We start from the raw sequence: 115,343 nt of genomic DNA on the forward strand, positions 1-115,343 counted from the left end.
AGCGCGGCACGCGCCGACACCAGCCTCGCCGCATCCCCAAGCGACAACACACCCGCCACATGCGCCGCCGCAATCTCACCCACCGAGTGACCCGCCACGAAATCCGGCCGCACACCCCACGACTCCAGCAACCGGAACAGCGCCACCTCAACGGCGAACAACGCCGGCTGCGTCGAACCCGTCTGATCCAACTCCTCCGAGTCCACATCGACCGGCGCATCCAAAAGCGCACACACCTCGTCATACACCGCCGCGAACACCGGATACGACGCATACAGCCCACGCCCCATCCCCAGCCGCTGCGACCCCTGACCCGAGAACAAGAACCCGACCCTGCCCCCGACAGCACCACCCACCGGAGCGGCCCCGGAAACAATCGCCTCCAGCCCCCGGCGGAACCCCCCAAGCTCCTCCCCCACGACCGCCGCACGGCGCTCCAGCACCGCACGCGACGTCGCCAGCGAGAACGCCACGTCCTCCGGCCGAACCCCGCCGCCCCCGACGGCCTCAGCGTCCAGGAAGGACAGCAGCCGGCCCGCCTGCTCCCGCAGCGCCGCATCGCTCTTCGCCGACAGCACCCAGGGAACCGGTCCCGCAACGGCCGTCCCGCGGACGGGCTCTTGGCTCATCACGGCCTGCTCGACGATGACGTGCGCGTTGGTGCCGCTGATGCCGAAGGAGGACACCGCGGCCCGGCGCGGCAGGTCGCTCTCGGGCCACTCCACCGCCTCGGTCAACAGTCGTACGCCGCTTGCCGACCAGTCCACGTGCGGGGTCGGCTCGTCGACGTGCAGGGTCTGCGGCAGCACGCCGTGCCGCATCGCCATGACCATCTTGATCACGCCGGCCACGCCCGCCGCGGCTTGCGTGTGACCGATGTTCGACTTCAGCGAACCCAGCCACAACGGCCTGTCGTCGTCCCGTCCCTGACCGTAGGCGGCGATGAGGGCTTCCGCCTCGATCGGGTCGCCGAGCCGCGTGCCCGTACCGTGCGCCTCCACGGCGTCGACGTCCGCGGGCGCGAGTCCGGCCGCCGCCAGGGCCTGGCGGATGACGCGCTGCTGGGAGGGGCCGTTGGGCGCCGTGAGTCCGTTTGACGCGCCGTCCTGGTTGACCGCGCTGCCCCGTACGACGGCCAGCACCTGGTGGCCGTTGCGCCGGGCGTCGCCGAGCCGCTCCACCAGGAGCATGCCGACGCCTTCGGCCCAGCCCGTACCGTCGGCGCCGGCCGCGAACGCCTTGCACCGGCCGTCGGCCGACAGGCCGCGCTGGCGGCTGAACTCCACGAACATGCCGGGCGTGGACATCACGGTGACGCCGCCGGCCAGGGCCATCGTGCACTCGCCGCTCCGGAGCGCTTGGACGGCCAGGTGCAGGGCGACCAGGGACGACGAGCAGGCCGTGTCCACCGTGACGGCGGGGCCTTCGAGGCCGAACGAGTAGGCCACGCGGCCCGAGGCGACGCTGGTCGTCGTGCCGGTCAGCAGGTAGCCCTCGACGCCGTCGACCGGCTCGTGCAGCCGTGGGCCGTAGTCCTGTGCCGTCGCGCCGATGAACACGCCCGCCCGGCTCCCGCGCAGCGTGGCCGGGTCGATGCCGGCCCGCTCGAAGGCCTCCCACGCGGTCTCCAGGACCAGCCGCTGCTGCGGGTCGATCGCGGCGGCCTCGCGGGGGCTGATGCCGAAGAAGTCGGCGTCGAACTCGACCGCCTCGTGCAGGAAGCCGCCGTGCCGCGTCGAGGACTTGCCGGGCGTGCCGGGCTCCGGGTCGTAAAGCGCTTCGATGTCCCAGCCACGGTCCGCCGGGAATCCGGAGATGGCGTCGCCACCGGAGGCGAGCAGCCGCCACAGGTCCTCGGGGGAGCTCACGCCGCCGGGCAGGCGGCAGCTCATGGCCACGATGGCGATGGGCTCGTCGGGGTCGGCCACCGTCGTGGACGCGGAGGCCGCCGCGTCCTCACCGCCCAGGGACTGGGCGGCGAGGTGGCGGGCGAGTGCGGCAGGGGTCGGGTGGTCGAACAGCAGCCCGCTGGGCAGGCGCAGGCCGGTGGCCTCGCTGAGCTGGTTGCGCAGTTCCACCGAGCTGAGCGAGTCGAAGCCGAGGTCCTTGAACGTCCACTGAGTCTCGACCTGGCGGGCTTCGGCATGGCCCAGGACGGCGGCTATGTGTGCGCGGACCATGTCGAGCACGGCCTCGTCGCGTTCGTTCTCGGGCAGTCCGGCAAGCCGCCGGCCCAGGGCTCCGACAGGCGCACGGTCGGTCTCGGAGATGGCGTCCGGCTGGGGAGTCGCGGGAGCCCAGACGGTGGTGTCGACGGTCGACGCGGTGTCGCCGTCCAGCCAGTACCGCTGCCGTTCGAACGCGTAGGTGGGGAGCGCGACCTTGCGGCGTGCGCCTCGCCCGCCGCCGAACAGGGCGTCCCAGTCGGGCTCCACGCCGTGGACGTGCAGCGAGGCGACCGCCGCCAGCAGGGCCTGCGCCTCGGGGCGACGGGCGCGCAGGGCGGGGACGAACAAGGACTCGCTGTCGGCGCCGGCGCGGGCCATGGAGGTGAGCACGCCGCCGGGGCCGAGCTCCAGGTACGTGCGGACGCCCTGCTCGTCGAGGCGGGCGACGCCGTCGGCGAAGCGGACCGCGTCGCGCACATGGCGGACCCAGTACGCGGGCGTGCGCCCTTCATACCCCGAGGGCTCCTCGGACAGTCGTCCCGTCACGTTGGACACGATCGGGATGCGCGGGGCGTGGAAGGTCAGGCCCTCGGCCACGTCGCGGAACTCCGCCAGCATGGGTTCCATGTGCGGGGAGTGGAAGGCGTGGCTGACCCGCAGTCGGCTGGTCTTGCGGCCCAGGGCGGCGAAGGCGTCGGCGATCTCGGCGGCGAGGTCCTCGTCGCCGGAGATGACGACGGAGTCCGGACCGTTCAGCGCGGCGATGCTCACGCGGTGCGTGCGGTCGCCGATGCGGGCGCGGACCTCGTTCTCCGCGGCCTGGACGGCGATCATGGCGCCCCCGGCCGGCAGCGCCTGCATCAGGCGGCCGCGAGCGGCCACCAGGGCGCAGGCGTCCGGGAGCGAGAGGACGCCGGCCACATGCGCGGCGGCGAGTTCACCGATGGAGTGCCCCATCAGCACGCCGGGGGTGACGCCCCAGCTCTCCAGCAGCCGGAACAGGGCGACCTCGACGGCGAACAGTGAGGTCTGCGTGTAGAGGGTCCGGTCGAGTTCGGCCGCCTCCTCGGTGCCTTCAGGGGCGAACATGACCTCGCGCAGCGGCCGCGGCAGCAAGGGGTCGAGGTGTGCGCACACCTCGACCAGCGCGAGGGCGAACGCCGGGAAAGCCTCGGCCAGTTCGCGGCCCATCCCGGCTCGCTGGCTGCCCTGGCCCGAGAAGAGAAAGGCGAGCTCGCCGCGCGAGCCCGTGCGACCCGTGGTCAGCGCGGCGTCGATGCCGCCGGTGGACAGCTCGCGCAGGGCACGCAAGAAGTCGTCACGATCCTCGCCCACGACGACGGCCCGGTGTTCGAAAGCCGTACGGCCGGTGGCCAGCGACCAGCCGACGTCGGGCAGGGCGAGACCGGGGTGGGCCTCGGCGTGTGCGAGCAGGGCGCCGGCCTGGGCACGCAGCCCGGATGCGGTCTTGGCGGACAGCGGCCAGAAGCTCGGAGCCGCGCCCGTACCCGTCTCCGCAGCCGCGCCCGCCGGCGCCGTCGCCTGGTGTTCCGCCAGCACGATGTGGCAGTTGGTGCCGCCCATGCCGAACGAGCTGACGCCGGCGAGCAACGGGCGGCCGTCCTCGGCGTCCCATGCGCTGTGCTCGGTCTGCACCCGCAGGTTCAGCCGGTCCAGCGGGATCGCCGGGTTCGGCGTCTCGAAGTTGAGGCTGGCGGGCAGTTCACGGTGGTTGAGCGACAGGACCGCCTTCAGCAGGCCGGTGATGCCGGCCGCGCCCTCCAGGTGGCCGACGTTGGTCTTGGCCGAGCCGACCCGCAGAGGACGGCCGGGCTCGCGCCCCGTACCGAGCACTGCGCCGAGCGCGGCTGCCTCGATGGGGTCGCCGACCTTGGTGCCGGTTCCGTGCAACTCCACGTAGCCGACGTGGGCGGGGTCGATTCCGGCCCGTTCGTAGGCGAGCCGGAGCACCTGCTCCTGCCCGGACTGCAGGGGTACGGTCAGCCCGTCGCCGCCACCGTCGTTGTTGACCGCACTGCCGCGGATCACGCAATAGACGGGGTCGCCGTCCGCGACGGCCCGGGCAAGAGGCTTGAGGACGACGATGCCGCCGCCCTCTCCGCGGACGTAACCGTTCGCGCGGGCGTCGAAAGTGAAGCAGCGGCCGTCGGGAGACAGACCGCCGAACTTGGCGGCGCCCAGGGTGCTCTCGGGGACGATGTTGAGGTTCACGCCGCCCGCGAGGGCGATCGTCGATTCGCCCTTGCGGAGGCTCTCGCAGGCCAGGTGGACCGAGACCAGGGAAGAGGACTGGCCGGAGTCCACGGTCAGGCTGGGGCCGTTCAGACCGAGGAAGTACGAGACCCGATTGGCGATGATGCTGCGGTGCAAGCCTGTGACGGTATGCGGGGAGATGGCGGTGAGTCCCAAGCGGTGGTGCAGGGTCGCGTAGTCGTCCCAGATGGCGCCGACGAACACTCCGGTGCGGGTGGAACGCAGCGTCCCGGCGCGCACGTGTGCGTCCTCCAGCGCCTCCCAGGCCAACTCCAACACGAGCCGCTGCTGCGGGTCCATGGCAGCGGCCTCCTTGGGGGAGAGCCCGAAGAACCCGGCGTCGAAGTGGCCGACGCGGTCGAGGAATCCGCCCCGGCGGATGTCGGTCCTGCCGGGTGCGGACGGATCGGCGTCACCCACCGCGGCCCCGTCCCACCGGTCCTGGGGGACGTCGGTGATCGCGTCCGCGCCCTCGCTGAGCAGCCGCCAGAAGGCGACCGGGTCGGCGGCTCCCGGCAGTCGGCATGCCAGGCCGATGACCGCTATGCCATCGGCCGAATCCGCCGAAGCCGAACCGGCCCGATTCCCCGTTCCGTTGAGCTCGGACTCGACCATATTGCACTCCACCCACCCACACAGAGAATGAAAAGGCCCGCACCGTGGCGGCCACGGCACAGGTGATCGGGCCCGACCGAGCGGCAACAAGTTGCGGCGTGACCTTAGTTTCGGTCCCGCAGCCGCGCTCCGCTGCGGCAGCGGATCAGATTTAGGGGAATCCCCAAATGGTCGACGTGCACGAGCATTGACAGCCGGGGACATCTCTAAGGAGAACCCTAGGAACAGTTGTGAGAGAACTGCATCTCATACAGGTTCCCCCGATTCTCCTCCGATGATGAGGTCCCAGGTCTTTCATGGTGCATTTGCTGGCAGCCGGGAATCACTCAGGGCAGCAGTTTCCTATGGCGCGCCCCCCAGGTTGCCTTTTCGGCCCACACCCCTCCCTTTACGCAAACGCGCGAGGACTGCCCATGACCACGCTGCGGTACCCCGATGGGCAGGCCGGCCACCTGGTCACCGGCCTACAGACCAGGCGATCCGTGTGGTCCGACTGCCGGTTCGGCTCCTTGCCCGCCGGGAAGCGTCCTCCGGTGAAGGTGCCCGGCCACGAGCTGAGCACTGACGCACTGCCTGATGGTCACCTATGACGTTCGCGAGCCGCCCGTGCGGTGGTGATGATGAGGATCGCGATCGACGGTAACCTCTGCTACGGCAAATCGCCCGACCGTGGTGCCCTCGGAGGATCCCCTGGACGTCGCCGCCGCCGAGCACAACACGGATCGCCTCGGCGTGGCCGACCGGGCTCACAGCCTCACAGGTCTAGATGCTCGCTCCACTACTGATCGCCATGCGATGGTCAACGCCCGACTCGTGACTGGCTACCCGCGCGAGTTGCGCAGGTATCCGCAACCGCCGGGACGGCTGCGCCGCATTCTGCCCAGGAGGACGGGCCCGTTGATCGAGGAACTGCTGCCGGAATGCGTGGTCACCGTCGAAGAGTACGGCGACGACGACCCCGGGAACGCGTCCCTGTACCCCGAGGAGGAGGCTCTCCTCGCCCAGGCGGTCGCCAAGCGTCGCCGCGAGTTCACCGTCGTACGATCGTGCGCCCGCCGCGCCATGGAGAAGATCGGCGTGCCGCCGCAGCCGATCCTGCCCGGCGAGCGCGGGGCACCCACCTGGCCGGAGGGGCTGGCCGGCAGCATGACTCACTGCGACGGGTACTGCGCCGCCGCCGTGGTCCGCACCGCCGACCTGGCCACACTCGGCATCGACGCAGAACCCCACCAGCCGCTCCCGGACGGCATCCTGGACGCGGTGTGCCTGCCCACGGAGGAGGAGCGGCTGCGCCGCCTGGCCCTCGACCATCCGGACGTCCACTGGGACCGGCTCCTGTTCAGCGCCAAGGAGTCCGTCTACAAAGCGTGGTACCCCCTCACCGGCAAGTTGCTGGACTTCACCGAGACCGACATCAACGTCGTCGCCGACTCGGCCGAACAGCACAGCGGCGGCTTCCGCGCCCGGCTCCTCGTTCCCGGCCCGTCGGTGGGTGACCGGCGGCTCGACCTCCTCGAGGGCCGGTGGGCCGTCCAGCAGGGGCTGGTGGCGACAGCGGTCAGCGTGCCGCACGCCTGACCCCCGCGACCTCGACCAACCTCGACTTCATCCTGCGCAGCAAGGGCATCGACACCATCATCCTCGGCGGATTCCTCACCAACTGCTGCGTGGAGTCGACCATGCGCACCGGTTACGAGCACGGCTTCCGGGTGATCACCCTGACCGACTGCGTCGCCGCCACCTCGCAGGAGGAGCACGACAACGCCATCTCCTACGACTTCCCGATGTTCTCGCTGCCGATGACCGCTGCCGACGTCATCGCCGCCCTGTAGTCCCGCCGTCGGCGCCCCTGGTGGTCCGACTGTTGAAATCCATGCTTCCGGGCAGGTGGGACGAGGGGCGGCGGGAAGGTCACCGCAGGGGTGAAGTTGAATACCGCGTGCCAGCAGCAACCAGCAGCACTGCACAGCGTCACCCGGTGCAGCAACGGATCGCCGAACGAATGCTGCCGTTGATCGAGCCCGCGGTCTTGGTGATCGACGATGTGTCGGTGGCCGAGAACGGATGAATGTCGGCCGGTGTGGCACCGGAGTGCTCCGGTGCCAAGGGCAAGCGGGCCAACTGCCAGGTCGCGTCACCGATCACGCCGTGACCGACACAGCCTCTGTACGAACGACCGGGACGCCTGGGGCCTCTCATGCTCGGCTCTGCCCTGGTCGATGGCAGACGGGGACGGGACTCCCCGCGCATGCCACGAGTGACGCCGGGTGACGCGCGATGGTCAACGCGTTCCTGGCGGCTCCAGCCTTCATTGCGCCCTGAGGCGCCGGCACCGACTACGGTGGCGATCAGGCCGAAGAACCCTGCTCTGCGACACCGGTTCTAGCTGGCGAGCGGCGCTTCGTCGACGATCGACACGGTCGGCACGAGAACCCCCCGCCCCTTTCTGGAACCAGTTCCAGCCCCGGTCATTCCACTGCTCCTCACCGTCGGCAACGCCACCAGCGGTGCCACCATCGGCGCCAACCTGCGGGCGCTGCGGCCCGAGCCGGCTCCGCCCCGCTGCCGCCCGACGCGTCCGTCCGCGTGATCTCCGACCCGAGCCACTTCCACGGCGCGCAATGGACAGCCACCGTCGTCACACTCGCTCTGTGGGCCGTCATCGCTGCGCTGCTTCCCGGTCCGCGCGCTCGCCTGATGCGGCGCCACACGGCTGCCGCCGCCTGGCTGGTACGGAATCCCATCAGTTGCTTCCCCACCCGCTACTCGTTGAGGAGATCGAACAATGGCTTCCCGCAACCTCGTGCTCATCGCCAACGCCGGTGACGTCGGCCGCACGGTCCTCGAGGAACTGCGTGCGCAGGACGTGCCGGTGCGCACGTTGGTCCGCCGCGACGACAGGCGCGCAGCCGAGTTGCGTGCGCTCGGCAGCGATGTAGTCGTCGGCGATCTGACCCGACCAGAGACGGTCGCGACCGCGCTGGAGGGCGTCGGACGGATGTACTTCGCAATGCCCGTGTCACCGGACCATCTGCTGGCCGCCACGGTGGTGGCCACGGTGGTACGCGAGTACGGGCAGCTGGAAGCCCTGGTGGACATGTCGCAGATGACGGTGTCGCAGATGACCGCCACCAGCACCGCCGAGTCCCACCAGCAGCGGCTGCACTGGCTGGCAGAGCAGGTACTGAACTGGTCAGGCCTGCCCGTGGTCCACATCCGGCCGACATCGTTTCTGGACAACCCGCTTTTCACCACCCTGGCGGCGGCGTCAATCAAGGAGAACGGGACGATCGCCCTGCCGTTCGGCACCGGGCGCACCTCGCCGGTCGCCGTGCGGGACGTCGCCCGGGTGGTCGCCACCGTGCTCCGCGACCCGGCCCCGCACATCCGGCACGTCTACGAGCTGACGGGACCACGCTCGGTCGACATGAACCAGATGGCCGAGGAGTTCTCCGAGGCCCTGGGGCGTGAGGTGACCTATGTGGACGTGCCGCTGGACCTGTGGCAGGCCGAGGTGCTCGCCAAAGCGGGCCTGCCACCGCACACCGAACAGCACATCGCCACCATGGCCCGACTGCACCGCGAAAACCGCTACGACCGCACTTCTCACGACGTCGAACGCGTGACGGGCGTACCGGCTCAGACGATCAAAGCGTTCGTGGCTGCCCGCAAGGACTTCTACCTGGGCTGACACCTCGTCGAACCCTAGCGGTGGGCGTGAACCACGGCGGTACACACCTCAGCGCCTGTCCGGGCCGCTGCGGAGTGCCTCGACGGCGTGCTGCCGCAAGGCTGAAGGCCTTGATACTGGCCTGAGGCACTTGGCCGTTGGCGCCCGGAACCCCCTCGACGACCACTTCCTCCCCACTGAGACTGCCCAGGAGCTCGAGGGGCAGGGAGTCGATGAGGCGGACGTCCGCGGAGGCTCGACGACGAACCGGTGTGCACGCAGGCCGCGTTGGCGCGGGGCATCGGTGTCCTCGACGACCTGCGGGAACGTGGGCTGATCCGTCGGCAGCCCGATCCGGCGGACCGGCGGGCGCGCCTACTCTCACTCACCCGGGCGGGGCGCCAACTGCGCGACGCGGTCCAGGCGGCGATCCAGCAGCGCGAGGAGCGACTGCTGGATCGCCTGCCGGAAGAAGATCGACGCGGCTTCCTGAACGCGCTACAGGCCCTCGCCGCGCTGTCTCCCTCCGAGATCGGCAGGGAGTGAGATCTGGTCGACCAACTTCTGCTGAAAGCCGGTTGTGGTCTCAGCCACAGCGGTAGGTGAAGGATGCCGAGGCCGTGCGCGCTGTGGGGCTGAGGATGTCGACGACGACGCGCGCCTTGTGGGTGCCCCTGCCATGGAAGGTCCAGCGCATCGGCAGGCTCAGGCGTTCCTGGCCCGCACGTACGGTCTGGCGCAACTCGCCCGAATCAGTGCCGTCGTTGCGGACCCATCGGTAACGGATGCTTCCCGCCGCCCCGTTGGTCGTAGCCACGGCGACCACGGTGGCCGATCCGTCGCACCGCAGCTCGGTCGGCCGCGCGCTCACCGTGACCTGGGTGACGGCCAGTTCCGGAGTGTTGCGCTGCCACAGGATCACACCGATGGCGGCAGCCACCAGCAGCACGAGGGCCACCCACACCAGCGGCCGCCCGGTGCGGCGCGGGGTCCGCCCGGTGTGATGCGGGGGGCCGTCCCGCCAGACCGCGGTGCCGCGGTGGTGGGAAGGCTCCTCGTCGGGAAGGCGCAGGGTCTGCATCGCGTCCTCGGTCACCGGATTCAGGGGGTACACGCCGGTGTTCCACACGGTCGCGGCCGTGGGCTGCTCGTCGTGCCGCCGTGGCGGTGAAGGGATGGCGGTGGGGGTCCAGCCCGTCGACAGGTACTCGGGTGCTTCCTCCGCATGGAAGCCGCGGTGGCGGTGCCGATCGAGCGGTTCGGTGGGCCAATCGTCGTTCGTGCTCATACCGATCGTTCTCCAGGCCCTCGCTCAGCCCCTCGGCTGGAGGATGCAGGCCAGCGCGTCCATGTCCCGGTAGGTCTTCCCGGACTCGGCGTCGGGCGTGGTGCTGACCTGAAGTCCCCAGTACCGGGGGCAGGTGGTGAAGTCGTGGTGGTAGGAGAGCTGGTAGCTCGTCCGGCCGCTGAGCCGGTAGGTCTCGCTGCTTCCGTCCTGCTGCCCGGGAGTGTCGGCCTGGTCGCTGTCGTACCAGGTCAGTGTGAGGCTGACGGGCTCAGTGCCGGTCGTGGTGACAGTGACCGTCGCGTCGGCGCCGCGTCCCTGCGCCGACTCCTGGAGGGAGGTGATGCCCACCGAGCGGACCGCCATCGCGGCGGGGGACGCCGTGGGCGACGCGGTCGGTTGCTGCGATGCGGTGGATTGCGAGGGCGCCGCCGGATCATCTCCGGGTGCACTCGTGCGGGTGCTGCCGCCGGCGGTGCGTTGTCCCCGTGTCTCGGCCGAGGCTCCTCTGGAGTCCGGGGTGCCGGGCGCCCGGGAACCGTCCGCCGGTGACGAGGAGGCTTCCGGATCGTCCTCAGCGGCATCGTGGGTGGACGGCCACGTCGAGCCCGATGCGCCGTCGCCGCTCCCGCTCCCGCTCCCGGGGGCGGTGAGCGCGCTGTTCCTGGCCGATCCGTTGCCCGTGACGCTCACGGCGACAGCGGCGCCGGCCAGCAGCACCGCGGCGGCGATGGTCACCGGGACCTTGCCCGGTCGCCGCCACTGTCCGCGCGTCCGCCGGGGAGAGTGATCGGCGGCCGGTTCCTCGTCCATGTCGGTGGTGGCCAGCTCGGTCGTCGCGTCAGCGCCGCCGGCCGGGGCCTGCGGCATCTCCAGCAGCAGGGCGGCGATGAGCGCGGCAAGGGCGCGCATGCCCCGCTTCTCCCAGTCGGGGCCGTATCCGGCGGCAGCCGCGGTCTCCAGCTCGGCGAGGAAATCGTCCGCCGAACGGAACCTGTCGTACGGGCTCTTGGCCATCCCGCGCAGTACGAGCGCGCGGACGGGCTCGGGCGCGGCTTCTGCCGGCACGGGCGCGGACATGTGCCGTACGGCGATCTCGGCGAGGTGTTCTCCGCCGAACGGGCGGGTCCCGGTCACGCACTCGAAGAAGGTGACGGTCGCCGCGTACACGTCGGTCGCGGGGGAAGCCGGATGCCCCTCCCACTGTTCCGGCGCCATGTACACCGGGGTGCCTGCCGTACCCGCGGGTGCCGACCCGTCGCGCGCGGCGATGCCGAAGTCGACGAGCTTGGAGGTGGCCTCGGTGGTGACGAGGACGTTTTCGGGCTTGTAGTCGCGGTGGACGATGCCCAGGTGGTGCGCCGCGCTCAGGCCGAGAAGCGAGCCTTTGAGGACGGTCAGCGCCGCTTCGGGCGTGGTCGCGCCTTCCTGTCGCAGAAGGGCCCTCAGGGAGAGCCCGTCCACCAGGTCCAGCACCATGGCGGCACCGTCCCGGCTCTCCACGTACCGGTGCAGGCGCGCCACGTGCGGGGAGTCGACTTCCCTGAGCAGCTGAGCCTCGGCACGGAAGTCCTGGAGGAAGCGGGCGTCCCCCGTCAGCCGCTCGTTCAGGTACTTGATCGCGACGCGCGTGCCGGAGGCCGCCTCGACGGCCATCACCACGCGTCCACTGCCCCCGGTCCCCAGCTCGCGAATCTCGGTGAAACCGGGAACGGACCAGGTCTTCACGGTCCCGTTCTGCCTTTCCTCGACACCAGCCCCGGGGATTCACGGGGCCGCGCCCAGCCTGGCAGTCGCCGGCACAACTCTTCCTGAGTAGTCACTGCTCAAAAGTGGACGGTCCCGGTGACGTGGGCCCGCACGTCCCGTCGGTGGCCCGGTGGCTCACCTTCGCCTCAGTGCGTCGGGCAACTCGCGGCGGGTGGTGATGCCCAGTTTGGTGAAGACCTGGCGCAAATGGTTGTCCACCGTGCGCACGGAGAGAGTCAGCCGTCCGGCTATCTCCTTGCTCGACAGGCCGGACGCGGCGAGAAGGGCGATCTCCGATTCCCGCTGTGTCAGCGGTGTGGGCGCGGAGGTGAGCGCCAGCAGAGGGGTGACGGCGCCCTGGCAGTTCCGGGTGAGACGGTTCGCCCGTGCCTCAGCCGCCGTGGCCGCCCGCGCCGCGCCGCTGCCGCGAAGAATGCCGGCCGCGTCGGCCGCCGCCTCGGCTGCCAGCAGGTGAGCCCCGATCGAGTCCAGCCGCTCGGCTGCCGCGAGCAGCGCTTCGGCGTCGCGGTCAGCCATGGCGGCGACCAGGTCGGCCCGCGCGCCGGCAAAGGCCCCGTCGCAGCGGCCGGCCAGCTCCGCGACACGTTCGCGGACCTGCCGGGCGCCGCCGAGCCGCGCCGCCTCGGTCAGCAGGAGCAACTCCGAGCTGCTGTATTCGGCGGCGCGGGCCCGGGCGGCGGCCTGGAGCACGACCTCGCGGCCGGCCACCAAGTCGCCCCTGGCTGCCAGCAGCCAGGCGCGCCCCAGGGCGTCCTCCCCAGCCAGGAACGGAAACTCCGGATAGCTGTCGAAGTCCGCATGGACGGACTCCGCGGTCTCCGTGTCACCGGTGAGAGCGGCCGCTGCCGCCAGCCCGGACGCGGCGAGCCGCAGCAGGATCAGGACGTTCTGCTGACGAGCCACCGTGAACGCCTCGCCGTACCAGCGCCGGGAGTCCGCCGCCCGGCCGGCCAGCCAGTGGATACGTCCAAGACCCCACGCGAGCCAGGCGGCCGGCTGGGTCGCGCCCGCCTCGACCGCGCTCGCGTGGCCGCGCTCCGCGGTGCGCCGGGCGTTCTCGAGATCACCGGCCGCGGCATACGCCAGCGACAGGGCGGACAGCGACGCCGAAGGGTGCTGGATCACGACGCCTTTGCTGGCCCGCACATGTTCCTCGTAGGCGACCTGACCCAGTTCGATGGCCTCGGCCGTGCGACCGGTGGACCCGAGTCCGAGCACTCTCATCCCGAGCCCGTAGGTGCGCACCCGGTCGTCCGGTACCTCCTCCACTCCCTCCAGGAGCCTCAGCCCGGCCTGCGGCTGTCCGCCGATGACGTGAATCGCTCCCTGATCGATGTCCAGAGCGGCGAGCAGACGGGGATCGCTGATCACGGCGCGCCCATCGGTATGGGCCTTGAGCGCCTCCTCGGCCTTTCCCGCGCCCCACAACAGATTCTGTGTGCGCTCCACCGTGATGATCAGCCGCTGCTCGTCCGTGCGGGCCAGGGCGTAGGCGTGCGAGAGCATCTGCTCGGCCTCGCCCAGGCGGCCCAACTGGTAGTAGGCCTCTCCTTCGAGGATGCGGCTGCTGAGCGACCGGTGGGTGTCGGGCAACGCCTGCAGAAGCGTGAGTACTTGCTCGTAGTCGTGTCCGTGCCGGGCGAGCCCGGCCGCCAGGATGATCAGCTCCGGGTCCGCGGCGCCGGTCGCCGCGAGTTGCCAGGACGCCATGCGCAGGGCGTCCTCTCGCCGACGTGTCCCCCGGGACTTCATCCTCTCCAGCAGGCCGCACAGCAGACCGCGCCGTGCCACGACCGGCAGCTGTGCGCTGATGACCTCGCCGTACAGGGGGTGGGCGAGCGTCACGCAGGTGCGCCTGCCGTCCACCTGGACGTGGATCAGGTCGGCCGCCTCAAGCCCGGCCACCGTGGCGGAGGGCACCTGGTCCGTGAGGTCGTGCACGCTGAGCGGCTCGGCGAGCGCGAGCAGTTGGAGAGCGTGGCGACCGAGCGCGTCGACGGCCGCGAGCCTGTCCTCGATCCGCTCGGTGAGCCAACGGGTGCCGGCCGGCGGACCCGACAGCCGCCACAGCTCACCGTGGCGGGCAAGGTCGCCTCGTTCCAGCGCGCCGAGCACCAGTTCCCTCAGGAAGAGGAGATTGCCGTTGCTGGCCCGGTGCAGTTCAAGGCTCGACCGGCGCTCGACGCTGCCGCCGAGTACGGAGGAGAGCACGTCCTCGCTCTCCAGGGGCTGAAGCGCCGTCAGGTCTATTCTTCGCATCCGGTCGTACTGGTCCAGGGCCAGCACGGCGTCGACGGCCGCATGGCCCGAGCGGACAGTGGCCACGAGGAACATCACCCCCGCCGTCAGCAGCTGCGTCACCAACGTTGCCGAGGCCGCGTCCAGGTGGTGAAGGTCGTCGACGAGCATGACGAAGCGGCCGCGCCCGCCTGTTTCGAAGGCCTGGACCGCCGCACGGAATGCGGCGGGAGGATCCGACAGATCGAGACCCGGCGGCAGCAGATGCGCGACCGCGCCCAGGGGAATCGTGGCCGCCGCTGCGGTGGCCACCGTCCTGCCGCCCCGGGCGCCGCCTGCCACCAGTTCCTCCCAGAACCGTTCGGCCAGGCGGCTCTTCCCCACGCCCGCGTCCCCGTAGACGATCGCTCCCTGACAGCCGGGATCGTGCCACGCGGCGCGGAGCATGGCCGTCTGGGCCTCGCGCCCCACGAAGGGCCACCGCCCCTGGGGCACGTCAGGGCAGGGGGTACGAGCAGACATGGGACCCTCCGGGATGTGCGCGCTGACGGTCTGCACTGGACCATCGGATCGCCGGGGGCCCGCTCCCGCGACGGGCAGCACACGGCTGCCACGTCGGCCGGGAGAGGCCTTCGCCCGGGGGACCGACTGTGAAGGCAGGCCGTCGGGCAGACCCTACAGACCAGGACCTCACGGCCAAAACCGCATTTCGCTCCGCGTCTCGGGCCGCCCCCGGTGCGCAACCGCTTTCCGGAGCCCCTACCCCTGGGGCGGGTTGACCCTCCTCAGCTCCACCCGGTGGCCACCAGGAATCCGGTGGTCTTCAGATACCGGCGTCCGGTGGCAGTGTCCGTGTAGCGGGAACCCAGGGGCGCCGCAAGGCCGGTGCCGCGATAGGCGTTCGGTGAGCCGGAGCCCGCGATGTCGTACGCGCCGGACTCCGATTCCCCGCCGGCCCATGTGGTCAGCGTGTTCCGTACGTCGATCCCGGACAGGCGGACGCCGGAGGAACGCGCGTCGGGCCCCGGCGCCCCGGCCAGAGCGGACATGAGGACCAGCGTGTTCCCTGCCTGCCCGTCACCCCAGAGCACGGTGTCGCGCACCTCGACGTCTTTCACCGCTCTCAGGGCGACCGACCCGGAGTGGATTCCAAGGACAGTGCCGTTGCGGTACACGTACGACCCCTGGATCGAGACGTCGGCGGTGAGGCCGGCGATCCGCCCTTCGCCATGGGTGGCGTTGGCGACGAGAATCCCGTGGTCGGTGTTGTCCCTGACGGTGCTTGCGCGGATCGCGACGTGCCTGCCGGAACTGACGTAGATCCCGTGGCCGTTGTTGCCGTAGGACCGCAGGTCGTCGACCTGGACTCCCTCGGGGACCACATCGACATGGTCGGTGGCGTACGCCTCGGAGTTGACGATCAGACCGGCGCTCTCCTGCGCCCGCGTGCCGTTGCCGCTGACAGTGCAGTCGGTGATGACGCTGTCGCGCGCCGGATGCCAGCCGAGAACTCCGCCGCCGACCGCTCCGACCAGAATTCCGGCAATGCGGTTGTCCGAGGAGACCGCGCTGCGCACGGTGATACGGCTGGATCCGCCGAGCGCGATGCCGGCCCCCCAGTACCCGCCCGCGCCGTTGCGCGCTCCGCTGTTGACGGTCTCCACTTCGTCGATGAGCACGTCGTGCGCCCCCATGGTCATGAGGATGCCGACCTTGGGCATGCCGTCGACGCGGACCTCGGAGATCCAGCCGCTGGATCCCTGGGAGAAGGCGATGCCGTCCGTGCTCCGCCCTTTCAGGTCGATGTCGGCTGAGCCCGTCCACACCACCTGGGAGCGCTCGACACCGCAGGCGTGGCAGTTGTTGTACTGGATGACGCCCTGGCTGATCGGGCCGTCGACGCCCTTCCTCACCTCGATCCTCAGATCCTGGACCGAGACGTTGCGCACGGCGTCCAGTCCGGTGCCGGAGGCCGCGGGCTTGTTCACGATGAACGCCGCGTAGTGGTTGATGTGGAGATCCCCCTCGACGGGGTCGACGACGACTCGTGCGCCAGGGTCACCCTTGATGCAGATGCCGTCGGTGTTCACCATCACGTGCCGTCGCAGGAGGTGGGAACCGGCGGGCACCGTGAGCACTCCCCCGCCGGGCAGGGCGGAGACCGCCCGGGCGAAGGCCGTGGAGTAGTCTCCGGACCCGTCGTAGAAGTCCTTCACGTTGACGTGTCCGGGACCACAGGATGGTTCGGCGGGGGCCTCCGCGGCGGCGTGTGCGGACGTATCCGCGCCCAGCAGCAGGGCGAACGTCAGCAGTGCGGTGCCGGCCCGCTTCCGCCACGCCACAGGATCAGCCGAGGTCATGACCGTCACCTCCGGGGCGCGTCTTCCTGGGCTCGCTGGGGAACTCGATGCGACCCCGTGGCAGAGCTTCCTGCCGTACGGGCTGCGCAGGATCGTCGGTCGGGTCCGGGTCGTCGGATCTCATGGCCCTGGCTTCGCTCTTGAGGATGCGGGCCGACCTGCCGACAGAGCGCGCGACCTCGGGGAGCCTTTTCGCGCCGAACAGCAGGAAGATCACGAGAGCGACGAGGAGCAGCTCGGTGGGGCCGATACGGGAAAACATGGTGTTTGAACCTCCTTGCCGGTGACATGGCCGGGGCAGCCCCCGAGCCGCCTGGCGGGCGGGCGGCTCGGGGCTTTCGGAGCCTGCGGTCAGACCGGCAGCGTGGCCAGGTAGACCGTGCGCCTGCGGCCGGTCGGGGCGGGCAGGCCGGTCGGATGGGCCTCCAGCTCACGCAGCGTCAGACGCAGCGAGCCGGCCGGCGCGTCGGCGGGCAGAGTGACCGTGCCGGTCCACGTCACGAGGTTTCCTTGGGTGACCGAGGACGTCAGCGTCCGCGGGGGGTCGGAGACGGGCTGCCACTTCAGGTCGGGATCGCTCACCCCGGGTGTCGCCCGCTCCACTTGGACCTGCAGGACGGACGGACCGGAACTCGCGGCCGTGGCGGTGTACGAGCGTCCTGTCACCGTCACGGTCCGGGAGGAGCCGGTGCCGGTGACGGTGGCGGTGCGGTCCGGGGCGATCTGCACGAAGCCCGCCGTGACGACCGGGGACAGATGGCATCCGCTGATCGAGGCGGACTGGAACCTCGCGAAGGCCAGCCGGATGAAGGGGAAGTAGGAGGTGTGCCGCTCGCCTCGCGGAAGGGTCACCTCGATGTCGGCGTACCACAGGCCGCGGTCGGAGTCGTAGGCGACGTTGTATCCGACGGCGTTCACCTGCGCACCTCCCGCCTCCGCCAGCGGCAGGTCGAAACCCGTGCTGGCCGTGCCGCGGAACGAGGTGGTGGCGGGGGTCGCGGGCAGGTCCGCGGTGGCGAACGCCGGGTCACGGCCCCACATGGTCACATAGGGTTCCAGCCGGGGCGACGGATCGGCCGTGTCGCCCTTCCAGAGCACGATCCCCAGCCGCTCGTCGGGGCCGGAGGACCACCACGGCCGCTCGAGGTAGACCCGCAGGCCTCCCCTGCGGACGCTCTGCTGCGCGGTCTCGGTCCACGAGAAGGTCGGCACGATCGAGTGGATCCGGGGTGCTGCCGGCCGGGCGGTGCTGTGCACGATCCGGGCGGCGAGGGCGGCCGAGGTCCTGGTGGTCGAGGGCGGCACGTAGCTCATGACCAGCGTGCCGTTCTCCGGCATGTGGCCGCTCTCGGTGCGACGGACGGTCCTGCTGCCCGGGTCCAGGAGGTAGTCGCCGTCCGCGGTCCGAGGGTCGGTGGCGCTCGCCGGAGCGGGTTCGAGGAGGTTCCCTGTCGCCTTGTCGCGGATCTTGATGCCGGCGGGTTCGGCGTCGACGGTGTAGGAAGCCTGGCCGTCCGTCAGGGTGAGCTCGGTTTCGGCCCGGAAGTACTCGGTGAAGGGGCTGGTGGCGACGGCTCGGTAGACCACACGCCGGTGGCGTGTGTCACCGAACTCGTGGCGGACGTCGAGGGGCAGGTCGTCCGGGCCCGGCGAGGCGCCGGGCGCCCGCTCCACGCGGAGCGTGGCCACCGGAGCGCGGAAGGTCCGGGCGGAATCCGGCTCGGGGCCTCCCGGCCCCGCGTCGAGGGGCATGGTCCACTCCCCCACCAGGTCGACCGTGCCGGTGCTCTTGCGGCTGATGTCCACGGTCCCCTGCACGCGTGCCCACGTCGACGACGCGCCGCCGGCCCGGTCGACGTCGAGGGCGGTGAGGGAGGGTGTCTTGAGCGGGGTGCGTACGGCGTGGACAAGAGTGATCTCGCGGTAGGGCGTGAACATCGTGTGGCGTCCCCCCGCGATCAGGTTCCGCAGTGCGGTGAGGTCTGTTCCGGACCCGGACTGCGCCACCCACTCCTGGATCCATTTCCACACGCCCATGAGGTCGACGTCGCCGTCCTTGAAGCGGCTGCTCAGACGCAGCGTGTAGATGTCGCCCGGCGCAAGGCGGACCTCGAGGAGGCGGTTGGTGTCGTCCCGCGTCCAGCCGGCGGTGCTGCCGCGGGTGAGCCTGATCCGCCAGGCCCGATGGGTGGGCCACTCACCGGAGGGCGCCTCGACCTGCAGGGTGCTGGTGGTGCCGGTGGTGTCGGGCAGGCCGCGCACCAGGATCTGCCGGGCGAGGGGGTCGGGGAGGTACGGCACGGGCAGCGAGTCGGTGTCGTAGTAGAACGACTCCTCGTACGGGGCGGGTTCCGGATGTGCCGACTTGAGTTCCTCCAGGGTCGCCGCGTCCCGTGTCTTGATCATGTCGTACACGTCGCGCATCGGGTGGCCCGTGCTGCCGGCGTCGAAGCAGCCGTGCTGCTCCGCCATCAGCTGGGAGGTGCGCGGGGGCACCAGGTGACGGACGGACTCCTGTGCCGTGGTGTCCGAGCCGGTGGTGCTGCGGATGACGACCCGTTCGGAGCCCTCGGCCTGGGTGCGGGGCTCGCGCAGCAGCACCTCCGGGGGATTGACGGGTTCGAAGCGCTGGTGCACGACGGCTGCGGAGCGCAGTTCGTCGGTGTCCTCCAGCTCGCCGGCCGCTGCGGGGCGACTGTTTCCCGCCAGGTCCACCACGCGGGCGCGCAGCCGGTAGGAGTGGCCGAACCTGAGCCGGGGCAGGCTGCCCGGCGGTACGCCGAAGTCCCCGACGAAGGGGAAGTCCTCGCGGAGCACCGGCTGCTGACGGTGGGGGCTGCCGTCGGGACCGACCGCCGCTCCCGGACGCAGGACGCCCAGGCTCCATCCGGTCCACTGGACCAGTTGCTCCTGAAGGTACAGATCGGTGTCCCCCGTGACTCCCGAACTGGTGGGCGCGGTCGTGACCACACCCTCCTCGCTGACCGCGACGGCGACATCCGGGTCGTCGGCGAGGAACCGGTAGTGGCCGGAGCGCGCCATCAACGTGCGCCAGGCGGTGTCGGCGGCGTCCCGTACGTCCCATCGGTAGCCCTGGACAAGGTCGTCCAGGTAGAGCTGGAGGGTGCCACCCTTCTTCTCGCCGGTCTTGGTGAAGGCGGTGTCGTTCAGCTCCTCACCCCGGGCGAGTCCGCGGGCCAGGCCGGACGCCCGACCCGTGCGGGCGACCGCGAATCCGGCGGTGCGCAACGCGGGCAGCGGATGCCCGTCGGTGACGTTGCGGGCCCGCGCGACATTGCCGGCGAACTGCCCGGCCAGGAGCGCGGCTCCGTCGACGTCGACCGGGATGGTGAGGAAGGAGCTCGAGCGGCCCAGGCGGAGCAGACCGTGGTCCCAGTCCGCGGTGTTGGGGTCGCGCGGTCGGGCCTCGAAGCGGTTGCCGCCGATCAGGCACGCCGTGTGGGGGCTGACGTCCACATCGGCGGGAGTGCCCAGGGACGGGTCCCATTTCGGGGTCACGGTGACCCAGCCGTTCCTGACCGGTCCCTGCAGCAGGGCCAGGACCCGGGAATCGGTGATGCGCAGCTCCACCACCAGGCCCAGCATGCGTTGCAGCGCCGGGTACTGCCGTGTGGCGGCGACCGTCTGATGGAAGTCGAACTCGGGTTCCGGCAGCGGCGGCAGGGCACCGCTGCCCTTCGGGCGGCGCCGGTGGAACCGTGTCAGCTGAAGGAAGCTGCGGGCGACGCCGTCCGCGCCGGTGTCGCCCGCGTCGTAGGGGATGGCCCAGGTGGCGGGGGTGGAGTTCGCGCTCGTGTCGTAGCGGTCCTCCAGCTGTCTGGCGAGGAGCGCGCGGCGTTTGATGCCGCTGTCGTTCTCCTCGAAGCCGATGGAGCCGAAGGCGCCGCTGTCGACGAGGGCGGCACGGCGGGGGTGTTCATCGGGTGAGACGGCGCCGAACCTCCCCCAGCGCCCGGCGACGAAGCCGAGCAGGTGCGCAGCGGGGTACGAGCGGATCCGTCTGCGGCCTGCCCCTGCGGAGGTGTGCCCGCGCACGGTGGTCTTGGGGGTGAACAGGGAGCGCCATCTCGCCGACTCGGGGGTGGAGACCCGCACTGCTTCGACGGGCGCCCCGGTGATGCCCAGATCGGGGAAACCGACGGTGAAGGACATCCCGGAGATGACCTTCGGCCAGTCGGACCAGTCGGGGAACGCCGACAGTGCCTGTGTGGCCCCGTCTGTCCGGAGCCGGGGCGCGATCAGCACCGAGAGACGGACCGCCCCGGCGGAGGCACCCGCCGGAAGTGCGGTCCAGGTGATGGTCTGGAAAGGCATGTCAGGCTCCCACGGGGGCGAAGGCGGCGCAGTACTGGTCGAGCCATTCCTGCTGGGTGAGGGTGTCGCCGAAGGACACGCGGGCGGCCTGGGCGCTGGTGGGCAGTGCGGCGAGTGCGCTGCGGGCAACGGAACTCCGGCCGGCCCGGGCCGAGGCACCGTCGCTGCCCCCCGATCCCTTGATCAGCTCGCGCCGCACGGTGTAGCTGTTGAAGAAGCTGAAGAAGAACAGGTCGACCGAGACGGACACCGTCGCCTCGCCGACCAACCGCTCCGGGGTGTCGTAGTAGCTCAGGGCGAGGTAGGCGACGAGCGAGAGCGTGACCAGCCCCAGGACGCTGACCGCGCCGGAGAACTGCAGGTAGGCGGTGAGTTCGCAGGCCTGGTCGCCGTTCTCGGCGGTTTCGATGGCGAAGTAGATGCCGGCCTTGGCCTCCACGGCACCACTGACGACACTGCCGATGGCGAAGGCGTAGGAGGCCTTCACCTCGAAGGAGAACTCCAGCATCTCCACCCCGCCGAGCCCGAGCTCCACGGCGGCGAATCCGCCGCCTCCGAGGAAGGAGAGGACGACGGAGAACGGCTTCTCGCGGGAGCTGAAGGCGAAGCGCACCCGGATCGGCTTGCCGTCGAAGGGGATCACGATGCCTGCGTAGACCGCCAGCCCGGTCAGCGCGAAGGCCCCCAGCTGGATCTCCGGCACGGCGAAGCTCCTGTTGAGAGCCACACCCTGGGGCGACACATCGACATATCGGTCGCCCTGGCCCGCGGTCGGGTGCTCGTCCGCGGCCGCGATGGCGTCGGCGGGCGCCGAGGCGACCCGCCGGAAGGACGCTGTCCGGGCCGAGCTGCTGCCGGTCGTGGCAGGTCCTGTCGGGGCCTCCCAGCCAAGGAAGGTGCAGTAGCGGGAGAGCGCCTCGACGAACTTCAGCGCCCCGTGGAAGGAGACCGTACGGACGTCGCAGTCGACCTCCGTCTTGGCGTCCTTGCGCTCCACGAACCGGAAGCGGGCGACGTCGAGACTGACGAAGCGGGTGGCGTCCCCGGTGCCCCACAGGTTGATGGTGAAGTTCTTCAGCTCCCCCTTGACCACCCGGTCGACCACCTCGGCCGGCGTGTCCACCCGCGACGTCACCCGGGTGTCGACGGTCAGGCACTTCTTCGGGTCCGCGGGGACGAACAGATTCACGCCGGACGGCCAGGCGCGCAGTTCGGGGTTGGTCTTCGACCGCAGCTCGGTCATGACCGGCCGCCCGTCGGCGTCCGTCTCCTGCCGCGCGGTCAGCTCGACGGCCTGCTCAGGGTTGGGCGTGTCGCTCTGCGGCTTCAGCAGGTCCTTCAGTTCCAGGCCGCCGGCCAGCTTGGCCTCGGAGCGCGGATACATCTTCTGGGGGTCGAAGAGGTTGCGGGCGGCATCATGGGCGTCCCCCGCCACCGGGCCGCGCAACCGGGAGATGCCGGCAATCGCGAACACCGGGGTGACCACACCGCCCGACCGGTCGGCGGGGAAGCGGACCTGCACCTGGTCGGACCCCGTGGCGGCCAGGAACACCTCTCCGGGGTTCTGGGAGCCGAACCCGCCTCCCACATAGCTGCTGCCCGCGGCATCGTGATACGAGAAGGTGCCGGTGCCCAGCTCGTCTCCGACCAGTTCCTGCACCACCGGCAGGCCGGCCGTCAGCCGGTCCAGCGCCGGGTAGAACGGTGCCCGCCCCGCGTTGACCATGGCCACCGGGTCCGCACCGGACCGCGGTGCCTCCCCCATGAACACCATCGACTCGACGGGCAGTTCGGTGTCACCCGGGCGTGCGCCGGGCTGCGCGAGTGCGACGGGGCGCCCGCCGAACCCGGCCGTACGCAGCTGGCCCTCGGCGTTGTACGTCTCGTGCACGCGCTGGAGATGTTCGGAGTTGCGGGCACCGGCGTCCGACACGAAGACCAGCGGTGAGGTGAAGTCGACCTCCTTACCGGCCCAGTCGGCACCGCGCAGGTGGAAGCGGTAAGCACTGTCGCCGACCCGCGGCACATAGGAGTTGGCGGCCGACCCGCCGTTCACGTATTCGGTCTCCGGTTCCAGGGGCGGGGTCTGCGCGGTCAGCAACCGCACCCGCCGGAACGGGAATCTGCGACCGGCGTTGCGCAGATCGGAGTCGCCCCGGTAGGACTTCACCGGCTGACGGACGACGAGGATCAGGCGCTTGCGCAGAAAGGCTGCGCGAGCCTCACTCGAAGCGCTCGGGCGTTGCGACTTGCGCTGCGTCAGACTCAGTACGGCGGCCCGGTGCCCGAACGGATACAGGAAACCGGTGCTCACCACACGCACATAGTGGTCCCGCCCGAGCACACCCCGGTGCGTCCACTCCCGCACCGCGCTCGCGTAGTTCGAGGTGACGACCGAGTCCCATTCGGCGTGCAGGTCGTAACCGGCCCCCAGTGTGCTCAGGGAGAGCCGCTCCAGCTCTATGGGCGCGGGCTGGCGGCCGCTCACCGTACGGAGGGAGTAGTCACCGGAGAGCCGCACGAGGTCGTAACGTTCGCGGGGCGTGAGAGAGGTGCGCAGTCCGTCGGTCGTGTCGCCGGCGGGTACCGAGGCCGGCGTGGTGAGCCAGTCCTCGAAGCCGGGGTCGCTCGCCCAGACCGCCCGGAGGAACGGCTCGGCCTCCGGTGCCTCGGTCACCCGCCAACTGTCGTCCTCCTGCTGCTCCCTGATCCCGAGCCGGGTCTCCCAGACCTCGGTCCACGAGCCGTGGGTGACCGGCTGCGCGCTGTGCGCCCAGCCGCCGCTCTCGGCCGGGGACAGCTGAAGCCGCCAAGGCAGCTCCAAGGAGGTCTCGGTGGCGTCGGGCCGGCGTGGCAGGCTCCGGAAGGTGTCGGGCACCGTCCGCGGCAGGGCATTGGGCACCAGTCGCGGAGTGAAGCGGGCCCAGTCCAGCACTTCGTCGACCGTGAAATCCAGCGGGAGGAGACCGGTGACGTCGAACGCCAGCCGGCTGGTCCCGGAGATCCGCGTGGGCACGGGATCCACGGTGGGCGGCTCGTTGCCGCCGCCGGACGCCTCCAAGAAGGCCCTCTCGGTGACGGCCTGGGGCCCGAAGTGGACGACGACATAGGCGGAGAGGGTTTGGTCGACCCGGACCAGACGGGCGCGGCCTTCACTTGTATCGACCGAGCAGTTCCACAGTGCGAGCGTCAGGTCGACCATGTCGGCCTGACGCACCAGCGAGACCACGCGCACGGGCCCGTCGGCGGCGGTGGGTTCGCCGAGGGCGTTCTCCCGTGAGCGCCCACCCGGAACTGCTTGGGAGACGGCCAGAAGAAGGCCGGCCGCCCCGGCGGCGGACAGCACGCCCCGCCGGGTCACTCCCCTCCCCCGAGCTGCCGGCCCTGCCTCGATTGGAGCAGGCTCCGCCGGAGCGGCTTCCGGCGGCTGTTGCGGGTCCTCCGCGAATTCCCCCTGCGACACGTTTTCTCCCCTCATTCTTACAACAAGGGCACTTCCCGCGGTTCCACGGGCGAGCCCTGGTGAAAATGTGCGATGCGTGGCCGGCGGCCGGGCCCGTTCGCCGGGCAAGCCAGTCGGTGTGCCGGAACGCCTGAAGAACGCCGCAGCAGGTGCGTCCACCAGCGGGGCGGACGCACCTGCTGCAGCCGGCTCCTGCCGGATCAGTACTCGACGATCCGCACGGACTCGACGCCGAAGGCGCAGGAGTCCGTCCACTTGGTGACCGTTCCGTCGGTCCACCCTCCGGCGCTGGTGGAGTACAGCGGGCTCCAGGCACACTCGGCGCGCACGACCCACCTCCCGGTGCCGGTGCAGGTGCCCCAGCCCTGGTTGCCCCAGATTCCGGTCGTGCAGTTCATGTGGTAGACGGGCGTCGTCGCCGCGGAGGCGGACGGCGCCGCCAGGACCCCGAGCCCGGTGGTGGCCAGAGCGAGCGCTCCGACGACGGGCGCCTTCTTCAGCCGTGATCGCATGGTCATGCGGGTGTTCCCCCTCGATGTCGATGCTGATGTGACGTCAATGACGAGGAAAAACCTAGGAGTTGCCTGTGATCACCGTCGTGAGCAGTTGTTACTCACTCGCTCGATGCCCGCCATGCGTGATCAACGAGCAGGAATTACTCATGACCGTCGTGCCGCCCGCGGGTGAGGCTGCATCAAGTGCCAGCCGAACCAAGGAGGATGAGCATGGCAAGACACCAGGACCGGGCAGTCGCCAAGGCCGGAACTCTCATCAGTGCGGCCCTGTTGAGTGTCTCGATGGCGGCTCCCGCCGCCCACGCGGCGACCGGCTCCGACCCGGACATGAAGACCGCCGAGGCGACAGCCGTCAGTTGGAAGAACAAGGCGGGCGGCACCGAGACGATTCGTGCACTGACCCCCGCAGAGGTCAAGGCACGCGGACTCGCCAAGTACGTGAACCTCGCCCGCTACGAGATCACGAAACCGCACAAGGGCGCCGGCGCCGCTCCCGCCGCCCGGGCGAACTCCAAGGACGCACTGGCCGCGGCCGCCTCGGGTTGCTGGTCCCACGACACCAGGAGCGTCGGCACGAACCAGCTCTACGGCACCGGTCACACCGACTGGTGCGGCAACGGGAGCGCCATCACCTACACCTCCTCCAGTTGCTCCGGGTACGACGCACCCTGGATCCCGACGTACAAGTACCTGAGCTGCACCGCCAATCCTTCCTACGGTGTCGGATTCAACGTCTACGACGTGCGGTACAACTGGGATCTCTGCCCCCTCTACGTGCCGCTGTGGGATTCGTGCACGACACACTCCCGGCCGCTCACGCATCTCCGCTTCGGCGCCGACGGAAGCTACTGGGTGATGTCGCAGAGCTGACCAGAGCTGAGCTGAGCTGAGCTGAGCCACCCTGGAACAAGGCGAGGGCCTTCCGGAAGTCGATGCGGATACGACATACCAGGGACGCGGAAGGCCCTTGTCGTTCTATGGCTCCGCACCGAGGGTCTCCCTGAGTTCCCGGTCAGGCCGGCGCTCCGCCGGGAAACCGAGTAGCGGTTACTCTCTCGGGCCCTCGCACCGTGGGCCAGACTCGATCCGTCCAAGTCGGGTACCGCAACGCGCCTGTTCTCGCAGCGCCGGTGCCCTCAATGCCCCGGGGCGAGGAACCGCGACGCGGCCTTCAGCGCCGAAGCCGTCCTCCAGCCCGGCGATCTTCAGGGACTTCCATGCTCCCCTTCAGCAAGAGATTTCGACGCGTGGCGGCAACCACCGCCGCCATGACCAGCGGCATGGCGGGTCTGCTCGCGCTCCCCGCGGGGCAGGCGGATGCGCTGGGGTCGTCACCGCAGCCCCCGGTGTCGGTCTTCGCCGTGGTGGCTGGCAACGAACCGGCTGGTGTCTACACCGAGTTGTCGTCACTGGCTCAGTTCAGCAGCCCCGCGCTCGACATGCCGGCGCACCTGCGTCATGACGCGCCCGGACGCTACTCGGTCTTCTTCTCCGGACCCGACATCGGCACGGTACCCACTGCCGGTGTCCACGTACGGGCCGTCACCGGCGGCAACTGCATGCCGTTCGACGGCATCACCCCGAGCCGTCACCCGGGGCTCCAGATCGACATCGCCTGTTTCGACAGCGCCGGGCGTCCCGCCGACCGCCGCTTCACGCTCGACTACAACGCCCACGGCACAACGCATGGTGCGCTGGTGAGTGCCTCGACCACTTCTGCTCCCGTGTCGTCGGACTGGCATGTAGCCGCACCCCAGGAGGGCGGTGGCACCACGCGGGTGACATACAGCCACACCGCCCCAGGGCAGTACACCTTCGATCTGCCCTACCTGTCAGGTGCCGCGCCGGAGTCCTTCGCCGTCACGGCACTCGCTCCCCTCGCCCAGGCTGACACCGGTGAGGTCCCGGACGTGGTATGCGGGACGACGGCACGGACGCTGGCGGCGGGGGATGCGGGCCCCGTGCGGCGGGTCTGGGTGTCCTGCCGGGACGCGGTCAGCGGGCTTCCCGCTCCCGCGGCCACCCGGGTGAACATCAGCTATGTACGGGGCGTCAACCTGGCGGGTGCATCCGGCGTCAAGGAGGCCTACTTCACCGCTCCCCGCACGGTGGGCAACACCCCCGTGGTGCTGGATGACGAGGCCGTCCACAACCCCGTTGCAGGTGCCGTCACCCTGCAGCGCAACGCCGTCGGCAGCTACACCGTGGACATCGCCAACCAGCAGTCGGACGTCGGCTACGCAAGCGTCGTCGCCACGGCCAACGGCTCGGCAGCCCTTTGCAGCGCGTCGGTGCCGGATCAGAGCAGGCCGGGACACGTGTCGGTCAACTGCCGCGACAGCGCGGGCTTCACCGACACCGGTTTCCAGCTGCACTTCGTCTCACAGAGGCTGTCCTTCCGCCTTCCGTCGCTCTAGACCCAGTCGGGCCGCGTTCGCGTGGGCCTGCCTCCCCGGGGAGGCAGGCCCACGACGTCGTCTACCCGATCTCAAGGGCGTACTGCCCCTCTTGCGGGGTTCTGGAGTCGTAGCAAATGCTCCCGTTCCGCTTGCAGCGCAGTGATTCGCTCCTCGACTTCCTGAGTGCGCTCCTCCAGCCATCGCACATAGTTCTCCAGGGTCTGCTCCGCATACTCGGTGCCGCGTTCGTTGATCATCCGGCGGATGTCGTCGCGGTCGAACAGGGGCTGCATTCCAGAACCTCAATTGAGCTCGAGAAGGTGACGTGACGCCAGCGGCGTACAGCAGAGCCTGCACGACGGAGAGTTCGGCCGGCACGAGCAATCACCACTCAAAAGAGGGAATTCCGCCTCGGAGAATCCATCCGCGGAAGCGGCGGCCTGCGTAACCAATACTCTCGATACTCCCAGAAGAATTGGCTTTTCTGGCAGCGTCCAACCACATTGACTCGACAGGATTTCATGACCGCCGCCGATCAAATCGTTGCCTGGGCCATCCTCGGATCAGTCATACTGTTCCTCTCGCTGCTGGCCGCGATGACTCTTCTCGGAGTCATTCAAGAGGCGGTCAGAAATCTTCGCGACAGGGGTGGGCACCCCTGACACCTCCGACTTCCGTGCCGAGTCAGGTCAGGTCCGGGAGAGGGATCGCTGCCACCGGCACGGGGGCACCGGGCACCGGCGCGGGAAGTTCGAAGACGCATCCGCCGAGCTGCGGAGATTCGGTGTTGTCGGCGGTGCACACCACCAAGCGTTCCAGCCCAGCGCCACGGAAACAGACACTCGCCACGAAGTTCGACGGCATCGGGATCAGTTCGGCAGTCTCTCCATTGGGCAGGACCCGGGCCACGGCACCGCCGGATCCGAGCGCCACCATCACCGCACCTTCCGCGTCGACCGCCAGCCCGTCGGCCTGCCCGCTCGGGCTCCGCCACCAGGGCGTGAGCTCTTGCCCCTCCCCGGCAGACCACCGGGCGCGCAGAACCGTACCCGTGGCGAAGTCGCTCAGATACAGCCACTCCCCCGCTACGGCCACGCCGTTCGGCCAGATCACCTCGCCGGGCATGTCGTACGCAGTCCCCTCGGCTTCGACCACGCGCAAGCCCCCAGGAACCGCCGGCTCTCCGCGGAAGGGTCGGTAACGCAGCATCCCGGCCAGCAACTGCCCTTCAGGCCCCACCCCAAGATCATTGAAGCCCGTGACATGACGGGCCGTAAGGACCTCCACACCATGCTCCCTGCCGGCCGGAGGGTCCAATTCCGTGGCGACAACGGTCCGACCTGAAGCCAGCAGGGCACCCGAGGCGTGAACCACCAGCCCGCCGATGCCTTTGCGGCCCGCAAGCAACTGCCGCTCGCCGCCGCCCGCGCACAGCACACGGACCCCTCCGGCCAACGCGTCCGCCACGCACAGAGCGCCCGACCCGTGCACGACCGGGCCCTCGGCCAGCGCGAAACCCGAAGCCAGCAGAATGAGTTCACTCGTCATCGGGGTGCCTTCCTGGACGGGCTCAGCGCCCTCGTATGGAGGATATGGAGGAAACGGGACGCGATGGTGATCCAGAGCATCCCGGCCAGGATCAGGATGCGCTCCGTGAGTCCCGGCCACACCTGCAACAGCATGGGCACGAGGCTCGCAGCCATGATCCCGGAGCAGACGAAACTGGGGAGCGCGAGGCGGTTCCCTCGCGGAGGAGTCCGGAAGCTCCGTGCCAGAGCGAATATGGCCGCCATGCCGACGGCAGAACGCACCTACAGCACGAACCTCGGTGCCGATGGCAGCGCCTGAGCCAGTTCACGCCGACTCGTCACTCCGAGCTTGGTGTACGCATGCCCCAGATGGTTGTCGACGGTACGAACTGACAGGACCAGCTTCTCGGCGATCTCCTGACTGGTCGCCCCCGCGGCGGCCAGCCATGCGATCTCGGTCTCCCTCTGGGTGAGGGGCACCGTTTCATCCGCCACGGTCAGCGCGGGCGTGCGCGCGCCCTCACAGCGATCCGTCAGAGCCCTCGACCGCAGGGCGGCCGCAGTGGCGTTCCGTGACTGCCCTGACGTTCGGAATGCGGCAGCCGCCGCCCCTGCCGCCTCCGCGGCCAGGAGATCACAGCCCATGTCCTCGAGTTCCTCAGAAATGCTCAGCAGGTCTTCGGCGTCCTTCCGGGCCAGGGCGGCGGCCAGGTCCGCCTGGGCTCGGGCCAGCCGGCCATCGGACTGCACGGCGATCGCAGCGAGCCGGTCGACGACGTCCGCCGCTCCGCCAAGGCGTGCCACGTCCAGCAACAGCAGGCCTTCCGACGAGACGTTCCCGCTGTTCCTGAGGCTCTTCGCGGCATCGAGCAGGATGGTGCGGGCACTGCCCAGCTGCCCGTTGGCCGCCTGCGACCAGGCCTCCGCGAGGGCTCGGCCCGGGGACGCGATCGCGCTGACGTACTCACGTTCGGTCATTGACGCATCGGCCTCGTCGAGGTCGGACAGTGCGGCGCCGGCCGCGTTCCTATCACCCAGGAGAGCGATGCACGCGACCAGGCCTCCCAGCGCCTCGCGCATGGGCCGGGTACGGTGGTGCGACCGGGCGAGGGCAATGCATTCGGCGTACCAGCGGCGCGCAGAGGCGACGCGCCCCGCCAGCCATTCGGTGCGGGCCAGGAAGAAGGCGACCCACATCCGGGCCATTCCTGCCTGGGAGCTGACGAGTTCACCGAACAGCCGCTCCCCCAGAGCCCGGGCCTCTGGAATACGCCCGTCCTCGGCGAGGGCGAGGATCACCGGCGCCAACTGTATCGCCGGATGGGGCGCCGAGAGCGCCCGTCGGCCGGCGCGCAGATGCGTCGCGTAGGCGTGTTCCGCCCAGGACCGGGCCTGTGTGACACGGCCGGTCATCTGGAGCGCTCTGGTCTTCACCACCGCTGCGATGAGCCACACGTTGAGGTCACATGCCGAGTCGGCGTCAAGCTCCAGCAAGTCAAGCAGCCTGAGCCCGTCGGCGGGCCGCCCGCATGCGGCATGTATGCAGCCCTCGTTGATGGTGAGGATCCTGCGCGCCTTCGAGGACGTCAGCTGCGCTCGGCTGGAGGTACTCATGGCCAGCGCGCGTGACGCATGAGCCATGCCCCACAGAGCGTTGACCGAGAAGGCCACCACCACCGCCAGTCTGTCCTCTTCCGTCCTCGCCAGAGCGTTCGCCTGGTCCAGCACCGGCTCCGCCTGATCCGGCTTGCCCAGCTCGAACAGCGCGTCGGCGAGCAGCAGCCGGTTCCGCACCCTGTGTTCGGACGGGGGAAGCGCCCGCAGCAGCCGTACCACCTGCGGGTAGTCATGACTGTGACGCGCAAGTGTTGCGGCGCGTTCCAGCTGTTCCGGATCGGCAGTGCCGGTGGCGGACAGCCGCCAGGAAGCGATGTGCAACAGGTCGTCCTGCCGGCGTGCACCTCGTGCTTCTGCTCGCTCGGCCTGGGCCAGCAAGATCGTCCGGCGGCGCAGCTCCGGGATGGCGTCCCGTACGACTTCGCCGTACAGCGGGTGCGTCAGGAGCGCCACATGGCGCCGGCGCTCTTTGACCACTCTCATGTACCCGAGCCGTTCCAGTGTGATGAGCTCTTCCAACCCGGCGACGGCTTGCACGTCGGCCAGGGCGACCGGTGCGCACAACGCGAGCAGTTCGAGTGCTTCGGTGCCGACCTCCGAGGCCCGGGCCAGCCGAGCCTCGATCAGCTCCTTCAGCCGTGGCGTCCCCACCCGCCACCCGGCCCTCGGCTGCCAGACCTCACCGTCACTTGTCAGGGACCGGTTCCGCAGCGCGCCCAGGACCAGCTCCCGCAGGTAGAGGGCGTTTCCAGCGCTGGCTGTGTACAGCTCGTGCACGCCGTGAACGCTGACCGGTCCACCGAGCGCGGTACGGAGGACCTCCGCCACCTGGTCTTCCGTGAAGGCCTCGATGTCCACCCGGTGGATGGTGTCGCCGCTGCCGAAGGCCGACGCCATCTCGAAGGGCTCTCCGGACCGGACGGTGCCGATGAGCAGCACAGTGCCGGAGTCCATCAATTGCCGCACCAGCATCACCGACGTCGCGTCGAGCAGATGGAGGTCGTCGACCAGCATCACCAGCCTGCCCCGGTCCCCCGGCCGGAGCGCGGCGTCCACCGCGGCGAAGCCGGAGACCGGGTCCGAAAGGTCAATGCCGGCGGGGATCAGGTGTGCCATGGCTCCCAGCGGCACGCCGGCCGCCGCCGCGGTGGCGACCACCCAGGCGGTGCGGAATCCGGCGCGCTCCGCGCGAAGGAGGCATTCCTCAGCCAGCCGGGACTTTCCCACGCCCGCGGCCCCGTGGATAAGCAACGCCTGGATACGGGGGTGGCGCAGCGCCCTGGTGAAGATGTCGAGCGTCTGGTCACGTCCGATGAGGAGCCAGGTTCCCTCACAGCCGGCCGAATCGGACGGGAGCGGGGTCTCGCTGCTCGCGGGGCGTCCGGCGTCGTTCACCGAGCCGCCTTCCGCGCGGCCTCGGGCACCTTCACGGACGGGCGCTCCCTGAGGAATTGCTCGAAGCAGCGGCTGCCGGGCTGGGGAGCGGGGGCCAGATGCAGGCCCTGCCGATAGGCCCTGGGCACGCTGCCCGGCAGGACGAGCGGCAGGATCGGCCGCCGCCGCCCGGTGACCCGCAGATAGATGCGCGCCATGTCGGCCATCGTCAGGGTGTCCGGCCCCGGCAGATCGGCGACACGTCCGTAGGAGCCGCCGGTGCTGAGTTCCACCGCCCGGGCGGCCACATGCCCGGTGTCGACGCTCTGGAAGCCCGTACGAGCCAGCACGGGCATGACCGGGAGGCGGGCTGCCCGGTGGAGGGCGTAGTGCAGCATGTCGTGGAACTGGGCGGCACGCAGGATCGTGTACGGCAGCCCGGAGGTTTCGACGAGCCGCTCGGTGTCGTACTTGGCCCGGTAGTAGCCCAGCGGGTGGCGGTCGACACCGATGATGGACACGAACAGCACATGTGGCCCGCCAGCCTCATCCGCGGCCCTGAGCAGGTGCCGCGCGGCCGCGACGTCGCCGTTGCGGGTACGGCCGTCCGTCGCGCAGTGCACGACGGTTCCCACACCCTCCAGAGCGCGCTCAAGCCCCTCCCCCGTCGACAGGTCACCCTGGCACCATTCGACATCGGACACGTCGTCGGTTGCCGGGTGGCGCCGGGACAGGGCGCGTACCCGCCCGCCCCGATCCATCAGTCGTGCCACTACATGACCGCCCAGGTTCCCCGTGGCGCCCGTGACCAAAGTGATCTTTTCCATAGGGCTGTCTTCTCTCTCCTCCGCCCGCAGCGGGGCGCGTGCACAATCAGTCGAAGAGCGCGGCACAGCCGGCTGACACGGGGCGCCACCCCTGACAGCACCCTGTGAGTGGCGGCGCTCCCGGGAGCGTGAACGGCGAAGCGAGGTATGCGGCTGTGCACGCGACTCGGACAGGGGCCCGCTCTCCAGGCTCTCCCCGACCGCTTCCGCGACGGAGACGGATCAAGGAGTGACGTGGAGGCCGGAGTCGGCCGGGCCGACAAAGAAGCCGCCAAAGCGGACGAGCAGGCCGCTGCGTCCCGGTGAACAGCAATAGGGTCCAGCCATCGACGCCACCCCGGCGGGCCAAGGGGCCACACGCAACAGTCGCCACGGACCACCGTCGCACCTGGCCCGGATCACCAGGGCGCCCCCGAATCGACTCGCCCGAACCGTGACCGGCCTGCCCGACCAGTCCGGCACCGGAGCCAATGACCAGTCCGAGAGCCTTCGGGTCACCACCGCTCCCACGTGGGGCGCGCCGTCGGTCAGCTCGACGCCGGCTTTCACCCACAGGGCATCATGCACCCTGACCATGAGCCCCGCCTGGTCGTACCGGGTCAGGAACTCAGCAGTGAACGTCACTTCCACGGCCGCCGTGTCCGGCAGATCCGCCAGCAGAGCGTGACCGTCGTCGCGGACGAACCCGTATGCCGTGTGCCGCCAGAAATCGCTTCCTCCGGCGGTGGCCACCACAAGATCCTTGCCCTCTTCCCGGTAGTCCGGGGGAGCGTTCAGCCAGGTCCCCTCGCTCCACGCGACCTTTCTCAAGCCACTCGTCAGGGATGGACCATGCGTGACCATGTGCTTCAGCCTCCGGCCTCGGAACTCAGCAGGCCATGTCGGCCGTGCATATCCGGACCAGGGCGAGAGCGCATGACCCGAACGTTCTTACTCTCAGGGCGCTGGCACCTCCGAGACATGAGTAATGGCTACTCAGACGGCTCCGCGCCTGAGCCCACCGTCGCCCGCGAACGCAGCTGCGAGATCACCTACGGATGCCGTTCCCGCGCCCGGTTCCGCGCAATGAAATGAGTAGCACCTACTCAAGCCCTGACCCAACCGGTGAACCAATCTTGCTGTCGGCGTATGGGCGGCAGGCTCATCGGCAAGGTTGGGGAGAATTGATGAGCGCACATGGCGATGTGGACATGGGTCACACGGTGGCCGGCTGGACCGGAACGTGCATTGCAGTGGTTGGGTTCTGCGCCGCTGGCCTTGGCATGATCCTCGTCTCCGGTCCTGTGATCGCCGGCGGTCTCGCGGTCATCGCACTGGCCGTGCTGGCCACCTGGGTTCTTCATCTGGCCGGTTGGGGCAAGCCGAGCGGCCCTCGTCCGGCTGATCAATGGGACTGGCGGGTGAAAGACCTCGCTGCTCGCCAAGGCCACCCGAACTGCGTCGGTTGCAGGATGGCCGGACGGCAGGCAGCGACGGCAGCGGAAATCGGCAGCCCAGTGCTTCAATCAGCTGATGTCCAGTAGGGCTCCGTTAGGTCTGCCTCGATCTTGGTGCCGACCTGTGGGTGGTGCAGGAGTCGGTCCAGCAGTTCAACAGGCTCTGGATGGGGGGCTACCCTCTACCGACGACTACGCAGCGCACATGGCAGCCACCGCCCCGTGACAATCACGGCAGAGCGGGCGTAACAACCGACCGCCATTATGTATCGATACATCCGCTCGATTCACATATCTCAGATAACGGCGAAATGTCGGGTTAGGTACTACTTACTCAAGCGCTGGATCACGGCATGACTGTGTCTTGGGGTTATCGGAAATCCACTCCTGCGAAGCAGTGATCCCCATGACTCTCAGAGCCGCCGAGGCCATCACGCCGACCGCCCCGACCACCGTCTCAGAGGGCGGAGGGCTTGCGACCCTCCCAGCGCCGTTCGCATGGCGCCTGGCGCTGGATCACGATCCGCAGTCCCCATCGACGGCCCGTCGTGAAGCCCGCACCGTGCTGGAGCGCTGGGAACTCGTAGGCGAAACCCTCAGTGACGCCCTACTGATCGTCTCGGAGCTGGTCACCAACGCCGTGGTGCACGCCCAGCCTCCCATCCGGCTGTCTCTGCTCCTCCGCGTGGACCGGACATTGCTGATCAAGGTCACCGACGGCGGCCCTGACGCCCTCGAGGAGTCCTGGACCGCCGGCCGTCCCTCTGACGAACGGGGTCGCGGCGGCACTATTGTCCAGTCCCTCTCAGTCCGTGCCGGAGAGATCGACCGACATGACGGACTGATCGACCGCTGGGTCGTCCTGGAATCGTCACAAGAGCAGCGCTGACACCGACCGCCGACAAGACACCCCCTTCTCGATCACAGCCGAGGTCTCAGGCGTACGTACCCTGCGACACCACAGGTAGCATGAGTAATCTGTCACGCCTTGAGGGAGTACGGCATGCAGGGCTGGATGGACAGGTGGCCACTCGTCGGGCGGAAACCGCACCTGGACTCCTTCGCGCAGGATCTTTCCGCCAACCACATTCACTCCTGGATGATCTGCGGGCCCGTCGGGGTGGGGAAGACCCGCCTGGCGGAAGAGTTCCTCGACCTGGCCGCTGCCGGAAAGCGGCGCACCGCCAAAGCAGTGGCCAGCCGGGCCGCCGCCCAGGTACCCCTGGGAGCGATCGCCCACATCCTCCCCGCAGGCGTCGACCTCACCGACCCCGTCAGTGGTTTCCGAACCGTCGCCCAGACCCTGGCGGGACACTCCAAGCCCACTGTCATACTCGTCGACGACTTGCACCTGCTCGACAACTCATCGGCTGTCCTGCTCGGCCAACTCCTCGACTCCCAGGTCATTGCACTGATCGGCACCGCCCGCCCCGGTGAACAGACAAGTGACGCCATCCATGCGCTGCTGCAGCGTGGCGACCACGTCCGTCGCATCGACCTCGGCCACATGGCTCGCAACCAGGTCGAAAACCTCCTTCATCGCGTCCTCGGAGGCCCCGTCAGCCGACGTACTCTCCACGCGCTTTTCACCGCCAGCGGCGGAAACGCCCTGTTCCTGAGAGAGCTCGTACTCGGAGCGACGGAGGCAGGGGCCCTCACCCACGACGGCGGAGTCTGGGACATCTCAGAGAAACGCCTCCCGGTCACCCCGCACCTCAGGGACCTGATCGCCACCAGGATCTCTCTCTCACCGCCGGCGGCCCGGCCCCTGCTCGAATCCCTCGCCTTCTGCGGCGCCCTATCCCTCACCGACGCCACAACCCTCACCGACCGCACCGTCCTGGACCACCTCGAGCGATCGGGCATCATCCAGATCTCCGCACATCGACGCAGGATGACCCTCACCCTGGCCCACCCCCTGTATGAAGAGGTCATCGCTGCCGGCACCTCCGCCCTCGAGCGCTGCGACCTCGGCCTGCGACAGGCTGAGCGGCTCGAGTCCCACGGCCTGAAACGCCGCGACGACGCCCTTCACGTCGCTTCCTGGCGACTAGCTGCCACCGGCAGCGCAGACCCCGCCCTCCTCCAACAGGCCGCCGCGGTCGCGATGAACTCCAACGACAACGAACAAGTCATCGAGTTGCTCACCGCTCTCAGACCCGACCAGCACACGCTGGAAAGCCGTGTCCTGTTCGGCCGGGCCTTCATGCACACCGGCCAACTCGAACGCGCCGATGCGATCCTCGCCGAAGCCGACACCCGCGCCCGTAACGACCACGAGAGGATCACGGTGGCAACAACCCGTTGCACCAACCTCTTCTGGTCGGACCCCCGCCTGGACAGGGCACTCACGGTCTGCGCCACAGCCCGATCCGCCCTCTCCGATCAAGCCTGCGCACGGCAGTCCCGCCTCATGGAGGGGGGCATGCTCACCGTGGGAGGCTCGCCGGCCCAGGGGCTCCGAATGCTCGACGATCTGCCCGACGCTCCGCCTCAGGAGGGCCTGGACGCTTGGTTGATCACGCTGAACGCGAAGGCCTTGGGCCTGGCCTTCGTCGGCAGCGTCGAAGAGGCCCAGTCGCTGGCCGATCATGCAAGGTCCGTCCACGAAGCGATCGGGGAGGGCAAGCTACTACCTCATCCAGCCCTGCAACTCGCGCCGCTCGCGTTGTCGTTCATGGAAAACGGGATGATCGACGAGGCTCGAGAGGTCTCCCTCAGAGCCTCGGACACCCTACAGGCCGCGCACTCTCCTGTGGCCCGCCAGTACCTGGCTTTTTACAGCGCACGTGCGGAGTGGCTGGCTGGTCGCCCCATCAGCGCCCGGCGATGGTACGCGGAGGCCGCCGCCATAGCGCGCACGCATCGGCTGACGAGAGTTGTCCGCTCGTATCTGTCGGGCTTGATGGCTTGCGCCGCACTCGTCGGCGACATCAACATGGCCGCCTCACTCATCCCGGACTTCGAAGCGAACTCGCCGAGTGGCTTCTTGGCCGGCGAAGAGGCGCTCGGCCTGGCCTGGCTGCACGCCGCTCGCGGCGAACTCGGCCGAGCCCGAGACCTGTTGCACACCGCCGCCGCCGACGCCAGGCGCACCGGCCACGTCATCTCCGAAGTGCTTCTGCTCACCGACGTCGCACGCCTCGGCGATTCGAAGAGCGCCCGCGAGCGGCTGGCCGAACTCTCCTCCCACTGCGACGGCGCACTCACTCACGCACGCGCACGCTTTGTCACCGCCCTGGCGGACAACGATCCGCAGCGTCTCATGAACTGCTCAGAAGAACTCGAGCACATGGGCACGCCTGTCCTCGCCGCCGAGTCGGCAGCCGCGGCCGCCGGCGCCTGGCAACGCCTGGGAGACTCCCGCAAGGTGACGGCCGCCACCACTCGCGCCGCCAGTCTCGCCAGCCGATGCGAAGGTGCCCGCACCCCCCTCCTGGCCACCATCGCCAGCACTTCCGAACCCCTCACCAAACGCGAACAGGAAATCGCTCTGCTGGCCGCCGCCGGGAACACCAGCAAGGCCATCTCCCAGCACCTCACGATCTCCGTCCGCACAGTGGAGAACCACCTGCAGCGCATCTACCTCAAACTCGGTATCCACAACCGCACCGATCTCGCCCAAGCCCTGAAATACGAAATCACACCCGAGCACCTGTTCCACTGAGATCCTGTTTCGCGATTGATAGGGGCCGCGTCTGAGGGGCGAGATTTCCTTGGAAAGCGTCCGGTGCCGCATCAGGCAATGTTCTCCCCGTTGACGACTTTGCGTAGGCGTTGGTCGGCGGCGTGATCGGGGTGCGGCGAGATACGCGGAGTCGTTGGCTTGTCGGCCCGGTGCTCCGCATCGCTGAGGTAGTACACGGCTCCGGACTCACGGCGCGGTGTGTCCACGACCAGCCAGCCCACGATCCGTCCCCGTGCATCCCGGACCTGCCAGGGATCGAGGCCTGCCCCCCAGTACACCCGCTGGTCGCAGCGTTCTCCGGGGGCGAGTCGACCGCTCATGTCATGACAGTCGCGTCCACGGCTGTCGCCACACTCGAACAGGACAGCCGGGGAGTCGGTGTCATTGACGAAGACCACGGAGCTGAAGTTGGCAGGGTCTGTGGGATCCATGGTTGCCGGATCGCAAGCACACAGAAGTCCCCCGACGAGTGCAGCAGCCAGCCAGGCTCTGCGCGGACCAGCACCCAAGGCGAAACCTCCCATTCGGCGAACGGAGCCTACAGAAGGCCAACGTTGCCTGAGCGGGCACCGGTCAGACCGATGTCGCTGTGTCCTTGGCCGGGCTGCCCGCAGCGCGGACCGTGACCCCGGCACGGCCCGTGGGCAACAACACCGCGGTCACGGACGCAAGCGCGAACGCGGCGGCGCCGATCCACAGCGCGGGCCGGAGCCCGTCGACGAATTGCCCGGCGGACTGGTAGCCGCCGCAGGCCGAGAACACCGCGCCGGACACCGATACTCCGAGCACACCTCCGATGTTGCGCAGCGATGTGCTGGCGCCCGAGGCGATGCCCTGCTGTTCGGCGCTCACACTGCTCATGACCACGTTGGCAACGGGTGCCAAGAACAGGGACATACCAAGCCCGCACAGGACGAATGGCGGCACCTGGGCGGCATAGGAAAGGCCAGGAGCCGTCAGGGCTGCGTACCAGGCCATACCCAGCGCCTGGAGGGCGAGCCCGAGGACGAGGATGCCACGGCTGCCCATGCGGTCGGAGAGCGTGCCCGCGAGCGGTGTGACTGCGATGGGCAGAGCCGTCCATGGCAGCATTCGCACGCCTGCCTCCACCGGTGAATAACCTTGTGCGCCTTGGAGGAACTGGGTGAGCAGGAAGACGGCGCCGAACAGGCCGAAGAAGTTCAGCAGGCCGATGGCGTTGGCTACGCTGAAGGCGCGACTGCGAAAGAGCCGCATGGGCAGCATCGGGTACGGGGTACGCAGTTCCCAACAGGCGAAGGCTGCGAGCAGAATCGCTCCCCCGACGAATCCAGCGAGCACGCCTTGACTGGTCCAGCCCGCCCTCTCCCCGCGTACGAGGGATAGCACCAGGCCGAACACGCCGGAGGTGGCGAGCAGGGTGCCAGGCACGTCGAGCCTACCGGCGCTGCCGTGGCTTTCTGCCAGCCGCAGGCGGGACAGCGGCAGCAGGAGAAGGCCGATGGGAACGTTCAGCCAGAAGATCCATTGCCAGGAGAGTTGGTCGATCACCGCCCCGCCGATGACAGGCCCGAGGGCGATGGCGCTGCCGTTGATGCCGCCCCAGATTCCGAAGGCCATGCCCCTGCGAGCGGCTGGTACGGCGATCGTGAGCAGGGTCAGTGTCAGCGGAAGCAGCACCGCTGCGCCCATCCCCTGTGCAGCCCGCGCCGCGATCAGGGCCGGGAGGCCGGGGGCAAGGGCTGCGGTGGCGGATGCTGCGGTGAATACGGCCAGCCCGATGATGAACAGCCGGCGCCTGCCGAACAGTTCGCCCAGCGTCGAGCCCGTCATCAGCAGCGCGGCGAAGGACAGTGTGTAGGCGTTGACGGTCCAGGTCAGGTCCTCGATATCTCCGCCAAGATCATTGCGGATGGACGGCAGCGCGGTCGTGACGATGAGATTGTCCAGGCCGATCATGAAGCCGGCCGCGCTGGTAATTGTCAGGGCCCACATAGCCTGAGAGCGGCTGGTTCCGTTCAGGGTCACTTCAGTTCTTCCCTTGTTGCTTGAGCGCGGCCGCCAGCCGTGCCAGTCCCGCGGTGATGTCCTGCGGCGCGTGAGTGGTGAAGGACAGACGCAGGGAGGCCCGGACCGGGGTGCCCGCAAAGAAGGGCGCTCCGGGGACGTAGGCGACGTTCCTGCGAAGTGCGTGCGGCAGGGACGCTTCGGTGTCCCATCCGTCCGGAAGGCGGGCCCAGAGGAACATGCCACCGTCTGGCACGCTCCATGTGCTGCCATGAGGCAGGGTGTCCGGCAGGCCCTCCAGCATGGTTGCCAAACGTGTGCGGTACGCCTCGCGCAGTCGCGCGAGGTGCTCGTCGACGGGCGCCTGGGCCAGGTATCTGGCAACCGCCGCCTGATCCAGCGTGGATGTGTGCAGATCGGCGGACTGCTTGGCAACGACGAGTGCGCGGCGCACGGTCTGCGGCATGCGGATCCAGCCCAAGCGCAGGCCGGGTGCAAGCGTCTTGGAGAAGCTGCCGAGCAGTAGCGTCCGGTCTTCTGCTCCGGCGTGTGCCGCGAGCGCCGGCAATGGCTCGCCACGGTAACGGAGATCGCCGTAAGGGTCGTCTTCGACGATCCACAGGCCATGGACCGCGGCGATCCTGGCGATCTGTGCTCGGACCGCCCTGGACAGGGTGTGCCCTGTGGGGTTTTGGAAGTTCGGTACGACGTACAGCACTTTCGGGCGTTCGCGTCGCACCGTCTCCAGCAGCAGCTCGGGGTTGAGCCCTCCGCCTTGAGGGGGGAGGGGGACCACCCGGGCTCCCGCGAGTCGGAAGCACTGCAGGGCGGCCAGGTATGAGGGGTCTTCCACCACGACTGTGTCGCCGGGGTCCAGCAGGGCCGTGGCGGACACGGCGAGGGCCTGCTGCGACCCGGTGGTGATCAGCACATCGTCGGCGGAGGTTGGCAGCCCACGTCGGGACAGGCGTGTGGCAAGCGCATCGCGCAGCTCTGGATCGCCTTCGGTGCGCGAGTACTGCAACACGCGCAGCGCGGAGTGTGCCAATACCTCGTGGAACGCGGCACGCAGGCCCGCCTGGTCGAAGAGGCCGGGATCAGGCAGGCCGCCGGCGAAGGAGACAACCTCGGGGCGGTCCGTCAGGGCCAGGATGTCTCGCAGCGGCGAACCGGGGACCGCGGCAAGGCGGGCGGCTACCGGCGCGGGTGGCACGGTCTCGGGTTCCCGCTCGATGGCTTCGGTATGCGTGCGGTTCGGAAGTGCATCGTGCATCAGCTCAGCCCCCGCCCAGCGTCTTGGTGCGCAGGAATCGCGAGATGACGGCGATCCACACCATTCCGGCGAGAATCAGCAGGCGTTCGGTAAGTCCTGGCAGCCAACGTGCCAGCATGAGGGCCAGGTTCAGAGCCATGACAGCGGAGCACATGAGGCTGAGACGGGCGATGTGCGTTGACGGCGGGGGGGGTCGCGACGTGAGTGCGGTAGTGCACGGCGATGGCGGCCGCGGCCACGATGAGCGAGGTCATGCCGAGCAGCGCGGCGGTCAGGTGGATCCAGCCATGCACAGTCGAGGGCCGGTCGGGATCGGTCGGGAAGAATGGAAGTGCGAAGGTAGCCGTCGCCATGACGGTGAGCGCGATGGTCGCCGTCTTGACAGCCGGCGTCGGCTGCAGGGCCCGGCGCAGGCATACGGCAAGCGCGAGGGCGGAGCCCCCGATTGCCAGGAAGCACGTGTCCGCCAGCAGCCCGAACCTGCCCAGTGCGTACTCGCTGACCATGTCAGTGACCGGGCTGAGCTGAGTGGGCACCAGGTGCAGGAGCGCCACGATGAGAGCGGCCGGCCAGATGGCCGCCTCCGCGAGTATCGCGCTGCGAAACGCCGTCCGGGCTGGGATTGTCATCAAGGTGTCTCTTCCTTGCTGAGGGTGGCAGCGGGCTCACGAGAGTCGGTAGCAAGCCTGCCGAGCGCCGCTCGTGCCGAGGTCAGAGTGGGGTGCATGGCGTGAACCCTGGATTGCAGGAGTCGGATTGCGCGCCCGTACAGCGCACGTGCGTGTGCCGTCTCGCCCTGCGACTCGCTCAAGGCCGCCGTGTTGACAAGCGTCGGTGCCAAGTCGGGGTGGTCGGTTCCCAGTAGGCGCTCTTTGAGGCGCAGGGCGTCGGCGTAGCGCCGGCTCGCCGGACCGAATTCGCCGCGCCGATGTTGGAGGGCAGCGAGGTTGTGCAAGGTCACAGCCACTTCGTAGTGGTCAGGGCCGTGGACGTCCTGAAAGACGGCGAGTGCCTGCCACAGGCAGTGCTCAGCTTCCTCCAAGCGCCCGCAGCCGTCCAGCAGGGCGGCCCACGCGGCCAGGTCAAGGGCCGTGAGGACATGGCCTGGCCCGTGCAGCCGGGTACGGATCCGTACGGCGCGGGCGGCCCACGGTTCCCCGGCCTGTGCATCACCGCGCGCATGGGCCAGCCCTCCGAGGTTGTGGCAAACCATGGCAACGGTGTCGTGCTCCGGCCCGAAGGTACCTTCGTAGATCTCCAGCGCCCGGAAATATTGGTGTTCGGCGAGGGCGAAGTCTCCGACGCACTTGCCCAGGACGCCCCGCTGGTTGCACAGCCATGCCACGAGGGGTGACGAGGGGCCCGTGGCGGTCTCTGCCGCGGCCAGTGTCACCGCGAGCAGCAGCCCGGCGTGCCGGTACTTGCCCTGCATCCGCCATACGGCGGCCAGCATGCCGCGTGCTCGGAGGTGTTCCTCGGTGAGAGGTTCGGTGGTCGTAGGCCGACGAGCCAGGTAAGAGGGAATGTTCAGCGCGGTCCGCAGCAGGTGCTCCGCCTTCTCGGCGAGACCTGCGTCCAGTGCACGCTCGGCTTGCTCGATTGCCGCGCGCACGGGGCTCGGGGGTCTGTGCTCGATCATCTGCGGCTCTCCTCCGGTCGGATACGGCCAAGACTCAGCGCGATCAGCGCGGTCAGGCCCAGGACAGCGGCCGCGGCGGCGAAGAACGGGCGTACGGAGTGGGCCCCGAGAAGCGTTCCTGTGGCCAGAGCCCCGATGGCGAAACCGCTGGTCCAGGCGAGGGTGTGGGCGCCGTTGTAGCGTCCGGCGAGGCCTGGTGGCGCCAGGTCGTTGACGAGCGCGGCGATGACCGGCAGGTACGCGACCTCCCCGAGGGCGAACATCACGGCCGCCGTGAGAAGGCTCCCGACCCCAGGGGCAGGGTTCATGGCGACGACCACCCAGGCTCCGGCCATGCAGGCGGCTCCGCCTGCGAGAACGACCGGCCGGGGAAAGCGCGCCAGGGCGCGCTGTGCGGGCACCTGTACGACAGCGACAACGAGCATGTTCGCGGCGAAAATCCAGCCGAGCGCATCAACGTGGCGGGTCAGAACCGTCACGGCGGGCAGGCCGATTTGAAGCTGAGCGAACCCGGCGGCCACAACGAGCAGCACGAAGACGAAGGCCCTGAGCATGGCGGGATCGCGGACGACGACGGTGTAGTTCTCGCTCGGCGTTCTGCGACCGTGCAGCGCACTGCGGCTCCGTGGCCCGCGAACACGGGGTGTATGAGCCTCGATCGTGCGCAGGAGGTCCCCGAAGGGTCCGCACGCCCGGAGCACCAAAGCTGCCAGCACCACGAACGAGGCGGCGTCAACGGCATACACCCAGCGCAGTCCATTCGAGACGCCGAGCACGCCAAGCGCGGCGGACCCGCCGGCGACGCCAAGCATGGCCCCGAAAGTCACGATGGTGTTGCGCCAGGAGAATGCCTTCTCGCGAGCATGATGCGGCACCGACCGGGCCAGCAACGCGTCCAGCGCCGGTACGAGCGCCGCCTCCGCGCCCGTGCAGACGATTGCGCCGACGATTCCCGGCCAGACGGCGTTCCCGTGGTTACCCGCCATCACGGCCGTAGCTGTCGCAGCCGTCGCGCCGAGCGCGACGACGGCACGAGGTGACCCGTAGCGGTCGCTCAGGCTACCGCCGACCACGGATCCTGCAACGGCGGCCACCGAGCGGGCGACCAACGCCGCCCCCACCTGGCCGCCGGGCAGGCCGCAGACGTCGTGGAGGTAGACGACCAGATACGGGAAGGTCGTACCGGAACCGACGCCGGAGAGGAATTCACCGAAGAGTACCGCCACGACGGTAGGTGAAATTCCATTTTGCTTCACATAGCGCCGGAAACGGGCGCTCCCGTTCGCCTGGATCCGGAGGACATCCATATCTGGTGCGCTTTTACTCGCCCTGCACGCTGATGTGGTTGTGGTTCAGCACGCCGATCTGGTTGTGGTTGCAGCCGATCGGCCCCGCTCCGGGCGCGGCGACCGCCTCGATGTCGCGCGGCGTCGGCTCGGCGGAGCCGGCGGGCGGCACCTCAATGGAATTCTCTACGACGATTTCATTGTGGTTGTGCGACCCGGACTTCATGGAAGGCTCCTTTCCTCGGTGACCGCTGATCTGCGGACACTGCGACGCTAGGGCGCCGCCCCGACCACCCGATTGAGCAGGCGTTGCTCAATCTGTCCGAGCCGTGCGCCCGGCAGTGCGGGAGAGGAGTTGAGTACCGGCTACCCAGGCGCGCATGACACGGCGACGACGTAATGGGCAAGCGATAGGCAGTTCACGATCCCCAACTCACGGAAATCGGGCTGGAGAACCTCCTGAACCGACTCTTCACTCCGCTCCGTCTGCCGAGCGGAGCGGTCCTTCTCCATCGGATCGCCAAGGCGGCCATGGAGGGGAACCTGGCCGAGCCAGGCCAGTTGGGCCGTAGCCTCTGTCAGCTGTCCAGCTCCCGCCGCCACAGCTCCTCCGTCAGCCGGTCCACGCCTGCCGCGAGGTGGCGCCGGTACGTCGACATCGGCAGGCCGAGGAGGTCCGCGGCGCGCTGCTGGGTCCCCGCCGGCTGGAGGTACGTATGGTGGAGCGCCCGGTGGGCACGCCGGTCGCGCGGAGCCGCCTGGAGCGTGGCGGCCGTCTCCTTCAGCAGGGTGGCCAGGGCGGTTGTCCGCTCGTCCGGGCCGGCGCCCTCGCCCGCCCGGGACGCGACCGCCCGGGAGCGGAGAAGGACACAGCCGCGCAGCCCGCCGGCCCGCCCCAGCCCACGCAGGGCCTCACGTACCCCGGCGGCGAAGGTCTCGGCGTCGAGGACGCGCAGTCCGCCGCCCGGTTCGCAGGGCGCCGCCACCGCCAGCGGGTCGGCCGCCGACTCCCGTTCGCACAGCAGGCCCAGCCAGGCCAGCGGGGGCGTACGGCGCCAGTCGTGGACGTACGTCCCGTACGCGCGGCCGCCCACGGTGAAGTCGGCCCCCGGCAAGCGGTCGAAGTCCGTGTACGCGCAGCCGCCGGCCCAGAACTCCGGGTCGGCGAACGGCAGCAAGGTGAGCGCGGGCCGCTGCTCCGCCGTCAGGTAGTGGTGGGTCAGGCGCAGGGTGATGAGGGTCTGGACGGCGGACACGTCCTGGTACGTGTCCCGCGCCAGCCAGGCGCGCACCAGCAGGGCCCGTTCCCCCGCGCGCAGCCCGCCGTGCCGGGCGAGCCAGCCGGCGGCGGCCGCGCCCGCCGGGTCCGCGGTGACGGCCGGGTCGTCGAGGTCGTCGGGGCCAAGGACGAGGAGGAGGTAGAAGCCGGCGGGAGAGGCCTCCTCCGCATCCGCCGCCGCCCGTACGGTGGCCCAGGTGGCGGCCGGATGCCCCCACCAGGTGCCCAGCACCCGAGCGGACTCGGGCCCCTCGTACCGCTCGGCCATCGCAAGGAGCCCCGGCAGGTCGGCCGTCTCCGCCGGGGCGATGGACAAAGCGTCCAGATCCGCGGAGCCGGCGGCCGCCGCCCCGCCGGTGACCGGCGCCAGGAGCGGCCCCACCAGCGGACTGTCGCGGTGCAGGTAGGCGAAGTCGGCAAGCACCGTGCGCTGCCGTGCCCGGTCGCCGTCGGTGAACAGCTGCTGGTAGTACGCACTCGCGCGGCGGCGCAGCTCCGCCCGGCGGGCCGGGTGGCGCCAGCCGAGTTCGGCGTCGAGTACGGACCGGGCCAGGTCATGGGGGCGGATCCCGCGGCTGCCGTACTCGGTGATCGACAGTGCGCACAGCCACTCGAACAAGTCGCTCGCGTCCGGCACGCCGACGAGCGCCGCGAGCAGCGGCTCGGTCGTGACGAGCACCTGCGCGTACGCCTCCAGGGCCGACCGGTGCTGCGGGCTCGGTACCACGTCGAGCAGAGCTGCGAGCAGGGTGTTCACCACGCGGGGCGGCGACGCCGGGGTGGTGTCGCCGCGCGAGCCGTGGACGTGTACGTCGGCCATGAGGGCGAGCGCCAGCGGGTGGCCGTGCGTGAAGGCCAGGACGTGTGGGTGCTCGGCCTCGGGTACGCCGCGCCGGCTCAGGAGTTCGGCACTGTCGGCGGGATCCAGCGGGGCGAGCGGCATCGGACGCAGGAGGCCGAGCCAGGCGGGGTCGGTCCGCCACGCGAGCGGCGGCGGCTCGCGGTCGGCGAGGGCCAGCACGGCGTCGTCGGGCACGTGGGCGAGCAGCCGTTCGGCGGCCGGGACGGCGCCGGGGACGTCGACCACGACGAGACTGCCGGGGGCCACGTGCGGAAGCGACGCATCCGCCGCCCCGTCGCCCGCGGCCTGCTCCTGCGCGATCACGGTCACCGGTCGGCCGACGCCGTCTGCCAGCCATGCGAACTGGTGCAGCAGCGTCGACTTCCCGATCCCCGCCGAACCGTGCACGTGGACCACCGCACCACGCCCATCGGCCAGGATCCGGCGGAACGCCTCCACCTCCGCCCGACGCCCCACGAACCCCCTGGCCCGTGCCGCGGCAAAGCGGTCGGCCATCCTCTGCGGTGCCTGCTGTCCCCCCACGGGACGGTGATATCACCGGCCGGCCGGGGAGCGGGCGGAACGAGCGGAAATCGAGCGGAAGTCGGTCATTTTCCGACGTGTCGAACGGACGGTGACCGCTCCTACCGTGGGCAGTGCCCGGGGAGGACACGACCCGGACGGTAAGCGGGACGCGGCGTCGGCCGCAGTCGCCGCTTCCGGGCCGGTCGTACGGGCCCGCTCATCCGGCCGGTCGGTGCGTACGCACCGACGGGGCCAAGCCACACACAACCGGGAGAGGATTTCCATGTCCATGTCTGCCGCCTCCACCACGCCCACTACCCCCCGCCGGCGCATCGGCGTCCGGCTCACCGCCGCTGCATCGGTCGCCGCGGCCTGCGCCGCCGCGCTGCTCTCCACCGCCGGCCCGGCCTCCGCCAGCCAGTTCTTCGGCGGCACTCTGCACCCCGGCGAGCAGCGCTGCGTCCAGCAGTACGCCTCGTACCAGGTCCGGGCCGACGGCAAGGCCACCGGCCAGGGTGCGAAGTTCAAGCTGCAGTACAACGGCGTGACGGTCCCCGGCACCGGCTCCCCGGGCTTGGTCACCAACTGGGCCGCCGACCTGCGCACGGTGTGGGGCACGTTCCCCGGCGCCGGCTACTACACGGCCTGCGCCACCAACAACGGCACCGCGGACACCAACGTCCGCCTTGACCTGAAGACGGACGGCGAGGTCTTCTGACCGTCCGCCCTGTCTCTTGCGAAACGCACAGGTCCCCCTGCCGTCCGGGCGCGGGGACCTGCACGTGTTCGGGCGCTGACCTCGGCGCCCGGCGCTCGCGGGCCGACTAATGATGTGGCCCCTCGGGCCTCCCGCCGCATATGGGGCTTCTCGTTCGGAACTTGTCGGATCAGCGCTCGGATCCCCGACTCCCCGAGGGGCTTGGGGAGGAATGCCCGACGTGGCGCGCCCGGCAAAATCCGCTGGGTCCCTGTCCGGTGGACCAGGCGAGGCCGTTATCCGATGGCCACCTGGCCGGCAACGTTTCTAGGGTCACTGGAATGACACACAACCTTGTGGATCCGGCGACGATCACGACGGAGATGGCCGTGCAGATTCGCACGTGGCGAGTCGATGAGGACTTCAGCTGGCGCGCCGTTGCCCAGGCCGCGTCCGAACTCTGGGGCTCCGAATACGGCAGCAACCAGATCTACGGCGAAGACCTCTGCGCGGCCGCCGCGCAAGTGCTGGGCGAAAACCCCTACCAAAAACCGTGGAATTGACACCCGGCAGGTCCTTTGCTTCGGATCAGCGGGCGGACCAGATGAAGATGCCGACGACGTGGAGTCCGGCTCGGAAGACGGTGGCGGTCTTCTCGTAGCGGGTGGCCAGGCCGCGCCAGTTCTCCAGGCGGTTGACGCAGCGTTCGACGGTGTTGCGCAGGTTGTACGCCTCGCGGTCGAAGGCGCCGGGACGTCCGCCCTGGCGGCCCTTGCACCTGCGGTTGGCGATCTGGTCGGCGGGCTGAGGAATCACCGCTCGGATTCCGCGTCGGCGCAGGTGCTCGCGGATGGCCCGGGATGAGTAGGCCCGGTCCGCCAGACCGACTTCCGGCCGGGTACGTGGCCGGCCGATCGTCCAGGGCGCACGCAGGGCGGCCACGACGTGCTCGAACGAGGGGGCATCGACGAGTGGGTGGCCTGGCCAGGTGCGGGCGTACCGGTCCAGGAGGCGTTCGGCCTTGGCGCGGAAGCCGGGGTCGGTGATGAAGATCCAGTCGGGCCGGACCCCTCGCGGTCACCGCCGCGAACGTCGGTGCGCCGGGAAACTCGGCCCCAGGGCGGGAAGTTGGGGGGCCAGAGCGGTCGTGACCGCTGCACCGCCAGTACGTGCAGCCAAGGCCAGTGCAGGAGCCGACAGCCGAACGCGCGGGCTCGGTCATGGCGAACACCGGAGGCAGGCCTGGACTTCTCGGCCGCTGCGCGTCTGGCGGACTTCTGTCGACTGCGCGAGGTACTTGACGATGCCGGTGCCGCGGCCATGTTCGTCCGGCGCGGTACGGAGCGGACCGCGCACCACTTCGGTTCCGGAGTCTCTGACCACTATGGACAGGGTGTCGTGGTCGAGGATGAGCACCAACGTCATGCACTCGCGGCCGTACTGGGCGGCGTTGGCGGCAAGTTCGTCGACGATCAGAACTGCGGAGTCCCGCTCGCTCTCGGGAATGCTCCAGCACTCCAGCAGATCCGCCGTGAAGTGACGCGCTGCGGACACATGCGCCTCCTGCGCGGGCAGGGTGAGCGTCGCCTGATGGGGGCAGGGTCGCGAGCTGATGCGCTCAGAATCGGTCACAAACATGGTCTTCTGGCTCTTCTGTGTAGGTGCGGAGGCCGGGTCGTGGCGGGGACCGACAAGTACAAGGAGGAGGCGGTACACCGGAACCTGTATGTGAGCGCTCATCCGGTTTCACGGCCGGCGGGTGGCATACGGTTCGAGTCATTCGCACTTTTGCCCAATTTCTTGGTGGGCGTGGATGCCAGCAGGAGGCCGAGTTCGTGATCAGCGCCTGGATGTGCCCAGAGCGGGGTACGTCGCCGTGTGCAGGCGGACATCGGCAGACTCGGCGGGCGGCCTCCCCCTCACCTCATGCCTGGATCGTCACCAGTTTCTGACCGTTGCCGGCGACGATCTCGAAGTGCTCGATGGCTCCCGGAGACATGGGGACCGCTCCTGGAATCGTCGTTCCGGTCGGGTACTCGCCTGCCCGCCACGTAGCGGCGTCCGCCCTTGTCCCGCCGGGCCCGACCGCCTGCAGTCGGCAGATGATTCCGGCCGGCGCCCCGCGGGCCGAGACCTGAAGAACACTGCCCCAAGCGGAGGGGAAGACCTTCACCGACGCGGTGACGCCGGTGGCGGAATCGCTTCCGGAGAAGGTGCGTGCCGGAGCCGGCGTGGTCGGTCCCGGCTGCGGCGCCTGCCCGACCACGGATGCGCTGGTCGCCAGCCAAGTGCCGCCGGCAGCCGCCGCCGCGACCAACGTCAGGGAGGCGGCGACGCCGGCCAGTTGCAACCGCCAGGTCCTGCGGCGCCTGGCCGCGGCCTGCTGAAGCATTCTGTCGAGCAGTCGTGGCTCGGGGGCCTGAGGTACCGCGGAAATGTCGGATGGTCCCTGTGGTGAGCCCTGCCCGCGCTCGGCTGCCCGCCGCACCAGCCGGTCGGCCAAGTCCGCGTTGGCGACGGGCACCGTCTGGCCTGCCGCTTCGGCTGCGGTGACCGTCGAGAGCAGCGTCGGCAGTCCGGCCAGCTGGGCGTGGTCCGCCCGACACTCGTCGCATGACACGAGGTGGCCGCGCACCTGTTCCATTTCGGCAGAGGACAGCGTGCCCAGGACATACCCACCCAGCGCCAGCCGCAGGGCGTCGTGGTCTGCGTTCATGGCCGGCGCCTCCTCCATGCCTCGGTCATGGCTCGATGCCGCGTTCCTGCAGCGCAAGCCGGAGGGCGTGCAGGGCGTAGTACGTCCGCGACTTGACGGTGCCCAGCGGGATGCCCAGCGCATCCGCGGCCTCCGCCATGGTCCGGCCCCGGTAGTACGTTTCCAGCAGTACGCTGCGGTGGTCCGGGGACAGCGTCCGGATGGCGTCGGCCACTGCCCAGCTCTGCAGTGCCTGCTCGATCTGGTCCTCGCCCACTGTGTGCTCGGCAGCCCGCTCCAGGGCCTCGCCGCCGGTCTCCGCCGGCCTGGCCTTGCGGGCCCTGTGAGCGTCGATGACCAGGTGCCGGGCGACCGTACACAGCCAGGCCCGGGCAGGACCGCGTCCGGGTTCGAACGCGGTGGGATGCTGCCACGCTCGCAGCAGCGTCTCCTGCACGACGTCCTCGGCCCACTGCCGGTCTCCTGAAGTCAGTCGCAGCGCGTAGTGGAAGAGCGGTCCCGCGTGCTCGGCGTACAGAGTGCGGAGCAGTTCCTCGTCCGTGCTCGAAATGGTCCCTTTACCAGAAACACGATGCATGGAGCGATCCGTATCGGCCGTTTGGCCACGTTTTCGAGCACTCCATGACATAAGCAGATCATTGCGCATATGCGCTTCTTTGTCGTGTCACACGCCGTGCGGTACCAGTGACGATGGGTTGACCCATCAGGGGTGATCGCAAAGAAGTCTCACAAAAAACGCGTATCCGTCGAACCGCACGACGCTCGCCGTCCGTGGAGCCAGAAGAAAGCCGACAGACACGGCATTCCCGGTAGAGATGATCAGCCGAGACCGACCCGCCCGTTGCAGCAGGGTTCCATGGCGCCGATCACACTCGCCCGGGCGCTGCACACCGACACCTGCGGGCATGTCAGCTCCGGCACTCGTCGACACGCGCCGCGGCTGTGCCGCCGCAGCTCGAACCCTGCGCTCGCCGGGCCCTTCGGAGGACGCGCGGGGCCGTGGCAGGCACATCCCACGCGCAGCATTCCGGTCGTGAGCGCTCGGCCACGCATACCCATCTCTCCCTGATCAGTGAGGAACGAACACCATGTACCTGAACTTTGATCACGCGAGCCGGAGATCACGCGTCGCGGTCGGGCTGGCCGTCGTCTCCAGCGCTGCCCTGGCGCTCCTGAGCGCGTGCGGCCAGTCGCCGCATTCGACCGCGGCCGGTGCCGTTACGCCCGGTCCTGGTCAGCGTCAGATGGCAGGGATGCCCGGTGCCTCCCCGACAGAGCATGCGGCGGGCTCCGCCCCCGGCGCCTCGCCGATGCCCAGTATGAGCATGCCCATGAGTTCCCCGAGCACGGGCGCGGCCGATGCGCCGGTGACCGGAGACGCCGTGGCAATCGAGAACTTCGCATTCTCCCCGGCCACCCTGAAGGTCAAAGCCGGCACGACGGTGACCTGGACCAACCAGGACACCGACGCCCACACCGTCACCAGCGCCGGATCGGGCGGACCGTTGCACTCGCCCGCTCTGGCCACCCACGCCACCTACAGCTACAGGTTCACCAAGCCCGGTACCTACGCCTACCTCTGCACCATCCATCCGTTCATGACTGCCACCGTGGAGGTGACGTGATGACCGAGTACCGCGACGGTCAGGATCCAGTCCCGGTTGGCGACGCCGACCAGCCCACCGAACAACACGGCATGACCCGGCGTCAACTCATGCGGCACGCAGGATGGTTCGGCGGAGCCGTCGTTCTGACAGTGGCCAGTGGAGAGGTGATCAGTCATATCGCCGGCTCCCAGGACACTACCGCCGAGGCAGCCACGGCAACCAGCAGCGAACTGCGGTTCGTGCAGGTCTCGGACAGCCATATCGGCTTCCACGGACCGGCAAACCTGGACGTGGCAGGCTCGTTCACCGAAGCGATCGACCAGGTCAACGCGGTCGGGTTCAGGCCCGACTTCGTCATGCACAGCGGCGATCTGACACACCTGTCGACGCCGGATCAGTTCGACCAGGTCAAGCAGATGATGGCCGGGTTGCAGACGGACCGCGTCTTCACCGTTCCCGGTGAGCACGACTCCATCGGCGATGCGGGCCGCGCCTACCGGCAGATCTTCGGCAAGGGCACGCTCGGCGACGGCTGGTACAGCTTCGACACCCACGGAGTGCACTTCATCGCCCTGGTGAACACCCTGAGCCTGGAAAAACTGGGCCACCTCGGCAACGCTCAGATCGACTTCGTCCGCAAGGACCTCGCGGGGGTGCCCTCGGACACCCCGATCGTGGTCTTCAGCCACATCCCGCTGTTCGCCATGTACCCACGGTGGGGCTGGAGTACGGACGACGCGTTGAAAGTCATCGCGCTCCTGCGCCGTTTCTCCTCGGTGACCTGTCTGAACGGGCACGTCCACCAGCTGTTCACCAAGACAGAAGGCAACATCACCTTCCACTCCGCCACCACCACCGCCTACCCGCTGCCGAATCCGGGGCGGGCCCCCGCCCCGACTCCCCAGGTCGTGCCCGCCCGGCAGCTCAAGAGCGCACTCGGTATTCGCACCGTGGGCTACCGGCAGGGCGACCGGGAGCTGGCAATCAAGGACGAGAGGCTGGCATGAGCACGGGAAGACTGATCGCTGTGGCTGCGCGCATGTCGATCGCCGCCAGGCTCGCTGCGAGCGGATACATCCACGCCCGGCTCTACGTTGACGGGCACCGCCACATCCATGTCGTCGGCCCCCCTGTTCCTGCTTCAGGCGAGCGTCGCCTTCGGGGCCGCCACGCTGCTGCTGTCCGGGATGCCGCTACTGCTCAGGATGGCTGCCGTCGGTGTGGTCGCTCGGCGCCCTAGGCGGCTTCATCGCCTCGCACACCGTAGGCGTGTTCGGGTTCACCGAAAACGGTCTGCAGCCCGCGCCGCGGGCCCTGCTCAGCCTCCTCGCCGAAACCGGCCCTCGGGTCTGGTGCACGATCTGCCTTCTTCTCGACGGCAGGCGGCCGCGAGCGCAGGCACCGGGATGCCGCGCCACCCGCTCTGACCCGGTCTGGGAGGGCGCAGCACAGCGTCAGGCACATCGTGATTGCGTTAGCTGGTGAGACCGAGTTGCTCGGCCGCACGGATCGCCAGCCACACCTCGGCGAACGCGCTGGTCGAGGAGAGGTCGCGGCCGGTCAGCGCAGTGAAACGGCGCAGCCGGTAGGCGAGAGTGTTCGCATGGACATTCAGCGCGGCCGCTGCGACGTCTGTGCGGCGGTCGCGTTCCATCCAGGTGCGGATGGAGACGAGCAGCGTCGAGTGGTGCTCTGCGTCGTACCGCAGAACCTCACCGAGCACATGCTCGACCAAGGCTCTGAGCACTGCGGGGTCGTCTGGCAGCCACCGATCGGTGGTGTCGCTTCCATATGTGACCAGGCACCGGCCGGACTCGACCGCCTTCGCCACCGCGGACAGCGCCTCCCGCCGGGCGACCCGCAGCGACTCGCCGGGCTGGAACGGCCGGCTCATTCCAGCTGCTACGCCCGGCAGTTCCGCGATGATGTCTGCCAGGTCCGGTGAACCGAGCAGGTAGCGGTCGCCTCCTTGCTTGAGCAGCAGGTACGGCTGCACATCGAGGGCAGCCAGCAGTGCTTCGTCGGCGACCTGACGGGCCACCAGCAACACCACTTCGTCGTTCTCGATCGCCAGTCGCCTCAGCCTGCGCCGCGCCACTGCCGGGTCGAGTTCTTCCTGCAGCAACTCCGCCAGGGTTTCAGCGCCTTCTCGCCGCTGCGTCTCACGCTCGTGGCGGAGCATGGTGACCTGTAGCGCGGCCACCGTCGCGATGTGCTGGACCACAGCCAGCCCGGCCGGGCGCGTGCCCTCTCGTTCGAATGCGACCAGGAAACCTGCCGCCCCGCCAGGCGTGAGCACGGGCACCGCGAAGCCGCCCGGGATGATGGGGGCCGCCTCCACCGACGCCGGGAGCACGCCCGGATCCGGGGGGACCGGCACCCCCGGCAACAGCGGTCTGCCCTGCGGAGTGCACACAAAGACCTGATAGCCGGAAAGCTCCTCCAGACGCCGGAAAAGCTGCACGGTGTCCAGGTCATCGGAGGCCATCCAACGCAATGCCCCGAACACCTGCAGTTGTGCAGCGAGTCCTTGCCGTGCATCCTCCTGCACGGCGGCAGCTACCTCCTGAGCAACGGCGATGAACGGGACTGACAGGGGTACCTCCAGCACCGGGATGCCGCATTCTTCCGCCGTGGAGAAGAAGGCGTCGCACAGCGGTGGGACGTTCAGCCGGGCCGAGATGGCCAGAGCCGACACCCCGGCCTGGTCGAGCCGCCGCAGATAGGATTCCTGACCGGTCGCGGACCGCGGGATCGCTGTCCCGGTCGTCATGATCAGTTCGGAGCCGAGCAGCCAGGGAGTCGGGTCCTCCAGATCCGAGACATGAGCCCACGCAACTGGCCGGTCCATCCCTGCCGCGCCTGCCAGGACCCGCAGTTTGAGCGCGGGGAGCGTGAGGAGCCCCGCCACGGTCAGCTGGCTGATCTTGTGGTCGGACACAGGTGGCTCCCGTTCTATTCGTCACTACAACAATTGCTGCTCAGTGTGTCGTCATCGCACACTGGTCCGCACCGCCCCGCCCGAAACGGGCATTTTGTAGCCGGGAGGCAGCGCCACCACCCTGCCGCTGCTGTGCTCCGCCGTCCGCAAGCACGGTCACGTCGCCCTGCCCGCTTCAACGCGCACCTGGACACCTGGGACCCTGCGCGCCTGCCACCGTGGCAGCCTCGCACACCACGTACGGACTGACCACGATCTTTGCCTGCCAAATCGCCGCTGGACATGACCGCGCCAGAGCGAGCAGTCCTGCCGCCGCACCAGATCCTCCCCGGGAGTGAACCGACATGGCCAATGCCGAGCACGCACACGAGGCGCCCCCCAGATCCAGCGGCACGCTGGGGGTGGAGACCCGCTCGATCGACTGGATTCCCTACACGGAGCGCCATGGAAGGGTGCGGCACCAGGTGCTGCTGTGGTTCCTCGGCAACTTCCAGTACTTCACCGTCGCGGTGGGCTTCGTCGGACCGTCGCTCGGCCTGCCGCTCGGCCCGACCATCCTGGCCGGGGTGCTGGGCATCGCGGTCGGCACCCTCTTCATGGCCTTTCACGCCTCGCAGGGCCCCGTGCTCGGGCTTCCGCAGATGATCCAGTCCCGCGCCCAGTTCGGTTACCGCGGCGTTACCGCAGCCCTGGCCGCCACCCTATTCACCTACGTGGGCTTCAACGTCGCCGACCAGGTGCTGCTCGCCGACGGCCTGCACGGGGTCTTCGGCTGGAACCGGACCGCCATCGCCGTCGGCGCGTCGCTGATCGCGGTAGTGCTGGCGGTCTACGGCCACGACTGGCTCCACCGGGTCTTCCGCTGGCTGCTCTACCTCTCGCTGCCCCTGGTCCTGCTGCTCACCATCGGCGTACTCAGCGGACACGCCGGTGGCCACGCTTCCTCGCAGCACTTCGCCTTCACCTGGCCGGCGTTCGCCGCCCAGTTCTCCGCCGCCGCCGCGTACAACATCACCTACGCTCCCTATGTCTCCGACTACTCGCGCTACCTGCCCCGGACCACCTCGCCACGGGCACTGATCGCCGCGGTGTTCTTCGGCGCCTCCGGCTCCGCCATCTGGCTGATCGCCCTGGGCGCATGGCTCGCGATCCGTCTGGGCGCGAACGACGGGCTGGTGGGCCTGCGCCAGGCGGGCGACCACTTCGTGCCCGGCCTCGGTGCCGCGGCAGCCGCGCTGTCCGCTCTCAGCCTGGTTGCCACCATGGGCATGAACGCCTACGGCGGATCGCTGACCGTACTTACCGGGATCGACTCCTTCCGCAGCTTCAACCCCGGCCGCCGCGCTCGGACCGTCACCATTTGCGCCCTGGCCGGCATCTGGTACGTCACCGCAGCGTCGCTGTCCACCGGCGCCGTCGCCACCGTGTTCACCGCGCTGACCGTGATGCTCTACCTGCTCGTGCCATGGACGGCCACCAACCTGGTGGACTTCTTCTTCGTCCGCCGCGGCCACTACGCGATCACCGACCTTTTCACGCCCACCGGGATCTACGGTGCCTGGTCCTGGCGAGGCCTGACAGCCTACGGGGCCGGATTCGCCGCCCAAATCCCGTTCATGGTCCTGCCCAACCTCGGCGGCTGGTCCTACACCGGCGCAGCAGCCCGGCACTTGGGTGGGACGGACATTGCCTGGCTCGTCGGGCTTGCCGTCACCGCCGTTGTCTACCTGGCCCTTTCCCGCTCGTTCGACCGCGCGGCGGAGCAGCAGGCCGTGCTCCTGTGCGAGGGCAAACTCGCCGCCGCGTGACGACGCACCTCCCCGAACCGGTCGGCCCCGGACCAGGCCACATGCGCACGGGTAGTGGGCGGACGTGGCCATGGACCAATCTTGGTCGACAACCCATCTACCAGGAGCTTCACCTGTTCGGCCACCCAACCACTGCCTGGCCGGGGCAGGTTGGCTACGACTCACGGTAAGTCGTAGCCACCTCTTCCCACCCAGGAGGCGATCTGCGAGCGGGAGGTGAAGCCGAGTCTGGTGAGGATGTGCGCGACGTGGCCTCCGCGCCGGTACTGCCCCAGGGCCAGCACCCACCGTGCGGCCGACCTGTGCGACCCGGGGCGGCCGCCTCGGCTGCCCTTCTTCCTGCGGTTGGCCACCTGGTCCTTCTACTCCGGGTGACCGCCTTGCCTGGCTCTGTGCGAGTCCCGTCAGGCCCAGGACCGCAACACCGTCGAGCGACTGATCAACCGGCTGAAGGACTGGCGCGGCATCGCCACACGCTTCGACAAGACGCCCGAAAGCTACCTTGCCGACCTCGAACTCCGCGCCTCGATGATCTGGCTCGGAGATCTCCTGCAAGCAGCCGATTGATCACGACATCACACAGACCCTAGATGCCTGCGCCACTGAGGATGGCGACGAGGGGCCTGCACATGGGCCGGGACTAGGACTGCCCGCTCCGGGCGAACGGATTTCGGGGTGAGCCCGACTCCGTCGGTTTACGCTGGTCGGCGAAGGCCAGGAGGCACGTGGCCTCGGCGATGACGCCCCTCTTACGGGAGGCTGGTCAGGCTCGGCCGGTCCGGAGCGGTGCAGTAGCCTCGCCACGTCCGCGGGCGTGGGCCGCGGTGTCGTTTCAGTGCTGATACGGATGGCCCGGTCGTGTCGGCAGCAGCGCGTTGGCGAACACGTAGTCACCGACGTTGGTACCGATCGCCCTCCCGTCCTCGGCGTCCCAGCGGAAGTGCACGCCCAGCCAGAGTCGGCTGAACTCGCCCTCCTCGGCGACCTGGCTGAAGCTGTTCAACTTGCGGTATGCCACGAGGGTGTGCGGGTCCTCGGAATGTGCGGTGAACGAGACCTTGTCACGGCCGAAGAAGTGCTTCATCGCGCTTGCCCACGCAGCGGTGAAGTTGGCGTGCCCGGAGGTCCAGGCGGGGAAGCAGGGGGTGAACGGTGTCCCTGCGCGGTCCGCGCTGAGAGGCTCCCAGGTCGCGTTCGCGCCGCCCGTCGCCTGGATCGCGGACACCGGGCGCCACTCGTTGATCGGGCTGTCGTACTTGGAGTCCCAGGCCGTGATCCCGGCATCCGCCAACGACAGTGCCGACAGCGCGAACAAGTGGGTGGTCTCGTACTTGTCGAGCTTGAACTTCTTGGCGACGATCCCGGTCAGTTCGAGCAGTTGCCCCGGGGGGTGGTAGGTGCCGTTCAGGTCATGGTCCCAGAACCAGCCGATGACGGTCTGATTGTAGGTTCGCTCGGTGGAGTCGACGGCACCGACCCGTCGTACCTCGTCGCGCTGGGCGGCGTACTGCGGGCTGGCCACCAGATCGGCGTAGGAGGTGAAGCCGCGCAGGGTGGGAGGCCGGAACTGAGAGCCGGAGCGGAGCACGAACGGCCTCACCTTGCCCCAGTTCGGGGTCACCGCGTCGCTCGGCTGCTTGCAGGCCCCTTCGTCAGCCGTCGCCTCTTCACCGGTCGGCCGCCAGGCTCCAGGTGTGGTGGGGTCGCCACTGTAGACGTCCGGGTTGTCCGAACCGTCGCCCGCCCGGGCCTTGTTGATCTGCCTCACCACGGGGTCGACCACCAGGCGGTCGAGGGGGTCGTAGGAGTGAGGGGAGCGGCCGGTCCGGGCCCGGTACTGGGCGTCGATGTAGGCCTGATCACCCGGGTACAGCTGCGAAATGATCCGGTACGCCGTGCGGTCGATCAGCCGCTCCTCCTCGTCCGGACCCGGCCGCGAGTGTTTGTCGGCATACTTCAGTGGCCGGTTGAGGTACGGCTCGTACTTCAGGGTCCCGTACGTGTACTGATAGGCGCTCTCGGCGTTGTAGATAGCCGCGAAGACAATGGCCCCGGACCTGGAGAGTTTGCCGGGCGAGGCGTCCCAGCCCCGCGCATTGCGGAACGTCTGGAGCAGTACCTTGTTCCAGTACTGTGTCGGATCGTCCTTGTGCCCTGTCGCGGCGGCGGCCTGTGGCGCACCGGCCGCCACCGGACTCAGTCCGGCGAGCAGGGCACCGGCCACGGCGGCGGCCCGTAGCCGTGGCAGGCGTCTGCCGGCACGGGACCTCAAGCGCGGGAGCACGGACTTCGCAGCCGACCGGCGGCCATGATGGGGCTCGAGAGGCACGGCATTCCTTTCTGCGTTGCTGATCAACAGCGGCAGCGTAATGTCGGATATGCCAAACTCGAGATCAACCACGCCGATATGCCGTACATCTTATATGACTTCATGATTTACACGGAAATGCTCATCCCGTCATGATTGACAGCCAAACTGAGCTGTGATCACCCATGCGTGGAGGTCTCACTCGTGTGAGCGACTTCCGGATCCGCCGAACGGTGGCCGCCTGACAGTGACTCCGTGGAGAGAGCGTGGAAGTGGGCGGTGATCTCCTCGCGGGCTGCGAAGCGCCAGGACCGGAATTCCCCTCCTGCAGGTGGATCGCCGCGCAGTCGCTGTCGCCGAGTACGCCGCCGTCGTACAGGTACGCCACCAGCGGCGGCCGCCCACCGCCGTGCACTCAGTCCACCGCGAGCAGCCGTCCGGGCGCGGTCGAGACCGATCTCCTCGGCTCCGGTGTGGATGCCCTGGAAAGAGGGGACCTACTCGTTTGCCCCGACCCTCGTTCGATGCGATGGCAGGCATTTCATCGCCTGCCGGCGGGGAATACGGGGTCGGTCTGAGAGCGTCAGGTGCCGATCCCCTGTGGATAGCTGAAGAATCCGGTCGGATCGTACTTCCGCTTCACCCTGACCAGCCGGTCGTAGTTCGCACCGTAGTAAGCCCGCCGCCAGTCCTTCAGCGTCGGATCCGGGAAATTCTGATACGACTGGTCGGGAGGCGTGTCGCCGAAAATGTCGTGGTAGAACTCACGGTGCCAGCGCAGATTGGCGGTCTCGACCCGGGGCGGATCGTAGTCCGCCCAGGAGGTCTCGGCAGCGAAGATGAACACGGCGTTTCGGTGGACGAACGCGGTCGCGTCCGGCGGCACCTGGTTGATCTCGCCACCGAGGGCGAACATCGCGAACCCGGCCCCGTCCTCGTTGCCGCTGCCCGGCCAGTCCAGCAGTTTCTCGGCGGCTGCACCGACCTGCTTGTCAGTCAGGAGCGTCCGGGAGGTGAGAACCGCCGACTTGGCGGCGAACTGGTCCACCGGCGTGGTGGCGCTCAGCAGCACGCTCGCCTGACCGGGAGTGACCTCACGGACGGACGCGTTGTTGCGTGCGCGCTCCTCGGCCGTGCCGATGGCCAGCAGCGGAGCCAGGATGGCGCGCAACTCGTCAAGGGGGCCGTAGTACTGGCCGATGGCGTTGACGTTGGCGTTGGCGCGGATCTGGTCCCTGGCAAGCCCGTGGGTCCCGATGCCGACGCGAAGGTGGAACCGCTTGTCGTCCAAACCGTTCAGGGCGATCTGCTGCGCGGTGGCGATCACCGGCACCACGGAGTCCAGGCTCCACCGCAGCTGGTAGAAGCCCACGTTGCCCTGGAACTGCTCGTACTGGAACGTGAAGGAGGTGTTGACACCGAAGTTGTTCCCCGCCCCTCCACGGCAGGCCCAGAACAGGTCGGAATGCAAGTCCGGACTGGCCTCCACCACGCGGCCGTCGGCGAGCACCACGGTCGTCGAGACCAGCCGATCACAGGTCAGACCGAACATCTTGTCACTGAAGCCGATACCGCCGCCGAGCACCAGTCCGGCCACCCCGACCGAGGGGCAGCGGCCGGTCGGCACGAAAATCCCCCGGTCCTCCAGCAGCGGGTGCAGGTCGCCATTGGTGACCCCGGCCCCCACGGTGACCGTACCCGCGTCATGGGTGACCTTGATCGGACCGTAGGTCCGGGTCCGGGAGCGGGGGCCCGGCAGCGGGGTGACGTCGATGCTTTTCATCCGGGCCAAGTTGAGCAGCAGGCCGGTGGTGCTGGAGTACCCGGCGTAGTTGTGGCCCAGCCCGGAGCGGGGCACTGCAGGCAGCCCCACCGCGCGGGCCCAGCGGACCGCCGCGCTGACATCCCTGGTGGTAGCGCACGCGACAATTCCAGCGGGGTGGATCCCGGCGTAGCGGTGGTTGAACGGGAGCGCCAGCGGTGAGTAGTTGGAATCCCTTGGCCGGTAGAGAGTGGAACGCGATGACAGCGTGTCGGCCAGCCGCTTCCAGTCCCGGGGGCCGACCGGCTCCGCCGGCTCGGTAGGTGACGCAGCGGCGGGTGGGGCCTGCAAACCCACCATCCCCGTCCCCAAGGCACCCAGTGCGCCTACCCGCACTACGTCCCGCCTGTTGATCACAGCGGCTGCTCCTCACGAGAAACGCCCCAAAGGCGCGATCGCCTCTCCTTGAAGTCAACCGATCGCCGGCCGGCCCAGCCGCGCAACAGGCTCCGCCCACAGGCCCGCAACCCCAAAGAGCATCCGGCGTACCGCCGAGTGGCCGAGTCGGCGGAGGACAGCGGCGCGATCAGCGGACCCAACACAGTGTTACGACAGCTTTGGCGCGGTCGGCACCGCTCCCCCGATCGACGGGGACGCGAACAGCAGCACGGCATGCACCGGCGGGTCGGTCGGCGGCCGTCCGGCATGTGTGAGGTCGGTGAGAGCGCGCGCGGTGTGAGCAACGGTCATCCGCCGGCCGTCCCGGTGGGTGCTGAGCAGCCCGAACAGCCCTTTGGCCTTGAACGACAGCCGGGCGTCGCGGATCTGTGGGATCCGTACCCGTAAGCTGACCCGCCGCCGCCGATTACGATGGCGACCACCAGCCCCGACCCCGTGCCCCATTCCGGCGACGTTTGTAATGGGGCGGACGCCCATGTCGTGTGTCCACGGCCACCGCTCGGTCACTTCTTCGTGCAGCAGGAGCCGTTGGGACGCGGGGACGACGTTTGTGTCCCTCGCCCCCACGCCTGCCCAGCCGTGGCTCAGGTCCCCGCGGTGAAGGTGTAGCTGCCGGACGGCAGGTGGTAGCTCGCCGGACCCGCGGGGACCGCCTGGGCGGGGGCGACGATCGACTCCGGCCGCGGGGTGGGGACGGTCACGGCAGCGAAGGTGTTCACGGGCACGGTGACATGAAGTGTCAGTCGTCCGGCGGAGACCGACCAGTCGCTCGCCGCGCTGCCGAACGGAGTCTCGTAGGTACTTGCGGCGGAGGTCAGGCCGCCGCCGGGCCGCGGTGCGATGCGCAGGGAGGCGTAACCGGGGCCGGCGGGAGCGAGCCCGCCGACGTGCCGGTAGAGGAAGTCACCGACGGAGCCGAGACCGTAGTGGTTGAACGAGTTCATGCCCGGGTCGTTGAACGAACCGTCGGTGCGAATGCCGTCCCAGCGCTCCCAGATCGTGGTGGCGCCGTTCTCGATCATGTAGCCCCAGCCGGGGAAGCCGCGCTGGAGCAGAATTTGGTACGCGGTGTCCATGTGCCCGTGCTCCGCCAGCACGGGCAGCAGGTTCTCGACGCCGAGGAATCCCACGCTGAGGTGCCCGGCCGCCGCGGCGACCCTGGATGCCAGTTTGTCCGCGGCCGACCGGACCAGGGGCGCCGGCAGCAACTCGAAGGCCAGGGCCAGTACGTAGCCGGTCTGGGTTTCACCGCGGACGGTGCCGTCGTCGGTGACGAACCGCGCGGTGAAGGCCGCCGCCACCTGGTCGGCGAGGCGCCCGTACGAGGCGGCCTCGTCCGTACGGCCGGTTGCTGCCGCCATGCGTGCCACCAGCCGGGCCGACCGGGCGAAGTAGGCCGTGCAGATGAGGTCCTGTGCCGTGTTGTCGTTGACGTTGAGCCAGTCGCCGTAGGTCTGCTGATCGCGTATCAGGTCGCTCCCCGCAGTGCCGCGCAGATAGTCGACCCACCTCGCCATCGCCGGAAAGTGCTGGTCGACGACGGTGAGGTCGCCGAATCGCTGCCACAGCGTGTACGGGATGACCGTGCCCGCGTCGCCCCAGCCTGCCGTGCCGGATCCGTTGATCACCGCGGGTGCGACGTCGGTGAAGGCGCCGTTGGCCTGCTGGGCGTCGGTCAGGTCGTCGACGAACTTGGCGAGGAAGGCGTGGGTGTCCAGATTGAAGGTGGACGTCGCGCAGAAGGCGGCGATGTCGCCCGTCCAGCCCAGGCGTTCGTCCCGCTGCGGACAATCGGTCGGGATCGAGAGCATGTTGCTGCGTTCGCCCCACACGATGTTGTGCTGAAGCTGGTTGATCAGCGGGTTCGAGGTGCTGAACGCGCCCGGTTGCGCTGCGTCGGTCCACAGGGCACGACCGATGACGGTGCCGTCCTCGGGTCTGAAGTCGGCTGGGAGTCCGCTGAGTTCGACGTATCGGTAGCCGTGGACGGTGAACCGGGGCTCGTAGGTCTCGGTGCCTTTGGTGCCGGCGAGCGTGAACCGGTCGGTTGCCTGGGCGGCGCGCAGGTTGGTGGTGTACAGCGTGCCGTCGGGGTTGAGGACCTCGCCGTGCCGGATGCCGACCGTCGTGCCTGCGTCGCCACGCAGCGCGATGCGGTTCCACCCGGTGAAGTTCTGTCCCAGGTCGAAGATCCACACTCCCGGTTGCGGCTGGGTGATCGACACGGCACGGAACTCGTGCTGGACGGTGACACCGTTGTCGACCTGGGCGACCAGGTGGGGCGTGGTCCCGTCGCGCACCGCCGCGGTTGCCCAGCCGCTGTCGTCGAAGTCGACGCCGTCCCATCCGCTGACGTGCAGACGCGCGTCGTAGGTCTCGCCGTTGTACAGATCGTCCGCTCTGATCGCACCCGTGGCGGCCTTCCAACTGCCGTCCGTCACCACGAGTTGAGTGGTGCCGTCGGTGAAGGTGATGAGCAACTGCGCGGCATACCAGGGCTGCGTGCCGTACCGCTGGCTGCCGGCGAAGCCCAAGCTGCCGGAGTACCAGCCGTTGCCCAGCCAGGCGCCGAGCGCGTTCGTGCCCCACCGGATGCGTGCGGTGACGTCGAAGACCTTGTACTGCACGCGCTTGGTGTAGTCGGTCCACCCGGGAGCCAGCACGTCGTCACCGACCTTCGCACCGTTGAGTCGGGTCTCGTGGAGCCCCAGCGCGGTGGTCAGCAACCGGGCGGAGGCCACCGGTTTGCCCACAGTGAAGCTCTTGCGCAGCAGTGGTGCGGGCCTCACGACCCGTACGTTGGATCCCCATGGGCCGCGGCCGTACGTCCCGGCCGCTCGTGCCGCGGGCCAGTCGCGGTCGTCGAAGTCGGGGGACTGCCAGTTGGTCGGCGCGCTCTGATACGACTTCCACGACGTGTCGGTGACGAGCGTCGGGCCGCCGGTCACCGTCAGTTTGGCGATGAGTCCGGCCGGGGACTGGCTCGTGTTCCGGCCCGCGACGGCGATCGTGTTGCCGCCGCTCCTGAGATGGGCGGTCACATCGACCAGGGCGGCGCTCTTCCACGAGTCGGTCACCCGTGGCGAGGCGCTGACCAGGGTTCCGTTGACCCAGACGTCCGCGCTGTCGTCGCCGGTGACGAGCAGGGTCGCGGCGACAGGCGCCTGCACCAGGGTGAAGGAGCGTCGGAAGTAGCGGCTCTCGGGGGGACGCCCTGCCGCGGGATCACCCTCGGGGTACCAGATCCAGGCGGCATCCGACAGGTCGGGGCCCGCCGGTTGGCCGACGAACAGGGCGCGCCACTCGTCGTCCGGCGCCAGCAGTCCGGTCTCGAACCACTGCGGCTCGCTCCACGAGCCCGCCCGGCCCTGGGTGTCCCAGACGCGCACGCGCCAGAAATAGCGTGTCATGCTCGCCAGGCGGCGGCCGGCGTAGGCGATGTCGATCTGCCGGTCGGACGGGACCCGACCGCTGTCCCACAGGTCGCCGCTGCCGGCGGGCGTGGACGAGACCTGGACCTGATAGCCGGCCTGCCGTTGCTGCCAGGCTGTCGAGTCGAGCTTCCAGCCGAACCGCGGCCGCGCGGCGTCGACCCCGAGCGGGCTGGTGCGGTGCTCCACGGTGCAGCCTGCCACCGTCATCGGCGACGCGGCCGCGAGGTCCGGAGCGGCGACCGCGGTGTACCAGGGGGCGATCCCGTACCCGCCGAGATCCCGGGCGGTGGGCCAGCGGCCGTCGTCGAAGCCGGGCAGCTCCCATCCCTCAGGCACGTCCTTGCCCGCCCACCAGCCGTCGCCGGTGACGATGTCGGTCGTTCCGCCCGCGGTACGGACGCGGAGGTGCCCGATGACACCCGCAGGGCCGCCCTGGTTACGGCTTGCCAGTGCCAGGGTGTTGGCACCCGGCGTCACGGCGGGCCCCAGGTCCACGTACAGGGCGGTGCGCCAGGAGTCTGCGACCCTTGGGGATCCGGCCAGTGGCTTTCCGTTGAGCCACACGTCGACCGTGTCGTCGCCCGTGACGACGAGATACGCCTCGGTCACCGTACCCTCGGCGATGGTGAACGGCCTGCGGAAGTAGCGGTGTCCGGCGGGGGCGTCGGTGCCCGGACTGCCTTCCGGGTACCAGATCCAGTGGGCCGGGGACAGGTCGACGGCCTGCGCGCGCGGTGCGCCGGTAACCGCCTGCGCGCGGTCGGCGAAGGCGCCGACGGCCCCCGTGGCGAGCGCACCGACGGCCAGCGCCGACCCGGCACCGAGGAAGTGGCGTCGGCTGAGCGGAGGCTGATCGGGGGTGGGAGAAGTGCTTTGGCTGGCCAACGAAGTACTCCTTCACGGGGGTGGGTGAAGCAGAAGGCTTGGCTGGGTCGCGGGACATGGATTGAATCGTTTCAATCCGTTAACACGGGGAAAACGTATGAGAGTTGACGAGTACCGTCAATAGGTGCGGCAAGGTGGAGAGGAGCCACGCGGAGGCGTTCACGCTCGTGCAGCGGATCATGGATGCGGAATACGCCTCCGACGACGAGGTGGCCAACCGGCTGGAAGGGCACGACAGAGACCTGGCATGTCCGTCTGGCCACGTCAGCGACTTGATCTTGACAGGCTTCGGGCCCCTCGGGCGACCTCAGCGTTCCCTACTTCCCTGATCGGGACACGACGAGCCCTTCGTACGGTTCCCCCATCCCGGCCTGCCCCGGGCCCGACGGTGGCCGGCTGTTCGCCGATCCCCGCGGCCGACGCCGCTGGTGCTCCAAGGCACTGCGCGGCAACCACGCCAAGGTGCGGTGGACACGCTTCGCACCTGTGCAACTGCTCAACGCGCGAAACCGGCGAGGGCACTTCTGGAGTTGCCGCGCCTCGGCACGGCACGGCAATCGGGCTGCGTACGCCGAGGCCCCAGCCGGGCGGAAGCATCACCATGCCGTGCCTCCGACGCCCCCAACGCTTACGAGCACCCGCCGCTTGACGACTGCCTCGGCCACTGTCGCGCAGCTGCACGGAAGCGGAAGTTGCGCGAGAGCCGCTGAGGGCGAACGAAGCGAGTTGGCCTTGCTGCCGGGCTCTCCCGACACCACAACTCGCCGCTGTACATCGAACGGCCGTTCGGACACTCTATTCAAATTCGAGCGGAATCTTCTTACATGTCTATGTCGTGGCATGTTGCGCGCCGCCGTTCCATTGGCGCGTTTCCCTCTCCACCTCCCCCTGAATGGAGTTTGTCATGTCCCGTACCACAAACCAGCAGGATGCCCTGGAGCTCCAGGACCTCGCCCTGGACGCGGACCTGGACCTCTCCGACCTGACCGTGACCTCGCTGCGCGACACCGCCGCGCTCCCTGAGAACGGCGCCTCGTGGGGCTCCTGCTCGTGCCAGGGCTCGTCGTCGTGTGCGCCGCCGCAGGTGGACACGCCCGTCGTGGTCACGCCCATCGTCCACTGACGGCGTTCTCACCCCGGACACCGTTCCTCAACCTGAAGGGCCTCATATGCCCGACCACCGCGAGGACCTCCTCGCGCTCGAAGACCTGGACCTCGGCGAGCTGACCGTCACCGCCCTGCGGGACACTGTCGCGCTGCCCGAGACGGGCGCCTCCGGCGGAGCGAGCTCGTGTTCCTGTGGCTCCTCCTCGTGCGCCCAGCCCACGCTGCCCGACCTGCCTTACTAATGCGCCCCCGGCCTCGCCTCCCATGAGGCCGGGGGCCACGACTCCCGTGCGGCCGGCCGGACAGGACCGGACGAGCCGGCGGCCGCACGACCCCACGCCCACCCGCCGATGCCGATGCGAGCCACCGGGTTCCGCCCGGTCCGCTGAAGCGATCCGCGCAGTCCCGCCCGCTCCATCGATTCAGTCTGCTCCGCCGCTTCCGCCCCCTCCGAGCCGTACACCGGGAGGCCCCGTCATGCCGTACTCCGCCCCGTCGGCAGCCCCGGTGAGCGTGCCGCCGCCCGACCACGCCGACCAGGCGGACCCGCTCGGCCCGGCGGACCCGTACGACCGGACCGCGCCGTACGCCCTCGTCCGTACGACCGTGCTCCCCTACCCCGCCGAGACCGCTCCCGCAGCCCACGTACGGGCACTGCTCGCCCGGCTCACGGCCCTGGCCGCCGAGGACGCAGCCCTGCGCGCCGTCCTGTCCGACGACCTCTTCGCTACGCGCGCCGGCCATGACGAGGCCTTCCACCGCCAGGTGGTTCTCCCGCTCCGCCGCGCCTTGCACAACGGCCGCGAGCCCCGCCCCGTTCTCCTCGGCAGGCTCGGCGCCCTGCCCGACCGGGTGCCGCGGCTCGCAGATTGGCTTGCCCTGCGCGAGCTGCGCGCCCGGCTGCTCGACGAGCTGGCTGTCGCCGTCCCGCCCGCCCTGACCGCTGAGCGCGCCGCGCTGGCCGACCTCTGCCGCTCTCCTGCCTTCACCCGGGCCATCGCCCTGACCAGCGCCGACCTGCTGAGGGCGGTGGACAGGGCAGGCCGGGGCGAGACCGGGCGGCGGGCACGCAAGGAAGAGGCCTCGGTGCTGCGCCACGCTCTGCGGGCCAGCGCGAAGACGAGTCCGCTGTCGTGGTTCACCGCCGTCGGGTGGGCCACTGGGCGGGCCGAGGAAACGGCCGCCCCGGCTACCCCTGTGCTGGAGCTCGGGACCGCGTCCACCGCCCCGCTGACCTCCGTCGTGAAGGAGAACCGCACCCTCGTCACCGCGCTCACCGCGGCCCTGCTCGACGAGCCGCGCCGCCGCCGCGCCCTCCCCCACCACATGACGAGCACCGCACGGGTGGCCGACGGACGGGCCCGCTTCGCCCGCGCGGAGGCGGTATTCGCCGGCGGTGCGTACCTGGTCACCCGCGAGGACGAGGTCGAGGTGGCCGCCCGCCCGGCGCTGGACACGCTGTCAGCCGCCCTCGCCGACCGGCCGCTCGCCCTCGGCACGCTGACCGCCCGGCTCGCCGCCGACCTGGGCCGTACTCCGGACGACTCCGCCGTCGCGGGTTTTGTGGACCGCCTCGCCGACTCGGGGCTGCTCGTGCCCGCCGAGCCCGTCGACCTCCAGCACACCGCCCCGCTCCTGGCGCTCGCCGACTGGCTGCGCCAGTGGCCCGCGGACGCCGTCCTGGCGGACCGGATCACCCGACTCGCCCACGACACACAACAGTTCGCCGACACTCCCGCCGCCGAGCGCCCCGCCCTGCTCGCCGGCCTGGCCTGCCGCTGGCGCGAACTGCTCGCCGACACCGGCCGGGCCGTCCCGCCGGAGGCGGCCCCGCTGACGGTCCTCACCGAGGACGTCGTCGCGCCCGATCCCGTGTCCTCGCGCCGCCCGCCCGCCTCATCGAGCCTGGACGAGGACCGGCGCACCGGGTACGACCCGCTCACCCCGACCGACCATGCCGCGCTCACCGAACTCACCGCCGTGGCCGAGTTGTTCGACCTCGGGCACGTGATGAGCCGGGTGGCCCGGGACCGCTTCGTCGCCCGCTACGGTGAGGGCGGCACCTGCCGCGATCCGTGGGACTTCGGCGCCGACACCTCCGCCGCCTGGGAAGAAGCCGGCCGCCTCGTGGGCCAGTCCTCCGACTCACCCGGACTGCCCACTGGGCTGATCGAACTCGCGCGGCTGCGGGAGGAGTTCGCCGCACTGGCACGGCAGGCGGCAGGACAGGCAGGGGACACGGCCCCCGAGATCGTCCTGCCGGGCGGCCCCGTCCGCACCCTCGCCGCCCGGCTGCCCGACTGGACGGCCGCACGACCGCTCAGCTACTCCCACTTCGTCCAACGCGTGCCTGGCGACGGGTTGTTGTGCCTCAACCACGTCTACGGCGGCTGGGGCCGGTTCACCAGCCGCTTCCTCGACGCTCTGCCCGCGAGCGCCGCGGCCGCGGTCCGCGAGCGCGTCCGGCGCGGCCTCGGTACCCGCGAACGGGCGGCCCAGGTCCGGCCGGTGGGCGGGTTCAACGCCAACCTCCACCCGCTGCTGCTCCCCGAGGAGATCGGACCCGACCGCGGCCGGGTCGCCCTCACCGAGGCCGACCTCGACCTCGTCCACGACCGGGCCACCGACCGACTGCGCTTTCGCGTACGGGCGACCGGCGACCCGCTGGACGTGCTCTACCTGGGCTTCCTCGCCCCGATCATGCTGCCGGGGCGGCTCGGCCCGTTCCTCTCCGATCATCCCGCTGGAGTGGTGGACTTCCGCCCCCTGCTGCCCCGGCACGCCATGGCGGCGCCGGGCGGTCAGGTGGTCCGTACGCCGCGGCTGCGCCACCGCCACCTGGTGCTGGCCCGGCGCCGCTGGCACCTCGGCCCGGGTGTGCTCGACGCGCTGCGCGCCGACCTCACCGCGGAGGAGCGGGAGGTTCCGGCCGCCGCGGTGGCCCATTGGCGGGCCCTGCTCGAGCTGCCGGAACAGCTCTTCCTGCACGCGGCACCGCGGCCCACGGCCGGGCGCGCCGTCGACGACTTCCTCGCGCGGCTGCGGGCACCCAAGCCGCAGCCGCTCGACCTCGGCAACGCCCTGCACCTGCGCTGCCTGCGCACTTGGCTGGCGCGCCATCCCCAGGGCGTCGTTCTGGAGGAGGCCCTGCCCGCCTTCGGCGGCCGGGACCAGCCCGTCCATGCCGTTGAGTCCGTCGTCGAGACGTACCGTCCGGCACGCCACCCCACGGCCGACCGCGCCGCGCCCCGGCCCTCCGCCCCGCCCGCACCCCGCCGAGGAGGCACCCGATGAACGCCCCGGCCGGCCCTGGACCCACCCCGACCTCGCCGGATACCACCGCGCCCGGCTCCGCCGAGGCCCTCGACGTCGTCCTGTACGACTATCGCGCCGACAAGGCCCCGCTGCTGCGCGAGGCGGTACTGCCGTTGGCCCACCGAGCCGTCGCCGAGGGCCTGACCGCGCACGTCGAGCGCCACTGGCTGTACGGCCCACACGTACGGCTCCGGCTGCACGGCGCACCCCACCGGGTGGCGGCCACGGCCGAGTACGCCACGGCTGCCCTGCGGAACTGGGCCGCCGACCACCCCACGGCCGCCCACATCACCGACGAGGAACTCCTCGCCCAAGCCGCCGTGGCAGGCCGCGCCGAGCTGATCGCCCCGCCGTACGGTCCGCTCGTACCGGACGGCACCGTCCGCGTCGAGCCGGTGGACCAGTCGTCCCTGCGCGCCCTGATCGGGCCCGACGGGGTCCGGCTCCGCGACGACCTGCTGGCGCTGGGCCTGCCGGCGCTCGACACCGGGTGCGCGTTCCTGGGCGGGCACGGCGACGCGCCAGCCGCCCGCGTGCAGCTCGCGGTCGCGGCGCTGGCCGCGCACGCCGCGGCGCACCCGGAGGGGCTGATCGGCGGCCACTACTCGTTCGTGTCGCACCTTGAGGACTTCCTGCTCTACGAGGACGCGGACGGGCGGCTGCGCGCGGCCTTCGAGCGCCGGTGGGAGGCCACCGGGCCGGCCGTCACCTCCCTGGTCGGGCGGATCACGGACGGCGGGGCGGCCGGCTGGGAACGCGCCTGGGCCGACTGGTCCGCGCAGGCGTGGCGTATCACCGCGCAACGGTTCGCGGCGGGCGCGGACTTCGCGGGCGACCCCTTGGAGTACCGGGACCGAGCGGCGATGCTCGGCGACGAGACGGTGGCCGACCGCTGGAACCAGGACGTCCGTACCCGCTACAGCGAGTTCCACCGGCGGCTGCGCCGCTCGGACCCGCGGGGAGCGATGTGGACTCGGCCCGACTACCTGATCTACCGGGCGTGTACGAACGCGCTCTACCGGCTGTTCGCGATCTGCGACGTACGACCGGTGGAGCGGTACCTCGCCGCGCACTTGGTCGTGCGCACGGTGCCGGAGCTCACCGGGCACTCCTGGCAGGGCCGTATCGACGAGGTGATCGCGGCAGTGGAGGGTTCGTCATGACCACCACCCCCGCCGCCGCGGCCGGCACGGCCCCGGAGTCCCCGGACCCCGCTTTGGGTGGGGAGCCCGCACCGCCGGTGCCCGAAGCCCTCGTCACGTCGGCGCCCGCAGTCCACGTCGCGTCGGCGCCCGCAACGCCCGTCTCGCCGGGGCTCCGGCCGGAATCGCGCCTTCGGCTACGGCCCGGCGTTGCCGTCACCCCGCTGCTGACGGGATTGCACCTGCGCGGCCGCGGCGTCGCCGTCACGCTGGAGGGCAGCCGCGCACTGCCGGCCCTGTGGCAGCTGCTCGCAGACCGGCTCTCTCCGGACCGCACGGTGAGGGGCGACGGCGACGCACCGGCCGATGCCCGGGTGGACGGCGACACGCGCACCGGCGCCTTGGCGGACGCCGGCGGCCCGGCCGACGCCTGCTCGCACTACGACGCCCGCTCGGAGGCCGACGCCCGCCCGCAGGACGAAGCAGGAGCACGGGCCGAAGCAAGAGCCCCGGCCGGAACAGGAGCACGGGACGGCGCCGGGGCAACGGCCGCCGTGAGCGGTCGAGCCGAGGCCCGGGTGCAGGCCGCGCTCGCCACGCTTGCGGCCCGATTGCGCGAGCACGACCTGGTGGTCGAGCACCCGGACGGCGCCGAACTCCCGCCCTGGCCGGGTTCGTCGGCGGCTCACCCGGCCGAGGCGGTCGACGCGATCCGGACCGCACGACCGGTCGTCGCCACACCGCATCCCGAAGGCCCTCTTGCCGTGAGCCTCGTTCGGGCGCTGCGCAGTGCGGGGGCGAACCCGCGGGTCACCGCCGACGGGAGTCTGCCCGCCGGCCGGGCTGTGGCAACGGCCGAAGCACCGTCCGGGGCCGTGGCGCTGGCCGTGTCCTGCGACGCCGACGGCGGTTTCGTCACCGAACCCGGGTCCCCGAACCGGGTCCGCGCCGACGCCGACGCCCTCGCCACCCGCCTCGGCACCGGCACACCCGCCTCTGCCCTTGGCATGGTCGGGGGACTGTCCCCCACGCATGTCGCACTGCTCGCCGGCGCCGCGGCCGGGCGGCTGCTCGCGGCCGTCATGGGCCTGCCCGACCCTGCCGTGCACGAGGACGCCTCCGGCACGGCGACTGCCGGACATCCGGCCGTGCTGATCGCCCGCGCCGAGCCGCCGGAGGCGACGTACCACCCGTGGGCGGCGGCCCCGCGCGGCGCCCGCCAGGGAACGGACGCCCCGCCCGCCGCGGACCTCGGGGAGGCCCTGCGCCGGGTCACCGCCCTGGGCGACCCGCGGCTCGGAGTGCTCGCCGCACCGATGCCCGGGGACCTCCCGCAGCTCCCCGCATCGCTCACATCCTGCCGTACCCCGCAGGGACTCCTGGTCGCCGGTGCGGTCCGGGCCGACCTGGCCCGGTTGGAAGCGGCCTGCCGGGCCGCCGAACTCGCCCTCGCCGACGGCTCGTCGACCCCGGTCGTCGGAGCGGACCCCGACCACGCCCACGGCAGGGCACTGCGCCGTGCCGTCCTCGACCACCCCGGGCCAGGAGCCACCCCCACCGCGTCGGAGGCGGAACCGGTCGCGGTCGGCGCCCGTGCCGACGACATCGAGGCCGACATCTGGCGCACGCACCCGCAGGCTCGCCACTGGTGGACCGTGCTGACCGAACGCATGGGCCGGTCCACCGATCTGTCGGTCCGTCAACTCGACTCCGAAGAAGCCTATGCGGCCGTCGTCCGGGTCGGGTCGGCCTCGACCGGCACCGGCGCCGCCCCGGTCACGGTGAGCCGCGCCGTCGAGGCCACCGCGGCCGACGCCGTGGCCCTCGCCGCCCTCGACGCGGTCACGCGCGTGATGGCGGCACAGCACGTGCCGGACCGGGCGCGGCACACCGCGTTCAGCGGCGCCGCGGCTCCGCTCGCCGTGGCAGGCGTAGAGCCGGCCGACTGGGTGGACGAGGGCTGGACCGACGCCTGGCTGGCCGGGATCGCCGCCCGGGAACCGGCCCTGCGCGCCGCCCTGCGCCGCTTGACCGGCCTGCGCCCCGCACCCTGGCGGGGCACCGGCCACCCCCAGCTCACCGATGCCCTGCGCGCGTGCGGATTCACCGTCCTGAACGGTCCGGGAGGCCCCCGATGAACACCGTCGCCCCGTACGCCGTCCCCACCCCCTCTGCGATCGCCGTCCCCGTGCTCGATCCGGGGGCGGCACTCGCGACCGTCGAGGGCGCCGCGGTCGTGTGGCTGACCGCGTGGGACCTCGGGCTGGCCGAGCGGCTCAGCCGGCACGCCCTGGACCATCCGGTCAGGTTCGTGCCGGTGCGTGAAGACGGGGCGCTGACCGTGATAGGGCCTGTACTCCGCCCCGGGGCGTGGGCGTGCCTCGGCTGCGCGGAGTATCAGCGGCTGGCCACCGCGGGCGGCCGGGTGCCGTGGCACAGCCCACGGCTGGCGCTCGGCGGCACCGGGACCCCGCCGCTGGCCGAGGCGGCGCTCCGGCTCGCGGCAGACCTGCTGACGGCCGACCCGCTCGAAGCGGAGCCGCCCGCTGTCGACCGCGACGCCCAACCCGCATCCGGCCCCGCCGACCCCGCCCTCGACGTCCCCGACCCGGTCCCGGTCGACCGGGCCGTCGTCCACATTCTCCACGGCGACCGGTACCTCTGGTCCACCCACCGCATCCGGCCGGTCGGTGGCTGCACGGTCTGCCGGCCGTTGCCGGACGACTCGCCCGTCGACGCCCGGTTGCCGGCCGCACCCCGTCCGGTGCCCGACCCGGCGGTGCTGCGCGGCCCCAACGCCCTCTCCACGCTCGCCCGCTTGCGCGCCGAGTTGCACGACGAGCGGTTCGGGCCGGTGCGCCGGCTCTTCAGGACCGAGGACTCCGCGTTCGCGCTGACCACCGCCTGGGTGACGGACGGCCGCTTCGTCGACGACGGCGGTCATGGCCGGTCGGGCGACTTCCGCTCCAGCGAACGCGTCGCCCTCTTCGAGAGCGTGGAGCGATTCGCCGGGATGCGGCCCACCGGCCGCCGCACCGTCCTCCACGCCTCCTACACCGACCTCGTCGCCGCGGGAGAGATGGCCGTGCTCGACCCCGTCCGGCTCGGCCTGCCGGATCCCGAGTTCGACGGCCACCCCGCCCGCCGGACCGTGCCGTATTCCCCGGACCTCGCGTTCGGCTGGGTGTACGGCTGGTCACTCACCGAGTGCCGGGCGGTGGCGGTGCCCGAGCATGTGGCGTACTGGGACGTACCGGGGCCGGACCGGCCGCGGGTGGTGTACGAGTCCTCCAACGGCTGCGGACTGGGCAACAGCCCCCAAGAGGCCGCGCTGTACGGGCTGTTCGAAGTCGCCGAACGCGATGCCTTCCTGATGGCCTGGTACGCGCGCACACCGCTGCCCAGGGTCGCCGTCCCCCTCGACGACTCGGAGGTCACCGCCCTGGCCGACCGCGCCGCACTGCTGCGCTACCGCCTGACCTTGCTGGACGCCACCAACGACCTGGGCGTTCCGGCGGTGATCTCGCTCTGCCGTTACGAGGGCACGCATCCCGGCGCGCCCCGCGCCTTCTTGGCCGCCGGCGCCCACCACGACCCCCGGGTGGCGATCCGCTCGGCGGCGGCCGAGGTGGTCACCAACGTCCAGGAGGCCGCCCGCCGTTCGGCTCCGGGCGGTCCACGGGACCCGGAGCGGCTGCGCCCGATGCTGGACCACCCCGAGCTGGTGCTGGGCCTCGACGACCACGTCGGCCTCAACACCCTGCCGCAGGCGCAGCCCCGGATGGAGTTCCTGTTCACCGGCCCGGCGGAGGCGCCGTGGCACGAGCGGTGGCCGGGGGCGCCCGAGCCGGCGGCCGACCTGACACTGCTGCTGGAGCGGACCGTGGATCGGCTGGCCGGCGAGGGCGTGGAGGTCATCGCGGTCACGCAGGACGAGCCCGGCGTGCGGGACCGGCTGGGGCTGCACTGCGCCAAGGTGATCGTCCCCGGCACGCTTCCGATGACCTTCGGGCACGTCAACCGCCGTACCGCGGGACTGGACCGCCTGCTGGAGGTGCCCCACCGGCTGGGCCGCACCGCCCGCCCGCCACGCCGCGACGAACTGCCCCTCGACCCCCACCCCTTCCCGTGAGGACGCGATGACGACCGCCCGCCCCCGCCCGCTCCCGACCTCCCCCGGGGCCGCGTCCGAGGACCCCGGACACCCCTGGCACAGCCTGCACCTCGCCCTGCACGCCGGCGGCGCGGAGACGGACGCGTTCGTCACCGACGACCTCGCCCCGCTGATGGACGGCCTGACCGCCGACCGGCAGGCATCCTGGTTCTTCATCCGCTACGGCGAGGGCGGCCCACACCTGCGGATCCGCTTCCGGGGCCCGCTGCCCGCCGGTACGGCGGCCGGACTTCCCACTACCCTGGCGGAGTTGGCGGCAGCCAGGCCCGCTGAGCTCACCGGCCCCTGGCAGTCCCGGCACGGCGAGGTGCGCGAGGTGCCGTACGCGCCCGAGACCGAGCGGTACGGCGGCCTCGCCGCGCTGCCTCTCGCCGAAGAGGTGTTCGCCCACTCCACCCGCGCGGCCGTCGAGGCCCTGCGTGCCACCCCGGACCGGGCCGCCCGGCTCCCGCTCGCCCTGGACCTCGCCCACGCCACCGCCCACGCGCTCGGCCTCGACGAGTTGGAGGCCGCGGGCTGGCTGCGCCGGCACGCCGCCTCCTGGCGCTGGATCACCGAGGTGCAGCCGCTGCCCGGCGCCGCCGTCCACTCCCGCGTGAACTCGGTGTTCGCCCTCCAGCGGCCGGGCCTGGTCCGGCGCGCCCGGGCCCTGCGCGCAGCCCTCGACACGGACACCGCCGCACCCTGGCTGGCTGAGTGGGTGGGCCGGGTCGGCGCCGCGGACACCCGGTTGCGCGGTGCCGTGCCCGCGGCGCAGGCTGCTCGCCGTGTGCCCTGGGTGTGGGCCTCCCAGCTGCACATGCTGTTCAACCGGCTCGGCGTGACCCCCGACGAGGAGCGGGCCGTCTGCCGGCTCGCGGCCGGCACACTGCTGGAGACCGAGGACGACCCGGGGTTCTTCCCCACCGGGCACCGCGCGGCGGACTACCAGTACCTGGAGCGCAGCAAGTTCCGGATCGGACGACCCGAAGACACCGCACTGCGCGAGCTGCCCCCGCGGCCTGCGCCTTCCGCAGCCCAGCTGGAAGCCGAACTTCCGCTGCCCGCCGCCCCCTTGCCGGACCTGTCACTCACCGAGACGCTGCACCGGCGCAGCTCCGTGCGCGGGCCCCTGTACGGACCGCTGGACGCGGAAACCCTGGGCGGTGTGCTGTGGTCCGCGTACGCCGAGAGCCATGTGACGCAGCGGCCGCTCGCCGACGGAACCGTACACACGCTCCGGCACCGCCCGTACCCGAGCGCCGGTGCCCTCTACAGCGTGCGCGTCCGCCTGGTGGCGCTGAACGTCGCGGGGCTCGCCGCGGGCACGTACCACTGCTTCCCGGAGCGCCGCACACTGCTCCCGATCGGCCCCGCACCGACCGTCACCGAACTCAAGGCGCTCTCCTCGTACCTCTCGCGGCCTGCGGACGACCCGGACGCGGTGGGCATCGACGAGGCCCCGGCGGTGTTCGCGGTCCACCTCGACCTGGGCCTCCTGCGCCGCCGCTACGGCCTGCGGGCACTGCGGCTGGGCCTGCTGGAGGCCGGTCACCTCGCGCAGACGCTGCTCCTCACCACGGGGGCGTTCGGCCTGGCCACCCTCCCGCTCGGCGGCCTCCACGACGACCTGACCCACGAACTCCTCGGCCTCGACGACCTCGACGAGCCGGTCCAGTATCTCCTCCCCCTGGGCCGCCCCGCCCCGCCCTCCTCTCCCCCGGCGCCGAACGGCTCCGGGTGAGGCGAGGGCGACCGGACGCCCGGCACCCGGTCGCCGATGCTGAGCGGGACACCCTGACCCCGTTGAAGTCCTGCAACCTGCGCCGCGACTTCGACGCTGTCCGCAACAGCCTTTCTCTGCCGCACAGTTCCGGTGCCGCCGAGGGCAACATCAACCGGCTGAAGATGCCGAAACGCCCCAGATGTCCGAACGGGTCGGCTTCGAGCTCCTTCGCAAACGAGGCCTGCTCGCGCGATGAGTTCCGAGCCCGACGAACTCGTCAACGCTCACGGTAAGTCCGGAAGCGAAGTACACGGGAGCGAGCGCCAAGGCCCAGGAGTGTTCCCTTGCGCGGCGGGAACAGCCGATCCGGCCGGCACTGTTGCACCGGCCGAGGGACCGGCGCAGTGCGGGCGGGGAACAGAGAGACCAAAAGATCTTCCGCCCCGACGCAATCCGGGCCCCCAAGGTCCGCGGTACGCCCGGTCACGCGATATTGGGACGACCGCCTATACGCCTGCCGCGGACTCGGACCGAGGCCTTTTCACACAGGAGGACTGTTTCATGAATGACGGGCCCTTGACGCTCATGGCGGTGCACGCCCACCCCGACGATGAGGCCACTGGAACGGGAGGTGTCCTCGCGCGGTACGCGGCGGAGGGCATCCGCACGGTCCTCGTGACGTGCACCGACGGTGGTTGCGGTGACGGACCGGGGGGTGTCAAGCCCGGCGATCCCGGGCACGATCCGGCAGCCGTCGCCTCGATGCGGCGTCGGGAACTGGAGGCCAGCTGCGACATCCTGAAGGTCAGTCATCTGGAGATGCTGGACTACGCCGACTCCGGGATGATGGGCTGGCCGACCAACGATGCCCCCGGATCCTTCTGGGAGACACCCGTGGAGGAGGGCGCTGCCCGACTCGCGGAACTCCTGCGCCGCTACCGACCCGATGTGGTCGTCACCTACGACGAGAACGGCTTCTACGGCCACCCGGACCACATTCAGGCGAACCGCATCACGACGGCGGCGCTGGCGATGACCGGGCTGACACCGAAGGTGTACTGGACGACGGCACCCCGCTCGATGATGCAGCGGTTCGGGGAGGCCATGCGCGAGTTCGGTGCGGACTGGCAGGAGCCGGATCCCGCCGAGGCCGCCGCGATGGCCGAGATCGGACTCCCCGACGAGGAGATCACCACCTGGGTGGACACCACCGCGTTCGGCCCTCAGAAGTTCGATGCACTGGCCGCGCACGCCAGCCAGGGCGAGAACATCTTCTTCCTCAAGATGGGCCAGCAAAGGTTCACCGAGTTGATGGGCGTCGAGACCTTCGTACGTGTCCAGGACACCACCGGCGCCGCCGTGCCCGAGAACGACCTCTTCGCCGGACTGCGCTGATCCCCCCGCCTTCCCGGGCCCGAGAAGGCTCATGTTCCGTATGGCTCGATCGAGCGTGCCCGCACACCTGAAGGCTTGTTCACGTGGGGGCCGCTCCGGCGGCCCTTGATCATCAGGGTGGCCCTGCTCGGTGGCGTGGCGGTGACGAGGACGACAGTCCCCTGTCCGGGCAGGGCCGTAGAGCGGGAAGGTTCAAGGCTGCGGGCTTCCGGCGCCACCACTGCTGCTGGGCGGACCACGGTTTTCGCTACGTGGTCCGCGGCCGGAGCAGGTCAGCGCCTGTCGGCCGTGGAGTGAGCGGGAGTCCGAGGACTCCGCGTTCGTGTCCGACGATCAAATCGGGACCTGCGGTGGCCAGGCAGGTGACCGCCGCATCAAGGACGATGTGCTGCACCGTGCCGGTCTCCGGCTCCCAGACCCGCAGGCGGCTCCCGTGTTTGCTGCCGGAGACCAGGACGGTGCGCCCGTCGTGCAGCGTGGTGGCCGAGATGACCGGAAGGCCGGCGGTGCCTGTTGAGGCGGGTGGACGATGTGCTGCACCGTGCCGGTCTCCGGCTCCCAGACCCGCAGGCGGCTCCCGTGTTTGCTGCCGGAGACCAGGACGGTGCGCCCGTCGTGCAGCGTGGTGGCCGAGATGACCGGAAGGCCGGCGGTGCCTGTTGAGGCGGGTAGACCGTCGCCGACCGGGGCACCGGTTGCGAGGTCCCACAGCATGACCATGCCGAGGTTGTCTCCGGTGGCCAGCAGGGTTCGGTCCCGTGTGGGCACAGCCGCCACAGCTGCCACACGGTGGCCGGCATCGTTGAGGGCACGTCCGCTCAGCTGCACGGCCACGCCTCGTTCCCAGGGATCGTCAACAGCCGGATCCCACACGTGGACGCCGCCTTGGGTGATGGAGGCCGCGATCAGCGTATGGCCGGCAGCGATCGGGATGGCGGCGATCGACTGGATCGGACTGCCATAGGGGTTGAGGCGCCCGACAGACTCACCCGTGGCAGGATCCCACAACCGGACCGCGCCTCGGGGGTGGTGGTGACGAGCAGGGTCCGACCGTCGGGGACGGTCGCGGCACACATCCCACTCACCCCGCCGAGCCAGTTGACCGTCGGCTCACGGACCGGCTGCCCGGTGACCGGATCCCACAGGGCGATCGTCCCGGTGTCGCCCCCGGTCACCAGCAGGACGCGGCCGTCGGGCAGGGGCAGGGCCGTCATCGAGCGGATACGGTCGGGATGTCCCGGCAGCGGATCATGGAGGAGTCGTCCGTCGGCCAGATTCCACAGGCACACCACGCCCTTGTCCCTGGCACCGGCCACAACCGGTGGCGGCGGGCCTGGACGGACAAGGACCGACCCTCCGAGCTCCAGGCCCAGATCGACGCGGTCACCACCGGACACCGTCTTGACCTCCACTGCCGGATTTAACGAACTACCGTTACTGACTTCGGCTCGTCAGGGTGACTTTCGCCGAACGGGTCAGGCGCGCCCGCATCCGAACGGTGACCACGCCCGCGACGAGCAGCACGAGCACCCCGAGGAGCGTGAGCCGCAGCGCGGTCCCCTCGAACGCGGACACCAGCCCGATGAACGCGACGCTGACGAGCAACAGCATCTCCCGCAGTTCCTTGACGAACTGGTGGGTGCGGCTGACGCGGACGCGGACCGTGCCGAGCTTGTGGTCGGCGAGCCCGAGCTCCGCACGGGTGGCACGGTCCAGGAACATCCAAGGAAGGTCGGGAAAGACGCCCAACGCGTCCCGGGCGCTGGGGAACCGGCCCGTCTCGTCCCCGCCGTGCAGGCTCTCGCGCAGCTGTTGGACCGGCTCGCTCGTCCTGAAGGCCTTGATCCTGGCCTGAGGCACCTGGCCGTCCGCGCCCGGAAGCCCCTCGACGACCACTTCGTCGCCGCTGAGAATGCCCAGGAGGTCGAGGGTCAGGGAGTCGATGAGGCAGACGTCCGCCCCGATATGGGCGAGGTCGGCGCTCTGCACCCGGCAGGTGACGTAGTGGGGAGCGCCGATGGCCCGGTCGAGCCGTCGGTGACGGCGGAGCCGTGCGGGCGCCAGCAGGACGTGCTCACCAACCTCCAGGCCGACCGCGTTGCGGGCCACCTGGTCGATGTGGGCCCGGTCGTCGGCCGCGTCGTGAGCCACACACAGCCGCGCGATCGTGGCGATCTTGGACTCCGCCGCCACGTTCCCCGAGCGCACGACGACGAGGGCGGGGGCTCCCAGCCGGGCGGCGGCCGACGGGGACAGCCATACGTTCGCCTCGCCTCGTCCGGCGCGGCCGTCCGTCGTGCTGGCGAGGATCCAGGCGTGCCCGGAGGTGTCCTGGTCGGCGAGGTAAGCGGGCGGCAGGTCGTCGTACCGGAGCTGGGCCGGCCCCAGGGCCTCGAGCTCGGCCTGGGGACCAACCCATCCCTCGTCCTCGAACACCCGCTGGGCGCGCTCCCGCAGGCCCGAGTCGCGCGCCGCCCTGGTCACCATGGTCTGCGGGCTCGCGCCGAACAGGCCCCTCAACTCGGCGGACCGAGCGAGTAGGCCGGCCAGCAACTCGCCCTGCCCGGAGAGCCGCAGCGGACTGCCGTCCTCGGACAGCAGGCAGCCCCAGCGGCTGACGTACGCGTAGCAGCCGCCCAGGTGTTCCTCCGAGGGCAGCGCCACGGGGAAGCGATCGCCGGGGAGGAACAGGCGTGTGTAGTTGGGTTCGGTGGCGTCGAGGGCCGCCAGCTGCGACTCGGACAGCCAGCAGATGAGCATCTGCGACCGCGCGCCGTCCGTCACGATCGGGGTCGCCGCCACATAGCCGGGCCGGCTGATGTGGGCGGAGACCCCGGAGGCGAGGCCGTGGGCCGTGGCCGTGGTCATGGGAAGCACCGCTGGGACGCCCCGCTGCGCGAACTTGCGGCTCATCTGCGCCGGGGAGGCGTTTGAACCCACGGCCAGGACCGGGTAGCGGTCGCCGACACCGGCCTGGTTGCAGCGCAACAAGGCGTAGTTGAGGGGCACGCGGCTCCCGTCGGTCCGCGGCTCGCCGGGCAGACCGCCTCCCGGCTCCGCGACCCGCCACTGCCCGAGGCGGCGCCCTTTGAGCGGCTGCAGGCGCAGGTACCGGTCCTGGGCCAGTAAGCCGGACTTGTCCGGGACGGCGCCCGGATAGGTCAGGGGATTGCTGATCGGATCGCCGTCGAGGCGCAGTGCGGCCAAACTGCGGTCGTCGTCCACCCATGCCCCCGTCGGCAGTCCGGCCCGGGCTCCCCCGGACGCTTCCCCTGAGCCTGGGAGGCACCATACGGGCATAGCCGCCGCGCTGTCCGGTCTCCCCGGGAGTTTCCCGCAACGCCCCGTGGTGCAGTGCCACCGTGGGTGGGCCGGAGGCGCGCGAGGGTAGCCTTGCCTGGCAACTGCAGGGGCGACGGTGCATGTGAAGCGCGCGACGCCGCCAACTCAGCCGCAGCGCATGCGGACGTGACCTGGTCGGCAGTAGCCGCAGAGAATCGGACCTCGCCTTGCGCGATGGCTTCCCCAGGTACGCGGCGGAGGACTTCAACCACCCGCACCCGGACAAGGTCCTCGCTGATCAGGGAATCAAGCGACTGGCACCGGGGCGAGTACGCCAACTGCGTCGACATCGCCCATCAAGGGTCGGCCTACCTCTGACAGAGGCGTCCAACACCCAGCCCCACGCCAGCCGCTGATGAGGCCGAGCCTCTGGCAACGACCTCCCGCCAGAGAGACAGCGAGAGCCCGAAGCCGAGAACGGAGGGACGCGTGCGATGCTCGCCTGTGCCCGGAGGAACAACCGCGCCCTTCCGCCATCGATCACCACCAGCCCGACCGGCACTGCCCACGAGAACCTGGCCGACGGCCACATCATCGACAAGCCGTCCGTCCGCCTCGTCATCACCTACTGGCCCACGCCTCCGACGGCCGCCGATGAGGAGCCTCAGCGGCCACCGGATCCCAGATCTCCATCGCCCCGTGAGCAGTGGACGTAACGAATACGACTGCTCCCGCGTCACCTTGAATCACCACGGCCGTGGACACAGCCCGGACGTCCCGTCTCCACCACGAGCCGGATCAACGCCCGAGGACGGCCACAACATGGCGTCCACGTGTTCACTCCCTCGGTTCTCAAGCGCTCCGGCGCGTCCGGAATCGAGCGCGTTCGAATCCCGCGACGCGTCGATGTGCCGTGCATCGTGAGCTCTCGGCGCCTCCGTCGACGTTCCCCGCCACGCCTCGAGGACATCGGGCCGACGCGAGTAGGCCGACGGATTCCGGCGCTCCTGGCGGCGCACCCACCAGGCTCCGACTCCGGCGATCACAACCAGCAACACAGGGACGAACGCCCCAATCAGACGAGCAGCAGACATGATGAAGCCTCGTTTCGGCGGGAGAACTGTGCCCCAGGGAGGGGACTTGGTGGTTTCAGGCGGTCAGAGCCAGCGCAAGCACAAATCGCGCGGACAGCCGGACGGCTCGCGGTTCTGGGAGCTGCAGGCGCCGTGTCCGTGGGCACACGGTGTCAGGTCACTCCGACGCCGGAGGTTGCGGCCGCCCGCGCCAGAGTGGTTCGGGGCACGATCTCGGGTGTCGTCAACAACCAGCGGGTCAAGGAGTCGACGCGAGGAGCCGCGCAGCGAGCCATCACGGAATCGTCGGTGGGTACCAGTCCGGGAATCGGCCCCGCACCGTGCGGAGTCGACGCCATACGACTTCGTCACCGGCGTGCTCAGCAAGCAGGTGATTGGCTCCAGACCAGGTCCGCTTCGTGGTGAACGCCCTCCCTCCCTGTGCCACACCTGCCCTCCGGCACCGAGGCGGGCCGCGGCTTCCAGGACAACCTCCGCGGGCGGTTGGCACACGAAGACATGACAGGCGTCATTCGCTCAGGAAATCGTCTTTGGCAACCATTCCAGTCCCGTAGTGTGCCCTCGCCTTCATCGTGACCGCGGCGCCGGGTCGTCCCGGCCGCACGCGGGTCACCGGTCCGGGCCGCGCTGTTTCGGCAGCGCTCACCATTGCATGCGGCTGCAGACCCATCCCCGTCTGAGGGGCGAGCCGGGCTCCGGCACAGGAGCCGGCTCCGCCGCCGACAGGGCCGGCCTGCAGGGGGCCCGGGCCTGTTGTCCCGTCAGTTCGGCGGAAGCGCGATCTCACGCTTGAGGATCTTGCCGGTGGCGCCCTTGGGCAGGGCATCGACGATCCGGACCACGCGGGGGTACTTGTACGCGGCGACGCGGGACTTGACGAACTCGCGGAGTTCATCGGCTCCCGCCCCGCTGCCGGGCTTGAGGGTGACGACGGCGGCGACCTCGTCACCGTGCACGGCGTGCGGTACACCGATGACGGCAGCCTCGGCCACGGCCGGGTGCTCGTAGAGGACCTCCTCGATCTCCCGCGGGTAGACGTTGAATCCGCCGCGAATGATGAGGTCCTTCTTGCGGTCCACGATCCGGAAACAACCGTCGGGGTCGCGCACGCCGATGTCGCCGGTGCGGAGCCAGCCGTCAGGGACGGCCTCGGCGGTGGCCTGGGGGTTGCGCCAGTAGCTCTTCATGACGTTGTGCCCGCGGATGACGATCTCGCCGGGGGTTCCGTCGGGCATCTCGGCACCGTCCGGGTCGAGCACCCGCATCTCGACGCCGTCGATCGGGGTGCCGATGGTGCCGGGGCGGCGGGGACGATCGGGGTGGTTGAAGCAGGCGACGGGGGACGTCTCGGACAGGCCGTAGCCTTCGAGGATCGCGCAGTCGAAGGCCGCTTCGAAGGCGTGCAGGATCTCCACCGGGAGTGAGGCGCCGCCGGAGACGCACACCCGCAGCGAGGCGGTGTCTGCGTGGCCCGCCGCGGCGAGCAGGGCGCCGTACATCGTCGGGACGCCGAGGAACGCGGAGACCCGGTCGCGTTCGATGATCTCCAGGGCCCTGACTGCGTCGAAGCGGGGCAGCAGGGTCAGACAGGCACCGGCGGCGACAGCACAGTTGAGGCCGACGACTTGACCGAAGGCGTGGAAGAGCGGCAGGCCGCCGAAGACCACGTCCCGCTCGGTGAGGCGGAGAAGTGTGGTGTGGGTGACCGCGGTGTTGCGCACCAGGTTGTCGTGGGTGAGCTCGGCGCCCTTGGGCCGGCCCGTCGTGCCGGAGGTGTAGAGGATCACCGCCGTGTCGGACGGTTCCCGGAAGGCCACCTCCCATACTGGGTCGTGGCCCGCCAATAGCCCGTCGAACCCGTCTGCCGGCACCGCGATGTGCGTCGTTCCTGCCGCCCCGGCGCCCTGGGCCTCATGCGGGGCGAACAGGAGGGAGGCTTCGGAGTCGTCCAGGTGGTACTTCACCTCGCGCGCCTTCAGCAGCGGATTCATCGGTACCACGACGGCCCCGGCGCGCAGGATGCCGTAGTAGAGGACGGCGAACGCGGGGACGTTCGGCAGCATCAGGCCGACCCGGTCGCCCGGCTTCACCCCGATGCTCAGCAGGAGGGACGTGGCCCGGGCGCTCGCCTCGTCGAGTTCGGCGTAGGTGAGGGTGGCGCCATCGAGCCGGACGGCAGGCCGGTCGGAATGGCGCGCCGCCGAGTCCACCAGGATCGCGGCGAGGTTGGCGTGGGGGCTGGAAGGCATGTACATGACTCCTTCGGTGTTCCGGGCTGACTGCCGGACGACGCTCCGAATTTTCTGTGGATCGATTCGTTGTCTTCGGTTTGTTGCCGCGTTCTGGTCAGTCGGCGTTTCTGGGGCCAGGAGCGGTATGAGTACGGCGGCGACGGCCAGGTGCATCAGCGCCAGGGTGGTCTTGGCGCCGCCGGACGCCTCGAGATACGTCAGCGGCGTAAGTGACACCACCAGCACGGCGATGGCCAGTCGGGTCCAGATGATCGAGGCCCGATCGGTCAACCGGTCCAGTCCCATCAGCGTCGCTGAGGCGAGCAGGGACACGACGAGCGTGGTACGGGCGACGAGGGACAGGCCCACGGCCCGGGCCGGCCATCCGCCTCCGGGCCCGATGCGGAGTTCGACGCCCAGGATGTGGGCAACGGTCCACAGCAGGGTGGTGGCCAGGACGGCGCCACCGATCGCGTATGCGGTGCGGCGCAGGTCCGGCGTGGCCGGGCGGGTGGCTGGGGTGGTCATCAGAATGCTCCGTCACGCGTTGGAAGACGGTCCCGCCGCTGTGCGGCTGGATTCGACAGGGCGGCGCACCGTTGGGAGTTCGGGGCGAAAATGGCTGCCGTGATGTCCGCAGGCTTGACCGCCGGGGTCGAGGGTGATGAGCACGCCGAGCCGGGCGGGATGATCGCGGGCACTGAAATGCCTGGGGTCACGTCCCTGGTGCCGGGGTCGCGACGGAATGATCGAGACGAGCGAACCGCAGGGCGGACGTCACGGCAGAGTGCTGCCAGCAGTGTGAGCCGGTGTCAGAGCCGAGCGTGCGGGTGGCGGGCAATCGTCGCGGCCGAGGTGCCACCACGATATCGGTGTGGTTGCCGCGTCCGGTGGTCGGCGAGGGGACCGCCCGGGCGAGTCGTCAAGCGTCGCGTTCATTCTCCTTCCAGGACCGGAAGGAGAAGTCGTGAGCTGGAGTGCACCGTGTTCACTGCCGGGATGCCGACGGGGGTGTGACGGAACAGCATCATGGGGCGAAAGTCCTCGCGGGTGTCGTCGCTGGTGAGGATCAGGCGGATGCGGTGCCCGCCGCGGAAGCGGCGGGCGTTGGCCACCAGCGGGATGCGGTAGTCGACCGGCTCCCCCACAGGGATGGGATCCCGCGTCTTCATCGGGAGAACGGGCCGGCCTGTCTCACCCGCGTCCTCGTCGACGTGGCGCATGCTGGCGCGTAGCCAGCCCTGAGTGATGTCAGTGGCCTTGCCGTCCGGGCCGACGTCTTGCAGGAGCAGGATCCATCCCGTGTCGCTCCCAGTGCTGGTGGCGGTGAGCCGCAGCTCGGGGTGGCCAACCATGTCGAGGTTGCCGGTAAGGGGGTCGCTGGTCCAGCTCAGCTGTGCGGGCATGGCGTTCGCGCCGTCGGTGGCGTAACTGCGCTCGCCCGGCCGCTCGTCGACCGCCAGAGAGCCGTCGGCGTTGAGAGCCAGGGCCATGTGTGCGGCCGGCGGGGGCCAAGAGTCGGCGGTGCGCCACTGTTCGGCCCCGGGCAGCCAGTAGCGGACAGCAGGGCCTTCGAGAATGCCGGTGTCACGCCCCTTGAGCCAGTGGTCGAACCAGGCGAGGGCCTCGATGTGCATGCTCTCCCATGGCCAGGGGAGGCTGTGCTCCCCGAGCATGGTCATGCGCACGTGGGGGTTGTGGGCGAGGGCCTCCCAGGCTTCGAAGAGGCCGGGCAGATGAAGGGCGACGTTGGACCACTCGCCGCCGAGGTAGACGGGGATGTCGACACCTGCGAGCAATTCGGTCACGTCACGCTCGTCCCACCATGCATCCCGGACGGGGTGCTCGGTGGCCACCGCGTTCAACAGGGTGTCCCATGGGTGGCCGTCGTGGCGGAAGCGGCTCATCAGCTGCAGGGCGCGGGTCGCCTGGACGGAATCTATGTGGTTGAACCGGCGGTGCACGGCGGGAATGGCGAGGGCTTTACGCAGGAGACGGGACAGGCCCCCGCGGTAGAGACGGTCGCCGTGGGCGGACAGGACGCCCAGCGCATGGAACCAGGTGGTGACGAAAGCCGCGTTCATCAGGCCGTTGTGATAGGTGGCTTCCCGGACCTGGACAGTGACGTTGAAGGGAAACAGGGCCTTGAGGTGAGGCGGGCGCTGGGTGGCCGCCTCCATCTGGGTCATGGCGTAGTAGCTGAGGCCGATCATGCCTACGTTCCCGTTGCACCATGGCTGCCCGGCGACCCACTCGACCAGGTCGAACAGGTCCTTGCGCTCCTGCTCGTCGAAGAAGGTGTAGGTGCCGCCCGAGCCCGCTGTGCCGCGGAGGTTGGCTATGACATGGGCGTAGCCGCGCGGCACCCAGAAGTCACTGGCGCCGGCCTCGATGATGGCCGCGGGGGCGCCCAGGTCCTGGAGCTGGCGAGGGTAGGGGGCCGCCGCGATCAGCGCGGGAAACCTGCCGTCCGCGTCGGGTCGGTGGATGTCGGCCAGGAGCCGGATGCCGTCGCGGACCGGAACGGGCACGTTGTCATCGCGGGTCGTCCCGTGGAGAGCCGGGGACAGGTTGCGGTACTGACGACCGGTGGTCTGCGGTCCGTTCAGCCGACGCTGACCGGGCTCCACCCGAGCTGCCTTGAACCGAGCCATGGCCTTCTCATTTCCACGTGTACGGAAATTAACGTGGACTGACAGTACGCCCGCCACCCCGCTGGGGCAAGATGAATTTCAGTACGGCGTGAAATTAAACAGAGCCAGCAGGTGGCGGGCCGGGTTCGACGTCCACTGGAGGAGCGTCCTGGGGGCACCGTCCGGCCCAGGCGGCGAGGCGCAGCGGACGGTGAGTGCGCCCGGTAAGGAGCACGGCGATGCACTTCAGGCTCGAGCCCGGCGCGGTGCGAAGCAGTCGGAGCGCCACTCCACCGAGAGCTGCAGCTCCGCCCTGACCCCTACGAGCTCAGATACACCCCTACAGCCGGTCAGCCGTGGTCACATGGCCGGCTTGTGACACGGCCCCCAGCCTGCGCCTGCCCACAGGCACCTCCGCACAGGCGCCTCCCCACCGGCATCCGCCGCGGTGGGTCTACGACTCGAACCAGACGCGCTTGCCGTAGGGAAGCCCGACGGTGCCCCAGCGGAGGGCTAGCGCATCGATCAGGGACAGGCCGCGCCCACCCTCGTCCTCATCCCCGGCGCGAACAAGCGTGGGCAGGCTGCGCGAGCCGTCGGTGACGGCGCCCCGGGCGCCGCGCTCGGCGGCGTGAACGGTGATCAGCAGGGTATGGCCGCCCGCGTACCTGATCGCATTGCCCACCAGCTCTGACACCAGCAAATCGGCCACATCAGCGAGGCGAGCCAGGCCAAGGACGGCGACCGCCCCCCACTTGTCCAGTTGATGACCTGGGGCGGCGGCGTGTCCGTGCCACTCCGCGAGGTTTCTGGCGCTGACGACCGGTGGTCCGCGGTCCGTAGAACTGACGCTGACCGGGCTCGGCGCCAGCGGCCCGGATCTGGGCCACGGCACTCGAATTTCCATGTGCCATGAAATTAGCCGTGCATACGCTACGCCGGCCACCACGCCAAAGCAAGAGGAATTTCCATTCGGCGTGAAAATAAGCGGACGCGAGGTCGGCCCGGTCGGCCGCCTACCGGTCAGGCACCCCCCGAGACATCCCCGCCCAAAGCGCCGGTGAGGTAGTGCTGCACGACCGGCCCGATGAGGCGGACGACCTGTTCCCTGGGCATGTCGGCGATGCGGTCGATGGCCCAGACGTAACGCGTCATGGCCAGACCCACGATCTGTGTGGCAACCAGGTCCGAGCGCAACCCTGCCTCGTCGTCGGGAAGGCTCGCCGACACCACCTGCAGGACAAGGGCGGAGAAAACGGCGCGAAGGCGCTCCATGGCGAAGGGTTCATGGCTTGCGGCGAGGATGATCGAGCGCAGGATCTCCGAGGTGGCCGGATCGCCCCACATGGACAGCGCCGCCTCCACAAAGGCCCGTCCGCGCTCCTCCAGCGGCACCTTGGCAGCCTCGGCAATGCCCTCACCGAAGGCTTCCGGCGGCTCCAGCGCCGCCTTCAGCAGTCCCATCTTGTTGGAGAAGTAATAGTTCACCAGGGTGGGGTCCACGTCGGCGGCCTGCGCCACGGCCCGCAACGAGGTCCCGCTGTAACCCCGCTCGGCGAAGGACCTACGCGCCGCCGCCAGAATGTGATCCGCCTGCGCGCCACGCTCACCCCGGGGGCCCCTGCCTGCTCGTGCCGCCATGTCCCGCCATCTCCTTGCCAGTTCTGCACTCGCCCGATTGGCCGCGACGCGGTTTCACCACTTGCTGAAACTTGTTTCAGCATACCGTGAAATTGAGTCCACCGTGCCGTCCGTACCATGACCGCGCGCAGCCACCCGAACACCGCCAACGGCAGTGGTGTGCAACCGGTGAGGTGGGCTACGGGCCGGGTCACCGCGGGAGACCACCGCCCCCAGCGACCTGTCATCCTCGCCATCGCGCCGCACTCGCAGCCCGGTAGAGGCGAGCACATCACCGGTGAGAGCCTGCGAGAGCAGCGCCCGGGCGTGGCTCTCGTCACCGCGGTCGCAGATCAGACGGGCAGTGGCACACACACCCTCGTTGTCGGGGTCACGCTGCGGGACGCGGCCGATCAGTCGGCCCGCCGGACGCAGCAGCAGGTGTGCGGCCAGGACCACGGCCGTTCCGAGCACGCACGGCTCAAGTCGGCCGGAGGCGGCCAGCACGCCGACGGCCGCCGAACACCACAGCGTGGCCGCCGCATTGAGGCCACTCACACCCCTCCCTGGCGCAGGGTGACGCCGCCGCCGAGGAAGGCGATGCCGAAGATGACGCGGGAGGCGACCCCGGTTCTCTGGATGCCGCAGCGCCTGAGGGCGCTCCTGCCGGATCAATACGTGTGCGCCTGTCGTGCAAATGTTTTTGGGGTCGCGCTGGTCCAAAGGGAGGGGCAGATTCAGGTGAGGCATGGGGGACGGTTCGCCGCTGTGTGCGCAGCGGCCGGTCGGCGATCCGGATGCGCCGCTCACCGCGCATCTGGACGAGGATCCGCGCTGCCCGTACTGCAAACATTTCGAGACCACCGGCGGTGCCCCCGAACTGCTCGTCGCGACCGTGCAGCGCGAGGCCAGGACCCAGTACACCATGGCCTCCTTCCTCGACGGCCGGCTCGGTGGCACCGGCTCGAGGAAGGCGGTCAACGCGCTGCGTGCCGCGCTGGCGGAGCGGGTTCGCCGAGTACCACGACGTGCTGTAAGCGAATCAGCCCGACGAGAGTGTCGACGGCTTCACCGATGCCTACCTGCTGAAGCTGGCCGGCCAGGTCGAAGATCTGCGCAGTCCCCGGTTCGATGCGGCCGTGGAATCGATGAAGCACCGCGGCTTCGTGGCTGCCTCCCAGAGGGCTTACGAGCCGGCCGGGGACGAAGGACCCGCACGGGCGGGCCCCCACCGCCGTGACCAACGATGTCCGGCTCCCGCTCGAGTACAACGGAATGCTCTACGACAGCACCCTCTTCGCCGGTCTGCTGCAGCGGATTCACGACGCCCCTGGGGAATGGCAGGACACCAACCTGTGAATCCCCACCGTTCAGGCCTTGTCCCGGACTCGGTCGGCTGAATCGGATGCTCAGCCTCAACCCAGGGCCGCGGTTGCGGCGCCCGACTGGCAAGCCGAGCTCTGCAACCGGATGGTGTCCCACGGCGTGGTGTAGGTGATCTCGGCTTGGAAGTGCGCCGGTTCCGTGCGCTTGCATCCCTCGACTGCCGGTGAATGCTCCCTGGAAACGGAGCTGACCACCATTCAACTGTCCTTGGTGAACGGCCAGTTCGATCCACGGAGTGCACGGTGGCCCTCCCCCAGCATGACCTACTTCGCCTGGTCGAGTCACTGGATTCGGCAGATGGTCTTGAACTCGTCCGCGAAGCGCCATCGGTAGCGGTTCCGCGCCGCCGGGTGCACCCATGCCTGGCACCAGCCGGCCCGCAATCAGCCCGGTGGATTCCGGCTGAACCGCAGGGCGTCGAGCCGTAGACTTCGCCGGTGAACGCCGACGACGTCTGGCCGTTGCGTGCGCCCGCGGGGAGGAAATCGTATGCAGGACCCTTCGGACTCGATGGAGATCGCCGAGCCTGAGGAGAACGGCCAGAGCAATACCGCCGACTCACCTGTTGTCGACGATCCGACACCCAACTCGGACATCGGCTCAACGGCGGCATCAATGGTCCTGGCGGAGGTGCTCCCAGGGGTTGCTGTCGTCTTCGGTGAGGTCCCGGCGGAACTCAAGCTCGATTTGATCGACTTTGGGCTCGTGCCGACCGCCGACCGCAAGCAGATCTCCACAGTCCTCGCCTCGATCGGAAACACGGCGACCGTGGCCGGCAACCTCGGAAACGCATTCGCCAGCGTGCAGGGGCTCTACAGGATCAGCGACGCGACACAGGCCCTACTGAAGGCGGGCGGAGCGCTCGCCATCAAGGATGGCGCGAACCTCGGAACAGTCTTCTCCTCCAGTCGCATCGTCGCTCAGGCCCGCTTCATCCCCGTGACTACGGTGAGCGCGGCGCAGACCGCGGCCGCGGTCGGGCCGGCGCTGGCCATGGTCGCCCTTCAGATGCAGCTGAGTGAGATCACGGGCCTTGTCCGGACCAACATCGCGCTGACAAGCCAGGTACTCACGACTATCCGCCACGGGCAGTGGGCCGAGCTGACCGCGCTCGTCGCCACCGTCGATCACGTAGTCGACCAGGCGCGAGAGGTCGGATCGGTCCCGACGTCCCTGTGGGACACCGTCGCGGGTAGTAAGGCGTCGCTGCGTAAGCAGCTCGACCTTTACCGACTGAACGTCGGCAGTCACATCCGGCAGATCCATCGGGTCGACACACACGGCCGCCGTGAATATCTCGAGACGAACGCCGAGGCAATCCTCTTCGACGCAAACGCCCTCCTGTCTTCCCTCAAGGCATGGACCGGGTATCAGGCGCTCCACGCCGCGCGGGCGAGAACCGCTGGACCCGAAGACGCCGGCGAGGCCCGGCTCGTCGACGCCATTGCGCGCCACACTGGCAAGGAGCTCGACTCCGCTCTCGCCGAGACGACGAGCCTCGTCGACTCGCTGACGCGGGAGCTACGAATCATCGCCGAGCTCCCCGGACGCGACACACTGCCACTGCCGGGGAAGCGGAGGGACTCGATTGCAGCCCGCCAAACCTCCGCCCGTCTTCTAGAGGCGATCGAGCCTCTTGCCGATGCTCTCCATCCGCCAGCCCCTCCGCTCGAGGCTCCGGGCGTCGTCTGCGCACCCAAATCGCTGGATCTCGACCCGTACCTTCGCATCCTGCGATGGTTCCTCGAGGACGGTGAGACCCTACGTGTCCTCGGCTTCCCCGATCAGCTCGATGCTCTCGGTCCGATTTCTGCGATCTTCGGCGGAGCGAAGGAGAAGCTGGCGGCAGCGAGGGACAAGGTGGCGGCAAAGACACTGGTCGCCGTCACGGATCGCCGCATCCTCACGGCCAAGACGAACGCGTTCCTTGAGCAAGGCGAGATCCGTCAGGACATCCCGATTGACCGTGTGCGATACGTCCGAGCAGCGACCACACAGGACAGAAGCGGGCGCTTGGCGATCGACCTCATCACGCGCGACGAGAACATCCGGTGGCTCTTCCATGCTGACATCGGCAACACTCAAGTGGACGCGCTCGCCGCCGTGCTTGCCGAGTCGATGACGATCCCGGACCTTGAACGCGATGAGCTTCAACGGCGGCGCTACGCCCCCATCGAGGCGGGCAAGAAGGGCGAGAGTACGGGTACGCGGTCCACGAAGCCGACTGGATCCGAGGCCACGACCTGCGATGCCGAGTAGGCCTCGAACCAATTGACCGGTTCGCGGCCGGGGCCGATGGGGAAGCGGCCACCGCGTGATCATCCGAGGTTGTGTGGACTTCGAAGATGGTGCGGTGGCCGTGGGCCACGGCGTAGACCCTGCACGCCGGCGGGCGATGTCGACGGCCAGGGCCCGTATCGCGAGCCTTTTCCGCCGGGTGGAACCGAGGGCTAAGGCGCGGGCGTTCATGCCCGGACTCCTGTCCGGCGTCGAACGTAAGAACTGAAGGGAGGCTGCTCGGCGGGCGTGCAGCGGTCTGAAGGGCGGCGGCCATCACCGACTGGTAGTCCACGGCCACGACGTCGACGTCGGCTGCGTCCTTCCGGTGAGGCACCGCCTTGTGTGGCCCGGCCGGCAGCCGCTGGAGCATCTGCGGAGCCGAAGCCGCGCTCACCCTCCGCGCCGTCATCAGCAACGGCGACTTCCCGGCCTGCTGGCCTTACCACACCCAGAAGGAACGCGAACGCCTCTGTCCGCCACCAGATCAGCACAACGAGCCTATCCACCGACCCGCGGCATCAAGTGCGGCCGCGCCCTGGCCTGCTGTCAGGCCCTCTGTTCGGCTGCACTCCCGGGATGGCACCGCTCACATGGATGCTTCCGCCAGGCCCGCGGACAGCCATCGCACCACCGACTCCGCGCTGTACGACCGTCCTTGGGGGGCGATCTGCCGCAGGAAGCCGAGGTCCTGGCCGATGGTGACGATGGGGGGCTCCACCGTGCCGCGCGGACGGCGCTGTCCGAGCCCGACGGCGGCCAGCAGCCCGTTGCACAGGCACTGCCGTCCTTCGGTCTGCTCGGCGGCACCGCCCTTGCGGACGTACATCGCGCCGGGCTCCGCCGGGCAGCGATAGTCGACGGCGCCGCGCTCGGTGCGGTAGGGGGTGCGCAGATAGCCGAGGTCGCAGACCCGGGTGCGCGCCGCGCTCACGCGGGGGTCGGCCAACGTGCCCGGCAGGTCGGCGACCTTGAGCGGAAAAGTGGTCGGAGAGGCCGCGGGATCGTGACGCACCGTCGGTGCGGAGCGAAGCTCGCGCTCAACCAGCTCCCGCCGCAACCGCGGATCAAGGTCGAACTCTTCGCAGAGCGCGAAGACACTGCCGAGTTGGACGCCGACCGCGCCCGCTGCCCGCGCCCGGCGAAGATGGTCCGGTCCGCACTGGCCGCCGGCGATCGAGAAGGGCAGGCCGAGGGCGGCCATCTTTGCGAAATCAGGGGTGTCCCGGGGGCCGTAGAGGGGATCGCCCTGCTCGTCCAGGCGCATCGGCCCGAGCACGTCCATCACCGCGCTCCCGCGCAAGACGTCGGTCGCGTGGAGGGCGAGGGCGGAAGGCAGCTCCAGCCCGTACCTGCCGGGATGGGCGGAGCAAGTGTCCTGCCAGTGGCGCTGCTGCGCGTCCGCGAGTTCCCTAACGGTCCTCGATCATGGCGCTCGGCTCCCTTCGGTTTCTGGCCCGTCCTGTGCATGGTCGGCGATCTTGGCAAGCATTCTGAGCCGGATGGTGCGGGCGCCGATCGGTCGACCGCACCACCCGGCAGAACAGGCCCGCCGGACGGTGCCCGGGCGGCGCCCGAGTTCCGCGGGCTGATTCAGCTGTGCTTGTTCGAGACCTCGGCGGAGTCGAATGTGGCCATGTCGCGCAAGGCACGCACCCCCGCCTGTACGAGCGGCAGGGCCAGCAGGGCACCGGTGCCCTCACCGAGCCGCAGCCCCAGGTCGACCAGCGGATGCAGGCCGAGGCGCTGCAGGGCAATGGTGTGCCCGGGCTCGACCGAGCGGTGTCCGGCCACACAGGCGGCCAGGGCATCAGGGGACAGCCCGGCCGCGACCAGAGCCGCCGACGAGGCGATCACCCCGTCCAGGATCACCGGGACCCGGTGCACGGCGGCGCCCAGCACGAACCCGGCGATAGCCGCGTGTTCCAGACCGCCGACCGCCGCCACCGCCCCGACCGGGTCGTGCGGGTCCGGCCGGTGCAGCTCCAGTGCCCTGCGCACCACCCCCACCTTGTGCCGTCGGGTCGTGTCGTCGGCTCCCGCTCCGTGACCCGTCACGTCGTCCGGGTCCGCAGCTGTGAACGCGGCGATCAGTGCCGCGGACGCGGTGGTGTTGGCTATGCCCATGTCGCCGGTGAGCAGGCAGCGGCAGCCGTCGTCGACAAGTTCCGCGGCGACGCCGATGCCCACCTCGATGGCGTGGATGGCCTCCTGACGGGTCATGGCCGGAGCGCGGGTCATGTCCGCGGTTCCCGCCCGGACCCGGCGTCGCAGCAGCCTGCCCGGGGTCGTATCCGAGGCCGACACCGGAGTTGCGATGCCCACGTCCACCACGACCACCCTGGCTCCGGTCTGAGCGGCCAGGGCGTTCACTGCGGCGCCGGAGGCCAGGAAGTTGGCGACCATCTGCGCCGTCACCTCTTGCGGCCAGACGCTGACGCCCTGGGCGTGGACACCGTGATCGGCGGCGAAGACGGCGACCGCGGCAGGCTCCGGCATCGGCGGCGGGCAGCTTCCCGCCAGACCCGCGAGTTGGACCGACACCTCCTCCAGCAGGCCCAGCGACCCGGGCGGCTTGGTCAGGTGGTTCTGGCGGTCACGGGCCGCGGCGCGGGCGCCGGAGTCCGCAGGAGTGATGGCGGCCAGGGTGCGCTCCAGCAGCAGGCCGACGGCGGGGTCGGCAGCGGGGCGTCGGGTTGGATCGGAGCCGGACGAGGGCGCCATGAAGGAAGTCCTTCCGTTGTCGGCGGTTCTCCACGCCACCGTGAACGAGCCGCGCCCGGGCGGGTAGTGCCTGGCTGCGGGACGGCCGGAATATCCTGGCTCCCGGATCTCGGCGCCCGGCTTGTACAGCGCGGGTACCGGCGCCAGCTCCCGGCCTTCCCAGCGGCCGGCTCGCACCGGCTGCCAGTGGCCATCGGCGGGAGGCAGCTCCCCGGTCACAGTGGCGGGCCTGCCCCGGACTTGGGCCATCGGGCCCGCACCGGAGTTCCTCCGCATCCGTCGCCCGCATCCTGCCACACACCGCCACGGGCAAACGGCCGCCCGACAGGATGTCCTGCCGGACCGGTGCAGGCCGGAGCACGGCCGACCGCAATGAACGTGCAGGCTGCGCCGCCCTGTCAGGACCGGCTTGGCACGCATGCCGGTCCACTTGGCCCTGGGTAAGGGCCGAACGGCCCCCTCCGGTGGGGTGGATGCGCGGCCAGGATCGGCGGGAGCGCCAGTCGAGGAGGGGGTGCGATGGTGGACACCGAGGCGCTGCTGGCCGACGTCGTGGGGGCACTGCTCGTTCTGGCCGGGACGGAGATCCCCCTGAGTACGCCGGGGACGAGTCGCTGACCGCCGTACCGCAGACGTCCACGTACCTGGTCCGGCCCGCCGCGGCCGCCGAGGTGGCGGACGTGCTCAGGATCGCCGGCGAGGCCGGGATCACGGTAACCGCCCGCGGCGCGGCGACCGGCATGTCGGGGGATGTGTGCCCCGGCCGGGCGGGATCACGGTCTCGTTCGAGCGGATGGACCGCATCCTGGAAGCGGACCCCGTCAACCACGTGGCCGTGTGCAGCCCGGCGTCACCCTGGACCAACTGGACCACGAGGCCGCCAAGTCCGGCCTGCACCATCCGACGCGGCTCCGCGAACCCACCGCCGGCATCGGCGGCACCATCGCCACCAACGCCGGCGCGATGCACGCCGTACGGCACGAGGACACGCGCCACCACGTGCTCGCCGTCAAAGCCGTCCTGGCGTCGGGCGAGATCGTGCGCAGCAGCGGCAAGTACGTCAAGACGTCCACCGGCTACGACCTGGCCCAGCTCCTGGTCGGTTCCGCGGCCACGCTCGCCCTGCATCGGGTTCGTCGCTGTGCGAGGAGCCCGGCCACCCGCGGACCGGCTCCTGCCACTGGCCGCTCACCTCGGCTTCCAGGGCCCGCTCCAGCACGGCCCGGCCGAGCAGGCCACGTTGATGGTGCTCTGCGTCGCAGTGCGAGAGCTGATCGAACCCAAAGCGCGCGACATCAACCATGTCGCAGCCCACTGGAAGAGCGCACTCAACGCGTTCGCGCAAGTTGGAGATCTTCAATGGCTTAGGTTACGGCGGTTGGATGTGCTGAGCGCTTGACTTGAGGGATGAGCGAGTAGCGCTTGCTCAGGAGTTCGTCGGGGGAATGAGGTTGTCGAGTGCCTCGGCGCAGTCCTGGGCGGCCTGGGCCGAGCGCGGCAGCATGAGGTCCTCGTAGGCGCGGACGGCCTCGTCAATGCTGGATTCGGTGATGAGGGCGTGGGCGAGGTCAGTGCCGTCGAGCATGGCGAGGTTGGCACCGAGCCCGACGGGGGGCATCAGGTGCGCGGCGTCGCCCAGCAGGGTGATGCCAGGGACGTGTTGCCAGGTGTGCGGGGCGGGCAGCACGAACACGGGCCGGTTGACGAACCTGCGGTCGTGGTGCCGCAGGAGATAGAGCAGGTTCTCGTCCCAGCCGTCGAACATCTTCAGCAGATGTGCGCGCACGGCCGCCGTGTCGTCGGGTTCCACGTCGGCGGCCACCTGCCAGTCATGTGGGGCGCGGAAGGCGACGTAGACGCGGATGTGGCCGTTGCTGTTGCGTTGGGCGAGCAGGGCCTTGCCGTCGGCCGTCGCCAGCAGGGTGCCGTCGCCGACCATGCGTGCGAGGGCGGGATGGCGGGTGTCGCAGTCGTCGAAACCGGTCTCGATGAAGGTGACACCGGTGTAGCCGGGTGTGGCGTCCGACAGGGCTGGGCGGATGCGCGACCAGGCGCCGTCGGCGCCGACCACCAGGTCGGCGTCCTCGGCGGTGCCATCGTCGAGGAGCAGGCGCCAGGAGCCGTCCCCGAGCGGGGTGGCCCCGGTGACAGGGCAGCCCCACCGGACGGTGCCCTCGGCGAGGGATTCCAGGAACAGACTGCGCAGCTGGCCGCGATCGATCTCCGGGCTGTCGTCGTCGTGGCCGGGCCCCGGGACGGGCAGGACGGTCGCGGTGACGGGGTCGACCACGCGCCACTCCTGGCCTTCGGGACGGGACAGGGCGCGGAACCGGTCGAGCAGGTCCGCCGCGCGCAGAGCGACCTGACCGGTGTCGGCATGTATGTCGAGGCTGCCGCCCTGGGGCCGGGCGCCGGTGGCAGTCTCACATTCGAAGACGGTGACGGAGCGGCCGTGGAGCTGCAGGACGCGAGCTAAGGCAAGGCCGCCGAGGCCGGCGCCGACGACCGCGATGCGGGGGCCGTGAGCGGAGGTCATTGGAGTGTCCCCTCGAAAGGTGGGTGAGTTGCCAGGAGGTCCGGCGCATGACCAAGAAAGCACAGTCACCAAGAAAGTGCCTCTGAAATACGGTGTGCCGGTACCGAACCGACCAGGCGCCGCAAGCACAAGGAGGCAAAGAAGCCGACTCTCGACCGATCTTGGAACCTGTAGTTCGAACGGAGTTCCTTGTACGCGCCCATGCCCACGGCTTCAACTCACCTGCACGGTCGTGTGATTGCCTTGCGCACGTGTACGGCAACGCGGTCGGTCATCCCATCGGGTACGCCGGTATCCGTCGGACATGACGGACCTCGGAAACCCACACCAAGCGGCCTCTGTCGTCGGTGAGCGCGATCACGAGCAAGCCAAGGCATTTGTGCCTGCCCAAGCAGTTCTTCCGATCTCCTCAAGTCTCTTCAAGGGCTGGATCACGTGCCCGCAGCGTGTCGGGCGTGCGAGTGTTTGTGCATCCCGATTCGCTCAGGCGAAGACGAGTGTGAGGATTCCTCGGGGGCCGACGGCACATGGGGCGGCGCGACTTCGTTTGCCGGGCGCTCATCACCCACCGTCACGCTCTCGTTGGCGACGGGGCCGTTCGCAACGGGGGCCGCGCGGTGGCCGAACAGGACGGCTGCCAGTCCCAGCACGCTCCACAGGGTAAGGACTGCGATGTGGCCTGCGCTGTCATTGCCGTTGAAGTAGGCCGTGTCGCGCACGAGGCTCGCGCCGGCGCCCGGCGGCAGCCACTGACCGATGTCATCGACCACCTTGGGCAGCAGTTCTGGTGCGGACGTGCTGCCGGAAAACGGATTGCCGACAAAGACCATGAGCGCCGCGCTCAGCCCAAGCCCGGTCGGACCCACAAGCGTGACCACCCCGCCAGTGGTGGCGCTGATGGCGAGCATGGTGAGTGACAAGGAAGCCCAGGTTGCCAGATGCTCGTGCGGCAGTGCACCGAGAAAGCCCTGGGCAACCAGGTAGCCCCCGAGGGCGGCCGCTCCGCTCACGGCGATCAAGGCCATGAGACGCGACACAGGTCGCAGCCTCCGGGACATCGTAATGACCAAGGCAATCATGATGCTGCAGATGGTCAGCGGCAGAAGCGCCGAGCTGAAGACCACGCCCCGGGGGTCGTCTGCCGAGATCTGGACGACGTCCACAGTCCTCACCCGGATCTGCGTCGGCGCCTTGGGGCCGGCCTTGCCTCGCTTGGAGCGAGCGGACGTGCCGTGGACAGATGAGACAGCGCGGTCCGCGGCCGCCTTGGATGCATGGGCGGCCAGTTGCCGGCCGGCCTTGTCCAGCAACTGGGCGACGGTCGGGCTCGCGGCCGTGGACTCCAGCACGGTGAGACTGCCCGGCGCGACAACGTAGGCACCGTAGACGTCCCGCCCCCTGATGGCGGACCGCGCCGACGCCTCGTCGGGGTAAAGGCGGAAGTCAAAACCGCCCGGCTTGCTGTGGGCCAGGCCCTCGACCGCACCCTGGCTTGCCGTGCTCGTGCCCACGATCCCCACTGGCAGGTCACGCGGCGCTGTGCGCGCCGCGGGCCACGCAAAGGCCATCACTGCAAGTGAGATCACCAGCGGCAATGCCACTGCCATGACGGCCACATGACGCCATGACTGGTGTCCCGCCAAAGGGGTCTTCACGGCCTTGCCTCCCAAAAGCGAATGATCGTTCTCCAGGAACCCAGTCTGTTAGGCTCATCACCGGAGAGTCAAGACGAACATTCGTTTTTCTTGTTTGGATAGGATGCCCCCATGCCGAAGGTATCCCAGCAGTACATGGACGATCGCCGTACCCAGATCCTGGATGCAGCCCGACGATGCTTCCTGCGCGACGGATTTCACTCCACGTCGATGCAGGATCTGTTCGCAGAGTCCGGGCTCTCGGCGGGCGCGGTTTACCGGCACTTCGCGAGCAAGGACGAGATGATCCTCGCCATTGCCGAAGAGAACATGCGTGAGGTCCTGACGATGGTCCACACCGTCGCCACAACTCGGCCCAGAGGTTGCGTAGGGGCCGTCATCGCCGATGTCCTCGACCTCGTGTCAGCCAGATCCGCGGAACACGACACCGCAAGGCTGGCTGTGCTGGCCTGGTCCGAGGCCCTGCGCAACCCCACGTTGGCCAGACAGTTCAACACCCTGCTGACCCAGATGCGCTCCGACCTCGCAGAGGTCGTGCGAGAGCACCAGGAAAGTGGTGCTCTGCCCAAGGAAGTGACTGCCGAATCCATCGCCAGCGCGCTGGTCTGCTTCCTACCCGGCTACATCCTCCAAGTGGCCATGCTCGACCCCACGCTCGTGGATGGGGTCGCCGACGCGGTGCGGGCTCTGTGGCCGGAGCCGGCCACGCCCTGACCGGCTCCGTCGTTGGACGAGCAAGACCGACCACCCGGCGACACCGATCAGTCCTGGGTTGAGGGTCCGGTAGAGAAGATCAGCGGCCGTGGCGGCCGCCATCGGCATTCCGCCGTGATGCAGAGTCAGGACCAGAGCCGCGTCGAGAGGGCCAGGTCCCGCGGGCAGCAGAGGTAGAGCCGATGCGGCCGTCATGGCAGCGACGTAGGCGAGCAACACCTTCTCCGAGGCCAGGGCCGGGCCCACCGCATGGCACACGGCAAGCACGCAGACGAGATCGCCGACCCAATTGATCAGGGCAGCGCCAAGCCCCAGGAACCAGAATCGAGCCGGAGGCTGCATGGCAGCCAACTCCTCCAGCAAGCCATCAGCCGACGTCGGCCCGGCGGCGGTGACGGCACAAGCCGCTGAAGCTTGAACGGTTGCCCCTACCAGCTGGGCACTGTCCCCAGCCAGAGTCCTGCCAAGTCCAGCAAGCATGATGAGTGCGACCGCGCTCAGAACACCGGTGACAGCATGGGTGAAGCAGATCAAAGGCATGCTGGCACCCCGGGCACGCATACGCCGTGTCCGGTAGGTGATCGATACCAGGCTGCCGCCAGGCAGAGTCGCGCTGAGAGCGTTCCCGGCAAACACGGAGGAAGCCGCAGCACCTCCATGCAGGGCCTCTTCGCCGAAGCGGACCTGCCATCAGGAGCCGTCTACCGCAACTTCTCAAGCAGGGGCGAGATCACCTCCGCCCCGGCCAAAGGCACCGTCTGCAAGGTCATCGATGTCATCAGCCCCCGAGCGCAGCGACGGATCCGTCGACGCAGCACCGGCAGAGGCCTGAGCCGGGGCACTGATTAACCAGCGCTTGAGGCCCGGGTACAGGCACAGACCGACACCGGTGAGAGCCGATCTCACCGACGTCGTGCGCGCCCACCAGGAGGCAGGGTGCCTCCCCACCGACGCCCCTGCGAGCCCCACGGCAGACGCCCCGCTCGCCGTCGCGCCCGGCCACATGCTCCAGCCGGCCCCGCTCGGAGCGAATACGGTGCCCGGCACCGCCGATGCCCAGCGCATCTTGCGGCCGAACGCGGTCCGCGGCGGGAAGGGCGCCGGACAGCGTGCGCATCGCCAGCGCCAACGCCAAGACGGCTCCCTGACCGACATGGGGCGGCCGGTGCAGCATCCCGACGCCAGCGGCGCAGCACCTTGGCTGCAAAAAAGAATCGTTCGTTTTATTTTCGAGGTGGGCGTCAAGGGACGGACGCCCGTGGCCCGCCCAACCGAGCAACGGGGGCGGGCAGCCCCGTCCCTGCGAGAGGCGGACACCGCAGGGCGGGGCCCTTTCATGCTCGTGCGGTACGTGTGACCTCGGCCTTGGTAGTGGCAGCGGCGGGCTCGGGACCGGCTGGTACGTCGGTGGCGTGGCCAGTGCAGGCGGTGTTCGTTGCGGGGGGACAGTGAGGTGTGGCGTGACGATCCCGCAGGCGGTGCGGCGTAAGCGCGCCCGGGCGACGACAGCCCGCCGCCTGGGCGCGCCCACGCATACAGGGCCATCACCGAGATGATCATGGGGTGTTCACCTGGCAGGACTACCGTGACCCGCCGGTGCGGGCGCGCCTCCGACTCGGCAGCCCCGTGGTGGTCAAGTGGGACAGTTTGGATGTCCACCGCTGCAGTCCGTTACGCCAGTACGCGGCCGAGCATGACGGGCCCACTATCGCCCACCTGCCCACCTACACGCCCGACCTGAACCCGGTCGAGGGCATCTGGCCGCCACTCCGACGGCGCCGCTACCGCCAACGTGGTTTCCCTCGACCGCGACCACCTCGCCCAAACCCTCCGAACCGGCATACGACGCCCAGCGACAGTCCGTTAGGCGCACGCAACGCCCACATGGGGGTTATGTTCCATATTGCTGATATATCTCCGGACGAAAGGTGTGTCATGAAGTTCGCGGTCATCGGCGGTACCGGGCTGATCGGGTCGCAGGTCGTCAAGAATCTGAACGCCGCCGGGCACGAGGCGGTACCGCACTCGCAGTCCACCGGAGTCGACGTCATCAGCGGCCGGGGACTGGACGAGGCGGTGGCGGGAGCCGATGTCGTAGTCAATCTGACGAACTCCCCGACCTTCGACGAAGCCTCCCCGGCCTTCTTCCAGACCTCGATGGACAACCTTCTGGCCGCGGCCCACAAGGGTGGCGTCGGCCACTTCGTCATCCTCTCGATCGTCGGGACGGACCAGGTGCCGGAGCTGGACTATTACCGGGCCAAGGCGCTCCAGGAGAGCATCCTCGCGGCCGGACCGATCCCCTACTCGATCGTCCGCGCGACGCAGTTCATGGAGTTCATCGACGCCGTCCTGTCCTGGACCGCCGACGGGGACACCGTCCGGTTGCCCGCCACACCGATCCAGCCGATCGCCGCCAAGGACGTGGCCGCCGCGGTGGCCGAAGTCGCTGCTGGCGCCCCGCTGAACGGCATCCGCAACATCGCCGGCCCCGAGGTCTTCACCCTGGACGAGCTGGGCCGCATCACCCTCTCCCACAAGGGCGACAACCGCACCGTCGTCACCGACCCCACCGCCGGCATGTTCGCCGCCGTCAAGGGCGACGTCCTCACCGACAGGGACGCCCACCTCGCCCCCACCCGCTACACCGACTGGCTCTCCTGACTCGCCCGCGCCCTCTCAGACGCGCAGACCACCAAGCGCCAAGCCATGGCCCGTCGTGGGTGATGGCAGAACTCGGCACGACTGCCAGGGGTGGTGATGCCGCTTGATACCGCCACCCCATCACCGTGACGGGTGTTGGACCGGCTCGCAGTTGTGCCTGTGCGATGAGTCGTTGACGGTTGAGCAGGTCAAATCGTGGGCCGTGGGGACAACGGTGTTCCATGCCGGGTTCGCCCACCGTTGGGCAGGTCCGAACCCCGTGAGAGGGCGTCGGACTGCCTGAACGAATTGCGTGCGCCCCTTGAGAAGAAGCATGGGCGGACGCCGTGGGAGCAGGTCGGGCAGTTTTCCACTGTGGGTGCCGATGTTCGCCATGGCGGGCTGTTGCCAAGCGCCCGGGCCGTGGGACCTGTGGCGGCGGTACTCCGACGTCGAGCAGCTGCCCTCGGCGGGAGCAGCTGCGCCTGGTTGCCGAACGGATCAGCCACGTACTTCGACGAGCATGGCTCGTACTTCGTCGACCAACCGGTGGATGCCTCCCTCGGTCTGGTCGCCGTGAGGTAGTGGCGGTTTCTGCGGGACGGGTACGCGTTGCCCCGCCGAAGCGGTCCTGCCGCGTCCCGGGTCGTCGGACTTCCGGGCGCGGCCCGGGACCCGGTCTGCCATGTGCTCAGACAGTCATGGCAGCAAGTTTCGACGGGTTCATCATGACGAGCACTCGGTCGATACCGTCCGGGGTGACGCTCACGGTGAGGACGGCGAACACGGTGCCGTCACGTGACAGGCTCACCGCCGGCCTGCCGTTGGCCTCGACCGGTTCCACCGTGACGCCGGGCCAGAAGCGGTCGGCGAACGCGTGGTAGTAGTTCGCCACCCGGTGACGGCCCACGACGGGGAACTTCGACGCCCGCACGACCCCTCCGCCGTCGGAGAACGAGACGACGTCTTCCGTGAACAGCTTCTCCAGTACGGCCACATTCCCTTCCTGGGCGGCCGCCACGAACGCTGTCAGGAACCTCTGGTGGTCAGCGGCCGCGACGCTTGCCCGTTTCTCCGCGACAAGGTGCTTCCGCGCCCGGCTCACCAGTTGGCGGGCATTGGATTGCGTCTGACCGATGATCTCCGCGATCTGCTCGTACGGGTAGTCGAAGGCCTCCCGGAGCACGTACGCCGCCCGTTCCGTGGGGGTGAGCTTCTCCAACAGCATCAGCACCGCGACTTCCAGCGCTTCCGCGTTCACGGCACCCAGCGCCGGGTCGCTGCTCGTGTCGACCGGCTCCGGAAGCCACGGGCCGACATAGGTCTGACGGCGAACCCTCGCTGACTGCAGCACATTGATCGCGAGCCTTGTCACAGTCGTCGTGAGAAACGCCCGTGGGCTCTCCACCTTGGACCGGTCGTAGGTCTGCCATCGGATCCAGGCCTCTTGGAGGATGTCCTCCGCTTCGCTGACGCTGCCGACCATCCGGTAGGCGATCCCGAACATGTAGCCGCGGGCGTCCTGGAACGCTGCCTCTGCTTCCCGGAGGTCCTCGGCGTCATCCGCTGGATTGTTCTTCGACGGCATTGTGCACAATCCTTGCTGTCCGGCAGGTTCGACGGCAACCGCGACCACACGCATGAGGGCGAGGATGACCCTCGGGGCACTGATGGACCGTCGAGGATCGCGGCTGGTTCAGGAGAGCCAGTCCGTGTAGTGGGTGGGGGCGATGCGGGCGTCGTTCCCGGCGGTGAGGACGTCGCCGTGGACGGCGGCGTACATGCTGGCGGTGTCATCGGTGACGACGGAGCGCCCGTCGCCTTTGGCCGTGACGGTCAGTCGGCCGATTTCGTCGAGGGAGTAGACGTCGGGTCCTGCGACGTTGAGAACGCCGTTGAGCGGGGCGCCGGCGGCCACTTCGGCGACGATGCGGGAGACATCGTCAGCGGCGATCGGCTGGAGTGGCGTACGCGGCAGGCGGACGGTCTCGCCTTCGGTGGTCCAGGACAGGATCGCGTCGATGAACTCCATGAACTGCGTTGCGCGGACGATGGAGTACGGAATCGGGCCGGCCTTGAGGATGTCTTCCTGAAGCACCTTGGCCCGGTAGTAGTCCAGCTCGGGCACCTGGTCCACACCGACGATCGAGAGGATGACGAAGTGTCCGACGCCGCCCTTCCTGCTCCCGGCGAGGAGGTTGTCCATCGACGACCGGAAGAAGGCAGGCGAGGTTTCGTCGAAGGCCGGGGAATTCGTCAGGTTGATGACGACATCGACGCCAGTCACGGCTTCCTCGACGCCCCGGCCGGTCACGAGGTCCACGCCTGTGGCCGGGGAGTGCGGAACGGCCTGATGGCCGGCCGCGTCGAGGTTCTGCACGACCCGTGACCCGATCAGCCCGGTGCCGCCGATGACCGCAAATTTCATGGCATTGCCCAACCCTAGATACTCATGTCCTGCATGTAACTTTATGCACCAAACCTACCCTCACAAGGAATCGATGCGCCTGAACGGCATTCGATTGCGGTGCGGCCGGAACACCGTGACCAGGCCTCACCGCAACAGGAAAGGCGACCGGTACCGCACACGTCACGTGAGTGCGGTACCTGTCGGCCATGCCCTTCATGCGCTCCGTCGGTGATGCCCCCGGCGGGACCGGGAGCACGCGATGCGCCCGCGCTTGCGCTGTCAGAGGTTGGAGAAACGGCCTGCCTGGGCGAGGATCTGCTCGAGGTCATCGACCGGGGGATAGATCCACAGCGCATTGATGTTCCGCTTGAGGGTCTTGGCGTCCTCTCCGGTCATCTGGACCGTACGGTCCCAGCCCTGCGTGACCACGGCGCCGGCCGGCCCGAGGTCCAGGCAGGTGCCGTAGGGGTCGGGGGTAAAGGGCAGCGGGTCGGTTCCCAGAAGGTCGGCGACCACGTTGTGCCCGGCGAACTTCCCCATCGGCAGGGCATGCTGGCAGCTCTGCGTCGTGTAGTGCCCTGCCTCCGCCAAGGCGACGGCGGTGTCGCCGGCGGCGTAGACGTCGGGGACACCGATCACCCGCAGGTAGGCGTCCACGCTCAGCCGTCCCAGCCGGTCGCGTTCCCCCGGGATCTGCGCCGTCAGAGGGCTCGCGACCATGCCCGCCGTCCATACGACGGTCGCCGCGGGGATCACCTCGCCGTCCGACAGGGTGACGTCCTCGGAGGTGGCCGAAGCCACGGTGCGACCCAAACGGCGTTCGATCTTCAGTTCGTCGATCGCGCCATCGATGTGCGGGCGGGGTCCGGGGCCGAGCTCCGGCCCGATGACATCGGCACGGTCGACCAGGACGACCCGCACATCCTCGCCCGCACCGTGCGCGTCCGCGATCGCCCGCAGCCGTTCACACAGACCGGTCGAGATCTCCAGCCCGGTGAAGCCGGCCCCGACCACGACGGCCGTGTACCGGCCGGGGGACGACGCCCCCCGGGGCAGCCGCCGCAGATGGTGATCGAACGCGGCCGCGGCAGGCAGCGTGTCAATGTCGAACACATTCTGCGCACCAGGGAAGTTGGGCCGCACCAGCCGACTGCCGGCGGCCAGTACGAGCTTGTCGTACGCCAGGCCCAGCTCCTCACCGGTCCGCTCCATGGCACGGACCGTGTGCGCGTCGGTGTCGATCCGGCTCACCGTCGCCGTGACACGGCGGACACCGATCGGGCCCAGAATCCGGTCCAAGGAGACCCGCATGCTCTCCGGGTCCTCTTCGTACAGGCGCGGACGCACGACCAGGTCGTCGCCACCGCTGGCGAGGGTCACCCGCACCGCACCCCCTGCCTCACGCGCGGCACGCACGGCTCCTGCCGCGCTCCACACGCCGGCGAAACCCCCACCGATGACAAGGATGTCCTTCATTCGCTCTCCTGTGCCGTGCTGCCGATTACCCCCCTTTGACAGGACAGGCGGGAACCCTGTGACGAGGAAGCGATGTGACGTGCGTCTCTCGTGGGCCGCGGGAAGCCGTCCGAGCGCTCGCGCTGGGCCTTCCTGCCCTCCTGGGCGACCATTGGTCCGGCAGGGCCACGTTCGGCCGTAAGCCCGCCAGCACCCCGCAGCGGCGAGCGTGGACGGTTCCCTTCCAGCGCCGGTGAAGGCGACTGGGCCGATGAGCTTTCCGGGCACAGTGCCCACCGCACGGTCATCCGTGCGGGCGCGTCCGGGTGTGGCTGTCACTGATGAGGTGGTCCCGTCACATTTTCCGGACCCTGGCTGTCAATTGATTAGAATACGGACATACAGGAAGGTAGATGATCTTGGACGTCTATGAGGCGGTCAGGAGCCGACGGGCGGTGCGCGGATTCACCGACCGGCATGTCCCGAGGGAGGTGCTGGAGCGCGTGCTGTCCGCCGCGGCTTGGGCGCCTTCCGGGTCGAACCTCCAGCCGTGGCACGCATACGTGTTGACCGGCGGGCCGCTGGCCGAACTCAAGAAGCTCGCCGGCGAACGCGTGGCCGCAGGCGACCCGTGGGACGAGCGGGAGTACGAGATGTACCCGCCCACACTCAAGTCCCCCTATCGCGAGCGCCGGACTGCCTTCGCCGAGCAGCGCTACGGCGCACTCGGTATTTCGCGCGAGGACGGGGAGGCGCGCCAGAGGGCCGCTGCCGCCAACTGGGACTGTTTCGGTGCGCCTGCCGCCCTGTTCTGCTACATCGACCGCGACATGGGCCCGCCCCAATGGGCCGACGTCGGCATGTATCTGCAGACCGTCATGCTGCTGCTCCGCGCCGAAGGGCTGCACAGTTGCACGCAAATGGCCTGGTCGGTGTATCGCAAGACCGTCGCGGAGGTCCTGTCGCCCCCGGACGGGCTCATCCTCTACTGTGGCATGTCGATCGGGTTCGAGGACGGCACGGTGGCTTACGCCCGCACGGGCCGGGCACCTCTCGACGAGACGGTCACCTTCGTCCAGGGTTAGTGGTCAACCTCGGCCTTCGGTCTGACCGTGATGATCTGTCACACCTGGACCAACAACGCGAAGGTCAGACGCTCACTGATCGCCTGCTGTCCCGCAATCCAGATGACGGCCGGCGAGTTCGCAAGCGCCCTTTCACACGGGCCGCGTGCTGTCACCAGGAGGCCGGCGGAGCAGGTGCAGACAGACGACCGAGGCGACGACGGACCGCCGTTCGGAGGCGTCCAGGCGAGGGTCCATTTCGACAACGTACTGCTGCAACCCGATCCACGAGTCGATGGTGCTCACCGTGACCCGGCCGAGAATCTCCGGCGCGGGGCCCCCTTCCGGATCACTCTCCGTGAGATGCCATTCGGCGTAAAGGAGACCCAGCCGCGTGAGGAGGAATTGGCGTCCCTGATCCGTCTGGAGGCTCAGCTGCCGGGTCTTGATGAGTCCACGGGCACCGGCGGTGCCGACCTCCCGGTCCGCGGCGTCGGTGAAGCGGAACTCCACCGGCCCGAACTGCTCGATACGGACGATGAACGCGCCGGACGTCTTGATGAGGACGGAGTGCGTGTCGTCGGTGTACGTGACGCAGGCGAGCGGGGTCCCCTTCACGGTGGACACGGCCAGGGCGGGGCCCACGTATCTGCGCCACCGTGAACGCTTCGGCTGCCCCACCACGACAGCTTCCAGCTCGAACAGACCGGGTTCCGTCATCGGCCTACCTTCCCCCGCCACGGCTTCCCTCTCGACCGAGTACGTCCACTGTGACCGAGAACCTGCCCGATTCCCATCACTCGGGCGGACATCGACGCCACGCGATCTCGGACCGGCAACCGACTTACCCGCGCCGCCACCCTCGCCCCGGAACGAATGGAGCAGCACTCCGCCGTCGGCCCACGCTGGACGTTGGCAGTCCCCCGGCGGCCTCTCGATCAGGAAAATCCTGGCCCCATGAGTGATCGTGTACCTCAGCGCCAGCGTGTGCTCAGGGGGGTGGTGGGCGTCGCCACGACGAAGTCCTCGTCATCAGAACGGAGCAGACGGGGACGGCCTCCCGCCCGCCGAGGGTCCGTCAGGCCAGCCCGATCTCGTTGAACTTGTGGATCACCTCACGGTAGGCGTCCTCGTCGGCCTGCACCAGTTGGGCGATCACCGGCGCCCGGTTCCCACCGGCCGAGGCCAGCAGCATCATCGCGCGCCGGTAGCGCACCGAACTGGTGCTGCCACGGCGCACGATCTGCTGCAGCTTCTGCCATTCCTGGTCGGTCGGTCTGCACACCCGGACGGGCTCGGTCGAAACGCGCCTGCAATGGCCGGAAAGGCTCGGCGAGCCAAGCCGAGCGGGCGTGTCTGGGCGCCGGCCCGTGGGTGACCGTATCCACATGGCAGACCGATTGCGTGACAAGGCCTCGTTCGGCACGATCGCTGCGGAGCTCGGCCGCAGCCCGTCCACGGCCACGGTACCGGCGTGTCCGCATCGAAGGCGGCGGTTGCGGGGGTGGTGTTCCAGGTCGGCGAGGTACTGCTGGTGGAGACGCCCGCAAGTCTAGTCTGAATCGATCGATATCGTCATAAAATCGGCAAGTCGCCTCGACTCGCCGGGCTGCAGCTGGCACCGTAAATGCGCGTGAAACTGATCAGAACCGGACATATTGACCGCTCGGTGTGCTGGCGGCTACTGCTGGCCAGCGCCACCATGCTCTTCGTCGAGCTGGCGCTGATCAGATGGGCGGGGGCCAACGTCGTCCACCTCAGCTACTTTTCGAACTTCATCCTGCTGGGGTCGTTCCTGGGCATCGGCATCGGGTTCCTGATCCCAGCCGCGCGTGGGCAATGGCTCAAACGCTGGGCACCGGTCCCGCTCGCGGTTCTCGTCATCCTGGTACGCGAGTTCCCGGTGCAGGTGCGTCAGAGCAGCGACCAGGTCATCTACTTCACCGCCGTGAAGACCACCGGCCTCCCCGAGTGGGTGACGCTGCCGGCCATCTTCCTGCTCACAGCGGTGATCATGACCGCGATCGGCAAGATCACCGCCGATCTCTTCCGCCGGCTTCCCTCGCTCGATGCCTACCGCTACGACCTGCTCGGCAGCATCACCGGCTCGGTGTCCTTCGCCCTGGTGTCCTGGCTCCGCGCTCCGTCGGTCGTATGGGGCGTACTCGCTGCCGCGGCCCTGCTGATCCTCGGAGGTCGGCGCAACACCCTGCGGTACGGCATCCCCCTGACGGCGATGGTCGCTGTGCTGTTCGTGGAGACGACGACGGCCGGCATCTCCTGGTCGCCCTATTACAAGATCCAGCTCACACCCTCGACGTCCACCACCCGGGGGTACCACATCTCCGCCAACGGCGTCCCGCACCAGAGCATCGCGCCACTCCCGGTACTGATGCAGAAGAACTCGCCCTATCGGCAGCCGTACGACCGGACGCCCGGCAACCCGCACCAGCGCGTGCTGGTCATCGGAGCCGGCAACGGCAATGACGTCGCGGTCGCGCTGGCGCACGGAGCGCGGCGCGTGGACGCGGTCGAGATCGATCCCCGGCTGCAGCAGATCGGCGCACAACTGCACCCCGCGAAGCCGTACGACGATCCCAGGGTGCACGTCTACATCAACGACGGCCGGGCCTTTCTGGAGCGGACGAACGCCAAGTACGATCTCGTCGTCCTGGCGCTGCCGGACTCGCTGACGCTGGTGGCCGGCGCGAGCAATCTGCGGCTGGAGAGCTACCTGTTCACCCAGCAGGCGTTCAAGGCCGCGCGCGATCACCTGGCGCCGCACGGCGCGTTCGCCATGTACAACTACTATCGCAAGAGCTGGCTGGTCGACCGTTTCGCCGGCTCACTCGATGACGTCTACGGCCATGCCCCCTGCATGACGACGTTCGGCCAGAACGCGGCCGTGCTGGTGGCCGGAATGACGACCGCCGACCAGTCGTGTCAGCAGATCTGGCAGCCCAGCGGCACGGTCCCGGAGGCCGCGAGCGACGATCACCCTTTCCCGTATCTGCTCCACCGGGACATTCCCACGCTCTACCTGGGCGCACTGGGCGCGATCCTGCTGGTGACGCTCCTGGCGGTGCGCCTGACCGGGGTTCGCATCCGAAGAACGGTCCACTACACCGACATGTTCCTGATGGGCGCGGCCTTCATGTTGCTCGAAACGAAGAACGTGATCGGTTTCGCGCTCTACTTCGGTACGACCTGGCTGGTCAACGCCCTGGTCTTCATCGGCGTCCTGCTCGCGGTCCTCGCGGCGGTCGAAGTCCGGCGCAGGCTGCGGCGGGTCAGGCGACTGCCGCTGCAGCTCCTGCTCTTCGGCACCCTCGCGGTGGCCTGGCTCGTCCCGGCGCACGCCGTGCTCTCGCTGCCCTTCGCCGGACGGCTCGCCGCCGCCATCGCCCTGGCCTTCGCCCCGATCTTCTGTGCCAACCTCATCTTCTCGGACCGCCTCGCGCTCGCCCCGGATCCGACGTCCGCGTTCGGCGCGAATCTGCTGGGCGCGCTGACCGGGGGCGCACTCGAGTACCTGGCCCTGGTGACGGGCTATCAGGCGCTGCTGCTGGTGGTCGCCCTGCTGTACCTGGGGGCGTTCGTCGCCATGCGGTTCGCCGGGCCCGGGGCGGACACGCAGTCGCCGTCGGTGCCGGACGAGACGGTGGCCCTCAACAGCCGGTAGAGCTCGCATGCAGGAGACGGACCACAGCCCTGTTGAACGGCACACTCGCCGAGTACGCCTGCGGTCATCGCCGAGGCCACGCCACCGCCGGCGCCCTGGACAAAGCCTGGGTCACCATCCACGCCCAGACCCGCGTCCCCGCCAACGCTGCATCTGTTCTTCTCGCCGAGCAGGGACGTGGTCGCGTGGGCACCCGCCGCGAAATGGGACCGACAGACTGCCCGCACGGCCCGTGGACACCGACCCCGGCCTCGCTCATCGGCAGGAGCTGAGCGTCACGCCGACGGCCGGGTGAGTTTGGCGGCCACGGCGTCGAGGACCCAGTCCAGGCCGGTTGCGAAGGATGCCTCGGCGTCCACGTCCGTGCCGTCGTACACGGCCTTGGTCAGCGCCGGGAAGCGGCCCGTGGCCAGCATTCTCGTCACATGCGGGCCGGAGGCGCGCTGCCAGTCGCGCTTGGACAGGCCCGTGGCGCGCTCGGCCCGAAGGTTCGCGATCTCGCGCCTGATCGCGCCGGTGAAGTAGGCGCTGACAGTCTCCACAGCGCGCATGACCGTGTCGATGTCGGCGAGGCCGTCGAGGGCGGCCAGCTTGGCCTCGGTCACGGCGAGGCCGTTCGGGCCCAGGGTCGGGCGGCCGCCGAGCAGGTCGGCCAGCCATTCGTGACGGAGAGCGGCCTGCCTGGTGCGGTGGGCGAGGATGCACAGCGCCTCCCGCCAGTCACCGGGATGCTCCTCGGGGAGAATCTCGGCCTGAACCGCGTCCACCATGAGGTCGAACAGCTCCTCCTTGGTGGAGATGTATCCGTACAGCCGCATCGGTCCGGCGTTCAGCCGGGCGGCGACCTTGCGCAAGGACACCGCCTCCAGCACCGCTTTCGTCCACCGCCCCCTCTACGTCCTGCCCGTGTCCCACACCTGGACCCACGTCCCCGGGGTGACGCTACTGGGCGACGCCGCCCACCTGATGCCCCCGTTGGGGGCGGGCGCGAACCTCGCGATGCTGGAAGGCGCCGAACTCGCCGAGTCCATCACCACCGGCCCGGCAGATCTGGACGAGGCCGTCCGCGCCTTCGAGGAACAGATGTGGGCACGGGCCGGCAGGTGTGGTCTCCGGGGGCGTCGTGCCGCCAGGTTCTCTCCGGCCTCGACGGCGAGTCGCGGGGGTGTCGTCGTGGAGCCGAGCATGCGGGCGGCCACGGGGATGGGCGCTTGGAGTACGAGCTGGCGGGTCGCCGACGCGCGTCCTCGCTGGGTAGGGAAGCCCAGGTCGCGGAGGCGAATTTCGAGGGTGTCCGAGGTCGTGGGTTGTCCGGCCCGTCGGCCTGCGAAGAGCCATCGGGCGCCCGGATTGGTTGTCGGCCATGGTGTTCGGCCGCTGGCCAGGGTAGTCCACCAGCATGCCGGCGAAGGGCTTCGGGAGGGGCGACGGTGGGTCGCCGAGCCGGATCCGGACCTCGCCGTCCTCACGGAGGACATCGTCGATGGTGAGCCGTGCGATCCGGGTGAGCGGCTGCGCGTAGCGGAGGACGAGCGCGGCGGCCTCGCGGTCCTGGAGAGGGATGCCGTCGCGGTTGACGGCCTGCCGTAGCAGGGTGAGCCGTTGGTGCTGAGCGAGCGGGGTTCGCGGCCCCGCGGTGACCATGGCCGTAAGGGTCCAGCTGCCAGCCAAGTTGACAACACCGTCAGAAATCTTGGAGTCCTGCAGTGTCAGGGCGTGTCGCGCGCCGCTGCCCCCTGCATGGTCACCTGCGACATGGCGCCCGGGACCAGGCGACAATTCCTCGTCCCAGCGCCCCGCAGGACGCCGGCCTGCGCTGCCCGGACCTCGCCGCCGCAGGCCGGCTCCTCGCGCTGATCGACTCTCTCGACCAGGCCCTCCGCTACGGCCGCGTCATCCACCGGGACACCCGCTGAGGCGGCGGGGCCCTGCGTATCCGCTCTCTCTGCAGCGGCCTACTGCACGTTGACGGTGACACGCCACAGCAGGGTGGGCGCAGTGCACATGGGGCCGGGCGGGACGGTCTTGCATTCCCTCGTGGCGGAGAGCGTGGCAGACCCTGAGCCGGTTGCTCTAAAGATGCCCAACGCGTCACCGTTCGGGATGGCGATGCTGGTTACCTCTGCGAGGACGTTCGAGTCCGAGGATGTGGGCGCGCTCCAGACGAACGGTGTGCCGGGCCCGGGCGCGTTGGTGCTCGTCAGGAAGACAGTGACGATGTCGCCGCGGTCGACCGTCACCGTCTTGCCGTTGTCGGCAGCAGTGAGTGTCAGGATCTGGGCGCTGGTCGCGGAGGCTCGCGGGGCAGGTGTCACGGCCGAAGCAGCCGTGACCGAGACCCCTGTCGCAGCCAGAACGAGCCCCATCGCCACAGGGACCGACAGCCGCCCGATGACCTTCATGACCTTCACGATGACTCCCGGTGATAGACCTGCTCTGCGCTAGTCCAATCCCCTCTGGGGCCAGCCACCGATGCCTCAACCGGCAACCTTCACCCCATCCGGTGACCGTGTCACTCGACCGGGCCGCAGCAGGCTCGAAGGGCCCGCGGTCGGACGGCCTTCAGCCGCCGTCAGGGCTCTCGGTGTGTCGGCCGACGCTGGTGCGGAAATCGGGTACGCCGAGGTGGACGGTGGTGTGCCGGGCTGCGAGGTCGCGCATGGCGGTGAGCTTCTACTCGGCGGCGGCAAGGCTCGCCTCGATCGCGGCGATCTCACAGAGCCGGCCCTGTTCCCCGGCCTCCTGTAGGCGGTCGAGCAGGTTCGTGTGGATCTCCTCCCGTGGGGGCATCTGCGCGGGGTGCTCGAACCGCAGCGATCGCGGCCGCCAGCTCATGCCGGGGCACCACCTCGGCCCGCCGCTCCGCCGACATACCGGCCGTGTTCGGCTGGTCCGTCCCGTTCAACAAACGAGAACGACGTGGTCCGGCTCTGCGCCGTGCTCCACTCCTGCGAGGACCGCTTCGGCATACGTGTCATCGCGCTCTCCTTCGACCGGCTGGCTCCTCGGTCGCGGCGCCGCCCAGCGCACCGGCCGACGCGAGGCACTCGCCGTAGAGCGCTTCGCGTTCTGCCCGGACGAGACGGGCGACGACCCGCAGGACCTTCCGGACTACGCCAAGCGGCTTGTCGGCGCGCGTACTTGGTCCTGCCACCGGGACTGAGCGGTGCTGCACCGGACCAGGAACCGTAGGTGCCGTACGGGCGTCTCTGCCGCCGCAAGTGGAGAGCACCGTCCGGCACCAACGACCTGGGGGGCATCCGCGATGACCCGAAAGACCCGAAGAACCTGGAAGACCTGGAGATCCTGGAGAGCGGTGACCACTGCTCTCGCCATCCTGATCGGCCTGACCGCCGCCGGGGCGTCACCCGCCTCCGCCGACCCGGGCGGACCGGTCGCGCCCAACCTGGACCAGCACTGCGCCGTGCAGAACAGTGGCAGCGGTCCCATGACGATCGCGATACCCGTCGACCGGATCACCCTGAACGTCGAGTCCGTCGGTTACGCGCCCGCCAACTCCACCATCACCGCCTTCTACACCATCAGCGGCAGCACCAAGACCGGCACCGCCACCGGAGCGTTCGACACCGCCAGGAAGAACGCCACGTTCAACTTCTCGGTGTCCAACCCGCCGCCGGGCGCGACACTGACCGTCACCTACCAGGTGTGGTGGCACGACGTCGGCGTCTACTACAGCAACTTCGTGAGCGCTCCGCTGGCTCCCTGCACCCGGGACAACACCGCCTACGTCGACGCCTCGACGTGGAACGACTACGTGACCGTGACCGGCGTCTCCCAGCGGTGCGAGACCGTCGACATCGGCGTCGGCGGCAGGCACGCCTATGTCCGCGAGGACATCGTGACGGTGAACGTCGCGCACGGTTCGTCCTACTGGCCCTCGTGGTACGCGGGCCGGTCGGTCTGGGCCGACTACTGGATCGTCGGCCAGAAGACCTACACCTCGGGAACGTCCGGCGTCTTCGACTCCGATGGCAAGGCCACGCTGTCGTTCGTGATCATCGCTCCGACCACCGGCGCCGAACTCGACGTGCTGGCAAGCGGCCAAGCGGGCTCGCACACCTTCCCCGCG

82 protein-coding genes and 8 pseudogenes (1 of these 90 running past the window's edge) are annotated in these 115,343 nt (G+C 69.6%); 38 read left to right on the forward strand and 52 right to left on the reverse strand.

Annotation, left to right across the window (positions count from 1 at the left end; all coding sequences use genetic code 11):
- Positions 1 to 5,057 (reverse strand): type I polyketide synthase (locus Q8A52_RS32690; protein ID WP_316758021.1); only part of this gene is annotated, 5,057 nt, incomplete at its 3' end.
- 897 nt (positions 5,058 to 5,954) lie between these two features.
- Here Q8A52_RS32690 and Q8A52_RS32695 point away from each other — a divergent pair.
- Both Q8A52_RS32695 and Q8A52_RS32700 read left to right on the forward strand, forming a co-directional pair.
- A complete protein-coding gene (locus tag Q8A52_RS32695; RefSeq protein WP_316758288.1) occupies positions 5,955 to 6,635 on the forward strand; it encodes a 4'-phosphopantetheinyl transferase family protein in 681 nt (226 codons plus the stop codon).
- Positions 6,581 to 6,889: a cysteine hydrolase gene (locus tag Q8A52_RS32700; protein WP_316758023.1), complete on the forward strand. Its 309-nt coding sequence runs from the start codon at positions 6,581 to 6,583 to the stop codon at positions 6,887 to 6,889. Before Q8A52_RS32695 ends, Q8A52_RS32700 begins: the two co-directional genes overlap by 55 nt.
- 139 nt (positions 6,890 to 7,028) lie before the next feature.
- Here Q8A52_RS32700 and Q8A52_RS32705 read toward each other — a convergent pair whose 3' ends face one another.
- The gene (locus tag Q8A52_RS32705; RefSeq protein WP_316758024.1) at positions 7,029 to 7,202 is read right to left on the reverse strand and encodes a hypothetical protein; all 174 of its coding nucleotides are present in this window, start codon (positions 7,200 to 7,202) and stop codon (positions 7,029 to 7,031) included.
- A gap of 640 nt (positions 7,203 to 7,842) precedes the next feature.
- Between Q8A52_RS32705 and Q8A52_RS32710 the strand changes: the two genes are divergently transcribed.
- Both Q8A52_RS32710 and Q8A52_RS32715 read left to right on the forward strand, forming a co-directional pair.
- Positions 7,843 to 8,748, forward strand: a complete 906-nt coding sequence (locus Q8A52_RS32710) for an NmrA family NAD(P)-binding protein (protein ID WP_316758026.1) — start codon at positions 7,843 to 7,845, stop codon at positions 8,746 to 8,748.
- A gap of 249 nt (positions 8,749 to 8,997) precedes the next feature.
- On the forward strand, positions 8,998 to 9,273 hold the full coding sequence (locus tag Q8A52_RS32715) for a MarR family winged helix-turn-helix transcriptional regulator (RefSeq protein WP_316758028.1): 276 nt from the start codon (positions 8,998 to 9,000) through the stop codon (positions 9,271 to 9,273).
- Between the two features lie 40 nt (positions 9,274 to 9,313).
- Here the strand turns inward: Q8A52_RS32715 and Q8A52_RS32720 are convergent, their stop codons facing one another.
- From Q8A52_RS32720 to Q8A52_RS32755, 8 genes are all read right to left on the reverse strand, one after another.
- Complete coding sequence (locus Q8A52_RS32720; protein WP_316758029.1) at positions 9,314 to 10,015, reverse strand: hypothetical protein; 702 nt, start codon at positions 10,013 to 10,015, stop codon at positions 9,314 to 9,316.
- Between the two features lie 24 nt (positions 10,016 to 10,039).
- Positions 10,040 to 11,740 carry a serine/threonine-protein kinase gene (locus tag Q8A52_RS32725; RefSeq protein ID WP_316758031.1) on the reverse strand — a complete coding sequence of 567 codons (1,701 nt, stop codon included), beginning with the start codon at positions 11,738 to 11,740 and terminating at the stop codon, positions 10,040 to 10,042.
- A 156-nt stretch (positions 11,741 to 11,896) separates the two neighbouring features.
- A complete protein-coding gene (locus Q8A52_RS32730) occupies positions 11,897 to 14,542 on the reverse strand; it encodes a helix-turn-helix transcriptional regulator (protein ID WP_316758033.1) in 2,646 nt (881 codons plus the stop codon).
- Between the two features lie 263 nt (positions 14,543 to 14,805).
- On the reverse strand, positions 14,806 to 16,380 hold the full coding sequence (locus Q8A52_RS32735) for a right-handed parallel beta-helix repeat-containing protein (protein WP_316758035.1): 1,575 nt from the start codon (positions 16,378 to 16,380) through the stop codon (positions 14,806 to 14,808).
- Entirely contained in the window at positions 16,367 to 16,642 is a 276-nt protein-coding gene (gene tatA, locus Q8A52_RS32740; RefSeq protein WP_316758037.1) for a Sec-independent protein translocase subunit TatA, read from the reverse strand. The genes Q8A52_RS32735 and tatA overlap by 14 nt, the downstream gene beginning before the upstream one ends.
- A gap of 89 nt (positions 16,643 to 16,731) precedes the next feature.
- The gene (locus Q8A52_RS32745; protein WP_316758039.1) at positions 16,732 to 20,715 is read right to left on the reverse strand and encodes a hypothetical protein; all 3,984 of its coding nucleotides are present in this window, start codon (positions 20,713 to 20,715) and stop codon (positions 16,732 to 16,734) included.
- Between the two features lies 1 nt (position 20,716).
- Positions 20,717 to 24,076: a hypothetical protein gene (locus Q8A52_RS32750; RefSeq protein WP_316758041.1), complete on the reverse strand. Its 3,360-nt coding sequence runs from the start codon at positions 24,074 to 24,076 to the stop codon at positions 20,717 to 20,719.
- Between the two features lie 302 nt (positions 24,077 to 24,378).
- Positions 24,379 to 24,696 carry a hypothetical protein gene (locus Q8A52_RS32755; RefSeq protein ID WP_316758043.1) on the reverse strand — a complete coding sequence of 106 codons (318 nt, stop codon included), beginning with the start codon at positions 24,694 to 24,696 and terminating at the stop codon, positions 24,379 to 24,381.
- 207 nt (positions 24,697 to 24,903) lie between these two features.
- On the opposite strand from Q8A52_RS32755, the gene Q8A52_RS32760 reads away from it, so the two are divergent.
- A complete protein-coding gene (locus tag Q8A52_RS32760) occupies positions 24,904 to 25,563 on the forward strand; it encodes a hypothetical protein (protein ID WP_316758046.1) in 660 nt (219 codons plus the stop codon).
- Between the two features lie 377 nt (positions 25,564 to 25,940).
- Complete coding sequence (locus Q8A52_RS32765) at positions 25,941 to 27,110, forward strand: hypothetical protein (protein ID WP_316758048.1); 1,170 nt, start codon at positions 25,941 to 25,943, stop codon at positions 27,108 to 27,110.
- 71 nt (positions 27,111 to 27,181) lie between these two features.
- Here the strand turns inward: Q8A52_RS32765 and Q8A52_RS32770 are convergent, their stop codons facing one another.
- The 5 genes from Q8A52_RS32770 to Q8A52_RS32790 all read right to left on the reverse strand — a co-directional run bounded on the left by Q8A52_RS32770 (position 27,182) and on the right by Q8A52_RS32790 (position 33,282).
- Positions 27,182 to 27,385: a hypothetical protein gene (locus Q8A52_RS32770; protein ID WP_316758050.1), complete on the reverse strand. Its 204-nt coding sequence runs from the start codon at positions 27,383 to 27,385 to the stop codon at positions 27,182 to 27,184.
- Positions 27,386 to 27,776: 391 nt separating this feature from the next.
- Positions 27,777 to 28,640: an SMP-30/gluconolactonase/LRE family protein gene (locus Q8A52_RS32775; protein WP_316758052.1), complete on the reverse strand. Its 864-nt coding sequence runs from the start codon at positions 28,638 to 28,640 to the stop codon at positions 27,777 to 27,779.
- A 263-nt stretch (positions 28,641 to 28,903) separates the two neighbouring features.
- Complete coding sequence (locus tag Q8A52_RS32780) at positions 28,904 to 31,633, reverse strand: helix-turn-helix transcriptional regulator (protein ID WP_316758053.1); 2,730 nt, start codon at positions 31,631 to 31,633, stop codon at positions 28,904 to 28,906.
- Entirely contained in the window at positions 31,630 to 32,439 is an 810-nt protein-coding gene (locus tag Q8A52_RS32785; protein ID WP_316758055.1) for an SDR family oxidoreductase, read from the reverse strand. Before Q8A52_RS32785 ends, Q8A52_RS32780 begins: the two co-directional genes overlap by 4 nt.
- A gap of 222 nt (positions 32,440 to 32,661) precedes the next feature.
- Positions 32,662 to 33,282 (reverse strand): DUF1349 domain-containing protein, encoded by a 621-nt coding sequence (locus Q8A52_RS32790; RefSeq protein WP_316758057.1) that lies wholly within the window; start codon positions 33,280 to 33,282, stop codon positions 32,662 to 32,664.
- A 323-nt stretch (positions 33,283 to 33,605) separates the two neighbouring features.
- Between Q8A52_RS32790 and Q8A52_RS32795 the strand changes: the two genes are divergently transcribed.
- The 3 genes from Q8A52_RS32795 (at position 33,606) to Q8A52_RS32805 (ending at position 37,542) form a co-directional block, all read left to right on the forward strand.
- Positions 33,606 to 33,962, forward strand: a complete 357-nt coding sequence (locus Q8A52_RS32795) for an HGxxPAAW family protein (RefSeq protein ID WP_316758059.1) — start codon at positions 33,606 to 33,608, stop codon at positions 33,960 to 33,962.
- Positions 33,963 to 34,281: 319 nt separating this feature from the next.
- Positions 34,282 to 34,764 (forward strand): ATP-binding protein, encoded by a 483-nt coding sequence (locus Q8A52_RS32800; RefSeq protein ID WP_316758061.1) that lies wholly within the window; start codon positions 34,282 to 34,284, stop codon positions 34,762 to 34,764.
- A 114-nt stretch (positions 34,765 to 34,878) separates the two neighbouring features.
- A complete protein-coding gene (locus tag Q8A52_RS32805; protein ID WP_316758063.1) occupies positions 34,879 to 37,542 on the forward strand; it encodes a LuxR C-terminal-related transcriptional regulator in 2,664 nt (887 codons plus the stop codon).
- Between the two features lie 71 nt (positions 37,543 to 37,613).
- Here Q8A52_RS32805 and Q8A52_RS32810 read toward each other — a convergent pair whose 3' ends face one another.
- The 9 genes and pseudogenes from Q8A52_RS32810 to Q8A52_RS32845 all read right to left on the reverse strand — a co-directional run bounded on the left by Q8A52_RS32810 (position 37,614) and on the right by Q8A52_RS32845 (position 46,410).
- The gene (locus tag Q8A52_RS32810) at positions 37,614 to 37,883 is read right to left on the reverse strand and encodes a hypothetical protein (RefSeq protein WP_316758065.1); all 270 of its coding nucleotides are present in this window, start codon (positions 37,881 to 37,883) and stop codon (positions 37,614 to 37,616) included.
- Positions 37,884 to 38,136: 253 nt separating this feature from the next.
- The gene (locus Q8A52_RS32815; RefSeq protein WP_408649290.1) at positions 38,137 to 39,570 is read right to left on the reverse strand and encodes an MFS transporter; all 1,434 of its coding nucleotides are present in this window, start codon (positions 39,568 to 39,570) and stop codon (positions 38,137 to 38,139) included.
- A 1-nt stretch (position 39,571) separates the two neighbouring features.
- Complete coding sequence (locus Q8A52_RS32820) at positions 39,572 to 40,822, reverse strand: aminotransferase-like domain-containing protein (protein ID WP_316758066.1); 1,251 nt, start codon at positions 40,820 to 40,822, stop codon at positions 39,572 to 39,574.
- Positions 40,823 to 40,826: 4 nt separating this feature from the next.
- A complete protein-coding gene (locus Q8A52_RS32825) occupies positions 40,827 to 40,961 on the reverse strand; it encodes a hypothetical protein (protein WP_316758068.1) in 135 nt (44 codons plus the stop codon).
- Positions 40,962 to 41,052: 91 nt separating this feature from the next.
- Positions 41,053 to 41,451, reverse strand: a pseudogene (locus tag Q8A52_RS49170) (DUF998 domain-containing protein); the annotation flags it as partial.
- Positions 41,451 to 42,461, reverse strand: coding sequence for a tetratricopeptide repeat protein (locus tag Q8A52_RS32830; protein WP_316758070.1), 1,011 nt, complete (start codon positions 42,459 to 42,461; stop codon positions 41,451 to 41,453). The pseudogene Q8A52_RS49170 and the gene Q8A52_RS32830, both read right to left, overlap by 1 nt.
- Positions 42,458 to 43,687 carry an MFS transporter gene (locus Q8A52_RS32835; RefSeq protein ID WP_316758072.1) on the reverse strand — a complete coding sequence of 410 codons (1,230 nt, stop codon included), beginning with the start codon at positions 43,685 to 43,687 and terminating at the stop codon, positions 42,458 to 42,460. The genes Q8A52_RS32830 and Q8A52_RS32835 overlap by 4 nt, the downstream gene beginning before the upstream one ends.
- Positions 43,688 to 43,781: 94 nt before the next feature.
- On the reverse strand, positions 43,782 to 43,973 hold the full coding sequence (locus Q8A52_RS32840; protein ID WP_316758074.1) for a hypothetical protein: 192 nt from the start codon (positions 43,971 to 43,973) through the stop codon (positions 43,782 to 43,784).
- Positions 43,974 to 44,325: 352 nt separating this feature from the next.
- Positions 44,326 to 46,410: an ATP-binding protein gene (locus Q8A52_RS32845; RefSeq protein ID WP_316758076.1), complete on the reverse strand. Its 2,085-nt coding sequence runs from the start codon at positions 46,408 to 46,410 to the stop codon at positions 44,326 to 44,328.
- A gap of 265 nt (positions 46,411 to 46,675) precedes the next feature.
- Between Q8A52_RS32845 and Q8A52_RS32850 the strand changes: the two genes are divergently transcribed.
- Together Q8A52_RS32850 and Q8A52_RS32855 are read left to right on the forward strand one after the other, a co-directional pair.
- A complete protein-coding gene (locus Q8A52_RS32850; protein WP_316758078.1) occupies positions 46,676 to 47,110 on the forward strand; it encodes a hypothetical protein in 435 nt (144 codons plus the stop codon).
- Between the two features lie 320 nt (positions 47,111 to 47,430).
- Positions 47,431 to 47,652: a hypothetical protein gene (locus Q8A52_RS32855; protein WP_316758080.1), complete on the forward strand. Its 222-nt coding sequence runs from the start codon at positions 47,431 to 47,433 to the stop codon at positions 47,650 to 47,652.
- Positions 47,653 to 47,677: 25 nt separating this feature from the next.
- Here the strand turns inward: Q8A52_RS32855 and Q8A52_RS32860 are convergent.
- The 4 genes and pseudogenes from Q8A52_RS32860 to Q8A52_RS32875 all read right to left on the reverse strand — a co-directional run.
- Positions 47,678 to 48,055: pseudogene (locus Q8A52_RS32860) on the reverse strand (transposase); the annotation flags it as partial.
- Between the two features lie 252 nt (positions 48,056 to 48,307).
- Entirely contained in the window at positions 48,308 to 48,727 is a 420-nt protein-coding gene (locus Q8A52_RS32865) for an ATP-binding protein (protein WP_316758292.1), read from the reverse strand.
- A gap of 286 nt (positions 48,728 to 49,013) precedes the next feature.
- Positions 49,014 to 49,805, reverse strand: coding sequence for an anti-sigma factor (locus Q8A52_RS32870; RefSeq protein ID WP_316758081.1), 792 nt, complete (start codon positions 49,803 to 49,805; stop codon positions 49,014 to 49,016).
- A gap of 25 nt (positions 49,806 to 49,830) precedes the next feature.
- Positions 49,831 to 50,382, reverse strand: coding sequence for a sigma-70 family RNA polymerase sigma factor (locus tag Q8A52_RS32875; protein WP_316758083.1), 552 nt, complete (start codon positions 50,380 to 50,382; stop codon positions 49,831 to 49,833).
- A 754-nt stretch (positions 50,383 to 51,136) separates the two neighbouring features.
- On the opposite strand from Q8A52_RS32875, the gene Q8A52_RS32880 reads away from it, so the two are divergent.
- Positions 51,137 to 51,430: a plastocyanin/azurin family copper-binding protein gene (locus tag Q8A52_RS32880; RefSeq protein ID WP_316758084.1), complete on the forward strand. Its 294-nt coding sequence runs from the start codon at positions 51,137 to 51,139 to the stop codon at positions 51,428 to 51,430.
- On the forward strand, positions 51,430 to 52,419 hold the full coding sequence (locus Q8A52_RS32885) for a metallophosphoesterase family protein (protein ID WP_316758086.1): 990 nt from the start codon (positions 51,430 to 51,432) through the stop codon (positions 52,417 to 52,419). Before Q8A52_RS32880 ends, Q8A52_RS32885 begins: the two co-directional genes overlap by 1 nt.
- A 467-nt stretch (positions 52,420 to 52,886) precedes the next feature.
- Here the strand turns inward: Q8A52_RS32885 and Q8A52_RS32890 are convergent, their stop codons facing one another.
- Complete coding sequence (locus Q8A52_RS32890; RefSeq protein ID WP_316758088.1) at positions 52,887 to 54,353, reverse strand: PucR family transcriptional regulator; 1,467 nt, start codon at positions 54,351 to 54,353, stop codon at positions 52,887 to 52,889.
- Positions 54,354 to 54,697: 344 nt separating this feature from the next.
- Between Q8A52_RS32890 and Q8A52_RS32895 the strand changes: the two genes are divergently transcribed.
- Positions 54,698 to 56,161: a purine-cytosine permease family protein gene (locus tag Q8A52_RS32895; protein ID WP_316758090.1), complete on the forward strand. Its 1,464-nt coding sequence runs from the start codon at positions 54,698 to 54,700 to the stop codon at positions 56,159 to 56,161.
- Between the two features lie 161 nt (positions 56,162 to 56,322).
- Here Q8A52_RS32895 and Q8A52_RS32900 read toward each other — a convergent pair whose 3' ends face one another.
- The gene (locus tag Q8A52_RS32900) at positions 56,323 to 56,514 is read right to left on the reverse strand and encodes a hypothetical protein (RefSeq protein ID WP_316758092.1); all 192 of its coding nucleotides are present in this window, start codon (positions 56,512 to 56,514) and stop codon (positions 56,323 to 56,325) included.
- Positions 56,515 to 56,572: 58 nt separating this feature from the next.
- On the opposite strand from Q8A52_RS32900, the pseudogene Q8A52_RS32905 reads away from it, so the two are divergent.
- Positions 56,573 to 56,728, forward strand: a pseudogene (locus Q8A52_RS32905) (IS5/IS1182 family transposase); the annotation flags it as partial.
- A gap of 265 nt (positions 56,729 to 56,993) precedes the next feature.
- On the opposite strand, the gene Q8A52_RS32910 reads toward Q8A52_RS32905, so the two are convergent.
- From Q8A52_RS32910 to Q8A52_RS32930, 4 genes are all read right to left on the reverse strand, one after another.
- Positions 56,994 to 58,433, reverse strand: a complete 1,440-nt coding sequence (locus tag Q8A52_RS32910) for a vanadium-dependent haloperoxidase (RefSeq protein ID WP_316758094.1) — start codon at positions 58,431 to 58,433, stop codon at positions 56,994 to 56,996.
- A 619-nt stretch (positions 58,434 to 59,052) separates the two neighbouring features.
- Positions 59,053 to 60,591: an FAD-binding oxidoreductase gene (locus Q8A52_RS32920; protein ID WP_316758096.1), complete on the reverse strand. Its 1,539-nt coding sequence runs from the start codon at positions 60,589 to 60,591 to the stop codon at positions 59,053 to 59,055.
- A 246-nt stretch (positions 60,592 to 60,837) separates the two neighbouring features.
- On the reverse strand, positions 60,838 to 61,167 hold the full coding sequence (locus Q8A52_RS32925) for a hypothetical protein (RefSeq protein WP_316758098.1): 330 nt from the start codon (positions 61,165 to 61,167) through the stop codon (positions 60,838 to 60,840).
- Positions 61,168 to 61,274: 107 nt separating this feature from the next.
- Positions 61,275 to 65,009, reverse strand: a complete 3,735-nt coding sequence (locus tag Q8A52_RS32930) for a family 78 glycoside hydrolase catalytic domain (protein ID WP_316758100.1) — start codon at positions 65,007 to 65,009, stop codon at positions 61,275 to 61,277.
- Between the two features lie 363 nt (positions 65,010 to 65,372).
- Between Q8A52_RS32930 and Q8A52_RS49175 the strand changes: the two genes are divergently transcribed.
- From Q8A52_RS49175 to Q8A52_RS32975, 9 genes are all read left to right on the forward strand, one after another.
- A complete protein-coding gene (locus Q8A52_RS49175) occupies positions 65,373 to 66,032 on the forward strand; it encodes a CGNR zinc finger domain-containing protein (RefSeq protein ID WP_408649297.1) in 660 nt (219 codons plus the stop codon).
- Positions 65,944 to 66,132 (forward strand): thiazolylpeptide-type bacteriocin, encoded by a 189-nt coding sequence (locus Q8A52_RS32935; protein ID WP_361618396.1) that lies wholly within the window; start codon positions 65,944 to 65,946, stop codon positions 66,130 to 66,132. The genes Q8A52_RS49175 and Q8A52_RS32935 overlap by 89 nt, the downstream gene beginning before the upstream one ends.
- 46 nt (positions 66,133 to 66,178) lie before the next feature.
- Complete coding sequence (locus Q8A52_RS32940) at positions 66,179 to 66,358, forward strand: thiazolylpeptide-type bacteriocin (protein WP_316758104.1); 180 nt, start codon at positions 66,179 to 66,181, stop codon at positions 66,356 to 66,358.
- Between the two features lie 235 nt (positions 66,359 to 66,593).
- Entirely contained in the window at positions 66,594 to 69,410 is a 2,817-nt protein-coding gene (locus Q8A52_RS32945) for a lantibiotic dehydratase (protein WP_316758105.1), read from the forward strand.
- Positions 69,407 to 70,594: a lantibiotic dehydratase C-terminal domain-containing protein gene (locus tag Q8A52_RS32950; protein WP_316758107.1), complete on the forward strand. Its 1,188-nt coding sequence runs from the start codon at positions 69,407 to 69,409 to the stop codon at positions 70,592 to 70,594. The genes Q8A52_RS32945 and Q8A52_RS32950 overlap by 4 nt, the downstream gene beginning before the upstream one ends.
- Positions 70,591 to 72,711, forward strand: a complete 2,121-nt coding sequence (locus tag Q8A52_RS32955; RefSeq protein WP_316758109.1) for a hypothetical protein — start codon at positions 70,591 to 70,593, stop codon at positions 72,709 to 72,711. The genes Q8A52_RS32950 and Q8A52_RS32955 overlap by 4 nt, the downstream gene beginning before the upstream one ends.
- Positions 72,708 to 74,705: a YcaO-like family protein gene (locus Q8A52_RS32960; RefSeq protein WP_316758111.1), complete on the forward strand. Its 1,998-nt coding sequence runs from the start codon at positions 72,708 to 72,710 to the stop codon at positions 74,703 to 74,705. Before Q8A52_RS32955 ends, Q8A52_RS32960 begins: the two co-directional genes overlap by 4 nt.
- Positions 74,706 to 74,712: 7 nt before the next feature.
- On the forward strand, positions 74,713 to 76,470 hold the full coding sequence (locus Q8A52_RS32965) for a thiopeptide-type bacteriocin biosynthesis protein (RefSeq protein WP_316758113.1): 1,758 nt from the start codon (positions 74,713 to 74,715) through the stop codon (positions 76,468 to 76,470).
- 543 nt (positions 76,471 to 77,013) lie between these two features.
- The gene (locus Q8A52_RS32975) at positions 77,014 to 77,847 is read left to right on the forward strand and encodes a PIG-L family deacetylase (RefSeq protein ID WP_316758115.1); all 834 of its coding nucleotides are present in this window, start codon (positions 77,014 to 77,016) and stop codon (positions 77,845 to 77,847) included.
- A gap of 1,434 nt (positions 77,848 to 79,281) precedes the next feature.
- Here Q8A52_RS32975 and Q8A52_RS32980 read toward each other — a convergent pair.
- The 5 genes from Q8A52_RS32980 to Q8A52_RS33005 all read right to left on the reverse strand — a co-directional run bounded on the left by Q8A52_RS32980 (position 79,282) and on the right by Q8A52_RS33005 (position 88,728).
- On the reverse strand, positions 79,282 to 81,072 hold the full coding sequence (locus tag Q8A52_RS32980; RefSeq protein ID WP_316758117.1) for a hypothetical protein: 1,791 nt from the start codon (positions 81,070 to 81,072) through the stop codon (positions 79,282 to 79,284).
- 1,912 nt (positions 81,073 to 82,984) lie between these two features.
- Positions 82,985 to 84,982: a DUF6069 family protein gene (locus Q8A52_RS32985; RefSeq protein ID WP_408649291.1), complete on the reverse strand. Its 1,998-nt coding sequence runs from the start codon at positions 84,980 to 84,982 to the stop codon at positions 82,985 to 82,987.
- A 407-nt stretch (positions 84,983 to 85,389) separates the two neighbouring features.
- Positions 85,390 to 87,108 carry a CocE/NonD family hydrolase gene (locus tag Q8A52_RS32995; RefSeq protein WP_316758119.1) on the reverse strand — a complete coding sequence of 573 codons (1,719 nt, stop codon included), beginning with the start codon at positions 87,106 to 87,108 and terminating at the stop codon, positions 85,390 to 85,392.
- A gap of 433 nt (positions 87,109 to 87,541) precedes the next feature.
- A complete protein-coding gene (locus tag Q8A52_RS33000; RefSeq protein ID WP_316758121.1) occupies positions 87,542 to 87,799 on the reverse strand; it encodes an ATP-binding protein in 258 nt (85 codons plus the stop codon).
- Positions 87,800 to 88,110: 311 nt separating this feature from the next.
- Positions 88,111 to 88,728 carry a TetR/AcrR family transcriptional regulator gene (locus Q8A52_RS33005; protein ID WP_316758123.1) on the reverse strand — a complete coding sequence of 206 codons (618 nt, stop codon included), beginning with the start codon at positions 88,726 to 88,728 and terminating at the stop codon, positions 88,111 to 88,113.
- 727 nt (positions 88,729 to 89,455) lie between these two features.
- On the opposite strand from Q8A52_RS33005, the gene Q8A52_RS33010 reads away from it, so the two are divergent.
- The 3 genes from Q8A52_RS33010 (at position 89,456) to Q8A52_RS33020 (ending at position 92,352) form a co-directional block, all read left to right on the forward strand.
- Positions 89,456 to 89,947: a thioredoxin domain-containing protein gene (locus Q8A52_RS33010; RefSeq protein ID WP_316758125.1), complete on the forward strand. Its 492-nt coding sequence runs from the start codon at positions 89,456 to 89,458 to the stop codon at positions 89,945 to 89,947.
- The gene (locus Q8A52_RS33015) at positions 89,944 to 90,066 is read left to right on the forward strand and encodes a hypothetical protein (protein WP_316758127.1); all 123 of its coding nucleotides are present in this window, start codon (positions 89,944 to 89,946) and stop codon (positions 90,064 to 90,066) included. Before Q8A52_RS33010 ends, Q8A52_RS33015 begins: the two co-directional genes overlap by 4 nt.
- Before the next feature lie 537 nt (positions 90,067 to 90,603).
- Positions 90,604 to 92,352 carry a hypothetical protein gene (locus Q8A52_RS33020; RefSeq protein ID WP_316758130.1) on the forward strand — a complete coding sequence of 583 codons (1,749 nt, stop codon included), beginning with the start codon at positions 90,604 to 90,606 and terminating at the stop codon, positions 92,350 to 92,352.
- 607 nt (positions 92,353 to 92,959) lie between these two features.
- Here the strand turns inward: Q8A52_RS33020 and Q8A52_RS33025 are convergent.
- Both Q8A52_RS33025 and cobT read right to left on the reverse strand, forming a co-directional pair.
- On the reverse strand, positions 92,960 to 93,655 hold the full coding sequence (locus Q8A52_RS33025) for a beta/alpha barrel domain-containing protein (protein WP_316758303.1): 696 nt from the start codon (positions 93,653 to 93,655) through the stop codon (positions 92,960 to 92,962).
- A 308-nt stretch (positions 93,656 to 93,963) separates the two neighbouring features.
- On the reverse strand, positions 93,964 to 95,094 hold the full coding sequence (gene cobT, locus Q8A52_RS33030) for a nicotinate-nucleotide--dimethylbenzimidazole phosphoribosyltransferase (RefSeq protein ID WP_316758131.1): 1,131 nt from the start codon (positions 95,092 to 95,094) through the stop codon (positions 93,964 to 93,966).
- 750 nt (positions 95,095 to 95,844) lie between these two features.
- On the opposite strand from cobT, the pseudogene Q8A52_RS49460 reads away from it, so the two are divergent.
- Positions 95,845 to 96,129, forward strand: a pseudogene (locus tag Q8A52_RS49460) (FAD-binding oxidoreductase); the annotation flags it as partial.
- A 181-nt stretch (positions 96,130 to 96,310) separates the two neighbouring features.
- Positions 96,311 to 96,493 (forward strand): annotated as a pseudogene (locus Q8A52_RS49465) (hypothetical protein); the annotation flags it as partial.
- A 27-nt stretch (positions 96,494 to 96,520) separates the two neighbouring features.
- On the opposite strand, the gene Q8A52_RS33035 reads toward Q8A52_RS49465, so the two are convergent.
- Both Q8A52_RS33035 and Q8A52_RS33040 read right to left on the reverse strand, forming a co-directional pair.
- Entirely contained in the window at positions 96,521 to 97,630 is a 1,110-nt protein-coding gene (locus Q8A52_RS33035; RefSeq protein WP_316758133.1) for an FAD-dependent oxidoreductase, read from the reverse strand.
- Positions 97,631 to 98,061: 431 nt separating this feature from the next.
- On the reverse strand, positions 98,062 to 99,285 hold the full coding sequence (locus Q8A52_RS33040) for an ABC transporter permease (protein ID WP_316758135.1): 1,224 nt from the start codon (positions 99,283 to 99,285) through the stop codon (positions 98,062 to 98,064).
- 111 nt (positions 99,286 to 99,396) lie between these two features.
- Between Q8A52_RS33040 and Q8A52_RS33045 the strand changes: the two genes are divergently transcribed.
- Positions 99,397 to 99,999 carry a TetR/AcrR family transcriptional regulator gene (locus Q8A52_RS33045; RefSeq protein ID WP_316758137.1) on the forward strand — a complete coding sequence of 201 codons (603 nt, stop codon included), beginning with the start codon at positions 99,397 to 99,399 and terminating at the stop codon, positions 99,997 to 99,999.
- Here Q8A52_RS33045 and Q8A52_RS49185 read toward each other — a convergent pair.
- Positions 99,898 to 100,635, reverse strand: a complete 738-nt coding sequence (locus Q8A52_RS49185; RefSeq protein ID WP_408649293.1) for a lysylphosphatidylglycerol synthase domain-containing protein — start codon at positions 100,633 to 100,635, stop codon at positions 99,898 to 99,900. The genes Q8A52_RS33045 and Q8A52_RS49185 overlap by 102 nt on opposite strands.
- 993 nt (positions 100,636 to 101,628) lie before the next feature.
- Between Q8A52_RS49185 and Q8A52_RS49190 the strand changes: the two are divergent.
- Both Q8A52_RS49190 and Q8A52_RS33050 read left to right on the forward strand, forming a co-directional pair.
- A pseudogene (locus Q8A52_RS49190) lies at positions 101,629 to 101,784 on the forward strand (transposase); the annotation flags it as partial.
- Between the two features lie 150 nt (positions 101,785 to 101,934).
- Complete coding sequence (locus Q8A52_RS33050) at positions 101,935 to 102,663, forward strand: SDR family oxidoreductase (protein WP_316758139.1); 729 nt, start codon at positions 101,935 to 101,937, stop codon at positions 102,661 to 102,663.
- A gap of 670 nt (positions 102,664 to 103,333) precedes the next feature.
- Here the strand turns inward: Q8A52_RS33050 and Q8A52_RS33055 are convergent.
- The 3 genes from Q8A52_RS33055 to Q8A52_RS33065 all read right to left on the reverse strand — a co-directional run bounded on the left by Q8A52_RS33055 (position 103,334) and on the right by Q8A52_RS33065 (position 106,528).
- Complete coding sequence (locus Q8A52_RS33055; protein WP_316758141.1) at positions 103,334 to 104,230, reverse strand: RNA polymerase sigma-70 factor; 897 nt, start codon at positions 104,228 to 104,230, stop codon at positions 103,334 to 103,336.
- A gap of 108 nt (positions 104,231 to 104,338) precedes the next feature.
- Positions 104,339 to 105,070, reverse strand: coding sequence for an SDR family oxidoreductase (locus Q8A52_RS33060; RefSeq protein ID WP_316758143.1), 732 nt, complete (start codon positions 105,068 to 105,070; stop codon positions 104,339 to 104,341).
- Between the two features lie 261 nt (positions 105,071 to 105,331).
- A complete protein-coding gene (locus Q8A52_RS33065) occupies positions 105,332 to 106,528 on the reverse strand; it encodes an NAD(P)/FAD-dependent oxidoreductase (protein WP_316758145.1) in 1,197 nt (398 codons plus the stop codon).
- 398 nt (positions 106,529 to 106,926) lie between these two features.
- On the opposite strand from Q8A52_RS33065, the gene Q8A52_RS33070 reads away from it, so the two are divergent.
- Positions 106,927 to 107,592, forward strand: a complete 666-nt coding sequence (locus tag Q8A52_RS33070) for a nitroreductase (protein WP_316758295.1) — start codon at positions 106,927 to 106,929, stop codon at positions 107,590 to 107,592.
- A 132-nt stretch (positions 107,593 to 107,724) separates the two neighbouring features.
- On the opposite strand, the gene Q8A52_RS33075 is transcribed toward Q8A52_RS33070, so the two are convergent.
- Complete coding sequence (locus Q8A52_RS33075; RefSeq protein ID WP_316758147.1) at positions 107,725 to 108,291, reverse strand: hypothetical protein; 567 nt, start codon at positions 108,289 to 108,291, stop codon at positions 107,725 to 107,727.
- 260 nt (positions 108,292 to 108,551) lie between these two features.
- A pseudogene (locus Q8A52_RS33080) lies at positions 108,552 to 108,856 on the reverse strand (helix-turn-helix domain-containing protein); the annotation flags it as partial.
- 348 nt (positions 108,857 to 109,204) lie between these two features.
- Here Q8A52_RS33080 and Q8A52_RS33085 point away from each other — a divergent pair.
- Complete coding sequence (locus tag Q8A52_RS33085) at positions 109,205 to 111,253, forward strand: spermine/spermidine synthase domain-containing protein (protein WP_316758149.1); 2,049 nt, start codon at positions 109,205 to 109,207, stop codon at positions 111,251 to 111,253.
- Between the two features lie 275 nt (positions 111,254 to 111,528).
- Here the strand turns inward: Q8A52_RS33085 and Q8A52_RS33090 are convergent, their stop codons facing one another.
- On the reverse strand, positions 111,529 to 112,071 hold the full coding sequence (locus Q8A52_RS33090; RefSeq protein ID WP_316758297.1) for a TetR/AcrR family transcriptional regulator C-terminal domain-containing protein: 543 nt from the start codon (positions 112,069 to 112,071) through the stop codon (positions 111,529 to 111,531).
- A 52-nt stretch (positions 112,072 to 112,123) separates the two neighbouring features.
- Between Q8A52_RS33090 and Q8A52_RS33095 the strand changes: the two are divergent.
- Together Q8A52_RS33095 and Q8A52_RS33100 are read left to right on the forward strand one after the other, a co-directional pair.
- Positions 112,124 to 112,357, forward strand: a pseudogene (locus Q8A52_RS33095) (FAD-dependent oxidoreductase); the annotation flags it as partial.
- Between the two features lie 602 nt (positions 112,358 to 112,959).
- Positions 112,960 to 113,169 (forward strand): hypothetical protein, encoded by a 210-nt coding sequence (locus tag Q8A52_RS33100; protein ID WP_316758151.1) that lies wholly within the window; start codon positions 112,960 to 112,962, stop codon positions 113,167 to 113,169.
- 39 nt (positions 113,170 to 113,208) lie between these two features.
- On the opposite strand, the gene Q8A52_RS33105 is transcribed toward Q8A52_RS33100, so the two are convergent.
- Positions 113,209 to 113,664, reverse strand: coding sequence for a hypothetical protein (locus Q8A52_RS33105; RefSeq protein WP_316758153.1), 456 nt, complete (start codon positions 113,662 to 113,664; stop codon positions 113,209 to 113,211).
- 262 nt (positions 113,665 to 113,926) lie between these two features.
- Positions 113,927 to 114,088, reverse strand: coding sequence for a hypothetical protein (locus Q8A52_RS33110; RefSeq protein ID WP_316758305.1), 162 nt, complete (start codon positions 114,086 to 114,088; stop codon positions 113,927 to 113,929).
- Between the two features lie 136 nt (positions 114,089 to 114,224).
- On the opposite strand from Q8A52_RS33110, the gene Q8A52_RS49195 reads away from it, so the two are divergent.
- Both Q8A52_RS49195 and Q8A52_RS33120 read left to right on the forward strand, forming a co-directional pair.
- A complete protein-coding gene (locus Q8A52_RS49195; protein WP_408649294.1) occupies positions 114,225 to 114,416 on the forward strand; it encodes a hypothetical protein in 192 nt (63 codons plus the stop codon).
- 153 nt (positions 114,417 to 114,569) lie between these two features.
- Positions 114,570 to 115,343, forward strand: the 5' portion of a protein-coding gene (locus Q8A52_RS33120) for a hypothetical protein (RefSeq protein WP_316758155.1). It continues 27 nt past the right edge of the window; only the first 774 of its 801 coding nucleotides appear in the window; its start codon is at positions 114,570 to 114,572; its stop codon lies off the right edge, out of view.

The sequence above is a fragment of the Streptomyces herbicida genome (genome assembly GCF_032656585.1).
In the GTDB taxonomy this organism is placed as follows: domain Bacteria; phylum Actinomycetota; class Actinomycetes; order Streptomycetales; family Streptomycetaceae; genus Streptomyces; species Streptomyces herbicida.

Excerpts from the sequence above, each read along its gene's own strand:
- Q8A52_RS32885 (WP_316758086.1), top strand. The coding sequence starts at position 51,430 with ATGACCGAGTACCGCGACGGTCAGGATCCAGTCCCGGTTGGCGACGCC.
- Q8A52_RS32805 (WP_316758063.1), top strand. The coding sequence starts at position 34,879 with ATGCAGGGCTGGATGGACAGGTGGCCACTCGTCGGGCGGAAACCGCAC.
- Q8A52_RS32985 (WP_408649291.1), bottom strand. The coding sequence starts at position 84,982 with ATGACCACCCCAGCCACCCGCCCGGCCACGCCGGACCTGCGCCGCACC.
- Q8A52_RS33035 (WP_316758133.1), bottom strand. The coding sequence starts at position 97,630 with ATGACCTCCGCTCACGGCCCCCGCATCGCGGTCGTCGGCGCCGGCCTC.
- Q8A52_RS32940 (WP_316758104.1), top strand. The coding sequence starts at position 66,179 with ATGCCCGACCACCGCGAGGACCTCCTCGCGCTCGAAGACCTGGACCTC.
- Q8A52_RS32975 (WP_316758115.1), top strand. The coding sequence starts at position 77,014 with ATGAATGACGGGCCCTTGACGCTCATGGCGGTGCACGCCCACCCCGAC.
- Q8A52_RS32795 (WP_316758059.1), top strand. The coding sequence starts at position 33,606 with ATGAGCGCACATGGCGATGTGGACATGGGTCACACGGTGGCCGGCTGG.
- Q8A52_RS32785 (WP_316758055.1), bottom strand. The coding sequence starts at position 32,439 with ATGGAAAAGATCACTTTGGTCACGGGCGCCACGGGGAACCTGGGCGGT.
- Q8A52_RS32850 (WP_316758078.1), top strand. The coding sequence starts at position 46,676 with ATGTCCATGTCTGCCGCCTCCACCACGCCCACTACCCCCCGCCGGCGC.
- Q8A52_RS32820 (WP_316758066.1), bottom strand. The coding sequence starts at position 40,822 with ATGCACGATGCACTTCCGAACCGCACGCATACCGAAGCCATCGAGCGG.
- Q8A52_RS32830 (WP_316758070.1), bottom strand. The coding sequence starts at position 42,461 with ATGATCGAGCACAGACCCCCGAGCCCCGTGCGCGCGGCAATCGAGCAA.
- Q8A52_RS32760 (WP_316758046.1), top strand. The coding sequence starts at position 24,904 with ATGGCAAGACACCAGGACCGGGCAGTCGCCAAGGCCGGAACTCTCATC.
- Q8A52_RS32965 (WP_316758113.1), top strand. The coding sequence starts at position 74,713 with ATGACGACCGCCCGCCCCCGCCCGCTCCCGACCTCCCCCGGGGCCGCG.
- Q8A52_RS32955 (WP_316758109.1), top strand. The coding sequence starts at position 70,591 with ATGACCACCACCCCCGCCGCCGCGGCCGGCACGGCCCCGGAGTCCCCG.
- Q8A52_RS32755 (WP_316758043.1), bottom strand. The coding sequence starts at position 24,696 with ATGACCATGCGATCACGGCTGAAGAAGGCGCCCGTCGTCGGAGCGCTC.
- Q8A52_RS32770 (WP_316758050.1), bottom strand. The coding sequence starts at position 27,385 with ATGCAGCCCCTGTTCGACCGCGACGACATCCGCCGGATGATCAACGAA.
- Q8A52_RS33005 (WP_316758123.1), bottom strand. The coding sequence starts at position 88,728 with ATGGCGGCACGAGCAGGCAGGGGCCCCCGGGGTGAGCGTGGCGCGCAG.
- Q8A52_RS32925 (WP_316758098.1), bottom strand. The coding sequence starts at position 61,167 with ATGGGCGTCCGCCCCATTACAAACGTCGCCGGAATGGGGCACGGGGTC.
- Q8A52_RS33110 (WP_316758305.1), bottom strand. The coding sequence starts at position 114,088 with ATGAGCTGGCGGCCGCGATCGCTGCGGTTCGAGCACCCCGCGCAGATG.
- Q8A52_RS32775 (WP_316758052.1), bottom strand. The coding sequence starts at position 28,640 with ATGACGAGTGAACTCATTCTGCTGGCTTCGGGTTTCGCGCTGGCCGAG.
- Q8A52_RS32865 (WP_316758292.1), bottom strand. The coding sequence starts at position 48,727 with ATGTTTGTGACCGATTCTGAGCGCATCAGCTCGCGACCCTGCCCCCAT.
- Q8A52_RS32895 (WP_316758090.1), top strand. The coding sequence starts at position 54,698 with ATGGCCAATGCCGAGCACGCACACGAGGCGCCCCCCAGATCCAGCGGC.
- Q8A52_RS32720 (WP_316758029.1), bottom strand. The coding sequence starts at position 10,015 with ATGAGCACGAACGACGATTGGCCCACCGAACCGCTCGATCGGCACCGC.
- Q8A52_RS33050 (WP_316758139.1), top strand. The coding sequence starts at position 101,935 with ATGAAGTTCGCGGTCATCGGCGGTACCGGGCTGATCGGGTCGCAGGTC.
- Q8A52_RS32950 (WP_316758107.1), top strand. The coding sequence starts at position 69,407 with ATGAACGCCCCGGCCGGCCCTGGACCCACCCCGACCTCGCCGGATACC.
- Q8A52_RS32920 (WP_316758096.1), bottom strand. The coding sequence starts at position 60,591 with ATGGTGGGTTTGCAGGCCCCACCCGCCGCTGCGTCACCTACCGAGCCG.
- Q8A52_RS32790 (WP_316758057.1), bottom strand. The coding sequence starts at position 33,282 with ATGGTCACGCATGGTCCATCCCTGACGAGTGGCTTGAGAAAGGTCGCG.
- Q8A52_RS32960 (WP_316758111.1), top strand. The coding sequence starts at position 72,708 with ATGAACACCGTCGCCCCGTACGCCGTCCCCACCCCCTCTGCGATCGCC.
- Q8A52_RS33020 (WP_316758130.1), top strand. The coding sequence starts at position 90,604 with ATGGAGATCGCCGAGCCTGAGGAGAACGGCCAGAGCAATACCGCCGAC.
- Q8A52_RS32810 (WP_316758065.1), bottom strand. The coding sequence starts at position 37,883 with ATGAGCGGTCGACTCGCCCCCGGAGAACGCTGCGACCAGCGGGTGTAC.
- Q8A52_RS32870 (WP_316758081.1), bottom strand. The coding sequence starts at position 49,805 with ATGAACGCAGACCACGACGCCCTGCGGCTGGCGCTGGGTGGGTATGTC.
- Q8A52_RS32855 (WP_316758080.1), top strand. The coding sequence starts at position 47,431 with ATGACACACAACCTTGTGGATCCGGCGACGATCACGACGGAGATGGCC.
- Q8A52_RS32800 (WP_316758061.1), top strand. The coding sequence starts at position 34,282 with ATGACTCTCAGAGCCGCCGAGGCCATCACGCCGACCGCCCCGACCACC.
- Q8A52_RS32825 (WP_316758068.1), bottom strand. The coding sequence starts at position 40,961 with ATGGCTCTGAACCTGGCCCTCATGCTGGCACGTTGGCTGCCAGGACTT.
- cobT (WP_316758131.1), bottom strand. The coding sequence starts at position 95,094 with ATGGCGCCCTCGTCCGGCTCCGATCCAACCCGACGCCCCGCTGCCGAC.
- Q8A52_RS33075 (WP_316758147.1), bottom strand. The coding sequence starts at position 108,291 with ATGACGGAACCCGGTCTGTTCGAGCTGGAAGCTGTCGTGGTGGGGCAG.
- tatA (WP_316758037.1), bottom strand. The coding sequence starts at position 16,642 with ATGTTTTCCCGTATCGGCCCCACCGAGCTGCTCCTCGTCGCTCTCGTG.
- Q8A52_RS33025 (WP_316758303.1), bottom strand. The coding sequence starts at position 93,655 with ATGGACGTGCTCGGGCCGATGCGCCTGGACGAGCAGGGCGATCCCCTC.
- Q8A52_RS33055 (WP_316758141.1), bottom strand. The coding sequence starts at position 104,230 with ATGCCGTCGAAGAACAATCCAGCGGATGACGCCGAGGACCTCCGGGAA.
- Q8A52_RS33060 (WP_316758143.1), bottom strand. The coding sequence starts at position 105,070 with ATGAAATTTGCGGTCATCGGCGGCACCGGGCTGATCGGGTCACGGGTC.
- Q8A52_RS32875 (WP_316758083.1), bottom strand. The coding sequence starts at position 50,382 with ATGCATCGTGTTTCTGGTAAAGGGACCATTTCGAGCACGGACGAGGAA.
- Q8A52_RS32745 (WP_316758039.1), bottom strand. The coding sequence starts at position 20,715 with ATGCCTTTCCAGACCATCACCTGGACCGCACTTCCGGCGGGTGCCTCC.
- Q8A52_RS33010 (WP_316758125.1), top strand. The coding sequence starts at position 89,456 with ATGGGGGACGGTTCGCCGCTGTGTGCGCAGCGGCCGGTCGGCGATCCG.
- Q8A52_RS32880 (WP_316758084.1), top strand. The coding sequence starts at position 51,137 with ATGAGTTCCCCGAGCACGGGCGCGGCCGATGCGCCGGTGACCGGAGAC.
- Q8A52_RS32945 (WP_316758105.1), top strand. The coding sequence starts at position 66,594 with ATGCCGTACTCCGCCCCGTCGGCAGCCCCGGTGAGCGTGCCGCCGCCC.
- Q8A52_RS33065 (WP_316758145.1), bottom strand. The coding sequence starts at position 106,528 with ATGAAGGACATCCTTGTCATCGGTGGGGGTTTCGCCGGCGTGTGGAGC.
- Q8A52_RS33090 (WP_316758297.1), bottom strand. The coding sequence starts at position 112,071 with ATGCGGCTGTACGGATACATCTCCACCAAGGAGGAGCTGTTCGACCTC.
- Q8A52_RS32840 (WP_316758074.1), bottom strand. The coding sequence starts at position 43,973 with ATGAAGTCCGGGTCGCACAACCACAATGAAATCGTCGTAGAGAATTCC.
- Q8A52_RS32735 (WP_316758035.1), bottom strand. The coding sequence starts at position 16,380 with ATGACCTCGGCTGATCCTGTGGCGTGGCGGAAGCGGGCCGGCACCGCA.
- Q8A52_RS32730 (WP_316758033.1), bottom strand. The coding sequence starts at position 14,542 with ATGTCTGCTCGTACCCCCTGCCCTGACGTGCCCCAGGGGCGGTGGCCC.
- Q8A52_RS32710 (WP_316758026.1), top strand. The coding sequence starts at position 7,843 with ATGGCTTCCCGCAACCTCGTGCTCATCGCCAACGCCGGTGACGTCGGC.
- Q8A52_RS32995 (WP_316758119.1), bottom strand. The coding sequence starts at position 87,108 with ATGGCTCGGTTCAAGGCAGCTCGGGTGGAGCCCGGTCAGCGTCGGCTG.
- Q8A52_RS33045 (WP_316758137.1), top strand. The coding sequence starts at position 99,397 with ATGCCGAAGGTATCCCAGCAGTACATGGACGATCGCCGTACCCAGATC.